At 44.4% G+C, this 80,960-nt stretch carries 56 protein-coding genes, 1 rRNA gene and 1 riboswitch (1 of these 58 cut by a window edge); of the genes, 47 read left to right on the plus strand and 10 right to left on the minus strand.

Annotated features, from left to right (window positions below; translation table 11 throughout):
* The 4 genes in view from GJB61_RS15175 to GJB61_RS15190 are tightly spaced (at most 39 nt apart) and all read left to right on the plus strand, a layout consistent with a single transcriptional unit that may run on beyond the window.
* Positions 1-492 carry the 3' end of an extracellular solute-binding protein gene (locus GJB61_RS15175; protein WP_154119325.1) on the plus strand. It extends 1,122 nt beyond the left edge of the window, so only the last 492 of its 1,614 coding nucleotides appear in the window; its start codon lies off the left edge, out of view; its stop codon occupies positions 490-492.
* A gap of 39 nt (positions 493-531) precedes the next feature.
* The gene (locus GJB61_RS15180; RefSeq protein ID WP_154119326.1) at positions 532-2,844 is read left to right on the plus strand and encodes a glycoside hydrolase family 3 N-terminal domain-containing protein; all 2,313 of its coding nucleotides are present in this window, start codon (positions 532-534) and stop codon (positions 2,842-2,844) included.
* Positions 2,841-6,020 (plus strand): alpha-mannosidase, encoded by a 3,180-nt coding sequence (locus GJB61_RS15185; RefSeq protein ID WP_154119327.1) that lies wholly within the window; start codon positions 2,841-2,843, stop codon positions 6,018-6,020. Before GJB61_RS15180 ends, GJB61_RS15185 begins: the two co-directional genes overlap by 4 nt.
* Positions 5,968-6,984 carry a glycoside hydrolase family 130 protein gene (locus GJB61_RS15190; protein ID WP_154119328.1) on the plus strand — a complete coding sequence of 339 codons (1,017 nt, stop codon included), beginning with the start codon at positions 5,968-5,970 and terminating at the stop codon, positions 6,982-6,984. The genes GJB61_RS15185 and GJB61_RS15190 overlap by 53 nt, the downstream gene beginning before the upstream one ends.
* Positions 6,985-7,014: 30 nt before the next feature.
* Here GJB61_RS15190 and GJB61_RS15195 read toward each other — a convergent pair whose 3' ends face one another.
* The 4 genes from GJB61_RS15195 to gcvT form a co-directional block, all read right to left on the minus strand.
* Positions 7,015-9,336, minus strand: coding sequence for a helix-turn-helix domain-containing protein (locus GJB61_RS15195; protein ID WP_338115839.1), 2,322 nt, complete (start codon positions 9,334-9,336; stop codon positions 7,015-7,017).
* A 205-nt stretch (positions 9,337-9,541) separates the two neighbouring features.
* On the minus strand, positions 9,542-11,002 hold the full coding sequence (gcvPB, locus tag GJB61_RS15200; RefSeq protein ID WP_154119329.1) for an aminomethyl-transferring glycine dehydrogenase subunit GcvPB: 1,461 nt from the start codon (positions 11,000-11,002) through the stop codon (positions 9,542-9,544).
* Complete coding sequence (gcvPA, locus tag GJB61_RS15205; RefSeq protein ID WP_154119330.1) at positions 10,999-12,351, minus strand: aminomethyl-transferring glycine dehydrogenase subunit GcvPA; 1,353 nt, start codon at positions 12,349-12,351, stop codon at positions 10,999-11,001. Before gcvPA ends, gcvPB begins: the two co-directional genes overlap by 4 nt.
* Positions 12,352-13,473 (minus strand): glycine cleavage system aminomethyltransferase GcvT, encoded by a 1,122-nt coding sequence (gene gcvT / locus GJB61_RS15210; RefSeq protein ID WP_154119331.1) that lies wholly within the window; start codon positions 13,471-13,473, stop codon positions 12,352-12,354.
* 192 nt (positions 13,474-13,665) lie between these two features.
* Positions 13,666-13,764: riboswitch (glycine riboswitch) on the minus strand.
* A 184-nt stretch (positions 13,765-13,948) separates the two neighbouring features.
* Between gcvT and gcvH the strand changes: the two genes are divergently transcribed.
* The gene (gene gcvH / locus GJB61_RS15215) at positions 13,949-14,338 is read left to right on the plus strand and encodes a glycine cleavage system protein GcvH (protein WP_154119332.1); all 390 of its coding nucleotides are present in this window, start codon (positions 13,949-13,951) and stop codon (positions 14,336-14,338) included.
* A gap of 127 nt (positions 14,339-14,465) precedes the next feature.
* On the opposite strand, the gene GJB61_RS15220 is transcribed toward gcvH, so the two are convergent.
* Both GJB61_RS15220 and GJB61_RS15225 read right to left on the minus strand, forming a co-directional pair.
* Positions 14,466-15,293: an OmpA/MotB family protein gene (locus GJB61_RS15220; protein ID WP_154119333.1), complete on the minus strand. Its 828-nt coding sequence runs from the start codon at positions 15,291-15,293 to the stop codon at positions 14,466-14,468.
* Positions 15,290-16,072: a flagellar motor protein gene (locus GJB61_RS15225; RefSeq protein WP_154119334.1), complete on the minus strand. Its 783-nt coding sequence runs from the start codon at positions 16,070-16,072 to the stop codon at positions 15,290-15,292. Before GJB61_RS15225 ends, GJB61_RS15220 begins: the two co-directional genes overlap by 4 nt.
* 179 nt (positions 16,073-16,251) lie before the next feature.
* On the opposite strand from GJB61_RS15225, the gene uvrB reads away from it, so the two are divergent.
* Positions 16,252-18,243 (plus strand): excinuclease ABC subunit UvrB, encoded by a 1,992-nt coding sequence (uvrB, locus tag GJB61_RS15230; RefSeq protein ID WP_154119335.1) that lies wholly within the window; start codon positions 16,252-16,254, stop codon positions 18,241-18,243.
* 431 nt (positions 18,244-18,674) lie between these two features.
* On the plus strand, positions 18,675-21,548 hold the full coding sequence (gene uvrA / locus GJB61_RS15235; RefSeq protein ID WP_154119336.1) for an excinuclease ABC subunit UvrA: 2,874 nt from the start codon (positions 18,675-18,677) through the stop codon (positions 21,546-21,548).
* Between the two features lie 681 nt (positions 21,549-22,229).
* Here the strand turns inward: uvrA and GJB61_RS15240 are convergent.
* A complete protein-coding gene (locus GJB61_RS15240; RefSeq protein ID WP_154119337.1) occupies positions 22,230-23,864 on the minus strand; it encodes a nitrite/sulfite reductase in 1,635 nt (544 codons plus the stop codon).
* 418 nt (positions 23,865-24,282) lie between these two features.
* On the opposite strand from GJB61_RS15240, the gene GJB61_RS15245 reads away from it, so the two are divergent.
* The 6 genes from GJB61_RS15245 (at position 24,283) to galU (ending at position 33,024) form a co-directional block, all read left to right on the plus strand.
* Positions 24,283-24,492 carry a DUF2759 family protein gene (locus GJB61_RS15245; RefSeq protein WP_154119338.1) on the plus strand — a complete coding sequence of 70 codons (210 nt, stop codon included), beginning with the start codon at positions 24,283-24,285 and terminating at the stop codon, positions 24,490-24,492.
* A gap of 185 nt (positions 24,493-24,677) precedes the next feature.
* Positions 24,678-25,829 carry a S1C family serine protease gene (locus GJB61_RS15250; protein WP_154119339.1) on the plus strand — a complete coding sequence of 384 codons (1,152 nt, stop codon included), beginning with the start codon at positions 24,678-24,680 and terminating at the stop codon, positions 25,827-25,829.
* The gene (locus GJB61_RS15255) at positions 25,810-27,774 is read left to right on the plus strand and encodes a stalk domain-containing protein (protein WP_195724343.1); all 1,965 of its coding nucleotides are present in this window, start codon (positions 25,810-25,812) and stop codon (positions 27,772-27,774) included. The genes GJB61_RS15250 and GJB61_RS15255 overlap by 20 nt, the downstream gene beginning before the upstream one ends.
* 134 nt (positions 27,775-27,908) lie before the next feature.
* Positions 27,909-28,574, plus strand: a complete 666-nt coding sequence (locus tag GJB61_RS15260; protein WP_420819749.1) for a hypothetical protein — start codon at positions 27,909-27,911, stop codon at positions 28,572-28,574.
* Between the two features lie 845 nt (positions 28,575-29,419).
* Entirely contained in the window at positions 29,420-31,942 is a 2,523-nt protein-coding gene (locus GJB61_RS15265) for a U32 family peptidase (protein ID WP_154119342.1), read from the plus strand.
* 191 nt (positions 31,943-32,133) lie between these two features.
* Positions 32,134-33,024, plus strand: coding sequence for a UTP--glucose-1-phosphate uridylyltransferase GalU (galU, locus tag GJB61_RS15270; RefSeq protein WP_154119343.1), 891 nt, complete (start codon positions 32,134-32,136; stop codon positions 33,022-33,024).
* Between the two features lie 92 nt (positions 33,025-33,116).
* On the opposite strand, the gene GJB61_RS15275 is transcribed toward galU, so the two are convergent.
* Positions 33,117-35,573, minus strand: coding sequence for an O-antigen ligase family protein (locus GJB61_RS15275; protein WP_338115843.1), 2,457 nt, complete (start codon positions 35,571-35,573; stop codon positions 33,117-33,119).
* 326 nt (positions 35,574-35,899) lie between these two features.
* Here GJB61_RS15275 and GJB61_RS15280 point away from each other — a divergent pair, with 326 nt between their 5' ends.
* From GJB61_RS15280 to GJB61_RS31740, 33 genes are all read left to right on the plus strand, one after another.
* The gene (locus GJB61_RS15280) at positions 35,900-37,039 is read left to right on the plus strand and encodes a glycosyltransferase (RefSeq protein ID WP_338115844.1); all 1,140 of its coding nucleotides are present in this window, start codon (positions 35,900-35,902) and stop codon (positions 37,037-37,039) included.
* A gap of 1 nt (position 37,040) precedes the next feature.
* The gene (locus tag GJB61_RS15285) at positions 37,041-38,117 is read left to right on the plus strand and encodes a mannose-1-phosphate guanylyltransferase (protein WP_154119346.1); all 1,077 of its coding nucleotides are present in this window, start codon (positions 37,041-37,043) and stop codon (positions 38,115-38,117) included.
* A 46-nt stretch (positions 38,118-38,163) separates the two neighbouring features.
* Positions 38,164-39,132: a GDP-mannose 4,6-dehydratase gene (gmd, locus tag GJB61_RS15290; RefSeq protein WP_154119347.1), complete on the plus strand. Its 969-nt coding sequence runs from the start codon at positions 38,164-38,166 to the stop codon at positions 39,130-39,132.
* Positions 39,133-39,167: 35 nt separating this feature from the next.
* Positions 39,168-40,124, plus strand: a complete 957-nt coding sequence (locus GJB61_RS15295; protein ID WP_154119348.1) for a GDP-mannose 4,6-dehydratase — start codon at positions 39,168-39,170, stop codon at positions 40,122-40,124.
* A gap of 13 nt (positions 40,125-40,137) precedes the next feature.
* Positions 40,138-40,914, plus strand: coding sequence for an ABC transporter permease (locus GJB61_RS15300; RefSeq protein WP_154119349.1), 777 nt, complete (start codon positions 40,138-40,140; stop codon positions 40,912-40,914).
* Between the two features lie 8 nt (positions 40,915-40,922).
* Positions 40,923-42,233 (plus strand): ABC transporter ATP-binding protein, encoded by a 1,311-nt coding sequence (locus tag GJB61_RS15305; protein ID WP_229521789.1) that lies wholly within the window; start codon positions 40,923-40,925, stop codon positions 42,231-42,233.
* Positions 42,226-43,641, plus strand: coding sequence for a class I SAM-dependent methyltransferase (locus GJB61_RS15310; protein ID WP_154119350.1), 1,416 nt, complete (start codon positions 42,226-42,228; stop codon positions 43,639-43,641). The genes GJB61_RS15305 and GJB61_RS15310 overlap by 8 nt, the downstream gene beginning before the upstream one ends.
* 13 nt (positions 43,642-43,654) lie before the next feature.
* Complete coding sequence (locus tag GJB61_RS15315) at positions 43,655-44,854, plus strand: glycosyltransferase family 4 protein (protein ID WP_154119351.1); 1,200 nt, start codon at positions 43,655-43,657, stop codon at positions 44,852-44,854.
* A 9-nt stretch (positions 44,855-44,863) separates the two neighbouring features.
* Entirely contained in the window at positions 44,864-47,245 is a 2,382-nt protein-coding gene (locus GJB61_RS15320) for a glycosyltransferase family 4 protein (RefSeq protein ID WP_154119352.1), read from the plus strand.
* A 34-nt stretch (positions 47,246-47,279) separates the two neighbouring features.
* Positions 47,280-49,370, plus strand: a complete 2,091-nt coding sequence (locus tag GJB61_RS15325) for a glycosyltransferase family protein (protein ID WP_154119353.1) — start codon at positions 47,280-47,282, stop codon at positions 49,368-49,370.
* Positions 49,371-49,716: 346 nt separating this feature from the next.
* On the plus strand, positions 49,717-52,116 hold the full coding sequence (locus tag GJB61_RS15330; RefSeq protein ID WP_154119354.1) for a LamG-like jellyroll fold domain-containing protein: 2,400 nt from the start codon (positions 49,717-49,719) through the stop codon (positions 52,114-52,116).
* Positions 52,117-52,123: 7 nt separating this feature from the next.
* Entirely contained in the window at positions 52,124-52,546 is a 423-nt protein-coding gene (locus GJB61_RS32585) for a GtrA family protein (RefSeq protein WP_154119355.1), read from the plus strand.
* An 11-nt stretch (positions 52,547-52,557) separates the two neighbouring features.
* Entirely contained in the window at positions 52,558-54,117 is a 1,560-nt protein-coding gene (gene rfbH, locus GJB61_RS15340) for a lipopolysaccharide biosynthesis protein RfbH (RefSeq protein WP_229521700.1), read from the plus strand.
* A 20-nt stretch (positions 54,118-54,137) separates the two neighbouring features.
* Positions 54,138-54,932 (plus strand): glucose-1-phosphate cytidylyltransferase, encoded by a 795-nt coding sequence (rfbF, locus tag GJB61_RS15345; RefSeq protein WP_154119356.1) that lies wholly within the window; start codon positions 54,138-54,140, stop codon positions 54,930-54,932.
* Positions 54,932-56,008, plus strand: coding sequence for a CDP-glucose 4,6-dehydratase (gene rfbG / locus GJB61_RS15350; RefSeq protein WP_154119357.1), 1,077 nt, complete (start codon positions 54,932-54,934; stop codon positions 56,006-56,008). The genes rfbF and rfbG overlap by 1 nt, the downstream gene beginning before the upstream one ends.
* Before the next feature lie 6 nt (positions 56,009-56,014).
* Complete coding sequence (locus tag GJB61_RS15355) at positions 56,015-57,781, plus strand: thiamine pyrophosphate-binding protein (protein ID WP_154119359.1); 1,767 nt, start codon at positions 56,015-56,017, stop codon at positions 57,779-57,781.
* Positions 57,782-57,796: 15 nt separating this feature from the next.
* Positions 57,797-58,759 carry an NAD-dependent epimerase/dehydratase family protein gene (locus tag GJB61_RS15360; protein ID WP_154119361.1) on the plus strand — a complete coding sequence of 321 codons (963 nt, stop codon included), beginning with the start codon at positions 57,797-57,799 and terminating at the stop codon, positions 58,757-58,759.
* The gene (locus GJB61_RS15365; protein WP_154119363.1) at positions 58,746-59,678 is read left to right on the plus strand and encodes a glycosyltransferase family 2 protein; all 933 of its coding nucleotides are present in this window, start codon (positions 58,746-58,748) and stop codon (positions 59,676-59,678) included. The genes GJB61_RS15360 and GJB61_RS15365 overlap by 14 nt, the downstream gene beginning before the upstream one ends.
* Positions 59,679-59,698: 20 nt before the next feature.
* A complete protein-coding gene (locus GJB61_RS15370; protein WP_154119364.1) occupies positions 59,699-60,442 on the plus strand; it encodes a sugar phosphate nucleotidyltransferase in 744 nt (247 codons plus the stop codon).
* 30 nt (positions 60,443-60,472) lie between these two features.
* A complete protein-coding gene (gene rfbC, locus GJB61_RS15375) occupies positions 60,473-61,021 on the plus strand; it encodes a dTDP-4-dehydrorhamnose 3,5-epimerase (RefSeq protein WP_154119366.1) in 549 nt (182 codons plus the stop codon).
* Between the two features lie 35 nt (positions 61,022-61,056).
* On the plus strand, positions 61,057-62,079 hold the full coding sequence (gene rfbB, locus GJB61_RS15380; RefSeq protein ID WP_154119369.1) for a dTDP-glucose 4,6-dehydratase: 1,023 nt from the start codon (positions 61,057-61,059) through the stop codon (positions 62,077-62,079).
* Between the two features lie 8 nt (positions 62,080-62,087).
* Positions 62,088-62,951, plus strand: coding sequence for a dTDP-4-dehydrorhamnose reductase (gene rfbD, locus GJB61_RS15385; protein ID WP_154119491.1), 864 nt, complete (start codon positions 62,088-62,090; stop codon positions 62,949-62,951).
* Between the two features lie 130 nt (positions 62,952-63,081).
* Complete coding sequence (locus GJB61_RS15390) at positions 63,082-64,062, plus strand: glycosyltransferase family 2 protein (RefSeq protein ID WP_338115845.1); 981 nt, start codon at positions 63,082-63,084, stop codon at positions 64,060-64,062.
* Between the two features lie 178 nt (positions 64,063-64,240).
* Positions 64,241-65,134, plus strand: a complete 894-nt coding sequence (locus GJB61_RS15395) for a glycosyltransferase family 2 protein (RefSeq protein ID WP_229521792.1) — start codon at positions 64,241-64,243, stop codon at positions 65,132-65,134.
* Complete coding sequence (locus GJB61_RS15400; RefSeq protein WP_154119375.1) at positions 65,131-66,537, plus strand: undecaprenyl-phosphate glucose phosphotransferase; 1,407 nt, start codon at positions 65,131-65,133, stop codon at positions 66,535-66,537. Before GJB61_RS15395 ends, GJB61_RS15400 begins: the two co-directional genes overlap by 4 nt.
* Positions 66,538-66,622: 85 nt before the next feature.
* Positions 66,623-67,483 (plus strand): phosphatidylinositol-specific phospholipase C/glycerophosphodiester phosphodiesterase family protein, encoded by an 861-nt coding sequence (locus tag GJB61_RS15405; protein WP_154119376.1) that lies wholly within the window; start codon positions 66,623-66,625, stop codon positions 67,481-67,483.
* A gap of 163 nt (positions 67,484-67,646) precedes the next feature.
* A complete protein-coding gene (gene pcrB, locus GJB61_RS15410) occupies positions 67,647-68,366 on the plus strand; it encodes a heptaprenylglyceryl phosphate synthase (RefSeq protein WP_154119378.1) in 720 nt (239 codons plus the stop codon).
* 29 nt (positions 68,367-68,395) lie between these two features.
* Complete coding sequence (gene pcrA / locus GJB61_RS15415) at positions 68,396-70,753, plus strand: DNA helicase PcrA (RefSeq protein WP_154119380.1); 2,358 nt, start codon at positions 68,396-68,398, stop codon at positions 70,751-70,753.
* A 75-nt stretch (positions 70,754-70,828) separates the two neighbouring features.
* Complete coding sequence (ligA, locus tag GJB61_RS15420; protein WP_154119381.1) at positions 70,829-72,841, plus strand: NAD-dependent DNA ligase LigA; 2,013 nt, start codon at positions 70,829-70,831, stop codon at positions 72,839-72,841.
* Positions 72,842-73,079: 238 nt separating this feature from the next.
* On the plus strand, positions 73,080-74,801 hold the full coding sequence (locus GJB61_RS15425; protein ID WP_154119383.1) for an alkaline phosphatase: 1,722 nt from the start codon (positions 73,080-73,082) through the stop codon (positions 74,799-74,801).
* Between the two features lie 38 nt (positions 74,802-74,839).
* Positions 74,840-75,556: an ABC transporter ATP-binding protein gene (locus GJB61_RS15430; RefSeq protein ID WP_154119385.1), complete on the plus strand. Its 717-nt coding sequence runs from the start codon at positions 74,840-74,842 to the stop codon at positions 75,554-75,556.
* Positions 75,553-76,815, plus strand: a complete 1,263-nt coding sequence (locus tag GJB61_RS15435) for an ABC transporter permease (RefSeq protein ID WP_154119387.1) — start codon at positions 75,553-75,555, stop codon at positions 76,813-76,815. The genes GJB61_RS15430 and GJB61_RS15435 overlap by 4 nt, the downstream gene beginning before the upstream one ends.
* Before the next feature lie 12 nt (positions 76,816-76,827).
* Positions 76,828-77,751, plus strand: coding sequence for a hypothetical protein (locus GJB61_RS31740; protein WP_229521702.1), 924 nt, complete (start codon positions 76,828-76,830; stop codon positions 77,749-77,751).
* Between the two features lie 92 nt (positions 77,752-77,843).
* On the opposite strand, the gene GJB61_RS15445 is transcribed toward GJB61_RS31740, so the two are convergent.
* Entirely contained in the window at positions 77,844-79,115 is a 1,272-nt protein-coding gene (locus tag GJB61_RS15445; protein WP_154119389.1) for a molybdopterin-dependent oxidoreductase, read from the minus strand.
* A gap of 93 nt (positions 79,116-79,208) precedes the next feature.
* A complete protein-coding gene (locus tag GJB61_RS15450) occupies positions 79,209-80,465 on the minus strand; it encodes an MFS transporter (RefSeq protein WP_154119391.1) in 1,257 nt (418 codons plus the stop codon).
* 400 nt (positions 80,466-80,865) lie between these two features.
* Here GJB61_RS15450 and GJB61_RS15455 point away from each other — a divergent pair.
* Positions 80,866-80,960, plus strand: a 16S ribosomal RNA gene (locus GJB61_RS15455); the annotation flags it as partial.

Below are 80,960 nucleotides of genomic sequence, written 5' to 3' on the forward strand. Positions count from 1 at the left end.
TATTTATATTCCTACGAAGGTGCTCTATTCTTCAATAAGGGCCCTGAAGGAACGCTCTGGGAATATACAGATGAAGCAGCTAGAATCAAGCAATATCTGCCTGTTCCGGGCGGAGTTGAAATGGAAGACTACCGGGCTACACTAACACCTAACTATGGAATCCCTGCACCTACGCTATCCATGGATGATATCAACAAAGGTCTGAAGACAGATTTTGATTTGTGGGTTGAAAAAGAAACGAAAGAGAAACTTCTTGATAAGGGCGCGAGAATTCCTTTTCCAGTCTTGTTTCTTACCGGAGAAGAGCAGACTGAAATCAATAGTTTGAACTCTGACTTAAGCACTTATGTAAAACAAATGGAAGCGAAATTTATTATCGGAGCAGAGCCGATTGCCAACTGGGCCAAATACCTGGAGACGCTCAAGAAAATGGGCGGAGAACGTGTAACTGAAATCTACCAGAATGCTTATGACCGCTGGGAATCCAGCTAACAGTTAACCATATCTATAACATTAGAGAGGTGCTCCTGAATGAATTATAAGAATAAGAATCTGCCTGTACCGGATCGGGTTCATGATCTGTTGCAGCGCATGACTCTGGAAGAGAAGGCTGGACAACTAGTCCAGCCTTTCGGTTGGAAGTGCTTTGAGAAGAGGGCCGATGGAACCGTCGAAATGACGGAAGTGTTCAAGAATCAGATGGCCCGGGGCGGCGTGGGCTCTCTCTACGGCACCTTGCGGGCCGATCCATGGACGGGTGTCACTCTGGAGAGTGGACTGTCGCCCAAAGAAGGGGCTGCAGCCATCAACACCATTCAAGCTTATGCGATGAAGGAGAGCCGGCTAGGCATCCCTATTCTATTTGGTGAGGAGTGCTCACATGGGCATATGGCCATCGGCGCTACCGTATTTCCTGTTCCGCTGGCAGTAGGCAGTACATGGAATCCTGAGCTTTACCGGGAGATGTGCCGCGTGGTCGCACTCGAAACCCGTAGTCAGGGTGGTGCTGCAACGTACTCGCCGGTGTTGGATGTGGTGCGTGATCCCAGGTGGGGGCGGACAGAGGAATCTTTTGGAGAAGATCCGTATCTTATCGCGACGATGGGAGTCGAGGCTGTCAAAGGCCTGCAGGGAGAGAGATTGGATGCAGACGATGTGATCCTGGCCACGCTGAAGCATTTTGCCGCATACGGCAGCTCAGAAGGTGGGCGGAATTCCGCCGCAGTGCACATGGGGCTTAGAGAGCTTCATGAAGTAGATCTTCTTCCCTTCCGTAAAGCGGTTGAGGCTGGGGCACGCTCGATTATGACCGCTTACAATGAAATTGATGGTGTACCCTGTACGACCAATCGTTATTTATTGCAGGAAATCCTCCGGGAACAATGGGGATTTGACGGGTTTGTCATTACGGATTGTGGTGCTTTGGGTATGCTGGTACAGGGGCATAACACAGCAGACAGTGGAGAAGTCGCTGTTGCACAGGCACTCTTGGCGGGAATAGATATGGAGATGTCGGGAGAGATGTTCGAGGAGTTTCTGTCTTCTGCCATAAGGAATGGGCTGCTGCAGGAAGCTGATCTGGACCGCGCTGCTGCCAGAATTCTTGACATGAAATTCACCCTGGGACTGTTCGATCAGCCCTATGTTGATCCTGAACGAGCCCAGCAAGTGATTGGGAAAAAGGAGCACCGCGATCTGGCCAGACAATTGGCTAATGAGAGTATTATCTTGCTTAAGAACTCGGCAGGAACCCTTCCTTTGCCTAAAAATATCGGTTCTATTGCTGTTATTGGTCCTAATGCAGATGCGCCTTACAATCAGTTGGGAGACTACACCTCCCCTCAGCCCAAAGGGGCAATTGTAACGGTGTTGGATGGCATTCGTACCGCCCTTGGCGGAGATGCAGACAAAGTGCTGTATGCACCGGGTTGCCGAATTAAAGGAGACTCGAAAGAAGGTTTCCCTTATGCTCTGGATTGTGCCGCTCGAGCGGATGCCGTTGTTATGGTGATTGGAGGCTCGAGTGCACGTGATTTTGGCGAAGGGTCTATAGATTTGCTGACTGGGGCATCCGTTGTCACTGACCACCCATGGAGTGATATGGAGTGCGGAGAGGGGATTGACCGATCCACCTTGAACCTTCTGGGTGCGCAGTTGGAGCTCGTTCAGGAAATCTGCAAGCTGGGTAAACAGGTGATTGTGGTCTACATCAATGGGCGCCCAATTGCGGAGCCTTGGATCACACAGCACGTAGATGCGATTCTGGAAGCCTGGTATCCGGGACAGGCAGGAGGACAAGCGGTAGCGGATATCCTGTTTGGTGAAGTGAATCCTTCCGGGCGGCTGACGATCAGCATTCCGAAGCATGTAGGACAGCTTCCGGTTTATTACTATAAGCGGCGGACTAGAGGCAAACGATATTTGGAAACAGATTTCAATGCTGAATATCCATTTGGTTTTGGGCTCAGCTATAGCGAATTTAATTATAGCAATTTGCAGGTAGAACCGAAAATTATCGATGCAGACGGGGAAGCGCTTGTTTCGGTCGATGTGACCAATTCAAGCGGAGTACCTGGAGCTGAGGTTGTCCAAATGTACATTTCGGATTTGGCGGCGTCACTCACCCGGCCTGAGAAATCACTGAAGGGTTTCCGTAAAATCAGCCTCCAACCGGGAGAGACGAAAAAGGTCTCTTTCAGCGTAGGAAGAGAGCAGCTTGAATTCGTCTCCTTGGATCTTTCACGGATCGTTGAAGATGGTGATTTCACAATTATGGTTGGACCTCATTCCGAAGAATATTTGACAGCACCTCTGTGTGTTAAGACCGGAAAGGATTCGGAATGAAGCGTATAAACCGCTTTATAGATTGGCTAGCGCAGGGGCAGTGGACACAGTATATAGAAATCGGGGAATGGTCACTTCGCAAGTCCCGTTATATGGTTCCAGGACTATACGAGCATGAAACCGAAAAGTGGCAGAGCCAGAAAGTGGCCCACTTGGATGGAGGTCATGGAACGACATATTTTCTGCATCAAGATATTTCAATTCCAGCGGAATGGTCTGGGGAGGAGGCTGCACTGCTGTATAAGGGCGGTGGAGAGGGCCTTCTCCGAATTGACGGCGAAGCATACCACGGGCTGGATAAGAATCACTGGTTCATCTCTTTGCCTGTGGGTGCCCCCGGCAAGGTGCTTGCCCTGGATATCGAGCTGTATGATCCAATACCTGAGCCTGAGGATGCGCTCAATCATCAGGCGACAATCAACCCTCCCATGGCGGGTGTGTCCATCTCGCTGGTGCGCGTGAACCTTCCGGTATACAGCTTGCTGCATACGGTAAAGGTGGTGCTTGAAGCAGCCGTCCTTCTCCCTGAGGGAGATATGCGTCGGATTCGTATCATGCAGGCGCTTAACCATGCCATGGATTCGTTATACACGGAATCGGAAGGACTGGCTCAGAGCAATAAAGTCACTGAGGTGGAAAGCCGGTTGCGGGAGGCCGTGTCTTCGCACAGGCTGCCTGCGCAGCTTGATGGAACGATGCATATGGTGGGACAGTCGCATATTGACATCGCCTGGCTGTGGCCGGTAAGGGAAACCGTACGCAAAGTAAGCCGAACCTTCTCTACTATATGTGCATTGATGGACAAGTATCCGGATTTTCGCTATTCCCAAAGCCAGCCTCAGCTTTATGCCTTTGCCAAAGAGCATTACCCTGAGCTATATCAACGCATTAAGGCGAAGGTGGCTGAAGGAAGATGGGAACTGGTCGGGGGAATGTGGGTGGAGCCTGATCTGAATATTCCGGGCGGTGAATCGCTGGTGAGGCAGATGTTGTACGGACAAGGCTTCTACCAAAAAGAATTTGGCAAAATGTCCACGATTGAGTGGCTGCCGGATACATTTGGCTATTGCGCCTCCCTTCCCCAACTGCTGAAGCAGGCGGGAGTTGATTATTTCATGACGACTAAGCTGGGCTGGAATGATACGAATACGTTCCCGCACACGCTGTTTCACTGGGTAGGCATTGATGGAACATCAATCGTAGCCTATCAGAATCATGGGGTGAATGAGCATACACATCCGAAGGATGTTCATGAACACTGGCAGTCCTACGGTAATAAAGATCAGCATGATGAGCTGATGCTGCTGTACGGTCATGGCGATGGTGGCGGAGGCGTAACGCATGAGATGCTGGAGTATATCGGGCGAACAGAGCTTATGGTGGGACAGCCTGTAAGCAAGTATTCTACAGCAGAGGCCTTTTTCTCAGAAATCGGCAAGCGGCAGCCGGAGCTTCCCATGTGGCATGGCGATCTTTACCTAGAGCTTCATCGAGGAACGTTCACGACACATGCCTACAATAAGCGCAATAACCGCAAAGCTGAAATATTGTACCGAAGTGCCGAGATCTGGAGCCAGTTGGCTGATCCTGAAGGCGGCACCGAACAGACAGAGCCGGCGCTGCAGGAGGGCTGGAAGCTGATCCTGCTCAATCAGTTCCACGACATTATTCCGGGGACCTCGATACCTGAAGTGTACGAAACCTCAAAGGCACAATATCTAGAAGTTTTCAAACAAGGCCATCAAGTGCTGAATACCTCCATGAATGCATTGGCCACACAGATGAATACCACTGGAAAAGGTCAGCCGTATGTAGTGTTTAATAGCTTTGGCTGGGAGCGTGAGGGTGTTGTGCATGTTAAGGGAGACAGCAGTCTTGCTTCAGTACAAGCCTTCGATGATGAGGGTCCGCTGGACAGTGATGTCTGGATTCCCGATGAAGCAGGAGTGCAGTACGACTTAGCCGTTCATGTCTCGGGCATTCCGGCATTTGGCTGCCGCGTATTCTGGCTGCGTAACGGACCGGGGAACACAGGTAGAGTGGAGCCTAGAGCAGAGGCGTTTCCGGATAGTTGGGAGACGCCTCACTATATCCTCGATTTTAATGGAAATGGTGAAATCATTCGCTGGTTTGATAAAGAAGCTGAGCATGAGCTGCTTCAGGCGGGGCAGATCGCCAATAAGCTACAATTTTTCCATGATACTCCGACCTTGTGGGATGCGTGGGATCTGGACCCCCGTTTTGAACAGCAGCCAGCAGGAGAGGCGAAGCTGCTGGATAAGGAAATTCTCGTAAATGGACAGGTTCTAGTAATCCTGAAATTCCGTTGGCAGCTTAACGATTCTGTCATTGAACAGAAGGTGATTCTCTCCAAATTTAGCCGCCGAGTCGATTTTCAGACAAAAGTGGTTTGGAAGGAAGAACACAAGTTGCTCAAAGTTGCTTTTCCAGTAAATGTGCTGGCGACTAAGGCGACTTATGAGATTCCCTTTGGAGCGCTGGAGAGACCTACGCACAGGAACACTAGCTGGGAGCAGGCACAGTTTGAAGTGTGTGGGCACCGGTGGGCTGACCTGTCGGAGGATGGCTATGGCGTGAGCCTCTTAAACGATTGTAAATATGGATACGATATCCATAATGGGATTATGCGTCTTTCATTGCTGCGTTCCCCCTCTTGGCCGGACAAAGAGGCAGATCGCGGCGAGCATCTGTTTACTTATTCCTTGTACCCGCATGCCGAAGATTGGCGCAAGGCGCATGTGGTCAGGGAAGCTGCAGATCTGAATGAACCACTGCAGGCCTGTTATGAGGAATCACATCCAGGGATTCATCCGAGTACTTACGCTTGGCTAGGCTTTCAGAGCGAGCATGTTGTGCTGGATACGATTAAAGGCGCTGAGGATGGTAGCGGGACAATTGTCAGACTATACGAATCTGCGGGCGGAAGGGGCACGGTTACACTGGATTGGAAGATAGCAGATATCCGTGTCAGCTCGGTGAATTTGCTGGAGGCAGAGAATGGACGGCTGGAAACTACCAACGGAGCGATTACACTGTCCTTTAAGCCCTACGAGATCAAGACGATCAAAATTAACCATAAATATTATTCTCAGGAGGTAACTCATGAAGATCACAAGACATCCGAACAATCCGATTGTAGTTCCAGGAGGTTATGAGTGGCGGAAAGTCACGGTGTTCAACCCTGCGGTTATTATAGATAACGATAAGTTCTATATGATTGAGCGCACGGCAGGTTCGCTAACCCCGTGCAAGAATGTTCTAGGCCTGCTGGAAAGTGAGGACGGTGTGAATTTCACACATGTTCAAAGCGAACCGATTGTGACCCCAGATATGCTGGGTTTCCCTTATGGAAGCGTACAGGACCCCCGAATTGTAAAAATTGAGGGTACATATTACTTGAACTATGCCCTACGGCCGTGTGCCATGAACTACTATCCTACAGGAGCCGGAGTGCCAGAGCGTTCAATTCCGAAGTATCCGGATGGCTGGGGCGAAGAGGAAGGGCATTGGCTGACCCGCTCTTCCATTCTGAAGTCGGACAACCTGATAGATTGGGAGTTCGTAGCGGATACGACACCACTGGATATCAATGACCGGGACAACATCTTGTTCCCAGAGAAGATTAATGGCAAGTATGTGCTGCTGCGTCGTCCAGAGGAATATGTGGGAGAAGTTTACGGAACGGAAACGGCGGCGATGTGGATTACCTACTCTGAGGACCTCATTCATTGGGAGGAGCCGAAACTTCTAGCCAAGGCAGAAAATTCCACCTGGGAATCGAGGAAGATCGGGGGCTCAACGCCGCCGGTACGCACGGATAAGGGCTGGTTAGTGCTCTACCACGGCGTCGATGAGAACATCATATACCGCGTAGGAGCAATGCTGTTGGATCTGGACAACCCGGAAAAGGTTATCGCCCGAACGAACAACTTCATTATGGAACCGGAAACGTATTATGAGAAGTTTGGTTACCAAATTCCTAATGTGGTGTTCCCAACTGGAAATGTGGTCAAGGACGGACTGCTCTACATCTATTACGGGGTTACCGATACTGCCATCGCGCTTGCTACCGTTCCCTTGGATCAACTGGTAGAGCATATATTGAATGAGCTATCCTAAGGCTGGATTCATCAATTTATTTCATTCACACTACTTCTTCAAAGCCTTTGTAGCATGCAGCTTGCGGTATTGCCCCGGAGTATATCCGGTTTCCTTCTTGAATTTACGGATGAAATTGGGTGCATCCAGATAGCCGACCTGTTCAATGATTTCCTTAAGGGGGGCGCTGGTGCTCTCAAGCAGCCGGATGACTTCATCCACACGTCGTAGCCAGATGTACTGCGAGAAATTGTAGCTGGTTTTTTCTTTGAAGCTGCGGCTTAGGTAAGAGGTAGAGATGGAATACTTCAGCGCTACGTGCTCGAGGCTAAGTGTATAATCGGCGAACTGTTGATTCACATAAATAACAATATCATCGATTAATGTGGATTGATTAGTCTCTTGGTTCCGTTCCACTTGCTGGCAAATTTCTGTCGCTAGGAACAACAGCTTATCCTCCAGTTCTTCCAGCGTCTCAAAGGATGTGTAGGCGGAAATATTTGCGAATACTCGATTCATTCCGAGCTCGGAGGCAGTTCGCAGGAGAGAGTTCAACAGGTCAAAACAAATGCAGCGTAGTAGCTGTAATGGCAGTGGTTCCTCCTTAATGGTATTCATGTTATGTGTAATCATCTGGATGGTTACCGATTCATTGCCTTGTTTGAGACTCTGCTCCAGTTTTAGCATCGACTTCTTGGGAATCCAGAAACCTTCCGCATCAGGAGAAGTAAGCTCTGTCAAAAGTTCAAAATAGGTAACGTGGTTGCTGCCGATCATACGATGCTCCAAGGCTGTAGCCGCTTCGATAAAGGACTGGTTCAATTGTGCCAGATCCGGATACACGTTTCCTACTCCGATACTTGGGATCTGTTGGGAATGATTAATAATCATAGCTTTAATAGCATCGATGATTTCTTCTATCCTATTCTTCACCGATCCACTGCCTTCAGCAGGAAATGAAATGATCAGCGCGAATTGAGCTTCTGCGGAGAACTCGACACCGGAGATGTGTACTCCCCATTCAGGGAATTCCACTTTGCTGAGTAGCTCCAGCAAATGAGGTCGTTCATTGGACGACTTCTCATCTTCAACCGCATCTTCCCAGGATAGAATGACTGAGAAATACAGTCCTCGTCCAGAAGGGAACTCAAGTCCTGCGTTAGCAATCATCTGCGCAATTTCAGGATCATCAGGTTTGCCGTGCTTCAGCAGAAGCAGCATGCACTGGTTGCGGACGAAAGGCTCTTGCATGTCGATTCTGGTGCTGTAATCGTGAATGGTTTGCCGGATCCATTCCCATTCATTGTGTGTTTTGAAGGGTTCAGCACTGCTGTTTCTCAGCTTGGTAAATTCCATCAGATCCTTAATCGGATGATACTGACGTTTGGCAAGTAGAAAGGCTGCGAGGACTCCGGTGATGACGACTACACTGAACACCAGTAGGATTAAAGTCTGGACTTGGGCAACGCGGCTGAAAAATTGATGGCTCGGCATGGTGGTCATATAGGTCCAGTCATTCTGCTCGGATTTGACGGAAACAACAGAATGCTGTTCACCATTAAGAATCAAGTTGTGAATCCCTGGCTCAAGGACAGATAAGGTGCTCAGATCTTCCTTCGGCAGGGCTAGTCCGTGATTGTTAGCGGTGAGCACTTCGCCGCTCTGGCTAAAAATATAGCTGCTGCCAGTGAAGTCACTGAGGATGGAGTCCATAACACCAGTGAGTTTGGATTCTTTCATTAAATAAACAACCGTTCCATAAGGAAAGGGATCATTGGGTTTAATGGGTACGAGTAGAGTCAGCATAGAGTCCTTGCGGGAGTAGACTGTAACATTCTCAGCAGGGCGCATCAACGGCTGTTTCGTTTCATTAAGTGCCCGGATCAAATCCTCCCGCTTCCAATGCTCAAACTGATAGAGGGTGTCGAAGACTACATTTAAATTCGTCAAGCCGCGGTAGGAATAAATGATAGAGTCGTTGTGGAAATACAGGAACAAGTCTTCTATTATACTGTTGTTAGCTTTATAGTTGGCTAAAGCCTGAATGGCCTCGAGGCTATAGTAAGGGTGCCGGACCATGTAAGGAGTTAGATACTTGTCATAAGCGATTCTGCCGGATATCTCCTGTAGTTCAGTCATGCGGGCGTCAATCGTAAATTTAACTTGATTCAATTGATTGATATTGGATTGTTCGATTTCGAAACGAAGGCCTTTAACAGCGCTCTCATAAACGAATATGGTTACACCAGTCAGTGGGATTAGGAAAATGAGGATATATGAAAGGGCATATTTCAGGAGCAATTTGGATTTAAAATGATTCCAATTCATTTGAAATTTGGATACTATGGATGACTTGATAGTCCGCTTTGTCAACGATGTAGTCCCTCCAGTGCAATAGTGTATCTACTCATTAAACATTATAACATTATAATTATTTGAATTGGAACGATGTTAATTTTATTCCCATGGAATGATTCAAAGCTGACATGATTTAGAAAAAAAGCGGCCCATCCTCCAAGTCTACTAAAGACTTGGAGGATGGGCCGCTGGTGTACTGTTTATTCGTCAGTATAGCTGCTCAACCGCAAGAACAATTCAGCACCGGCTTACGCGCTGCCTGCGTCTCATCCAAACGGCTGATCTCCGTGGTATGAGGCGCGTTGATGACGATCTCCGGCGTTTCCTGGGCTTCCTTGACGATCTGAATCATCGTATCGATGAAGCCATCGAGTGTTTCTTTGCTTTCCGTTTCGGTTGGCTCAATCATCATGCATTCCTCCACCGTAATCGGGAAATAGATGGTTGGCGGGTGGTAGCCGAAGTCGAGCAGCCGTTTAGCAACATCTAATGTGCGCACGCCGTATTGCTTGAGGTTTCTGCCAGACATGACGAATTCATGCTTGCAGATGCCTGGAAAGGGAATTTCAAAATAGGGCGCCAAACGGTGCATCATATAGTTGGCGTTCAGTACAGCATTTTCGGATACCTCACGCAGACCATCCGGACCGTAGGTGCGGATGTAGGCATACGCCCGAACTAGAATGCCGAAGTTGCCATAGAAAGCTTTAACACGGCCGATGGACTGCGGGCCGCCAAAGTCGAGTGTGAAGCTGCCATCTTCTTTTTTCGCTACTGTTGGCTGTGGCAGGAAAGGAATGAGTCTAGCCTTCACGCCAACAGGTCCGGCTCCTGGACCCCCGCCGCCATGCGGGGTGCTCATTGTCTTGTGCAGATTCAAATGCACCACGTCAAAGCCCATATCGCCGGGGCGGGTAATGCCCATAATGGCATTTGAGTTGGCTCCGTCGTAATAGAGCAAGCCGCCTGCTTCGTGCACGATCGTAGCAATCTCGACGATTTGCGTCTCGAATAATCCTAATGTACTGGGGTTGGTCAGCATCAGTGCAGCGGTGTCGCTGCCGACGGCGGCTCTGAGGGCCACAAGATCGACCATTCCCTTATCATTGGAAGGAATCGTTACCGTATCCAGTCCGGCAGCAGAGGCGCTGGCTGGGTTGGTACCGTGCGAGGAATCGGGCACGATAACCTTGGTGCGGGTCTCGCCACGGCTCTCGTGATAGGCGCGGATCATCATCAGGCCGGTCCATTCCCCGTGAGCGCCTGCGGCAGGCTGCAGGGAGACGGCATCCATGCCGGTCAGCGCGGTGAGATCTTTTTGCAGAGTATACATAAGTTCAAGTGCACCCTGAATACTTTCTTCCGGCTGGTAAGGGTGGATCTTGGCTAAGCCTGGGAAACGGGCAACATCTTCATTGATCTTCGGATTGTATTTCATCGTACAAGAACCGAGCGGATAGAAGCCGTTGTCGACCCCGAAGTTACGGCGGGAAAGAGCAGTGTAGTGGCGGATGACATCCACTTCGGACACTTCCGGCAGGACTACCGGCTGGCTGCGCAGCAGCCCTTCAGGAATCATGGAGGATATACTCTGTTCCTCAGGCACATCACATAGAGGCAAGGAATAGGCCGAGCGGCCCGGGCGACTTAATTCAAAGATCAGACTTTGTTCCGGTTTCATACACAGCCCTCCAGTACACTAGCGAATTGGTCGATTTCAGTCTTGCTTCTTTTTTCCGTGACGGCAATCAGCATATGTCCAGCAAGCTCAGGATAATCGAGGCCCAGATCATAGCCTCCAATATAACCTTCCTTAATCAGCTTGGAATTGATAGCTTTGACATTGCTTCCTTCAGGAAGCTTCAAGACGAATTCATTAAAGAAAGGAGCGGAGAAGGTTAGCGTAGCACCAGTTAGTTCGCCGAGCTTGCCGGCGGCATAATGGCTTTTGCGAATGTTCAGCTCGCCCACCTCACGCATGCCTTCCTTGCCCATCACGGACAAGTAAACTGAAGCGCAAAGTGCCAGCAGTGCCTGATTCGAGCAGATGTTCGATGTCGCTTTCTCGCGGCGGATATGCTGCTCACGCGCTTGCAGGGTAAGTACGAAACCACGTTTACCGTTACGGTCAACGGTCTGGCCCACGATCCGGCCCGGCATACGGCGCATCAGCGGCTCAGCTACGGCGAAGAAGCCGCAGGTTGGACCGCCAAGCGAAGCCGGAATGCCAAGCGGCTGGGCATCGCCGACTACGATGTCGGCGCCAAGCTTGCCTGGAGTTTCCAGCACGCCAAGCGCAATCGGGTTGGCACTGACGACGAGCAGGCCTTTAACAGCGTGGATCAGCGGCTCGACTGCGCGAAGATCCTCGATGCCGCCGAAGAAGTTCGGCGATTGCACCAGTACGGCGGCGGTATCGCCATCGATGGCGGCAGCCAGCTTAGCCAGATCGGTCACGCCATCTTTATAATCAATTTCCACAACCTCAAGACCCCAAGCATTGGCCGAAGTGCGCAGCACTTGGCGAGCTTCGGGATGAACGGTGCGGGAAACAATCAGTTTTTTACGTTTTGTCGCACCAGCCGCGAGGACCGCAGCTTCGGAGAAGGCGGTAGCGCCATCATACATACTGGCATTGGCTACTTTCATACCCGTTAACTCGCAAATATAGGATTGGAATTCAAAGATCGCCTGCAGCTCACCCTGGCTAATCTCCGGCTGGTAAGGCGTATAAGCGGTATAGAATTCGGAGCGGGAAATGACATGGTTGATCACAACCGGGATATGATGATCATAAAGTCCGGCTCCGAGGAAGCTGGCATGGGTATCAAAGTCGGCATTCTGGTCAGCCAAAGCTTTCATATGGCGCAGCAGTGCGTACTCGTCCAGCGGTTCTGACATCGCCATCGTTCCCTTGTAGCGAACGGCCTCTGGAATATCGGAGAACAGCTCATCGATGGACTGAATCCCGACAACTTCCATCATTTCGCTGCGGTCTTGCTCGGTCATAGGCAGATAACGGTGCTTCATTTATGGGTTCACTCCTTGACTTTTTTTGTAAAAAGGGGCCTTGATCACAACAGCCTTAAGCTGCTTGCCGCGGATCTCTACAAGAATTTCTGTGCCTATCTCAGTGTAGGCGGCATCCAGCAGTGCCAATCCAAGATTACGTTTCAACGTAGGGGATTGAGTTCCGGTTGTGACTTCACCGATCTTCACGCCATCAGCGTACACGGGATAGTGCGAACGCGCGATACCGCGGTCAATCATCTCCAGACCGACGAGGCGGCGGGGAAGACCTGCTGCTTTTTGCTGCAATAGAGCCTCGCGGCCGATGAAGTCCACTTTATCCAGCTTCACAAAAAACTGCACTCCTGCTTCAAGTGGCGTAATGTCAGCTGAAAGCTCCTGACCGTAGAGCGGCAGCTTCGCTTCAAAGCGCAGCGTGTCGCGGGCGCCAAGACCTGTCGGCGTTAAGCCGTGTGGAGCACCGGCTGTCAGCAGGCCATTCCATAGGGTTGCTGCAGTATTAAGTGGTGCGTAAAGCTCAAAACCGTCTTCACCGGTATAGCCGGTACGGGACAGTAGTACTTCAACGCCACAGACTGTAGCATGTTCGATAAAATGAAAGGGCTTCAGCTCACCGAGCGGAGCGTCGGTAACCGTAGCGAGAATCTTCTCCGCGAGCGGACCCTGCAGCGCCAGCAGCAGCGTATCGTCAGAGACATTGATAAGCGTGACGTCACCGAAGTCAGGGGTTAGATGTTCTTGCAGCCATTGAAAGTCCTTGTCAATATTCGAGGCATTTACCACCAGCATATAACGGCCTTCAGCGAGGCGGTATACCAGCAAATCGTCTACTACGCCACCTGTCGGATAGCAGAGCAGCGTATATTGCGCCCCGCCGTCTTGGAGGCGGCTGACATCATTGGTTGTCATTTTTTGCAAAAAAGCCTCTGCGTCACTGCCTGTTACCATGAACTCACCCATATGTGATACATCGAACAGCCCAGCCTGCTGGCGGACCGCATCATGCTCCTTCACGATACCTGTAAACTGAACGGGCAGTTCCCAGCCGCCGAAATCAATACACCTGGACTCGGGAAACTGCGCGTAGAGATCATAAAAAGGCGTTCTTTTCAAAGCATCCATGTTGTCACTCCCCTTGGTTGATTACAGACAAAAAAGGACAGGCGGAAGACAAATATGCTAACGCATATTTTAATCTTCCGCTCTGTCCTTTGTACCTGAGAGTTACCCTGCCGCAAGCCATAACCCAGGCAGGTTTCCCCGTTGGTGACCAGAACGCTGCTGTATAGCAGCACCTGATGCTCTCCAGAGATGCGTCCGGCAAAGGTCCTTTTGCCTGAGAGATTCACCCGTATCAGGCTTACTCCTTCGGCGCTGTCTTCTTGTTGAGACAGTCTCTCCCTATGCCATCATTCGCAAACCGTATAATTTTCTACTGTCTCCATTAAACTTGGTATATAGTACCGCTGTCAACAAAAAAACGTCAAAAAGATGACAAATTTAATTTTCCTGTTAGTTATGTTGACATGTTGCAGGTGGATAACTTAGGCTATAACTAAATTTGTAACTCCACATTTACGAAAAGAGGCGGCTTGGAATGAGCGAAGTGTTAGACAATCTGCTATACAGCGAAGAGCATGAATGGGCAGAGGGACAAGGACGGGTTGTTCGTGTAGGAATTACGGATCATGCCCAGCATTTATTAGGCGACATCGTATTTGTAGAATTTCCGGAGATCGGAGCAGCCATAACAGCCGGTGACAGCGTAGGTAGCATTGAATCCGTCAAGACCGTATCGGAATTATATTCGCCTGTATCGGGCACAGTGACCAAGATTAACGATGCACTGGAAGCCAGCCCCGAGCTGATTAACGATCAGCCATACAGCGGTGGATGGATCTTTGAATTGGAGCTTGAAGGTGACTTTGCGGAGGCTACTTCGGGTTTGCTAAACGCGGCTGCTTATCGTGAATTGGTGGGCGAATAATTTACTTTATGAGCTGAATTTTATTAAAAAAGACAACTCTCTCACATTGGATGTCACTAATGTTTGAGCGCTGTCTTTTTGTGTTTTATATATTCTACTGATCTGGGAATCTTGTCTTAGTTGCAGCTTATTCTTCTGCCTGTAGCTGTCGCAGAACTGTGATGGCTACGCGGCGGTTTTTCTGCCGACCCGTAGGCGTAGTGTTGTTCGCGGCTGGTCGGGTATCTGCATATCCTGCATATTGAAAGTTGGCCGGATTCAGCCCTTCAGTGTTCAGAAAGAAGCGCAGTACAGATAGCGCGCGGGCACCGGACAGCTCCCAGTTGTCGTTATAACGCGAACCCGCGGATACCGGTATATTATCGGTATGCCCTTCGATGCTGATCGTAGCACCAATTCCGTTGAACAGACTGCCTAACTGGCGGAGAGCAGGGAAGGAGAGGGGTTTCAGGTCCGCCTTACCTACATCGAACAGAAAGCGGTCGCTCAGCGTAATAGCGATGCCCTGTGGCTTATCAGCTACGAAAATCTGGTCCCCCAGATTATTATCCTTCACATACTTGGTGATAACACCCATTAAGTCAGCAAGCTTGGCCTCTTGTTCGCGAAAGGCTTGCTCCCGTGCCGAAGGCGACTCCGTATCGTCTTCTCCTGCAGTACTTCCCGCTCCATTACCGGTGCTATTACTAGAAGTTGGTTTAGCTCCGCTATTGTCTTTTCCTTGTCCGCCCTCCAAAATTCCGTTTCCACCGTCTAAAATAGACCCTCCAGCCTTAAAGGTCTCTGATAGTGAACCCGTTACAATATTATATTTCTCGGTGTCCAGGCTGCTCATTGCAAACAAAATCACGAAAAAAATAAGTAAAAGTGTAATCAGATCAGCATATGTGATCATCCAGCGGTCACGGCTTTCATGGCCGCCTGATCGCCGGTTGCGCCGTTCTCTTCGTCTCATAGGAAGCCTCTTGCTACCGATCGCTCATCACTGGCAGATTCTGACATGAAGGAGCTCAGCTTTTTGCGTACCAAATGCTGTGGATCTCCATTCTGCAGAGAAAGAATACCGACGAGCAGCATCTCCATGGTATGAATCTGACTTTGGCTCTGAGCCCTAATCTTGGAGGCGATGGGAAGGAATAGTAGATTAGCGCTTGCGACGCCATAGAGTGTGGCTGTAAAGGCCACAGCGATGGAAGCTCCCAAATTTGAGGGGTCGGAAAGATTGCTTAGTACACGTATAAGTCCCATAACCGTACCAATTATGCCCATTGTAGGAGCGTAACCGCCGGCTGCTTCAAAGATTTTGGCGTAGCTCTCATGTTTTAGTTCCCTAGCGTCCATCTCCAGCTCCAAAATCTGCCGGACTTGATCAGGATCAGTACCATCGATAATAAGCAGCAGTCCTTCGCGGGTAAAGGGATCAGGATGCGCTTCCGCCCTTTTTTCTAAGGCCAAAACACCACCGCGGCGGGTAATAGCTGCCATGGAGATGATTTCTTCGGCTTTCTCTTCATCATTATTGGGATTGCTGCCGAAGGCCAAGCGTAATGCTGCAGGAATGGAACGCAGTCTGGAAGCCGTAAAGCTGATCATAACAGCGGCGAATGTACCTCCAAACACAATTAATGCAGCATTCAGCTGCAACAGGCCGGATAAGCTGCCGCCCTCCCAGATAAAACCGCCGATTAATGCAACTGCGCCGGCTAATAAACCAATTATTGAGGTGATATCCATGATTCAAGCTCCTTAAATTTCTATATATTATGGTTTGCATCGATCTGGGCAACAATGTATAATGAACGGGAACACGTATTCCTATCTTCCATATTTTTCACATTAGTATGGAGTGGTAACATTCAGACAACAATTATAATATATTCATATATTTTAGACGATAGAGGGGAGACGGGCAAATGAATGATATTGTCGTTAGTACGAAGACTTTTGAACTGGAGTCCGAGTACACACCCCAGGGCGATCAGCCTCGTGCCATTGAGGAGTTATTAGAAGGCATCCGGCAGGGCAAGAGAGAACAGACGCTGCTGGGAGCGACGGGTACAGGCAAGACCTTTACCATCGCACAAGTGATTTCCAAGTTAAACCGTCCAACGCTGGTGATTGCACACAATAAGACTTTGGCTGCACAGCTAGCTAGTGAGTTCAAGGAATTTTTCCCGCATAATTCGGTAGACTACTTCGTCAGCTATTACGATTATTACCAGCCAGAAGCGTACATTCCCTCCTCCGACACTTACATCGAGAAAGACTCCAGCATAAACGAAGAGATTGATAAGCTGCGCCACTCCGCGACCAGTTCTTTATTTGAACGGCGCGATGTGATCATAGTAGCCAGTGTATCATGTATTTATGGTCTCGGTTCACCAGAAGAATACGGAAGTTTGCTGTTGTCACTTCGAGTGGGAATGGAGAAGCCGCGCGCTCAGATTCTGAGCCGGCTTGTAGACATTCAGTACCAGCGTAATGATATCAATTTTGTGCGCGGAACCTTCCGTGTGCGCGGTGACGTGGTAGAAATCTTCCCAGCTTCACAAGGGGAACATGCTATCCGCGTAGAGCTGTTCGGTGATGAGGTTGAGCGGATTACCGAGATTGATGTGTTGACCGGGGAGTTAATTGCGGAACGCGACCATATCGCTATTTTTCCGGCTTCTCACTTTGTAACCAAAGAAGAAACGATGCGTGTGGCGCTGGTCAACATTGAGCGGGAACTGGAAGAACGCTTGACGGTGCTCCGTGATGCCGGCAAGCTGCTGGAAGCCCAACGGTTGGAGCAGCGGACACGGTATGATATTGAGATGATGAACGAGGTCGGTTTCTGCTCTGGGATCGAGAACTATTCCGGCCCTCTCACCTTCCGTGAGCCAGGTGCAACCCCTTTTACCTTAATGGACTATTTCCCTGAGGACCTGCTGATCGTTGTGGATGAGTCTCATGTAACCCTGCCGCAGATTCGCGGAATGTATAATGGTGACCGGGCGCGTAAGACGGTCTTGGTAGAGCATGGCTTCCGTCTCCCGTCTGCGCTTGATAATCGTCCGCTCCAGTTCGAGGAATTTGAGAAAAAAGTGAAGCAGGTCATCTATGTCTCAGCTACACCTGGACCTTATGAATTAGAGCACTGCGAGACGATGGTGCAGCAGATTATCCGGCCTACCGGCCTCTTAGACCCTACGATAGAGGTTCGCCCTTCAGAAGGTCAGATCGATGATCTGATCAGTGAAATCCACGATCGGGTTGCGCGTGACGAGCGTGTGCTGGTTACGACCCTGACGAAGAAGATGTCTGAGGATCTGACCGATTACTTTAAGGAAATTGGCATTAAGGTGCGCTACATGCACTCTGATATCAAGACCCTGGAGCGGATGGCGATCCTGCGTGATCTCCGCCTCGGTACATTTCATGTTCTCGTGGGTATTAACTTGTTAAGAGAGGGATTGGACCTACCGGAAGTGTCATTGGTCGCTATTCTGGATGCCGATAAAGAGGGCTTTCTTCGCTCAGAGCGTTCACTAATCCAGACCATGGGCCGTGCTGCCCGTAACTCTGAGGGTCGCGTAATCATGTATGCAGACCGTATAACCGACTCTATGGAAAAGGCTATCGGTGAAACCACACGCCGCCGTATCATTCAGGCTGCGCATAATGAGGAGCATGGCATTACACCTACAACGATCAATAAGAAAGTACGCGATATTATCGAAGCTACAAAGGTTGCTGAAGCCAAAGCCGATTACCTCACAGGTGTCGGCGGCAAGATGAGCAAGAAGGACCGCCAGAGTCTCATAGTGCGTCTGGAAGCCGAGATGAAGAAAGCTGCCAAGGACCTGCAATTCGAACGCGCAGCCGAGCTGCGTGATGCATTGATGGAGCTGCGAGCCGAGTGATTACTTCTACCATCGCGTTTGCTGTTAAAGTCCGAACGGCGCTGTCCAGGCCGTTCTTTTTAAATAATGATGTCCTGTGCTCAAACTTTAGCGTTTCCCGTAGGGAGAGCGATCTTAGCACGTAGTATTTCAACGTCGCCGGTACTCGACGTCAGCCGATTCCCGCAGGGAGAGCGTTCTTGCCGTTGGCGATTCCCGTAGGGAGAGCGCCCTTAGCACTTAACCGCGACTAACGTTCAAGCGGTCCCGTAGGGACAAGCGTTCCTAGCACCAAAGTAACTAACAACGTCCCTACCAATCTCCTTCGCCAACCTTGTGGGTGTCCAGAGGGCGCAGCCCTTGGGGCCCTCCCTTGGCTAAGGGAGGGTTTGGGAGGGATCGAAAATATTTTAAAATAGCACTGAAATAGCTCTAAAGGAGATGTTATACCGTTGGCGATCGAAAATATAGTAATTAAGGGCGCGAGGGCGCACAATCTCAAGAATATCGATGTGACGATTCCACGCGACCGCTTCGTCGTGCTGACGGGGCTAAGCGGTTCAGGCAAATCCTCACTCGCGTTCGATACCATTTATGCTGAAGGCCAACGGCGTTATGTCGAATCCTTATCGTCTTATGCGCGCCAGTTCCTAGGCCAAATGGAGAAGCCGGATGTCGATTCTATAGAAGGTTTATCCCCGGCTATATCCATTGACCAGAAAACCACGAGCCGTAACCCGCGCTCGACGGTAGGTACAGTAACGGAGATTTATGATTATTTACGGCTGCTGTTTGCCCGGATTGGTCATCCTCATTGTCCGGATCACGGCATTGAGATAACCTCCCAGACCGTTGAACAAATGGTTGATCGGATTACGCAGTATCCTGAGAAGACGCGTCTACAGATTCTAGCTCCGATTATTTCGGGGCGTAAAGGCGAACACAAGGGTCTTTTTACCGACATTTCCAAGCAAGGCTTCGTCCGCGTTCGTGTGGATGGCGAGCTGCGTGATTTATCTGAGGATATTGAACTGGAGAAGAATAAGAAGCATACGATCGAAGTGGTTGTGGACCGTATTGTGATTAAGGATGATGTTGAGACACGTCTGACGGATTCGATCGAAACGGCGCTGAAGCTATCTGGAGGCAGGATTCTTGTCGATATTATCGGCCAGGAGGAGCTGTTGTTCAGTTCTAACTTTGCTTGTCCGGTCTGCGGGTTTAGTATCGAAGAACTGGCTCCGCGTATGTTCTCTTTTAACAGTCCGTTCGGGGCTTGCACAGAGTGTGACGGTCTTGGATTGAAGATGGTAGTTGATCCTGATTTACTGATCCCGGATGCCGAAAAAAGCATCGCAGAAGGCGCGTTTCTAGCCTGGACGGGCAGTACATCCAATTATTATCCGCAGTTTCTGAAGTCGGTCTGTGAGCATTTTGAGATTCCCCAGAACGTTCCGGTTAGCAGCCTGACCCCGGAGCAAATGACTAAGCTGCTGAACGGTACGGGCAGCGAGAAAATTCGTTTTCGTTATGAGAATGACTTTGGCCAGAAGAAGGATGCGATGGTTGCTTTTGAAGGCATTATTCCCAATCTGGAACGGCGTTACCGCGAGACTGCGTCCGACGGCATACGTGAATTCATCGAAGGCTTTATGAGCGCTAAACCTTGTCACGTCTGCAAAGGTAAACGTCTGAAGAAAGAGATTTTGGCAGTGACGATCAACGATCAGAATGTTGCCGATGTGACGGATCTTTCTATTGGGGATTGCTTGGGATTTTTTGAAGAGATTATGCTCAGTGAAAAAGAGACGGCTATCGCTAACCTTATCCTCAAGGAAATTCGTAGTCGGCTCGGCTTCCTGGTAAATGTGGGGCTGGATTATTTATCGTTAAGCCGTGCGGCAGGTTCGTTATCTGGCGGTGAAGCACAGCGTATCCGCTTGGCTACCCAGATTGGTTCGAGTCTGATGGGAGTGCTATATATTCTGGATGAGCCCAGCATTGGTCTGCATCAACGAGATAATGAACGTCTCATCTCCACACTGGCGCATATGCGCGACCTTGGCAATACACTGATCGTTGTTGAGCATGACGAGGATACGATGATGGCTGCCGACTATATCATAGATATCGGTCCAGGCGCTGGCATCCATGGCGGGCAGATTATTGCTCAAGGGACACCAGCGGAGATTATGAATGATCCGAATTCCTTGACCGGTGATTATTTAAGTGGACGCAAGTTCATCCCCGTCACCTCCAAACGGCGTCCTACCGACGACCGGTGGCTGGAAATCCGTGGTGCCAGAGAGAACAACCTGAAGAATGTGAATGTTAAGATCCCACTCGGCGTCTTTACTGCGGTGACTGGTGTGTCTGGCTCTGGTAAATCCTCGCTTATTAACGAGATTCTGTATAAGAGTCTGGCGCGGCAGCTGAATAAGGCTGTGAAGGTACGTCCGGGTCTGCATAAGGAAATCAGAGGGCTGGAGCATCTGGACAAGGTGATCGAGATTGACCAGTCACCGATCGGGCGTACACCACGCTCCAATCCGGCAACCTATACAGGAGTGTTCGACGATATCCGTGATTTGTTCTCCAAGACTAATGAGGCCAAGATTCGCGGCTTCCAGAAGGGCCGGTTCAGCTTTAACGTGAAGGGCGGCCGCTGTGAAGCTTGCCGTGGAGACGGAATTATCAAGATCGAGATGCACTTCTTGCCGGATGTATACGTTCCTTGCGAAATCTGTAAAGGCAAACGGTATAACCGCGAAACTATGGAAGTGAAGTATAAAGGTAAAAATATTTCGGACGTCCTGGAAATGACTGTAGAGGATGCAGTAGACTTTTTTCAAAATATTCCCCGTATTCACCGTAAAATGCAGACTCTGCTGGATGTCGGTCTCGGTTATATTAAGATTGGTCAATCGGGAACAACCCTGTCCGGTGGGGAAGCGCAGCGCGTGAAGCTTGCTTCCGAGCTGTACCGCCGCAGTACGGGCAAGACACTCTATATTTTGGATGAGCCAACAACAGGTCTGCATGTGGATGACATTGGCCGTCTGCTTGAGGTGCTGCATCGCTTAGTAGACTCTGGTGAAACCGTGCTCGTGATTGAGCATAATCTGGATGTCATTAAGACAGCCGATTATATCATCGATATGGGCCCCGAAGGTGGCAGTGGCGGGGGAACCGTGCTAGCGACAGGAACACCAGAGAAGATTATAACGGTTACGGAGTCTTACACCGGCAGGTATCTGAAGCCTGTGCTGATCCGAGATACAGAGCGGACCGAAGCCCTTATGCTGCAGACCTCGGAAACAGTTTGAGAAGAGGGCTGAAGTACTAAAGCAGCAAATGCAGCTCGTTTAGTTGCACTTTGTACTGTTATAAATGGTAAGGCCGTTCTTATCCATTGATTATTTGGTATGTATATAAAGTTGAACTAAAGAAAGCTTGTCCATAGGGGAATGGGGCGGTCAGAAGGATCATTCGGATGAATCCTGTATTTTTTACAACATTCCTCTGGGAAAAAGCTTGATAAAGTTAAATTATTGTATGAAATACAACATTCCGGTTCGAAAAAGACTCCATTGCTAGTGAAAGTTGTATTTTATACAACAATGACTGATTGTGGAGTATATGTAACAACTATTGTTGTATTTTATCCAGCATTTTCACTGGTGAGTGAGGTGATTCAATAGTTCAACTTATGTAGTTGTATGAACTGCAGTTAAGTGATTCAAGTGGTTCAAATCATCACTTTTAACTGCATGATCTGCAATTAAGGGTGGTCAATCTCGCTGATTGGATGAGAGTACCCAAACCAATAAATAATTGGCCAACATAAATAGGAGGGCCACGGCGAGATTGCCGCGGCCCTTTATATGCTGTATCCGATACTAATTTAGAAGGTCATTCAACCCAGTGTGAAACAGATTAGGAAGCAAGGCCAAACCCAAAACAAGTCTGGGCAGGTACTAGTTCTTCGCAGCAGCTAAGTCACCTCCTCAAGAGGCCTCAGCCGCTAGAATAGCGGTCAGTTGTTCCTGAATAGCGGGGATGCCTACTCGTTCGGTAAACTCTTGGAAGTTCTCGCCAGCGGTACGTTGCTCTTTGTAGAACGAGATTAGCTGCACTAGCACGGGTGCCACCCGGTCTCCCTGTACGCGCCCCTTCAGTGGGCGGGCGAATTGGGCCGGAGGACGCAGATCGCCACCGCCTAACGTACCGCCAACGGCGATGTCGAAGGCATCAATCATACCGTCAGGTGTCTTGATCAGTGAACCTTGAAGTCCAATGTCAGCTACCTGCTTTTGTCCGCAGGCATTAGGGCAGCCGATGAAGTGAATGCGCAGCTTCTCATCAAGCTCCACATGCTCGTCCAGATATTCAGCAACACTGACGGCACGTTTCTTCGTCTCAACGATAGCGAGACTGCAGAACTCGTTGCCGGTGCAGGATACCGTACGGCTAATGAAGTTTTTGGGTGTTGGACTCAGACGCTGTAGGACCGGCGCTTGCAGCAAGGCCGTAAGTTTATCGTCTGCTATACCGCTAAGAATGATATTTTGCGACATGGTGGTGCGGAGTCTGCCGTCACCGTAAACTTCAGCCAGCTCTGCCAGTTGCAGCAGCTCTTCTGTATTTAAACGTCCGACCGGAACATTCAGGCCAACATAGTTGAGCCCTTCCTGCCGCTGTGGATGGATACCATCGAAGTAAGCGGCTTGCCAGCCGATTGTCTTGTCTTCACCGCGTGTTGGAAGCTCACCGACAAGCTGAATCAGCTCTTCCTTGAATTTCTCTGCACCCCAGTCAGCGACAAGGAATTTCAGGCGGGCATGATGCCGTTTCTCACGATATCCATGATCCCGGAAGAGGGTAATGACGCCAATGGCAACCTTGAGTGTTTCCTCTGGCCGAACGAACACATCGAGTTTTTGGGCCAAATGCGGTTTGGCGGACAATCCACCACCCACCATCAGATGGAAGCCGGCAACTTCGTTTCCGTCGATGATTTTGACAGCTGGAGTATAGGCAAGGTCATTGATCTCCGCTTGCGCGTTGTTGTAGATATTGGCTGAGATGGACATTTTGAATTTGCGCGGCAGGTTAGAGAAGTCGCGATTCAACACGAAAAAGCTATTGATCTCTTCCACAATCTCTGTAGTGTCCATGAGCTCATTCTTGTCGATACCTGCGAGCGGATTGCCCACGATCGTACGCGGACAATCGCCGCAGGCTTCGTAGGAATAAAGAGAAACAGCTTCCAGGCGTTTAAAAATATCCGGCAGATTCTCAACTGTCAGCCAGTGGAATTGGATCGCTTGGCGGGTTGTAATGTCGATGAGCTCTCTCCCGTACAATCTGGCGATCTCGGCAAGAGCCCGCGCTTGCGCAGCAGTCATGATGCCTGTATTGATGCGCACTCGCATCATGAAGTGGCCATCTCTTGGTTTCTGTTGATAGACACCGGCCCATTTGAAGCGGTCCATATCTTCAGCGGTGATGGAGTCATAGCCGTTTATTGCATATTCTTCGATAATGGTGCGAATTACGTCCAGACCGTCTTTTTCCAGCTTAACTAATTCAAACTTGCTCAGTTTATCCGGATTAGCAGTCCAAATCGGATCGTAAGCCATAGGTGAACCCTCCTCAAATCTAGCATGAATCAATATAATTACTCTATATTTCTCGCTGAAATCAGTAAGATAACATGTTCGATGTTAACATAATTAGGATTTACCGTATGTGAAAGTTGTAGCAATGGGCATAACGATTCCTTATACCGAATTAAGGACTTGCTAATAAATGAAATAGGCATATCTGGAGCCTGTCCGTAGTAAGATTCATAGAAAGACTTTGTTCTTTGATAAATGAATGGTTTATTTAACTCGTCAATGATTAATGTCATTACTGATGTTAAAAAAGCTGCTCAAAAATATATTTTTGCGACAAATTGATGTTTTTTTATGAATTAACTATTGCGTCACCGAAATGGTAGCGATAACATAGAAGGTAATATGGGGACTTTGACAAAACTTTCGAGGAGGTAATGCCATGCTGCTTGCAGAAGCTGCCGCGCAAGGACCGTCTAAATTTCATACCTTCGATGTATTTATGATTTTGTTCACCATTCTTATCTTAGTCGGTGTCGTCCGGTTGTTGAAAGCCCCCCAGAAGAATAAATTTGCGATTGCCTTCGGAGCTGTAAGCTTGCTTGTGTTTGTGATCTCCGATTACGCCATGGTTATGAACTGGGTGAGTTAACTTAAGAGCACCGCTTGCCTATGCGGCAATAATTGCACAGTTTTCTACTAAAAGACACCTTTAGCGCCCTCGGCGGCAGTTAAAGGCGTCTTTTAAAAATGTAGGGAGTTATATATTTCATACGATCGATGTATCAGGGATAAAGAGAGAGGGTCCGGTGAAGGGTGATGGAGAGAGAGAAGCGCATGAGGAAGACGGGTTTAAGCCTATTGCTGTGCGGAATGCTGCTAACCGTGGGTTGGGGAGGAAATGCTTCAGCGTTTGGCTCCGTTGCTACAAATGGGTTACAGCTGAGCGAAGGGATCTCAGGAAAGGCAATCAAGGAGCTTGGCGTTGCTGCATCTGTTAGCAAGTTGAAGAATCTAGTAAGTTCCGAGGACTTAGTGCCACAAATCATAGAAGCTGCTGCTCCTTCAGTAGTTGGCATTATCGGCAAATCCTCGGGAGAACATTCCAGTGGACCCGATGACCGTTACAATCTAACCCATGGCTCTGGCATTATTATCAAAAGCAATGGCTGGATTATAACCAACGCGCATGTGATCAAGGATCTGCAGAATGTCGTAGTGGTGACCTCGGATGCTAAAAAGTACAGCATTACAGAGAGTTATGCAGATGAGTATAGCGATTTGGCGCTGATCAAGATCAATGCCAAGTCCCTGAAGCCAGCGAAATTTGCCTCAGCGGCAGTCGATCCTCTAGTTGGAGAAAAGGTTATTGCTATCGGGACACCGATATCCTTTTCGCTAAGGAACTCGGCTACCGTAGGCGTTATTAGCGGACTTGATCGCAAAGTAGATGCAGCCTATCGGCTTATCCAGAGTGATACGGCGATCAATCCTGGCAATAGCGGGGGACCCCTGCTTAATATGAAAGGCGAAGTGCTGGGAATTAACAGCTTGAAGTATTCTGCGGTTGGTGTGGAGAATATGGGCTTTGCTATCCCGACTGAGACTGTGCAATATATTATGAATCAGCTGTTCAAGTATGGAGAGGTCAAACGCCCAAGTCTGGGGATGGAGCTGGAGGAAAGCTGGTCCGCCATAGTGGGGATTCCTACGGGAGACCCGTTGACAGTAACCAAAGTGGATACTGCATCAGCGCGTAAGTCAGGTATAACTGAAGGGGATGTCCTGTACAGCATTGATGGTCACCGGGTCACCTCCTTGATTGATATTAACGAATTGTTCAAAAGCTACGTGCCGGGCGCAACTGTTCGGTTATTGATGCAGAGTGATGGCGATATCATTGTCCGCAAGCTGGTGCTCGGTCAGGGCGATCCCCTGATGAGCGTAGAGGACTCGGGAGCAGATGGCGATGAGCAACCGGAAGAGTAAGATGGATGCGGATCAGGGGGAATGGAAGATGGGAAGCAAAATCATAGTGCGGGGGATGTCTGTTCTGCTGGCTTTACTATTGCTGCTAACTCTGTTGCCGGCAAAGACAGTGCAAGCGGCAGAGGTTGCTAAGCTTCAGTTAAGTCTTAAGGTCGGCAGTACTGCGGCTACGGTAAATGGAAAAAAAGTTGTGATCCAGCAGCCTTTTATAGAGAACGGTACCGTCATGGTCCCTCTTGGTGTTTTTAAAAAAGCATTTGGCAGCACAGTTTCTCTGGAACAGGATGATGTAGTGAAAGTCATGTATGGCCCGCACACAGGGGCGATGACGATTGGCAGCTTAACTGCTTGGAAGGATGGAGTCAAGATTAAGCTGACTGCACCTCCGCGTATAGCTGGGGATGTGCTGATGGTGCCGCTGCGTTACGTAGCAGGAGTGCTGGGGGCGAGAATTTCTCCAGGGAACGGTGGAGAGCTTCTGGTTACTCTGGTGCCAACTGAAGTCGATGAGGAGACTCCAGTTGAGAATGGAATAGACAGCGATGTAGGCAAGACTCGAATAGGGAATAGCTATTTCCATTGGAGTATGAATTATCCCTCTGGACTTATTGTGGGCGACAGTGGCGGAAATGAGAGTGTAGCTACTTTTATGAGTGCGGAAAACCTTTATTATTTGGAGGTCCATGCAACACAGCAGGAGGTTTCGGTAGAACCTGAAGAAATGCTGGAACAGCTGGTGCGTGACGCGGAGGAAGGCGGGGAAACTGTATTTGACCGGGAGACATTCCCACAAGGACCTGTTCCGTATGCACGAATTGTCAGTAAAGATACCAGCGGTGCCATATGGGAAGGCAGACAATACTACGCTGACGGGAGATTGTATGAGATTTATCTGACGGACGATAAAGCCGTTAATTATAAAGATCTCGATAAATATAACGGACTGCTGAACTCCTTCCAGCCTTCTTTTGACACCAAGGATAAAAAAATCCGTGATCTTTCCACCGTAGTGAAAGGCCTGCGTCCAGCCTACAATGAAGATTATGGCCTCTCACTGCAAATTCCCGCCAACTGGAGCATGGATGAGCAGCATCTGATTTTTGAGAGTAACCAGGGTAGCCAGCTAAAAGTAAAGGTGACTTCAGCGCCCTCCGGCTCTACTCTGAGCACCTGGTCGCAAGAGCTGGAAAGGAAGACCCGCGAGAGTTTTGTCCCAACTGCATACGCACTGAAAGGAACCACAATGGCGGATGTCTCCGGTGTGCAGGCGCAGATCAATGAAATGCAGCTCAATTTCGGCAATGGTTGGGCAACAGAATATCAGGTGCTGCTGTTGAAGAATGGATACCGCTATTATTTTCAATATATGACACCTGCGGATGAGGAAGCCGATAAGGCTCGATTCGCGGATATTTTAGCTGCTATTGATATTGATTTTGACCTAATTAAAGAGAACTTTGGGCGGCTGGACGTGGATGATTATACCGCACTCAAAAATAAATCAATCACCAAAATATCCAAAACCTACGGCTTCGTCGTGGATATTCCGCGTCTATGGACCCCTTATCAGGATGCCTTTGAGATGCAAAATGTGGAATATCGTTTCACCGGCGGGCGGTTCCAGATCTATGCGAACCCGGAAGGGTCAGTAGAATATGCTGTGAATCTGCTAAAGGATTACTATCAGAACAAAAATGCTGATCCTAAGGGTCCGCGAATTGAAAGTGTAGTGGAGTCTACTTTTGCCGGTCAACCAGCTACGACCCTGACCGTGCATCAGAGCAAAAACGGCATTCCTAGTCTTATCAAGCAAATAGTTTTTAGTAATAATGAAGTGGTCTATACGATCACCCTATCGCTGGATGATGCCAATGCTACTGCTGAGCAGCAGGCCATCCTCGACCAAACACTACAATCGTTCCGGTTTACGGGGGATGGGAGCTGAGGGGCACAGATCATTGCCGCTCTAATTAGCAAGTGATATAATTTGCTCAGACGAAGAACGTCCTTTCATGCCAAATTTGGCAGAGGGGCGTTCTTTTTTTATGGAGAAAAAAGGAAAGAACGAGGAGGATGCCTGTGGAATTCGAAGAGGAGCATCAATTATTGCTGGATCGCCATTTAGCCCTTAGAACAGGGGAACGGAGAGGGCGATTGCGGAGAGGACATTTGTATGCGGAAAAGTTATTTCTGCAAAATGTCTGGTGGCCATTGTTCGGTAACTTCAACGATTTGCATCCCGAATACGAGGTGTACGATTGGAACCGGAAGTCGCAATTTATGGATTTTGCTTTCCTTCCGCCCTTTGGCCGCTTTGGCCTGGAGTGTGATGGATTTCAAAGTCACATCAAGGACATGGATCGGGAGAGATTCAGTTACTCCTTAAACAGGGACACTTTTTTGGCGGGGATGGGCTGGAGAGTCATTCACTTCTCAGTCGATGACGTTCAGAATCGCCCCGAGATCTGCCGGATGCTGCTGCAGATGGTGGTTGGCCCTTCGTTGATGAGGAATAGTACTACAAATCCGGTTACTCCTGTAGAGCATGAACTTATACGTCTGGCGTGGAATTTGGGGAAGTCGATCCGCCCCAAGGATGTCATGAATCGTTATGAGGTGGATTTTCGTACAGCCCGCAAGTGGCTGCAGAGCATGGTAACTAAGGGCATGTTACGACCGATTATCAAGAATAAATATACTTGTGCTTATGAACCGGTGGAAGGGCTCTCCTCGAAGCTTTTTTAAGAGGGGGGAGTTGAGGCTCTGAGGCTGAGGCTAGCAGAGCGCTATTGATATTCAGCATAAATCCTGTATTTTTTACAACATTCCATATGAGATAAGCCGTGATTCAACGTATTGTTGTACTAAATACAGGATTCACCTCTATCGAAGCTATCGAAAAATGAGGAATGTTGGATTTCGTACAGTATTTAAGCGCAGTAGGCAAAAATTGCATCGCAAAGCTGGATTTCATACAACATTTATAGAGAGATTAAGGGATCAGGGGCTTGAGACAAAATTAGATTTGTTTTAAAAGGGCTAAAGAGGAATCTCTCTAGCCCTGATTGGCGTGTCGGTAGAAATCCTGTATTTTTTACAACATTCCATATGAGATAAGCCGTGATTTAACGCATTGTTGTACTAAATACAGGATTCACCTCTATCGAAGCTACCGGAGAATGAGAATGTTGGATTTCATACAATATTTAAGCGTAGTAGGCAAAAATTGCATCGCAAAGTTGGATTTCATACAACATTTTCAGGAAAGCGAGATAAAATCAGGTTACTTATAGGGTAGTTTATGAGATGCATAAGTCTGCGCTTCTAATGAGGGAGGCTGAGTGGCAAATAACAGCATGTGCTAATTATTTTGGGGAATTTAGGAAGTTTAAGCCGATGGTGTCACTGGATCATTTCTATAGGGATGTTAAATGTGTCATTGCAGATACAAATGCAAATGATTGTCTGCGAATCGCCACTTTTTCTATTAAAATGTGGTAAACACATGGCGCGGAGGTGTGATATTTGATACAATCAATAAGTTAAACATCTAGAAATGACCCGCCTCGCGGCGGTTTGGGAGGATATAAATGAATAAGCAAGAAATACGCAGACAAGACGTGGAGCTGTTAGCTCCAGCGGGTGACTGGGAGTGCATGCGTGCAGCGGTGGCGAATGGGGCGGACGCGGTCTTTTTTGGCGTAGAGAAATTTAATGCACGGGCTAGAGCGAACAACTTTCGCTCAGATGAGCTGCCGGAGATCATGGCGTTCCTGCACAGTTATGGTGTGAAAGGGTTCCTGACCTTTAATATATTGGTGTTCGAGAATGAGCTGCTGGAGGCAAAGGAACTGATTGATATCTGCGTAGATGCGGGTGTGGATGCAGTGATTGTGCAGGATTTAGGTCTAGTTAAAATGATCCGTGAAATCTCACCGGATTTCCCGATTCATGGCTCAACGCAGATGACGATTACTTCGCCAGAGGCGGTGGAGTTTACGAAGCCGTTCTCGCTGGAACGCGTTGTGCTAGGCCGCGAGAACAATCTGAAGCAGATCCGTACGATTGGCGAACAAGCACGCCTGCCCATGGAAGTATTCGTGCATGGTGCGCTGTGCGTCTCTTATTCGGGTCAATGTCTGACCTCGGAGATGTGGGGTGGACGTTCCGCGAACCGTGGCGAATGTGCGCAAGCTTGCCGCTTGCCGTATGATCTGATGGTGGACGGAGTAATTAAGCCGATGGGTGATGTGACTTATTTACTCTCCCCTAAGGATTTGGCGGCTATTGATCTTATGCCGGAGCTGATCGAGGCTGGCGTCACGTCTTTTAAGATCGAAGGCCGGCTCAAAAGCCCGGAATATGTAGCCAACGTGGTCAGCAAATACCGCAAGGCGATCGACCGTTATTTTGACGGAGTCTGGTCCGAGCCGTCCAAGGAGGAAATGCGCGAGCTGGAGCAGAGCTTCTCCCGTGGATTCACGCATGGCTTCCTGGATGGCACGAACAATAAAATGCTGGTGGACGGCACCTTTCCGAAAAGCCGGGGTGTCTATATGGGAACCGTGGAGCAAATTTTGCGCGATGGCGTAGTCTGCCGTATTCATGCCCCACTGAAGCGGGGGGATGGTATTGTTTTTGACGCAGGCGATCCGGCCAAAAAAGAAGAAGGCGGACGCGTCTACGATCTGCGCCGTAAAGGCGTGAAGCTGGAAGGCGAAGCCGGAGAAGGTTGGATCGTCGATATCGTTGCTGGCCGCAACGATGTGGACCTGCGCCGCCTGCATGTCGGCGACCGCATCTGGAAGACGAATGACCCAGCACTCGACAAGGCGCTGCGTCAGACGTATGAGACCGAGAAGCCGTACCGGGTCTTCCCGGTCGATATTAAGGTCGAAGGCCGCATCGGCGAGCCGCTCGCGACCTGGTGGACGGACGTGCAGAAGAACACGACCGTCCGTGTGGACTCGGAGCTTGCGCTGGAATATGCGCAAAAGCGCCCGATGGACGCAGCGCTGCTGGAAGAACAATTCGGCCGCCTCGGCGGGACCGTCTTCCAGCTTGGCGCTTTGGAGTCGCATCTGGAAGGCGACGTCATTGTGCCCATGCGCGAGCTGAACAGCATCCGCCGCCGCGCGGTGGAGCTGCTTGCGGGCGAGCGCCCGAAACCTCCCGTCTACGTGAAACGGGAGGTCGAGATCTACAGCGACGCGGCCCCTCGGGGCGTCGCGGGTGTCCCGCACGGTGAAGCGGAGCTCACCGTGCTATGCCGCAGCCTGCCGCAGGTGCAGGCTGCTCTCGACGTCGGCGTGCACAGCATTTACGCCGACTTCGAATTCATCAAGCAGTTCCCGGCAGCAGTCGATGCTGTACGGGCTGCGGGGGCCAGCATTACGCTGGCGACGCCACGCATTCATATGCCGGGCGAGAATGGCTACCACGCCAATATTCTTCGCCTGCAGCCGGATGCGGTGCTCGTCCGCAACACTGGCGCGCTGTATTATTATCTGCGCAGCCGCATGGAGCACCCGGATGTTGTTCATCCGCGCCTCATTGGCGACTTCTCACTGAACATCGCCAATCATAAGGCAGTAAGCCTGTTCCTGGAAGCAGGCTGTGATGTGGTAACTCCATCTTATGACCTGAACATCCAACAGATGGTCGATCTGCTGGGCCACAGTGATACGTCACGCATGGAGATTGTCATCCACCAGCATTTGCCGATGTTCCATACGGAGCACTGCGTATACTGTACTTTTATGAGTGAAGGTACAGACTTCACGAACTGCGGCCGTCCTTGCGAAGAGCAACGAGCTTCGCTGCAGGACCGGATCGGGATGGCTCATCCTGTTCGTGTGGATGAAGGCTGCCGCAACACCGTGTTCAACGCGGTTGAACAGTCAGGTGCTGAATACCTGAGCAATTTCCGCGAACATGGAGTTTCTTCTTTCCGTGTTGAGTTTCTAGAAGAGACGCCGGAGCAGGTGGCGGAGGTTATCAGTCTGTACAGCCGTGCGTTGCGCGGCGAAATCTCCGGTACGCAGGTATGGAAGAGTCTGAAAGCCACCAACCAGCTTGGAGTTACACGCGGACAATTGGTGAACGCCAAATAGTAATGAGTTGATAAATAAAGAGTCAGGCGGACACAAGGGAAGCAATTCCCACATGTCCACCTGACTCATTTTTGTATCCATATCTAGCAATCACCCTGCCAAATACAGGCCATAACTGCTATAATTAAAAGTAATATGCCATGATATTATATGTGAAGGGTTAAAGATCTGAGATAGAAGGAGCCTATGTCATGAAAATCCGTAAAGCCATTATCCCTGCTGCCGGGTTGGGCACGCGCTTTCTGCCCGCCACCAAAGCTATGCCTAAAGAAATGCTGCCCATTGTAGATAAACCGACGATCCAATATATTGTCGAAGAAGCTGTTGCTTCCGGAATTGAGGATATCATTATCGTCACAGGCAAGGGCAAACGTGCCATTGAAGACCACTTCGATACCTCTTTTGAACTGGAGTTCGGTTTAGCGGAGAAGCAGAAGTGGGAGTTGCTTGAATCCGTCCGCAAGTCTTCTGAAATGGCCGACATTCATTATATCCGCCAAAAAGAACCCCGTGGCCTCGGACATGCGATTTGGTGCGCCCGCAAATTCATCGGTGATGAACCCTTTGCTGTACTGCTTGGCGATGATATTGTTGAAGCGGACACGCCTTGCCTAAAGCAGATGATTGATATTTATGACCAATATAAATCTTCAATCGTCGGCGTTCAACCCGTGCCTTGGGATGAAGTATCACGCTACGGTGTCGTAGACGGCACACTCTTGGCTGACCGTGTCTACAAAGCCAATCGGCTTGTGGAGAAACCGAAGAGAGAAGAGGCGCCTTCCAATCTGGCCATATTGGGCCGCTACATATTGACTCCACGGATCTTTGATTTACTTGGTGAGCAGCAAGTGGGTGTAGGTGGAGAAATCCAGCTTACAGATGCCATAGCCCGCCTAAGCGAAGTGGAGCGGATTATTGCCTATGATTTCATAGGCCAGCGTCATGATGTCGGTGAGAAAATGGGTTTCATCAAGACAAGCATTCATTACGCGCTCCAACGTGAGGAGCTTAGAGAGGGCTTACTCCGTTACCTTAAAGATGTTATCGATAGCGAAGCGGAGAAAGCGACTAACCAATAAAATATGTACAAAAGAACACAAAAAGAGCGATTCCCTGTGATTAACAGAGAGTCGCTCTTTTTCATTTAATCTGTAGCAATGCTCTAGAGAACCTAGTACTTCTCCGCTACTATTTCATCAATCCGCGTGGCTTCTGTAGGTTCAGCTGCGATCAGCAGATCATAGACTGCCTGATCCTGAGCGTTATCCTTTTTCAGCGCCGCCAGATACCAACGAGCGATCTCACGGTTGTTCAAATCTGTATAATCCGCACTCAGGCCTAGCTTCAAGGTTGCGGCAGCATCCGCAGCTTGTCCTGACATTAACTTCATTTTGCCTGCATTAAGGGCGATGGTTGGTGTAACCGAGAATGGACGTCCCTGCAACTGCTCTGGAGGGAGAGTCTTCAGATGCTCCACACCGTCAACTACGTGTTGGTAGGCTTCCAGCCCTGTTTTGAAATATTGTTGTTTCTTGGCATCGTCCTTTTGTACAAGGGCCGCATTTCCTAACGTAAAGGAGCGGCTGATCAGAGTATCATACCATTCAATATCCCAATTGTACTTGTCCGCATTGTCGAGGTATACGCCGTAAGCCAGGTCACCTTGTCCTTTCAGATCATAGTAACTTGCCAATTGGGCCAATAGATTTTTATTGTATGACTCATCCTTCAGAGCGCGTGTTAACACACTGTAGGACTCGGCAAGATACTTGTCATCTTTGGTTTGAGTAAATACTTGTTGATCCAACGATGAAAGATACAAGGCCGACTCAGGATGGTATGGACGATCCTTCAAAGACTCAACCAAAGGTGCTTTGATCTCTTCATAAGATTGGCTGACACCCAGTAAGTTTTTCGCCTTAAGAGCAGCAGTACTGGAGCTGATAGAGCCAATCGACAGGAAGAGCAGAAATACAGTACCGATCGCAATGACAGCGAAGTAACTGTTACGCAGCCAAGCTGTATTCCAATTTCGGCGCAGAGGTTTACTTTCCATGACAGCTGCCATTCCAGCCAATCCGACAAAGACCAGAATACCCATGAACGCATAACTCATATTGAAATCCAGTAGACTGTGGATGAGAATCGACAATGCAATAATCAGATAAAAGAAACCATTGTTGAACTCATCTTTATCCCGTTTCACATATCCACGAATATATTTATAGAAAATATACAGGATAAAGCCCATAAACACGATAAATCCGAGAATACCGACCTCAATCAAGTATTGTAAGAAAAAGTTATGAACCTGGCGGCTTGTATAAGGATTGTTCTGATAATGCTCATACAGTGAGGCCCAGCCCCCACCTCCGGTACCCAGAATCGGATAATCTTTAATAACCTTTACGGCATCCTTATAAAAAGTAATTCGTTCGAGTACACTGTGCTGCTTGAAGTTGATATTTTCCAGACGAGTTTCCATATTCGCAGGCAATATCTTGCTTGCACTCGTACCGATGAGCAGGAAGGCTACAATACCGACCAGCACAACCGATCCGAGTGGAATCCATAAGCCTGTCCGCTTACGTGAACCCCAGCCTCCTAGCTTCTGTTGCAGCCATGGGGCCACAAAACGCTGAATGACCCAGCCTATGCCGGCCACAATCACTGAAGCCCCCAGCAGGTACCCCCAGCCTTTTAGGGCAGCGGAAGAAGAGTACTTTGTATTCAACTCTGTTCCCAGATTAGTAATTGGAGTTGTAATTGCCAACGCGGCAATACCCGCTACTCCAAGCTGAAGAATCCACAAGAGCTGCTGTGCGGGCTTCAGGAACAATAATAGCAAGATGAACACGACAGGCAACATTACAAGTCCACCGCGTGAGAGCGTCAGCAGGATCGATACAATGATGGGTACAAGCATGAAGCCATGCGTCAGCGTTCCATACCATTTACGGGAGCGAACCAGTGCAAAGACAGCCACAAACAGAAATGCCATCAGGAAGGCCGCATATGTATTCGCATATTGGAAGATAGAGGTAAGGCGCAGACCATTGGAGTCAGTCATTACCGCATCCAAATATTTACCACTCCGCACTGTGTTTGAGAACCAGCCCACTAATGAACCGGCGAAACTCCAGCTACCAAGCCAATTTAGGAGTCCAAAACCCACGATAAAGTAAGCAATGGCCAGCACGGCATTCTGAATGACAACATTTAGTTGCTTTTGCTTCATGAGATATAAAGCTATAATGAATATTGCGACATACATGCTCTGGGTAAACAGCATATTCATCGCCATATAATGCGAAACAGCGACAAACAGCGACAGGGCATACGTTAGAGGCAGCAAAAGTGCGGCTACCGCTACCAAGTCCCGCTGCTCATCCAGTTTGAACTTTTTGTAGTAGATGCCAACCCAGACGAGCAGCATAAGCCCGCTGAGTAAGGCTGCTACATACATTGGCTTCTCAAAATCCACCTGTTGTCCATTAAACAATCCTACTTGAAACGGGGTCCAGATCAAAAACAAAATTAAAGCAACAACCAACGCCCATATCGAGGCTGGGATTTTTTCAACAATTCTCGACTGAGCGGCATTTTTACCGTATACTGGTTTCGACACGTTTATAATCTCCTTTTCCTGTAGGTACGAGGATATTTTAGCATATTGGATAAACATTGAGCTACTTTTATCCGATTCTATAATGTTACTAACTATGTGTAAATGGAATAACTTACCTTGAAAGCGCATGGAGGCTCTATAAATGAAATTTAATTATAAGCTGGATGTTGGCTATGACTAGTGCCAAATCTCTTATTTATAAAAGGCTTTATAAACTTGCAATTAGATTTAAACCTATATCGGTAAGAATATTTTCTTTTGAGACAAGGCAGCGCGTTAAGCAAAGGTTGCTTAAGACGGCTTTTCCTATCCATAGGAGCGCTAAGTTGGCACCAACAAAGGAAGAGTTTACAGGTGTGAATCTTGTGGGGTATTCCAGAGCAGAGATGGGAATTGGTGAGTCTTGCAGAATAGCGGCTAGAAGTATGAGCGCTGTTGATATCCCATTTGGAATTATAAATTTCATAGGCACGAATTCGGCCAGCATGAATGATGATACTTGGGTACAAAAGGAAATAAGAGAGCCTAAGTATAATCTTAATATCTTTCATATTAATGCTGAACAAATGATTGAAATCTATGCTCATTATGGAAACTCTATTTTTAAAGATCGTTATAACATCGGTTATTGGCATTGGGAACTGCCTGATTTCCCTGATGAGTGGAAAGAAAGCTTTAATTTAGTAGATGAGATCTGGGCTCCTTCAACATTTGTTGTGGACTCTATTGCTATGAAAAGTCCAGTTCCTGTGGTTAAGATACCACATAGCATCGAAGTTAGGATCAGCAATAAACGAGATCGCTCTTACTTTCAACTACCTGAACACACTTTTCTCTTTCTTTCTATGTACGACTTGAAAAGTTATCAGGACAGAAAAAATCCTCAGGCGTCTATTAAAGCGTTTCAATTAGCTTTTTTACCTGATGATCAATCTGTGGGTCTGGTGATTAAAGTAAACAGTGCTCAGCAACAGCGATCATCCGAATTGGATGAGCTTCACTCACTAATTGGGAATTACAAGAATATTTATTTGATAGAAAAGACGTTATCGAGAAATGACACCAATGCTTTGATTTCCGTAACTGATAGTTACATATCACTTCACCGGAGTGAAGGCTTTGGTCTTGGACTGGCCGAGGCAATGTACCTAGGTAAACCAGTAATCGGTACCAACTGGTCATCAAATATTGATTTTATGAATCACAGCAATTCTTGCTTGGTAGATTATAATTTAGTACAGCTTAACCATGATCATGGTCCCTATAAAGCTTATCAGTATTGGGCTGATCCTGACGTAGAGCACGCAAGTCGATATATGCGTAAACTTTGTGACGACAAGAACTTTTATGAAGAAATATCGTCAAAAGGTGAGGAACATATAAAGAAGAATTTCTCTCCACAAGCAATAGGTGAACTGATAAAGAGTAGACTACAGTATATTTCTTTGTGGAAATTTGGAGGATGAAATGACAATTACATGTGTAATCATGGCAGGTGGCAAAGGGGAACGCTTTTGGCCTAAAAGCCGGACTAATCTCCCCAAACAGTTTTTAAATATCTCAGGCACCAAATCAATGATTCAACAATCGATTGCGCGACTGGAGAAGTTGATTGATATTAGTCAAATCTTCATTGTTACCAATGAACTTTATGCTGAATTGATTAAGGCTCAAATCCCACATTTACCTCTTGCAAATATTATTATTGAACCAGTGGGACGCAATACAGCACCTTGCATTGGGCTTGCTTCCATAATTATTGAAGACAGGTTTCCGGATAGCACCATGATAGTAATTCCTTCTGATCACATTATCGAGAATGAAGAAGGTTTTGTGAGAATCTTAAAAACCGCAGTAGAGGTTGCACAGGATAATAGTAACTTGGTAACACTGGGTATTCAACCTACATACCCTGAAACAGGATACGGATATATTGAGAGCAGCGATGAATCGCAGCAAATTAATGAATTGCCTGTTCACAAAGTTAATAAGTTCGTTGAGAAACCTGATCTTGCAACAGCCCAATCCTATCTGGAATCGGGTAATTTCTATTGGAATAGTGGAATTTTCATTTGGAAAATAGAGACGATTAGAGGTTACATAAAAGAACTCATGCCTGAAATGCATGATATATTAGAGACAATGAAGACCGTTCTTAAATCCAAAGACCGCGATGCAATCATTCGGTCGGAATTTCTAAAAATGCCAGACCAGTCCATTGACTATGGAATCATGGAAAAGGTCAATAATATATATGTTATCCCTTGTGTATTTGGCTGGGATGATGTCGGTAGCTGGACCGCTCTAGAACGAATTAGCGACCTGGACGAGAACGGAAATGTTATTAAAGGAAATATTTTAAACCTCGATACTAAGCGCTGCATCATAGAGAGTAATGGGAAATTGATTGCAACTCTTGGAATTGAGGATCTAATCATTGTAGATACTGAAGATGTTACATTGATTTGTACTAAAGACAAGGCTCAAGAGGTTAAACTGTTGCTCAAAGAGTTACGTATGCAGAAGCTTGAACAATATCTATAATATAGAGCTTTTCAATTATTTTAAATGATAAAGGGGAACTATGAAAATGACTAAACACGCACTAATTACAGGAATCACGGGACAAGATGGTTCATATTTGGCAGAGCTTTTGCTCTCTAAAGGTTATAAGGTATTCGGTTTGCGTCGCAGAACGAGTGTGCCGATTCTTGAGAATCTTGAACACCTGAAGAATGAAATAGAATTTATTGACGGTGATTTGTTAGATATGGGCTCTCTGATTAATGCGGTGCGCATTTCTAATCCCGATGAAGTGTATAACTTGGCAGCTCAATCATTTGTAGCAACTTCTTGGATTCAACCAGTTTCAACAGGACTAGCGACAGGTATTGGTGTAACTAATATGCTAGAGGCTGTACGCCTAACGAAACCCGATGCAAGATTCTATCAGGCCTCAAGTAGTGAAATGTTTGGTAAAGTAGTAGAAACACCACAAAAAGAAACAACACCTTTCTACCCCCGCAGCCCGTATGGAGTAGCAAAAGTATATGGTCATTGGATAACTGTTAACTATAGAGAAAGCTACAATATGTATGCCTGCTCAGGCATACTGTTCAATCATGAATCCCCACGTCGCGGTATTGAATTCGTAACTCGTAAGGTTACTGATGCTGCTGTAAGAATCAAGTTGGGATTGCAAACTGAGCTGCGCATGGGCAACTTGGATGCACAAAGAGACTGGGGTTTTGCTGGCGACTATGTAAAAGCTATGTGGCTTATGCTTCAACAGGACAAACCAGAGGATTTCGTGATTTCAACTGGCGAAACTCACAGTATTGAAGAATTGGTGGAAATCGCCTTTACTCATGTTGGCTTGAACTGGAGAGATTATATCGTTGTTGACCAGAAGTTTGTAAGACCAGCTGAAGTAGATCTATTGCTTGGTGATTGCACCAAGGCTAAAGAGAAGTTGGGCTGGGAACTTGAGGTTGGGTTTGAGCAGTTGGTGAAAATGATGGTAGATAGTGATATGAAGAAGATATCCAATATTAAATAATCTTTCAAAACTATACTATCCAAAGGGGCTAACTAATGAAGGCTTTAATAACAGGTGCAACAGGGTTTGTTGGGCAATATTTGGCAAGCTACTTAATTAATAATGGATATGAGGTTTGGGGAACGACTCGAATTAATTCAAGAGAGATTAATGATATTCAGGCGATGGAAATAGTGTCTGTTGATTTTGACGATATAGCAGGCACTATTGAAGTGCTAGATAAGATACAACCGGATCAAATTTTTCATCTTGCAGGTCAAAGCTCTGTCAGAGATTCTTGGACAAATAAAATGGAAACCTTTCAGAGTAACGTTAATCTTACGATACAGCTTTTAGAAGCCGTAATGCAGAGTGTAGTAAAAGAAAAAGTGAGTATTCTAACAATTGGGTCATCTGAAGAGTATGGAGGCTTTGACACAAGCGGTACTCCTATATCGGAAGAGACTCTTTTGAAACCAACATCTCCATATGGGATTTCTAAAGCCACTGTAGGTATGTTGGTAAGACACTATTTTACTGCTTATAATTTGAAGATTATTCACGCAAGACCATTCAATCATATTGGGCCTGGACAACGACTCGGGTTTGTAGTGGCTGATTTTTCAAATCAAATTGTGGAAATTGAAAGAGGGCATCAAGAGAATATTATATCTGTAGGTAATCTTAGTGCAAAAAGAGATTTTACTGACGTTCGAGATATAGTAAGAGCCTATCACCTTTTATTGAATCAAAAAGAGAATTTTGCTTGGGGTGAGAGTGTTAATGTGTGCTCTGGTATTGCAACTTCTATCCAGAATATACTGGATAGCTTACTCTCGCTTTCTCATTCCTCAATTGATGTTGTTGTAGATAGTGAAAAATTAAGACCTGTGGATATTCCTTTATTCACAGGGGATAACTCTAAACTCAAGAGTTTAACTGGATGGCATCCAGCTATTGGCTTGACTCAAACGCTTAATGATGTTTTAAAAATACTGAGAGATCAAAGTTAAGGTGAGAAACCGAATGATAAATGACTGGATTGATATTTATAAATATAGAGAGTTCCTAAAAAACTCTGTTTCTAAGGACTTGAAAACCCGTTACAGAGGTTCGGTCTTTGGCTTTTTATGGACGTTTCTTAATCCGCTTATGATGCTTGTTGTATACTCAATACTTTTTTCAATCGTGGTTAGAATGAATGTGGAGAATTACCCCTTGTTCTTATTTAGTACATTACTTTCATGGAATTTCTTTTCGGGCTCAATTCTAGGTAGTTCCTCGGTTATTGTTGGATCGGCAAACCTAATAAAAAAAATATATTTTCCACATGAAGTTCTCCCGATTTCTATAGTTCTTGGGGGATTAGTCAATTATATTTATGGGCTGGTAATCCTCATACCTGCTTTATGCATTTATGGATACTATCCCAATGTGTATTATTTGTATTTACCTTTAATTCTCTTAGTACAGGTCATATTAACTCTGGCTATTTCTCTCATAGTTTCATCATTGACAGTTTTCTTTAGAGATTTAGAGCATATGCTTATCATAATCATGAACGCTTTGTTTTATTTGTCCGGAGTTCTATTCCCGTTGACGGCTGTACCTGAGAAGGTTAGATGGATTTTTAGTTACAATCCTATAGCGATTATGATGGATTCATATCGAGATGTATTCTACTATAATAAGATGCCAGATATGTTCTCTATTTCAATGCTCGGATTATTTTCTTTAGTGTTGCTTGTTGTTGCTCAACGTATATTCGCAAAATTAAAGTTCAGATTTATTGAGGAAATTTAGAGGTGAATATGATGTCTGGAATTGCAATTAAGGTTTCAAATGTTTCGAAAAAATTTAAAATATTTGAGGACAAGCCAGCTACTTTAAAAGATCGTATCATATTTAGAAGTAAGGGAGTATATCAAGAAAAATGGGTCCTTCGGGATATTTCTTTTGATGTTCCAAAAGGGAAAATGATTGGCTTAATTGGGAGAAATGGATCGGGTAAAAGCACCTTGCTAAAAATACTTACCCGAATCTTACAGCCAGATAAAGGGTCTGTAGAGATTGTAGGCCGCGTCTCCAGCTTGCTTGAGTTAGGGGCAGGTTTCCATATGGATTTTACAGGGCGTGAGAACATTTATATGAATGCTTCTATTTTTGGTTTGTCACGAAAAGAGATTGATGGAAAAATAGATGAAATTATACGTTTTGCCGAATTAGGTCCATTCATTGAGAATCCAGTAAGGACCTATTCTTCGGGTATGTATATGAGATTAGCCTTCTCAATTGCTGTTCATGTTGATCCAGATATATTGTTAATAGATGAAATATTAGCAGTGGGTGACAATGCATTTCAAAAAAAATGTATAAGTCGGATTGAAAGCTTTAAGAGTCAGGGGAAAACCATTGTGTTTGTTTCTCATGATAATGGAGTAATGGAGAGACTTTGCGATGAACTTTATTGGATTCATGAATCAGAGATAGTTCAACATGGTGAGCCCCGAAAAGTAGTTCGGGATTATATGGACTTTCTTAACGATAGTGAGGAAAGACGATTAACGGAAGAATCAGAAATAGTCGCAACATTGATGGAAAATGCAGAAATAGTGGACATAGCAGAAAAAGTGGAAAAATCAGAGAAAACAGAGAAAACAGAGAAAACAGAGAAAGCAGGCCGTTGGGGAAATAAATTAGCAGAGATCACCCGTGTGACTATGGTAGATTCAAAGGGTGAAGAAAAGCATTTCTTCGACAAAGGGAAGCCTGTAACAATATTTATCGCCTATGCTGCTTTAAAAGCTCAAATTGATAAACCTGTTTTTGGGATTGGCATTTACAAAATGGATGGATACTGCTGTTATGGAACTAATACGCATATTGATAATGAGAAAATCAGTTTGGATAATACCGGAGTCATAGAAGTATCCATTGAAAACTTGAACTTGGTTGCAGGTGAATATTATTTAGATGTTGCGTGTCATCATGAGGATGGAACCCCTTATGATTATATTACTAAAGCATTAACGTTTAATGTTAAGTCATATGAAGAAGAGATAGGTGTAGCGTATTTAGCGCATCAATGGGTGCATAAAGGAGGGAATGTAAACAATGAGTAACGACTTTAGTACAGCAGAAGAGTTAATGGAGCATTTAAAGAAACAAATTGTTCAATACTCTAATGGTGAAGATGTCACGGTTAATTATAACTTTAAGCCAAACTTTAGAGAAATGAATCTGGCTAATGATGTTGATTTAACTCGCCTGAAACATGAGATTGAAGGGAATAATTTGCTTTGGAATGTAAGCGCAGATCATCCGATCACATCTCACCGGAAGTATATTGGGAAATTTATAGTTTTTGGGAAAAAGGCTGTTAGAAAGTTATTAAAATGGTATGTTTCTAATCCCTTCAATTTGCAAGCTTCTTTTAACGGTTCGGTTACAAGATCTATTAATGAAATGACAAATTTATTAATAGTATCAAAGACAAGGATTGAAGAGCTTGAAGTTATTCAAAATAATTTAAGTGCTAAAATTTCTGAACTGAACGCGCAAATATCTTTACAGAATGACTATATCGGTAGAGAATATAGTGAACTAAAGCAAGAACAAATCATTAAATTAAATACTTATAATAATGAGTACAATAATACTATATCCAATGTGATTTTCCCTAAGCTTGATGAGATTAACGGCAGGGTTCATTTTAATGAACAAAAGTTTAGATCGGAGATGGATTTTGTTAATTACAGAATTCGTAAACTTAAAACTGCTGAACCATTAGGCATTTCCGAAGAATTCTTGCATAATACAGACGAAGTAAACAATCAGCCGATTAACTCGAATTTAAAGTTTGATTATCTCTTATTTGAAAATAGATTCAGAGGATCTAATGATGACATTAGAAATAGGCAGATGAAATACTTGGATTATTACAAAAACAAGAAAAATGTTTTAGATATTGGTTGTGGAAGAGGAGAATTTATAGAACTTCTACTGGAAAATAATATTACTGCCAAGGGAATAGATCTGACTGATGAAATGGTGGAATATTGTCAAGACTTGGGATTACCAGTAGAAAAGCAAGAAGCGATTCATTATTTGGAGCAACAAGAGGATAATTCTCTTGGAGGGATTTTTTTAGGTCAAGTAATAGAACATATTCCATTTGAAAGTATTATTAGACTAGTAGAGCTTGCACGTGCGAAGCTAATGCCAGGCTCTTATCTTATTATGGAGACCCCAAACCCACAAACGTTGGCTATTTTTAGTCGCTCCTTTTATATGGATCCCACGCATGTTAAGCCAGTTCATCCTCTGACAGTACAATTTTTAGCCGAATCTGTAGGATTTAGAGAAACCAATCTTGTTTATTCAGGTAGAGTTGAGAAGGAAGCGAGTATTCCGAGAATTCAAGAAACAACTAGTTCCATTATGAATATTGAAGAGATCAATAAATCAATTGATAAACTTAATGATTTGTTATTCGGAGATCAAGATTACGCCTTGATTGCGCGTAAATAAAGGGCTGAGAGAGATGAAAATAGGAATTATTAAACCTGATTACAAAATTACTGGTGGATTCGAAGTTGTTGTAAATCATATCAAGGCTGAGTTGGAGTACAGAGGGCATAATGTGGATATAGTAAATGTCGACGCGACTAAACGTACTCTAAATGACATACCATGTTCTATAGATTCTCATATATTTCAACAGAATGCTGATTTTTTTAGATATATTAATTATTTTTGGAAATATCTAAAGATGGATCTTTCCATGTACGATATTGTAATAAGTACACAGCCCCCATCCTTTGCTATTCAGCATCCGCGACACATTGCTCTTTTTTATCATCATAGTAAAGCTCATTATGATTTATCAGAGCTTTTTCAGGAGGTTGGATTACATCAGCCCTATCATCGTAAAGCTCAAGAAGTAATCAGAGAAATAGATTCTCTTAGCTTATCTAAGGTTTCTATCATTTTAGCGGGAAGTAATACTATTAAAGAGCGTATTGCAAAATTTAATAACTTGTCAGTTAATGTGGATTTGTTTTATGCAGGAATTGATAAAGATATTTATAATTATTCGGGACCACTTTCCTACAATTATCCTATCGTTGTGGGAAGACACGAATTTCCTAAACGACCAGAATTATTTGTGAATGCCATGAAGAAGTTGCCGAACTCTTATGGACGTATAATTGGGGAGGGAGGGCGGACAGACGATTTAAAGAGAATCGATCAACTCCTTACTTATACAAGTATAGAGGGTATTTATATTCCTGATGATGTTATATGGAAGAAATTGTCCAATGGTTTCTTTGAGGAGGCTCACTCAGAACTATTACGAAAATCAAAAAGGTTTAAACATAAGTCGAATGTTGTTTTTACAGGTCGAGTATCTCGGGAACAATTGTTTAAGGAATATGCTGATGCATTATGTGTAGTATGTCCTGCATTTGAAGAGGATTATGGCTTGACGGCAATTGAAGCGATGGCGTTTAGTAAGCCTGTAATCGCTTGTGCGGATGGTGGAGGATATGTGGAGCTTATTAAAGATGGTGTGAATGGGTTCATAGTAGAACCTAATTCAGTAGCTCTAGCAGAAGCAATACGTAAATTAGTTGACGACCCTGAACTAGCGCGAACAATGGGAGAAAACGCCTTTCAAACTAGTAGATTATATTCTTGGGATAACGCTATAAATAAAATTTCAGAAACAATCCTAAAGTAGGAGGTTCTTATGAATATTGCTATTGTTTCTCCCAGTCCCAAGCCTTTTGCTGTTGGGGGCATCGAAAAATTGATGTTAGGATTATATTATAATATAGATAAGCTGACGGATCACCGTGTTGAATTATTTAAGATACCAGTTGAGGAAAATGATTTTTGGTCATTGATTAACAGCTATGAAAGCTTTTACAGACTCAATCTCGATCATTTCGATATGATCATTAGTTTTAAATATCCTGCATGGATGGTCAAGCATAAGAATCATGTGATATATATGGCCCATCATCTTAGAGGATTATTTGATACATATCATTTTATGAATATGCCCGAGACAATTTCTAACACTAAGTATGCAATTGTGAATGAGGTCATTGAATATACAAAACAACCATCCAATATAGATAAGGATTTAGATTCTTTTTTTGCATTGTTAAAACAACTATATAAAGAAAAAAATTCACTTCCAGATTCTATATTCTCATTTCCAGGACCTTTCATTAGAACTATAATTCACTTTTTAGATAAGTGGGCACTATCTCCTCAGAAAATAACTAGATTTGCATCTATTTCAAATACAGTGAAAGAGAGAATTGATTATTTCCCTCTTAATGCAAATGTTGATGTTATTTATCCACCAACTTCGTTAGAGAATTTAGAAACAGGTGCTTATGAATATTTTTTAATTGTTGGAAGGTTGGATACGGCAAAGCGTACTGATATTGTTATCGAGGCAATGAAACAAGTTAACAATCCTAAAGCTAAGCTATTAGTGGCAGGAACAGGGCCTGAAGAATATAGATTGAAGAGCTTAGCTGGTGATGATTCAAGAATTACTTTTCTTGGATACATTAATAACGAAAAGCTGATAGCTTTATATCGTGACGCTTTAGCCGTAATATATGTCCCTTACGATGAGGATTATGGCCTTGTAACAATAGAGGCAATGCATTGTAAGAAGCCAGTAATTACGTGTATTGATTCAGGTGGAACAACCGAATTTGTCAAACATGAAATTACAGGACTAATTGCTCAGAACAATGCTAAGAGTCTAGCCCAACAAATAGAGTGTTTAATTGATAACGTTCCTTTCGCAATGGAGATGGGAGAGAATGCAGCTAATTTTGTTAGCGGCATATCGTGGGCAAATACAATTAACAAAATATTATCTATAGATAATATTAAGAGGGAAATGACTATTCCAGTAAGAATAAAAAAGAAAATCACAATATTATCCACGTATCCCGTATTCCCCAAAAAACATGGTGGGCAATTAAGAATATTTAATCTGTATAGTAATCTCCAAGATGATTTTGATATAACTATTGTAAGTGTTAATGATCAAGGACAGTACTATAAAAAAGAATATGGTAGTCTTATAGAAATTAGTATTCCTAAAAGTCAAAAGCATCAGGAGAAAGAATGGGCCATTGAGAAAGAAGTAGGTATTCCTATCACTGATATAGCTATGCAAGAACTTTCATTTCACTCACCTGAATATCATGCTATTGCTAAGGAATATATAGAAAAGAGTGACATTCTGATAGCTGCGCAGCCATATTTATTTCACCTTTTCAATGAACATATTGGATCCAAAACAATTATTTATGATTCACAGAATGTTGAATATGAGCTGAAAAAGTCAATGCTTCCCCCTAATAAAATGACGAGTAAATTGATACAAAAGTTATATGAAATTGAGAAAAATGCTTGCCTAAATAGTGATCTAATACTTGCATGTTCAAAAGAAGATATTTTAAAGTTCACTCAAGTCTATGATGGAATAGATGAGGGGAAATTTATGTTGACTCCAAATGGTGTGGATTTAAAAGTGAATCAATATGTGAGCCCTGAATTGAGGGAGATAAAGAAGACGGAACTGGGGCTGACTGATCAGAAAATAATTGTTTTTATAGGCAGTTGGCATAAACCAAATCTTGAAGCGGTAGAAGAAATTTTAAAAATGGCTCCTGATCTGCCTTCATGTAAGTTTATAATTATGGGGGGACAATGTGAGGCTTTCAAAAGCGTAACTCCGCCATCTAATGTAGCTTTTGCAGGGATTGTAAGTGAGGAAATGAAACAGTTGATTTACTCTGTAGCAGACATTGCAATAAATCCAATGGTAAATGGCTCAGGTACAAACTTGAAAATTGCCGAGTACATGGCTAATGGGGTTCCTGTTATCTCAACAGAAGTAGGGGCTAGAGGATATGATTTTCAAAAAACTCATTTAGTAATTGCTGAATTAGTTGATTTCAGTAAAACTATTGAAGGGTTAATGCTAAACAAAGATAGGAAATCTAATTTCTCCGAAAAAGCGTATGAGTACATTAGAATTAATTATTCATGGAGCGAGATATCTGAAAAATTGAAAAAGATCATTACTGACTGATTTTACATGGTTAGTAGAAATGAAGAGGTGAGAAATGAAAAGAAAAGAAATATACACATATATTTGTACATTTGCATTATGTTTTTTTATACTATACCTTAATTTACATGGTGCGAATTTATCCATTCCTCTTATATATGCTGGTGATGGTCTTTTAAACCTTATATGGATTAAAAGTGTTTTGGAAAATGGATGGTATCTTCATAATACGTTATTAGGGGCTCCTTTTTGGCTGGATATGCATGACTTTCCAATGTCAGAGGGATTCAACTTTTTAATTATTAAGTTAATGTCATTATTTACATCAAACGCTTCGATAGTTATTAATCTTTTTTATTTATTGACTTATCCCTTGACTGCAGCTACTTCTTTATTTGTAATGCGGTTCATGAAGTTGAGGGCACCCATAGCAATTGTTGGGAGCTTATTGTTTACTTTTTTGCCGTATCATTATCTCCGTGGAGAAGCTCATTTATTCTTAGCGGGATATTATATGATTCCATTAATAACCTTAGTTATTTTTTGGGTATGGCAAGGAGATTTTAATCGTAAAAAGTGGATAACATCTATACTTTTACTGGCTATTGTGGGGTCATCAGGAATTTACTACGCCTTCTTTTCATGCTTTTTATTAATTATGGTGGGATTAATAATGTCATTCAACAAAAGAAATATAAAACAATTATTGATCCCTATATGTCTTATTTTAGTTATCTTGTTAGTTGGTTTAATTAATCTTGCACCAAACATAATATATAGTTTTCAAAATGGTGCTAATCCAGAGGCAGTAAAACGAAGTTATATTGAATCTGAAATTTATGGATTGAAAATTACGAACTTAATCTTGCCTGTAAATGATCATCGAGTTGGTATATTGGCGAAAATAAAAGATCAATATAATACAATTGCACCTTTAAATAATGAAAACACTACAGCAACACTTGGTTTGGTTGGAACACTTGGATTTATAGTACTTATTTGCTCATTATTTATTAATAATGTGAGAGATGATTTGAAAAAACTTGGTATATTAAACATAATAACCCTCTTATTAACTTCGATTGGAGGAATCGGAACCTTAGTTTCTATTTTTCTAACTTCAGAGATTAGGGGATATAATAGGTTTGGTGTGTTTATAGCTTTCTATTCTATCTTAGCAATTTGTATATTAATCAACAAATGGAAATCAAATTACGTATTTTTGCTTACATTATTTATTTTAATTATAGGTATTTATGATCAAACAAGCACCAAGTTTAATCCGCAGAATGATTATATGCGCTCTGAATATGTAAGTGATGAAGAATTTGTGAATAGTATAGAAAATATAATGCCTCGCTCATCAATGGTATTTCAACTTCCATATATGCAATTTCCTGAAAATGGTCCTATTTTTAATATGGGCGATTATGACCTTGCAAAAGCATACCTTCATTCAAAAAGCTTGAAATGGAGTTATGGGGCAATGAAGGGTAGAAGTCAGGATATTTGGATAAGAAATGTTTCAAACAAAACAACTGAAGAGATGTTACAAACGCTTTCCTTTGCTGGATTTAATGGAATTTATATCGATAGAAATGGATATGAAGACAATGCGAACTTAATAGTTAAGGAATTGAAGGGGATATTGAAAGTTGAACCTATCAAAAGTAACAACGAAAGATTAGTTTTTTTTAGCATGAAAGAGTATAACAAAATTCAGCGTAATTTATATGATCAGGATAACTGGGAGTTGAAAAAGGAAAATGCGTTAAACCCAGTTATTGTAAGCTGGGGCAAAGGGTTTTATGGATTGGAAACTGATAACTCAAAGAATTGGAGATGGAGTTCTCAGCAAGGAGATATGCTTATTAATAATCTTTCAGCCCACAGCAAAACTGTGAATTTAGATATGACTTTTGTATCAGGATCAGAAGTGAACTCGGATCTAACAATTAGTGGAGATTTGATTAGCGAATCTATAAAGATTAATTCAAAAGGATTACACTATAAAAAAACTTTGGAGATTCCTCCTGGGGAACATTTGATATCATTTGAATGTAATGCTGCTAAAATTGATGTGAAAGAGGACCCAAGAGATTTGGTATTTCGTGTTGTTGATTTTAAGCTTTTAAACAAAAATTAATTATTCAAGAATCTGGATACTATAAAGAGTGAATTGAGAATTAGAATACAATGGGGAGTAATCTCAATTCTACTTGTTGATAAGTGAAAAACTAATTATGTATGAATTTTTTTTGCATCTGAAAAGGGCATAGACCTAAGAGAAAGCTTCGATCCTAAACGGGGTTCCAAACCCTGAAAGGAGATTAGGTGCCTTAATGGGTCTGGAAATGAATCATTCTATATGAGATCATCGTACTTTAAACAAAGAGCAACACAGGCTATTACGGTACCGTAATAGCCTGTACACTTATTTGCACTGATTCCAAAATTGAATAAAAATCAATATTTTAAGGAGTGCCACTTGAATGATTGCTTTCAAAAGGAATCATGGTAATCGTATTAACTTTATAATATTTATTGTTCTTGCATTGACGCTAAATATAGCGGTAATATATCCAATGATATTCAGTGGATATATTAGTGATGACTCTATTAACTCTTTTGCCTACGGAATAGCACATGAAAAGAGTATAAGTATTCTAGAATTTTATAATTCAATAAATCTTTCTTGGATGAAAAATGAGGGACGTTTTTTCCCTCTTGCCTTCTATATGTATTTTTTATTTTTTGTTATTAAAAGTGTTGTAGTGTACAAAATATCAATATTAATTATGGTTCTTATTAATATTTCTCTGTTTGGATTTTTTATTAAGTTGTTAACTCGATCAACATTACTAACTATGATCTCACTAGTTCTTCCTTCATGGCTTTTTCAATTTAGAATGCCTCATGATCCTATATTAGGATTCCACTGGCTTTTAGAACTAGTATTCTTATTAACCTTATCATCTCTAATATTTTTGTTTTACTTCTTGAAGTCTTCAAAATATAAATATATATTTTATTCTCTAAGTATAGCTATGTATTTAATCAGTATCCTCATATATGAGATAACTTATTTATTTATTGTTTTACACTTGGTTCTTATTTTAATTTATTCTTCAAAAAAAAGTTTGAAAGCATATGTGACGCAATTATTCCCATATATTATGGTACTATCTATAGTAGGGGGAATATCGGTAGTATTACGAATAATTAAAAGAATAGCCGAAACCTCTATTAATGCGGTGACATATGAACCTAATTTTGATATGGGAAAATATATACTTACATTATTAAAGCAAATATATGCATCGTTCCCTTTAAGTTATCTTTCATTTAACCCTGCTAATTTACAATATTTAAAGAATGCCGACCGTAGCTCGGTCATCATATCTGCTATATTCATAATCCTCATTAATTTCCTGATTTTTAGAAATCTTTTGAAAAAAAGAGATACTCCATTTAAAACCAGCTATAAAGTGTTGTTGGTAATAGGGATTTCATTTCTTGTTCTCCCTAATGTACTTGTTGCGTTATCACCAAAATATCAACAGGAAATAGCTTGGGGATATGGTTACCTTCCAGTGTATATCTCTTACTTTGGTTTAATTATGATATTATTATCTGGAATATTAGTAGTATTCAAGAAAATCGGAAGCAATGGTCGTAAAATGGTTTTATTCGCTTTTATGATAGTAAGCATTATTCTTGGGATTTTGAATTTTATTAATAATAGCGTAGTAGTTCGTGAACTCAATCGTACTTATCTTTATCCTAGGGAGGTTATTCAAAATTCTATTAAGGGTGGTTTGTTTAGCGAATTACCTGAAAACTCAAAACTAATAGTTGATATTGTCTACCCATGGGATGTTACTGCATTTTATAATATATATTCACCTAAAAAGTTAGCATATGTTGATAGCTTGAGTAACTATACTAATAATTCTGTTCCTGCAACTCAATACTATCTGGACTATAAACCTTTTAATGAAGGTAAGGTGGGGTATTCGATCATAAGTAGAGTTGATGAAATAAGTGTATATAATAGTAAGGTTTTCGGTATGACAGGTAATAATTTTAAAATCTACATATCGGGTGAAAAACAGATAAGGAATCTTTCAATAAGTGGATATTGGGCGAGTAAAGATGATTCGGAGAAATTCGAAACATTTCAACTTACTAGCGAAGATTTGAAGTTGGAAGAATCAAACAATGAGGGATATTTATATTCATATACAAACAATCAAAAGGTCTTTGATATTAAATCGTTAAGCGTTAATAAAATGACTAAGTTAACACCTTCCTTTTTCATTAAAGAAAGATCTAAGAGAGATATGTTTTTAGATGATACTAATACTGAGAACATTGTCTTACACACAGGTTTTTACAATAAAGAATTTGGTGCTGGAATTCCTTTAGTTCCAATGACCCTAGAAACAGGTTTTAGTATAGAGGCATTGGTTAATCCTGGGGAAAAGCAAGTGGGTTATGCCAATATATTTGGTAATCACCCTGGCTATAATAATTTCGAGGGATTTGTATTTCAACAAAAAAATAATGAAAATAATGTATTCACTTTAAGTTATGGGGATGGGAGAAAGTTTAATGAATTGGTTGATTTGAATCTTATCCCGGGACAAGTCAATTACATTGTTTTTTCTTTTGATGATAAGAAGGTCTCAATATATTTAGATGGCTTATTTAAGAAGGAGGTTGTAATGGAAGGAGTATTTAGGAATAGTAGTATGCCACTTTATGTAGGAAACTGGATGAATGGTGATCGACCGTTTTCTGGAGTAATAAGTGAATTGAAGATTTCAAATCAGATTACTGGAATTGATAAGGTCGCATTAAACTGGAAATTAATTCAAGAATCAAAATGATAATGGAGTGGTTAATATTCAAATTCCAAAATATTTCAATAGATTCTTATCGAAACAATCTATAAAGTTCGTAGTTGTTGGAGTTTTTAATACTATCGTTGGTTTTCTAGCATATGCTTTATATATTTATTTCATTCACAACAATTATCTACAAGCACTAGTTTTTTCACATGTAATTGGTGTGGCAAATAGCTATCTATGGAATAATAGATGGACCTTTCAACAAAGGAAGTATAATGCAAGAAGTGCTGTTAAATTCATGTCGGTTTACGCTGTCACTTTTTTTGTTAATTTGTTTCTATTAACTATATTAGTTGATACAATAGAAATGAATAAATTAATAGCTCAGGCGATAGCTCTTTTCTTAACAACTTTGGTTAGCTTTTTTGGCCACAAATACTGGAGTTTTAGAACCTCCAAAAATTTATAAGGGGTGTAGTAATGTTAAAGCAAGGTAATATTGTATCACTACAAGAAACAAGAGAATATGCATTAATCTGCAGTACTGAAGGAAATCAAATTCAAGCGTATTCACTAACTAGTGTATATCCAGAAATATTTCTAGATAAATACCACTTTGAAGTTCAACATTCGGACTTGAAAGTGAATTTATATTTAGATATTCGATTGAAATTGAACTTGTCACCAGTCAATGTTGATTTTTTCGCTGAACTAGACAAAAATGAATTCGAAAAACTCGTAAGACTCGATATTCTATCAAAAGTCGAAAATTACTACGAGCTTTTCCATTCTGAGAGAAATAAAGATTTTAACCCAGAAAAAACACAAGTATCTTATGGTGGTAGAGTTTATGATGAAAAGGAAATGAGAAGTTTGGTGGATTCATCACTAGATTTTTGGCTTACTGCTGGCCGATACAATAAACAGTTTGAGAAAGAATATGCAGAGTTTCTAGGGGTAAGATATGCACTGCTAACTAACTCTGGTTCTTCTGCCAATTTACTTGCCTTCTCTGCATTAACATCTCCCAAATTGAAGGAGCGTCAAATCAAGCCGGGGGATGAAGTAATAACTGTAGCTGCCGGTTTCCCTACTACTGTTACTCCTATCGTTCAGAATGGTGCAATTCCAGTGTTTATTGATGTGGAATTGGGAACATATAACATAATAGTAGATCGCATTGAAGAAGCGATCTCACCCAAAACAAAGGCAATAATGGTTGCACATACAATGGGAAATCCATTTGAATTAGATAAAGTGATGGAGATTGCAGCTAAACATAACCTATGGGTCATAGAAGACAATTGTGACGCTCTAGGGTCTACCTTTAACGGGAAATTAACAGGTACGCATGGACATATTGGTACTTCGAGTTTCTACCCTCCACATCATATGACAATGGGTGAAGGCGGAGCTGTCTACACTAATAATGCCCAATTGAAGTCAATTATAGAATCCTTCAGAGATTGGGGCAGAGATTGTTGGTGCCCTTCAGGGTGTGATAATACTTGTAATAAGCGCTTTGGATGGGAATTAGGATCTTTACCCTATGGTTATGATCACAAATACACGTATTCTCATATAGGCTACAATCTGCGGGTTACTGAAATGCAAGCGGCAATAGGTGTAGAACAACTTAAGAAAGTTCCAACCTTTACTCAGGCGCGTAAAAATAACTTTCTCCGATTATTTGAAGGTTTGAAGGATCTGAGCGACTACTTCATTCTCCCAAGAGCTACTAGGAACTCTGATCCCAGTTGGTTTGGATTTATGTTAACTGTACAGGATGGAGTGAAGTTTACTAAGAACGAGATTGTTGAATATTTGGAAGCTAATCGTATTCAAACAAGAATGCTCTTCGCCGGTAATTTGACTCGTCAGCCCGCTTTCCATGATGTTAATTATCGTATAAGTGGGGACTTGAAAAATACGGATAAAATTATGCATGATACCTTCTTAGTCGGAGTTTATCCAGGATTGACAAATGAAAAGATTGACTATGTTATAGAAAAGATTAGAAGCTTTGTGCTAGATAAATAATATACTTCGGGGGTTATATTATGAAAGTAGTTATTCTTGCAGGTGGTTATGGATCACGAATCAGTGAGGAATCTCATCTTAGACCAAAACCGATGATTGAAATTGGTCAAAAACCAATTTTGTGGCACATTATGAAATTATATTCACATTATGGTTTTAATGATTTTGTTATTTGTTTAGGGTATAAAGGGTTTTACATCAAAGAATATTTTGCTCACTATTTCTTACATGAGTCGGATGTTACTTTCGATTTTACTAGTGACAATCAATTAGTTACCCATAATCATACAGCGGAACCTTGGAAGGTAACTCTTGTAAATACAGGCGTAGATACCATGACAGGTGGACGAGTGAAGCGAATTCAGAAATATATTGGAAATGAACCATTTATGTTAACTTATGGTGATGGCGTATCAGATGTTAATATTTCGGAATTAGTTAAACAGCACAAATTGCATGGACGGTTGGCAACTGTTACTACTGTTCAGCCAAGTGGTCGTTTTGGAGCACTAGATATTGCTGAGAATAATGAGGTTAAAGGTTTTCAAGAGAAGCCTAAAGGTGATGGTTCTTGGATTAACGCTGGTTTTTTTGTACTACAACCTGAAATCTTTAATTACATTGATGGCGATGAAACCTTTTTTGAAAAGGAGCCATTAGAAGGCATAGCGCGTGACGGGGAATTGTTCGGCTTTAAGCATGAGGGATTCTGGCAGCCGATGGATACGTTACGCGATAAAAATCACTTGGAAGATCTTTGGAGTAGTGGAAAGGCGCCTTGGAAAACCTGGGATGCAGAATCGGTGAAATTATAATGGTCGATCACCAATTTTGGAATGGGAAGAAAGTATTTGTAACTGGTCATACAGGCTTTAAAGGCTCGTGGTTATGTTTATGGTTAAGTTCAATGGGAGCAGAAATTACAGGGTATTCTCTAGAACCTTCCACCTCACCGAGTCTATTTGAATTGTGTGAAATCGGTAAACTACTTCAAAATAATGTGATTGCAGATATAAGAGATTATCAGCAACTGAGTGCTGCCATGCAGAAATCACAACCTGAAATAGTAATTCATATGGCAGCTCAGCCTTTAGTTCGTGAGTCTTACAAAAATCCTGTTGAAACTTATGAAATTAATGTTATGGGAACGATCAATCTGCTTGAAGCAATTCGGAATTGTCAGAGTGTTACTGCCGTTGTAAATGTAACAACAGACAAATGCTATGAGAACAAAGAATGGAATTGGGGATACAGAGAAAATGAACCGCTGGGAGGCTATGATCCTTATTCAAGTAGTAAGGCATGCTCTGAGTTAGTGACTAGTGCTTATCGGAGTTCATTTTTGAATAATCAAATTGAAGGCAGAAAGATAGCTGTCGCATCAGCAAGAGCCGGCAATGTAATTGGCGGTGGAGACTGGGCGGCAGATCGACTTGTGCCGGATAGTATAAGATCTATTCTAAACAATCAAAAAATTATTATAAGAAATCCATCTTCAATTAGACCATGGCAGCATGTTCTTGAACCATTGAGTGGTTATTTGCAATTAGCTGAAAAGCTGTATTTACAAGGTGAGGAATACGCCAGTGCATGGAATTTTGGGCCAGCTGACGTAGATGCTAAACCAGTTGAATGGATTGTTCAGGAGATTTGTCGTAGATGGGATGGTGCTAGTTATGAAGTGGATAACGGTATGCATCCTCACGAAGCTAAGTATCTTAAATTGGATTGTTCTAAAGCAAAAGTGGAATTGAACTGGTTTCCTCGATGGGATCTGGGTCAGGCTATTGATAAAATTGTAGAGTTTACATTTGCCTATCAAGAAGGCGCTGATTTAAGAGAAGTTTGTGCGAAACAAATACTGGATTATCGGCAATCTATAAAGGAGTGATAACATTTGAAACTATCTGATTATGTCATAGACTGTATAAAGGAACAGGGCGTTTCTCATGTATTTGAATTTATAGGTGGGGCAATTGTCCACTTATTGGATTCGATTTCGTTTAGAGATGATATAGAGTGTATATCGGTGCGTCATGAACAGGCTGGAGCATTTGCAGCAGAAGCCTATGCAAGAATAAATGGTAAACTTGGAGTAGCTATGGCAACTAGTGGACCAGGAGCTTTGAATTTATTGACAGGAATAGGGAGTTGCTACTTCGATTCCGTTCCTTGTTTGTTTATAACTGGACAGGTAAATACGTATGAGTACAAATTTGACAGATCCGTTAGACAAATTGGATTTCAAGAAACAGATATTGTAAGTGTAGCAAAACCGTTAACTAAATATGCTGTATTGGTTACTGAGCCAGATCAAATTAGATATGAGTTAGAAAAGTCAATATATCTGGCTCAAAGTGGCCGCCCAGGTCCTGTTCTGCTTGATATTCCTATGAACCTTCAAAGAGCACAAATTGAACCTGAAACGTTAGTTAGTTTTTATGATAGTGAGGAATATAAAGAACTCTGTAAAGATTCTGAAGTAGACGACTCAATAATTGCAGATATTATTAATTTGTTGAGTAAAGCAAAGAGACCTTTAATATTAGCAGGTGGTGGTGTCAGAGTTAGTAATTCAACAGAACTACTTTCACAATTTATTGAGAAAACTGGGATTCCAATAGTCAGTTCTTTAATGGGTCTGGATGTTGTTTCACATGACAATCCTTTATATTCAGGACTTATCGGATCATATGGCAATCGATATAGCAATTTGATTCTGGCTAACTGCGATTTATTACTGATCTTAGGATCAAGATTGGATAGCAGACAGACGGGGACTCGGCCAGATACCTTTGCTCGTGGAGCACAAAAAATACATGTTGATATTGATAATAACGAGCTTAATAGTAAGGTTGAAGCAACTCTTGCTGTAAAGGCAAGCTTAACTGGATTTTTAACAAAAATGAATAGTAAATTAGACGGACTTGCAAAGCCTGAGATTACAGAATGGCTAGAATCAATCGGAAGCTTAAAAGCCCTTTTCCCAACTTACTCATTTAAGCCGGAAGCAGATGAAATTGAACCGAACCGGTTTATGGAATACTTATCTTCAAAATCCGGGCAATTCGGAACCATATGTCTAGATGTTGGACAGCATCAGATGTGGGCTTCACAATCTTTCAAATTATCTAAGAAACAAAGGTTATTGAATTCTGGTGGTATGGGGGCAATGGGTTTTGCTCTTCCGGCAGCAATAGGTGCTTCCTTAGCATCAGGTGATGAAACTCTCGTCATCGCTGGAGATGGTGGTATTCAGTTGAATATTCAAGAAATGGATACACTTGTAAGGTTGAATCTTCCAATAAAGATTGTAGTTATCAATAACAGTTCACTAGGGATGGTAAGACAATTCCAAGATTTGTATTTTGAAGGAAGACAGCAGTCGACGGTGAATCCCAATCCTTCTTTTATAGACATTGCGAATGCTTACAAAATTCCTTCTTTTCAAATGAATTCAATGAAGGATGTTCAACAGCTTGATCTATTTCTAAATACGGAGGGGCCTGCTTTTATTGAAGTCCGTTTAGAAAAGAAAACTGAGGTACAGCCAAAGCTAGTAGTTAATAGACCGATAGAAGATATGTATCCATACTTAGATCGGGAAGAATTGAAAAGAATAATGTTGATTGATCTTGTGGATGAAATGGATATTCCTACTTAAAGGGGTTCTAAATAAGTGGTTACTGAGAATCGGAAAAAGGTCGCTATACTGGGAGCAACAGGACATATTGCAAAGAACCTAATCATGGGACTATCATCGTTAAAAGATTATCAAATGTATTTATTTGCTCGCACAAGAGAGAAGCTTGTTACTTTTTTAAATGTGAATAATATCGTAGATGGAATATCTATTTGTGATTATGAACAATTTGAATTAGCAGATGCATATGATGTTATCATTAATTGTATAGGAATTGGAAATCCTCAAGAGTTAGTAGAAAGTCCATATAGTGTTTTCCAAATCACCGAAAAATATGATAATTTGATATTAAATTATCTCGTGGGCTCACCAACTACTATATATATTAATCTTAGTAGTGGAGCTGCCTATGGATCGGATTTTACAGAACCCGCTATTCAAGATAAAGTTTTGAGTTTGAATATTAACCACTTATCAGTTAAAGATTTTTATGGAATTTCTAAACTCAATATGGAAGCCAAACATCGAAGCCTTAACAAGCATAAGATTATAGACTTACGTATTTTTGGATTCTTTAGCAGCTATATTGATTTGAATTCTAAATTTTTGTTAACTGATGTATTAGGTTGTATCGAGAGGAATACTATACTCCAGACTTCAGCAGAAGATATTATACGAGACTATGTGCATCCGCAGGATTTTCTTAAATTAATTATTCTTTGTATGGGTAAGGATACAGGAAATGATGTTTACGATGTATATTCGCTAAAGCCTGTTTCTAAATTTAAGATGCTAGAATATTTCTCAACAGAACATGGATTAAGATTTAAGATTTTATCTGAAGCAATATGTGACTCAGTAACAGGCTCTAAGAAGAACTATTATTCTATGAATCACAAAGCATTAGATATAGGTTATAAACCTCAATATACAGCTCTGCAAAGCGTAATTGATGGTTACCAACAATTCAGAATGAGGAATAAAAATGAAAACGATTAGTATCGTTACACCTTGTTACAATGAGGAAGAAAATGTTCTTGAACTATATACGCAGGTAAAGGCTGTTTTTGCTGAAATGCCTGATTATGTTTATGAACATATTTTTATTGATAATGCGTCTAAAGATAATACTGTAGCCATTTTAAAAGATATTGCAAAGAATGACCCGAATGCAAAAATCATTGTTAACTCGCGGAACTTTGGTCATATTCGTTCCCCATACCATGCTTTATTGCAGACTGAGGGTGACGCCGCTATATTATTGGTTGCGGACTTACAAGATCCGCCTGGTATGATTAAGGATTTTGTTACGAAATGGGAAGAAGGATATAAAGTTGTCTTAGGTGTTAAGTCGCAAAGCCATGAAAGTCCGGTAATGTTTGCGATTCGTAAAATGTATTATAACTTTATAAATCGCGTCTCTGAAATTGAGTTAACTAAGAATAATACAGGTTTTGGATTATATGACAAACAAATTATTCAGATCCTAAGAGACATCGGCGACCCGTATCCGTATTTCCGAGGTTTGATTTCTGATATTGGTTTCGAAAGCTATAAAATTGAATATACCCAGCCTATTAGAAAACGTGGAATAACGAAAAACAACTTTTATACTTTATACGATATTGCAATGTTGGGAATTACCAATCATTCTAAGATTCCTTTAAGATTGGCTGCCATGTTAGGATTTCTCATGTCTGCATTAAGTCTCCTGGTGGCTCTGGGATACTTGCTTGCAAAAGTCTTCTTTTGGAATTATTTCTCCTTAGGTACCGCTCCACTTATTATTGGACTTTTCTTATTTTCTTCAGTGCAATTATTTTTCATAGGAATAATTGGGGAATATATTGGATCTATTCATACTCAGGTCCTGAAAAGACCACTGGTTGTTGAGAAGGAAAGAATAAATTTCAAATGACTCGTGAGGAGTAGGTACAGATGAAAGGTATAATCCTAGCGGGCGGAACAGGTTCCCGTCTTTATCCATTAACGAAGGTGACCAACAAGCATCTCCTTCCCGTGGGCAAGTACCCGATGATCTTCCACTCTATTTATAAGCTTAAGCAGGCCAATGTTCTTGATATCCTCATTGTTACCGGCAAAGAGCATATGGGGGATGTAGTGAATTTGCTTGGCAGTGGAAATTCCATGGGTGTTTCCTTTACATACAAAGTACAGGATGAAGCTGGTGGTATAGCTCAGGCTTTAGGTTTAGCAGAGCAATTCGTTGGAGAAGACCAGAGCATAGTTATCCTTGGTGATAACGTTTTTGAAGATAACATATCCCCACATATTGAGAACTTTATGACTCAAGAAAACGGTGCTAAGATTTTGATTCAAGAAGTTACTGATCCACAGCGCTTCGGTGTGCCAGAGTTATACTTGGGTAAAATCATCTCTATCGAGGAGAAACCGTCTGTTCCAAAGAGTAATTACGCCGTTACAGGGATTTACATGTTTGATAGTAATGTTTTTGAGATTATTAAGAAACTTTCTCCTTCAAATCGTGGGGAATTGGAAATAACGGATGTGAACAATGCATATATTATAAGAAATGAATTAACTTATGATATCCTCCATGGTTGGTGGACCGATGCGGGAACGCATTCTTCTCTAGCTAGAGCGAATGAATTGGCCAAAGAGTTAATATTTGGCGATGAATTTGGAGAAATGAAATTATAAGAATTTATATAATGAGGAGGAACACCCAGAATGAAGGTCACTCCTTTACGATTACAAGGCGCAAGCCTACTTGACCCGGCTGTCCACGGCGACAACCGGGGCTTTTTCATGGAGAGTTACAATGAGAAAATCATGCATCAACTCGGTGTGAACCATCATTTCATCCAAGACAACCAATCTTTGTCTGCTGAGGTAGGTGTGCTGCGTGGTCTGCATTACCAGTTGAACCCAAAGGCTCAAACTAAATTAATCCGTGTATTATCGGGTGTTATTTACGATGTGATCGTTGATATCCGCCGTAGCTCTCCAACGTTTGGACAATGGGTTGGTGTTATTCTCAGTGAATACAACAAGCGGCAGCTGCTCGTACCTAAGGGCTTCGCCCACGGATTCTGTACTTTGGTTCCGAACACCCAAGTCTTATATAAGGTGGACGAATACTATTCCCCGGAGAATGACCGCGGCATATTATGGAATGATCCGGCACTGGGTATTGATTGGCCTGCTTCTAGTCCTGTACTATCGGACAAAGATCAACGTCATCCTTTACTGAAGGACGCAGAGCTGAACTTTGAATAGTAAATTATTTTAAAGAATAAAAGGTGGGTTTTCACATGAAACTGCTAGTTACCGGCGGAGCCGGGTTTATCGGCAGCAATTTTGTAATATATATGCTGCAGCAGCATCCGGAATATAAGATCCTCAATGTAGATGCGTTAACTTATGCTGGTAATTTGGAAAACCTGAAATCGGTTGAAGGCAACCCGAATTATACTTTCGCTAAAGCAGATATTACCGATGTACAGGCGATGGATGCATTATTTAGTCAAGGTGTAGACGTAGTTGTCAATTTTGCAGCTGAATCTCATGTGGACCGGAGTATTTTGGAGCCAGAGGTGTTTGTGAAGACGAACGTACTGGGTACACAGGTGCTCCTGGATGCGGCTAAGAAGTATAGCGTAACCAAGTTTGTTCAGGTATCCACGGATGAGGTTTATGGTTCGTTGGGAGCTACAGGTTTATTTACGGAGCAGACCCCGTTAACTCCGAACAGTCCCTATTCCGCCAGTAAGGCCGGTGGAGATCTGCTCGTGCGTGCCTACCATGAAACGTTTGGATTACCAGTTAACATTACCCGCTGCTCGAACAATTACGGTCCATACCAATTCCCTGAGAAGCTGATTCCGCTGATGATCTCACGTGCACTTGCTGATCAAGCTTTACCAGTTTACGGTGATGGCCTGAATATCCGTGACTGGCTGTATGTTGAGGATCATTGCAGTGCGATTGATCTGGTTATTCATGAAGGTGTGAATGGTGAAGTTTATAATATTGGTGGTAATAATGAACGTACGAATGTGCATATCGTGAATACAGTACTACAGGAACTGGGCAAGCCTGATTCATTGATTACTTATGTTCAGGACCGTCCAGGTCATGACCTTCGTTATGGAATTGACCCAACCAAGATTACTAAAGAACTGGGCTGGAAACCAAAACATACGTTCGAGACGGGAATTAAAGAAACCATTCAATGGTATCTGAATAACAAAGACTGGTGGACCCGTATTCAATCTGGCGAATACCAGAAATATGCGGAACTGCAATACGGCAGTCGTTTAGGAGACTCGCTATAATGTCTACTATGAAGGTATTTGTTACAGGCTCAGCCGGACAGTTAGGTCAGGATGTTGTTCTATTGCTGCAGCAGCAGGGGCATGAAGTTCTAGGCTGCGACCGTCAAGAGATGGATATTACTGATCTTGATCAATGTCAAAAAGTCATTGGCGACTTTGCACCTGAGGTTGTCATTCACTGTGCTGCTCATACCGCAGTAGATGCGGCAGAAAGTGATATTGATGCAGCTTATCTAATTAATGCTACCGGAACGCGCAACGTAGCACTTGCTGCAGAGAAAGCTGGAGCTAAGCTGGTGTATATCAGTACGGATTATGTTTTTGACGGTTTGGGAACACTGCCTTACCATGAGTACGATAATACAAATCCACAGAGTATATATGGCAAGTCGAAGCGGGCTGGAGAAATATTAGTTCAAAGCTTCTCCTCCAAGTATTTTATTGTACGCACCTCTTGGGTTTATGGTAAATACGGGAATAACTTTGTGAAGACGATGTTGAAGCTGGGTCAGGAGAAGCCTTTACTGCAAGTGGTAAATGACCAGAAGGGTTCGCCTACGTATACCGTGGATTTGACGAAATTCATTCTTGAGCTGATCCAGACGGAGAAATACGGGGTCTACCATGCTTCTAACAGTGGAGCCTGCACGTGGTATGAGTTTACGGGTGCTATTTTTGCCGAGGCAGAGGATATTCTGGGCTTAAGCTTTACAGCCAAGATTGAACCTTGCGGAACAGAGCAGTTTCCACGTCCAGCGCCACGTCCGCGCAATTCGGTAATGGACCATTTGTCCATCCGGACAAATGGTTTTCAGGATATACGCCACTGGCGTGAGGGTTTAAGAGATTTTTTGCTGGAACTAAAGGAATAGTAGAGTATCATGTACAACTCCCTATCGTTTATAACGGTACGGGAGTTTTTTGTTTATTTTCGCTATAATAGAAAGAAACAGCCAGAGAATAACAGCTTCAGCATTTGAAATAAAGAATTCGAGGATGAGTATGAACAACAAATCAGTAAGCATACATATCGTTACCTACAATAGCGCGGACGATATTATCGAATGTCTGACAGCTGTACTAGCACAGGATTATCCGATTGAACAAATAGTTGTGGTGGATAATGCATCGGGAGATGGCTGTGTTGAGAAAGTCAGAGCATTCTATAACAAGCTAGAGGCTGCTTCCGCACCAAGTGTCGAAGTCAACTGTCCCAGCTTCCTACTCTTGCCAAACCCAACCAATACCGGCTTCGCCCCTGCCCATAACCAGGCTATAGATGCTACTAAATCAGACTATTGCCTTATCCTTAATCCTGACCTGACGCTTGCACCTGACTATGTATCCAGACTCGTTGCGAGGATGGAGGCCAATCCGTTAATCGGAAGTGCTACAGGCAAGCTTTTATTGAAGGCTGATCCTCAGCTTGTCGATAGCACAGGACTGCGAATGAATAAGGCTCGGCGTGCATTTGACCGAGGTGCTGGGGAACTGGCGGTTAATTGGCAGCAATCTGGACCTGTATTCGGAGTATCCGGGGCAGCGGCGATGTACTCCAGGCGTTTGATCGATGATGTCAGTGTCGATGGTGAGTTTTTTGATGGTGACTTTTTTGCCTATAAGGAAGATGTGGATGTGGCTTGGCGTGCGCAACTGCTGGGCTGGCAGGGGTATTACGATGCGGAAGCAATCGGATACCATGAGCGCGGCTGGAAAACGTCTGGGCGGGATAGCAAGCCGATGTTTATCCGACGAATTTCTTATATTAACCGCTATAAAATGATCTATAAAAATGAACGAGCGCGCACATTGCTGAAGACGCTAGTAGTCTCGCTACCCTATGAGCTTGCAGCACACGGTTATATGCTAATAAAGGAGCCGCAGTTAATCAAGGCGTGGACATCCTTTTTTAGACAGTTGCCACAGCTTAGACAGAAGCGGAAGATTATACAGGCTAGAGTAAAGCTGCTGCGCAGAGGTTAATAGGCAAGAGTCTAAACTCAATACACTTATGGAAAAACCTCCCTGAAAAGGACTCTCTTTTCAAGGAGGTTTTGTGTTATAATATTTGTCGATAGATTACTATTTTTGTCAGGAGATTATTACATTGAATGTAGATGTCAGCATACTAATTCTCAATTACAACACGTGCCGGTTGACGATGGATTGTTTGAGGTCGGTGTATGACTCGGAAACGAACTTTTCCTATGAGATTATTTTGATAGACAACAATTCCCATGATGATTCAGTAGAGACGATAAGTAGAGAGTTTCCAGGCGTGATGCTGATTGCTAACCAAGAGAATATCGGTTTTGCCCGTGGTAATAACCAGGGGATTGAGGTTGCTTCCGGGCGGTATGTACTGCTGCTCAATTCAGATACGGTGGTGCGCAGGGATACGCTAGAGACGATGGTTGCCTTCATGGACAGCCGACCTGATCTGGGGGCGTCTGGCTGCAAGGTTATTTTGCCGGATGGTTCGCTGGACAAGGCATGCAAGCGGGGTTTTCCAACACCGTCAGCCTCCTTCTATTATGCTTTTGGCTTTAGTAAGCTTTTTCCGGACCGTCCTAAGTTCAATGGCTATCAACTGGGTTATCTGGACCCCGATCTTGATTATCCGGTAGATTGTCTCGTCGGTGCGTTTATGCTGCTGCGGCGGAAGACGATAGACCAGGTTGGTGGGCTGGACGAGGAATTTTTTATGTACGGTGAGGATCTCGACTGGTGCTACAGAATTAAAGAGGCGGGCTGGGGGATTCATTATTATCCGCAGACCTCCATCATCCATCTTAAGGGTGGAAGTGCAAGACGTAGACCCTTCAAGATCGTTTATGAATTCCATCGGGCCATGATTTTATTTCATCGTAAGCATTATAGCAAGCGGTACAACAGTATGATAAATGGAGCAGTATATGCCGGAGTGGGTGTAAAGTTTACCGTTTCACTGTTGCGTAACGCGTTAACCGTTCCAAAAACAGTTCCTCTTCCTGCACAAAGCCTGTCTGCTTCTGCAGATACCCGTACTGAATCGAATACTGAGGTGAGATTATGATCCGCCGTAATCAGAGGTTTTTAACACAGCTGTATATGATTACCGACTTTATTGTCATCCAGCTGTCCTTTCTGGCGGCCTGGTGGCTGAAGTTCAAGAGCGGTTGGATGGATTTTGAGAATCCGCTACCCGTTGAGTCCTACTCGTATTGGAGCCTTATTTATGGTGGTATTGCCGTGCTGATTGGCATTATATTATCACTGTATTTGCCGAAGCGTAAGAAACGTTTTGTCGATGAATTTCTGAAGATTTTCCAGGTGCATGTTATAGGGATCTTTATCTTGCTGGGCCTGATGTTCTTTGTCAAAGAAATCGATATCTCCCGTACCTATCTTACAATTTATATGGGCTTCAATATACTTTCAATTATGCTGTACCGCTATGTATTGAAGAAGATGCTGAAGTCTTTGCGTGAGAAAGGTTTTAACCGTCAGTTTGTGCTCATTCTCGGCGCAGGTACACTTGGCAAAAGATTCTACAATAACTTGGAGCAGTATCCTGAGCTTGGTTATGAAGCCATTGGTTTCCTGGATGATTATCATACCTGGGATGGCATTGAGGAGCAGCGGTATAAGCCTATTCTCGGAACGGTAGATCAGCTGTCAGGAATGCTTGAACTGTTGCCTGTGGATGAGGTCATTCTGGCGCTGCCGCTGGATGCACACTCCAAGTATCCTGCTATTATTGGAGCTTGTGAGCAAGCCGGAGTGCGTACGCTGATTATCCCGGACTTTTTTGATTATTTGCCGGCCCGTCCCTATTTCGATAACTTCGCAGGTATGCCTATGATTAATGTGCGTGATATTCCGCTGGATATGGCAGGCAACCAGATGGCCAAGCGACTGTTTGATATTGTGTTCTCCCTGTTTGCGATTATTATGTTGTCGCCTGTAATGCTGATCGTTGCGCTGGGTGTACGTCTGACGTCTCCGGGTGCGGTAATATTCAGACAGGAACGAGTGGGCTTGAATCGACGCCATTTCTTTATGTATAAATTCAGATCAATGAAGATGCAGCAGGATGGCATCGAAGATACGGGCTGGAGCACGCCAATAGACCCTCGTAGAACTCGGTTCGGCACTTTTATCCGCAAGACGAGTCTGGATGAGCTTCCGCAATTTTTTAATGTATTGATGGGACATATGAGTGTTGTAGGTCCACGGCCGGAACGCCCTTTCTTTGTGGAGCAATTCCGTGACGAGATTCCCAAGTATATGGTGAAGCACCATGTGCGTCCTGGTATTACGGGCTGGGCTCAGAGCAACGGATTACGGGGAGACACCTCGATTGAAGAGCGAATTAACCATGATATCTTTTATATCGAGAATTGGTCGCTGCTGTTCGATATTCGCATTATTTTCAAAACGATCTGGAATGGATTTAGGAACAAGAATGCCTATTGAATTCTCATACTACTGCAATCATAATTGACGTTTGATATAAATTCCCTGTTTTGCCTATGGCAGAGCGGGGTATTGTTCTTTTATTATGAGAAACTACAAAACTGTTACTTCTGTGATTGCCGTGTTGGGACTGGCACTTCTACTTATTGTTACTCTGGGAAAAGAAGATGATAAACAACCGGCCACCGGCTTCGCGGCTACTCGAATCGTAGCTCATGCTATGGGCGGAATCGATGGTCATGCCTATACGAATGCTTTTGAGGCCTTTGTGGCTAACTACGAGCAGGGAACCCGGGTATTTGAAACGGATTTGCTGTTCACCTCCGATGATAAGCTAGTCGCTCGTCATGAATGGACGGGCAATATGAGCAAAGAACTGGGACAACAGAAGGTTCTATCTGCCAAGGAGCAGGGATCGGCACTCGGGTATGCAGAATTCATGAACAGTCCGATCCTGGATCTCTACTCACCGCTGGATTTGGAGAAGATTCTCGATCTCCTGCAGCATTATCCTGATGCCTATATCGTTACGGACACGAAGGAGTTCGATTCGGGTCTAGTGATGAAGGAGTTCAAAAGGTTGACAGAAGCTGCTAAGCGTCGAGACCCGGCACTGCTAAATAGGATCGTTCCACAAATTTACAGTCGTGCTATGCTGGCAGAGCTTAAGGCTGTATATTCTTTTCCTACGGTGATTTATACACTTTACCAATCGCAGGATACGGATGAACAGGTCATTGATTTTGTCCGCGATACAGGGGTGGATATTACAATGCCTGTCGAACGGGCTACAACCAGCTTTGTGAATAAGCTGCAGCAGGCTGGATCCCGGGTGTATGTGCATACTGTTAATGATGAAGAAGAGATTCAGAAGATGGACAAGTTGGGTGTGGACGGTTTCTATAGCGATTTCATCTCCGAGGATGATTTGGATTTATTATTTTAATCATTCATACTACTAATTCAAAAAAAAGGCGAAAAAACGTTCGCCTTTTTTTGCTGTTTAAATTGACACTCCCCTTTGTACTGGCTTAGACTAGAGTTATATCTTTTGCGGGCAGCAAGGGAATTTTTGATCTGCCCATATTGAATAATGAGGATGGACGATCATGAAATTAGTGCAGCAAATGATAAAGCCTTGGCGGCACGTATTTAAGCTAGACCCGGACCGTGAGCTGGGGGATCAGGATCTTGAGGCGATCTGCCTTTCGGGAACGGATGCTCTGCTGATCGGTGGCTCAACGGGTATAACCTATGCGAACACAGTTAAGCTACTGTCTAGAGTTAGGCAATATGATCTGCCATGTGCCTTGGAGGTATCTGATCTGGAAGCGGCAGTACCTGGGTTTGATCTATACTTAATTCCCATGGTGCTGAATACGCCGGACCCGGATTGGATTGTAGGCCAGCATCGTAGAGCTATCGAACGTTATGGTTTCCTTATTCCGTGGGACCTGCTGCTGACCGAAGGTTACATTGTGCTGAACGGCGATTCCTCTGTCGCTCGCCTCACAAGTGCTGAAACCTCCCTTAGTGCTGCCGAAGCGGCTGCTTATGCGCAGGTTGCGGACAAGCTGATGTCGCTGCCGATCGTCTATCTGGAATACAGCGGGATGTTCGGAGATATGGATACAGTGCGCACGGTGCGTGAGACCGTAGAATATGGTCAGCTTTTTTATGGAGGCGGAATTACTTCCGTGCATGAGGCTGAACAGGCGGCAGCCCTGTGCGATACCGTAGTTGTTGGAAATATAATTTATCGTGATATGCAGCAGGCGCTGCTTACTGTTGAGACTGTGCAGAAGACGCAGCAATTGAAATATGATTAGTAGTTTATTCAGAGAGGAGCATGTTACACATGCAACCTGTTAACATACAAGAGGCCGTAAGCCGGCTGAATCCCCCGCAGCGGCAGGCTGTCGAAGCCACCGAAGGTCCATTGCTAATTATGGCCGGCGCGGGCAGCGGCAAGACGAGAGTCCTGACCCACCGCATTGCTTGGTTGATAGCGAATCGCAAAGCTCCACCTTGGGCGATTCTCGCGATTACATTTACGAATAAAGCAGCTCGGGAGATGCAGGAGCGTGTATCCAAGCTGGTCGGACCTGAGGGCAGGGATATTTGGGTATCTACCTTTCACTCCATGTGCGTACGTATTTTGCGAAAGGATATCGAGCGGATTGGATTCACTTCCAATTTCTCTATTCTGGATTCAACAGACCAATTATCCGTTATCCGCAATTGTATGAAGGACCTGAACATAGATACGAAGAAATTTGAGCCAAAAGCTGTGCAGGCTGCCATCAGTGCATCCAAGAATGAACTCATCACTCCAGCCCAATATGAGCAGAAGGTCGGCGATTATTTTGAAGGCCTGATTGCCAAAGTGTACGCACTGTACCAGAAGAAGCTAAGATTTAACAACTCGCTGGATTTTGACGATCTGATCATGAAGACGATCCAATTGTTCGATGAAGTACCAGAAGTGCTGGACTTCTATCAGAAGAAATTCAAATATATTCATGTCGATGAGTATCAGGATACGAATAGAGCGCAATATATGCTGTGCAAGATGCTGGCTGAAGGCCATCACCGGATTTGCGTCGTAGGCGATAGTGATCAGTCCATTTATCGCTGGCGCGGAGCGGATATTACGAACATTCTTAATTTCGAGCAGGATTATCCCGAAGCCAAGACCATTTTGCTGGAGCAGAACTATCGATCAACTTCTAATATTCTGAATGCGGCTAATGGGGTTATCGCGCTGAATACCGGCCGTAAGCCGAAGAAGCTGTGGACAGACTCGGAGGAAGGCCAGAAGATCAAGGTATACCGCGCCGACTCGGAGCATGATGAAGGCTATTTTGTAACCGGAGAGATTAGTAAAAGTGTCAAAAAAGGCCAGGCCTATCAGAATCACGCGATTCTGTATCGTACAAATGCTCAGTCGCGCGTGATCGAGGAAATTCTGATCAAATCAGATATCCCCTATCAGATCGTGGGCGGCATCAAGTTCTACGATCGTAAAGAAATCAAGGACATCCTGGGTTACCTGCGTTTGTTGTCCAATCCCGATGATGATATCAGTTTGACGCGTATTATCAATGTTCCTAAGCGGGGTCTTGGCGATACAACGGTTGGTAAGCTGGCCGCAGCGGCTGGTGAGCGAGGCATTTCGATCTTCCGGTTGTTGCAAACGGTGGATGATCTAGGTTTTGCGGGACGGACGCGGAATACGCTGGTCGAGTTCTATGACATGATTGAAGCCTTGCACCGCATGGTGGAGTTTCTGTCCGTGACCGAACTGACGGAGAAAATACTAGAGCTCTCCCAATATCGACTGGAGCTGCAAAATGAGAACACACTCGAATCCCGTTCCCGGCTGGAGAATATTGATGAGTTTCTGTCCGTGACCATGGAGTTTGAGAAAAATAACGAGGACAAGTCGTTGGTCTCCTTCCTTACGGATCTGGCGCTCATCGCCGACATCGACAGTGTGAACGACGATGAAGAGGATCGCAGCGATGCAGTGGTCCTGATGACGATGCATAGCGCGAAGGGACTGGAGTTCCCAACGGTATTTATCGTTGGGATGGAGGAAGGCGTGTTCCCGCACAGCCGCGCCTTTCAGGATAACGACGAGCTGGAGGAAGAGCGACGGCTCGCGTATGTAGGCATCACCCGCGCAGAGAAACAGTTGTTTCTCTCTTGTGCAAGGGTGCGTACCCTATTCGGACGGACGAATGCCAATCCGCCGTCCCGTTTTCTGGAGGAGATTCCGGAGGAACTGAAGGAAGATACCGACATGAAATCAGACCGCTTCCGGCGCGGAGGCGCGGAGGTAGGCGGTGCCTATGGCGGCCGCGGCTTCAGCGGCGGCGGCCGAGGGAACTTTGGCGGCCAAGGCGGGGCCGCAGGGGCAACGCCAGCAGGCGGCGGGCGTGCCGGTTCTAGCGGAAGCACGGCGTCAGCGGCGCCGGGTCAGGGCCGCGTGGTCGTGACCACCGGGGCGCAGCGCGCTCCTGGTGAGGCGGGGGCAGCAGCTTCCGGCGACTACAAGGCCAGTGACAAGGTATCTCACGGCAAATGGGGCATCGGCACTGTGGTGTCCGTGAAAGGCAGCGGCAACGATACGGAGCTGCAGATTGCTTTTCCGGCACCTGTTGGTGTGAAGCGCCTCTTAGCAGGGTTTGCACCGATCACCAAAGTCGAATAATGGGTCTGCGATTACCGAATGTGTTTTTGAAATATAATAACCGCAGGGAACTTATTGACGGAGGGATGTGCCTGTATGGATGATATGCATACAATGGAAGAGCTTGTAGAGGAACTGAATCAGTATAACTATCATTATTACACGCTGGATGCACCACAAATCAGCGATAAAGAATACGATGTTCTATATGACAAACTTGTGGCGCTGGAAGCAGAGAGTGGTTTTGTGTTGCCGGATTCGCCAACTCAGCGTGTAGGGGGCGAACTACTGAAGGGCTTTACGCCGCATCGGCATCTGGCACCGCTCTGGAGTCTGGACAAGGCACAGAATATTGAACAGCTGCGCAGCTGGAATACTCGGGTGCTCCGCTTGGTCAATGATTACAATAGCAAAAACCCCGAGAATCCTCTGCCCGAACCCTGTTATGCGGTAGAGCTGAAGTTCGATGGTCTGACTCTTAATCTGACTTATCGTGGGGGTGTGCTTGTTCAGGCGGCGACACGGGGCAACGGGGTAACGGGTGAAGGTATACTGGCGCAGGTGAAGACGATCCAATCGGTACCGTTAACGATTCCTTATAAAGCAGGCGTTATTGAAGTACAAGGCGAGGGAATGATGAATCTGTCTGTGCTGGCCGATTACAACACACGGGCGGCTGAACCGCTGAAAAATGCACGTAACGGTGCAGCCGGTGCACTGCGCAACCTTAATCCCAAGACGACTGCCAGTCGGCGGCTGACCGCATTTTTTTATAATGTAGGTTATGTAGAGGGACAACAGTTCGCAGATCATCAGGAAATGATGGCTTTTCTGCGGAATAATCGCTTTAAAGTGAATCCGTATCTTACCTACTATAATACCTTTGATGAAGTCACTGAGCAGTTAGCTGAGATCGAAGAGAGTCGCGCGGGTCTCGACTACCTTATTGATGGCGCGGTGATCAAGGTGACGGATTTCCGCATTCGTGAAGTCCTTGGCTACACAGATAAGTTCCCACGCTGGGCGGTCGCTTACAAATTCGAGGCTGAAGAAACAACGACCATATTGGAGTCCGTGAGCTGGAATGTAGGCCGTACCGGTAAAGTCACTCCGCTGGCCCGAGTAGAGGCGGTAGAGCTTGCTGGTGTAACTGTCCAGAATTGTACGCTGAACAATGTTGGCGATATTGAACGTAAGAACCTGAAGCATGCGCTGGGAACACGGGTCTTCATTCGGCGTTCTAATGATGTTATCCCGGAAATTCTGGGCAAGGTAACCGAAGAGAGCGATGGAGAGGAGATTATTTTCCCTGAGAATTGCCCCTCCTGCGGGTTCCCGCTGGAAATGCGCGGTGCGCATCTCTTCTGCAATAACAAGCTGGACTGCAAGCCGCAGATCATTGGCCGGATCACTCATTTTGCTTCACGGGATGCGATGGATATTGAGACCTTCAGCGACAAGACGGCAGGACTGCTGAACGAGGAACTGAATGTACGTGAGCCTGCCGATCTGTACGAGCTGAACTTTGAGCAACTGGTAAAGTTGGATCGTTTCGGAGAGAAGAAGGCGGATAATCTACTGAAGGCCTTGGAGGATAGTAAAGGGCGGGATCTTGCTTCGTTCCTCTTTGCGCTCGGGATTCCGAACACAGGCAAAGCTACGACCAAGATGCTGGCTGAACATTACCGTGATTTGCATGCTGTGATGAACGCAAGTGCGGAAGAGTTGGCCGGCTTGCCGGACATCGGAGGTATTGTTGCTGAGAGCATTGTGAACTTTTTTGCAGATCCTTTCGTGGTAACAAGTATTAACCGGATGCTGGACTTGGGTGTACAGGCGAAGGCGCCAGAGGCCCCGCGTCTAGTGAGTACGAATTCTTTCTTCAGCGGCAAAACAGTAGTCTTAACCGGCTCCTTACAAAAGCTTACGCGCGAGGAAGCCGCAGAACGTCTGGAGGCGCTTGGTGCGAAGGTATCCGGCAGTGTTTCTAAGAAAACGGATCTGGTCATCGCCGGCGAGAAGGCAGGCAGCAAGCTAGCCAAAGCACAGCAGCTGGGCATTCAGGTAATAGATGATGAGGATGAACTAATCAGGCTGCTGGAAGGTTAAGCAAGCAATGTCATAGATCCACACAAGCAGAGGCCCCGCTTCTCATTCGTTCTAGACGAATGAGAAGCGGGGCCCTTTTTTTTATAAAACCAAAACTCGAAGAACTAAACGCTTCATATTGAGAAGTTAATGTATGAATATATGCTGATTTAATACAAAGACATACTTGTTTTGACAATTGCTTAATATTTGGAAGTTAAGCTTGATGAAGATCTTGATCATTAGGAAGGGGAATGAAATGAATAAATTCATGAAAAGTATGGTCATCGGGGGATTGGCTGTTGCAGTAGTTTCAGGTACTACAATTGTCGGAGCGGCGCAAAGCCAGAATACGAAAATGGTCACTGTTAAAGCCCAGTCCAAAAACCTTATCGTTCTGATTGGCGATGGCATGGGACCCGCTCAAGTCTCCGCCACACGTTATTTCCAGCAATATACAAAGGGAACCAGTCATCTTAACCTTGATCCTTATTATGTCGGACAGGCAACCACATATGCAGATCGTGGTGAGGACGGCGGCAAAATTGTCTCAGGTATTGTAACGGATTCCGCTTCTGCGGGAACCGCCTTTGCAACAGGCCACAAGACCTATAACGCAGGCATCAGTGTCTCAAATGAGGATGTATCTAAACCTTTTGCTTCTATTATTGAAGCGGCTGAGAATAACGGCAAGGCGACCGGACTTGTTACTACTGCCCGAATTACTCATGCTACTCCTGCTGTATATGCTTCCCATGTCCGTAGCCGTGACAACGAATCGGCCATCGCTTCACAATATTTGGAGAGTGGCGTCGACGTTTTAATGGGTGGAGGCAAACAGTTTTTTATAACGAAAGACGAGAAAGGTAAACGCACAGACAAGAACATTCTTGCTGATTTTCAAGCCAAAGGATATACCCTTGTCGAGAACACAAGCAGCCTGAATGCTTTGACTTCCAAAACCACCAAAGTACTCGGTTTGTTCGGTAGCTCCCACGTGGCTTATGTCCCAGATCGCACACCGGAAATTCCAAGTTTAGCGGCAATGACATCCAAGGCACTCAATATATTGTCCACAGATAAAGACGGCTTTGTAATGATGATCGAGGGCGGTCGTATTGACCACGCTGGACATGCCAACGATCTGCCGACGATGGTGCAGGAGACGCTGGATTTCGATGCTGCCTTCAAAGCAGCTATTGATTTTGCGAAGAAAGACGGAAATACTTCTGTTGTGGTCACAGCAGATCACGAAACAGGTGGACTTTCTTTATCTCGTGATAACATTTATGAAATTAACATCGATCTATGGGATAAGCAAAAACACTCTTCGGAAAGCCTTGCTGCCGCCCTTGAAGCTGCAATCACTCCTGAAGAAATCCGCAGTATTGTAACTGCTAATACATGGATCACTGACCTTACCGATGAAGAGGTCCAACAGATCATGGCTGGAGATGGTTCCTCGTATAAACGCGAAGGAGCATACAATGCGGTGATATCCAAACGGCTATTGGTTGGCTGGTCTGGACATGGACACTCCGCTGTTGATGTGGGAATTTGGGCATATGGTCCAATTGCAGATCAAGTGGATGGTCAAGTGGATAATACACAAATCGCCAAAGCAAGCGCCGCTATTCTTGGTTTGGATTTAAACAAACGCTCTACAGAACTGCAATCCAAATATTTGTATCCTAAGTTTAAAATCAGCCGCGACAATGAGGTTCTCTATCCTGCTGAAGCATTAGCTATCGCTTTGGGAGGAACTTATAAGGGAGATACGGCAGCTGCGAAACTGACACTTGCCAAAAATTCAATTGAGGTTAACCTTACTGCCACAACCGCTAAACTTAACGGCAAAGACGCGGCTTATACGGTGGACATTGATAATGGAAAACTGTATCTACCCCTGGCAGCCTTCAGCCAATTGACGGGTAAAACGTTGAAGTGGGACGCACTGTCCGAGCGAATTGTACTGCGATAAAATATTAAGTCCGTTATTTAGCGATAGGAGGGAAGGGATTGCTGCATATTCGTGCATTGGAGAAACAATTTAAAGTGGACGGCCGAGCAGTCCCCATTCTGAATATTCCTGAATGGAGAGTCGCCAAAGGGGAGAAGTTGGCCATTACTGGACCCAGTGGTTCTGGTAAAAGCACGCTTCTTCACCTGGTGAGCGGTATTTTGCGGCCGGATCGCGGTGAGATATATATGGAGGGCCAGCCGCTTCATGATCTGAAAGAGTCAGAGTGGGATGCCTTCCGCGCCCACAATATCGGATATGTGCTGCAGGATTTCCATCTCATTCCTTCGCTGACAGCGAGACAAAACGTGGAGATTGCCATGACTGGCCGGATGCCGTCCAAGGTGAAAAAAGCTAAAGTAGATGGCTGGTTAGAGCGGGTAGGACTGCAGGACCGCGGCAGTCATCTTCCATCCCAGTTGTCGCGTGGGCAGCAGCAACGTGTGGCGATTGTGCGTGCGCTTGTCAATGAACCGCCGCTTTTGCTCGCTGATGAGCCAACCGGTAGTCTGGACTGGGAGACGGCGGACGAAATAGCCTCTCTTTTGCTGGATCTCAGTAGTTCCGGCGCTCATACGTTAATTGTTGTAACTCATGATCTGAATATGGCGAACCGGTTCCCCAAATGTTTACACATTCATGATATCAACCGGATGCGAGAAGCAACTGGAAGTATGCCGGCCAAACTTGAAATGCACAAAGAGGTCAGTGTATGAGCCTCTTTAGATTAACGCTTCGTAATGTGCTGCATCGACGGTTCCTATCATTGCTTACAGTTTGTGCAGTGGCAATCACGGTATCTTTTATTGTTCTGTTGTCGCTGTCTCGGGATAGCGTTGAAGAGGGAGCCAAAAAGGGATACGGTCCATTTGATCTCGTAATTGGTGCAGAGGGCAGTGAAACCCAACTGGTACTGAATACCTTTTATCATATTGGCGCTCCCACCGGGAATATTCCGCTTGCTGTACTGGATCAGGTAGGATTGGATAGTGGGGTCGACAAGGCGTATGCAATGACAACGGGCGATAACTATAACGGATTTCCCGTTGTGGGTATTGATCCTGGATATTTCATGACGCGATATGGAGACCGCAAGCTTCAAGAAGGAGCAATCTACGCACATACGGGCGAAACGATCGTCGGCTCTTATGTAGCACAGACGCTTGGATTAAAGATAGGGGATACGTTCACGGGTGCACATGGGCTTGTTCAAGAGGAGAGCCTAGCAGGTGAAGAGATAGAACATGATGATTTTGAAGATAGTGCAGCTGTCGAGCATGAGCATGAAGATGAGGTAGCGGGTGAGGAACATGATCACAAAAGCTTTCTTTACACCGTTGTCGGCATTCTCCCGACGCTCTATTCCCCCGACGACCGTGCGGTATTTACCACTGTGGATTATGCCTGGGCTGTACACAACCTCGCGGAAGAGGAACGGGAAATTACGGCTGTACTGGTGAAACCGAACAGTTTGCTCGGAGCCCATAACCTGAAGCAGACGCTGGATGGATCTAATGGAGTCCAAGCAGCATATACAAGCAAAGCTGTTTCGGATGTCCTGAATGCTGTGGATCAGGGTTCGCGACTGATCGGGGTGCTGACTGCTCTATGTATCCTGCTGGCCGCTATATCCATCCTGCTGTCACTTATCGCAGCTGTGGGTGAACGTACCAAGGATGTTGGACTTTTGCGCCTTCTTGGCAAATCGAGAGCTTATGTGTGGATGACCTTAACAACTGAAGGTCTGCTGATTACGGCAACGGGACTTATAGTCGGTCTGCTGCTGGGACATTTGGGGGCATTCCTATTGAAGGATGCTTTCTTCTCCCAAGCAGGCATTCAAATCGATCCTTATCATTGGACGACGAATCATGGGTGGATAGTATTAGGTACTCTCTGTATTGGCCTCTTCTCTTCGCTTGGGCCTGCCTTCAGAATGTATAGACTCCATCCGCTGGCTTTGTTCAAATCGTAGGAGGTACTCAGGTTGAATATAAAACGGAGATGGTTCATCCTGATCGCGGTGGCGTCATTAGGGGCGCTCCTGCTTCAGGGATGCGGCCAAGATACTAAGACCGAAGGTGAAGGAGAGTCATTTGCTTCCGGAGTTGAAACTTTCCAAGAGACCGAGGCAGCTGTTAAATCAACTACGGTTGAAGCTAATACCACTAACGGTAGCATTACGCCTTCTCCTGTTATACCAGAGCGATCGATGCCTGTTCAAGAAAAGGTTCCCCCGCCGGTTCTTAAGCCTAGTCAAGATACTGGAGCTTTAGAACAAGTAGGATCTTCTGCTGCGGAATCCTTGCAGATTGAGGTGCAACCATCGCCCGAACCCTCTGCGAAGACTACACTTAAACCGACGTCTAAAGTTGTAGCCCAATCAACATCGGGTTCACCCCAAAAAACTGAAGTGCCTGTAAACGCTAAGAGCACTGATGAAGTCACGGTCAGCAGTCCAACGGATAACGAATTGATCACAACAAAGGACCCAGCCACTACTGTTGTATCGGAGCCCTCCCCAAGCAAAGATAGTTCCCCTACGTCAGGGACTACAGACATTAGCTGGGAATATTTCTTTGATGGCAGTGACCAGAGCAGACCTTCGGAGCGATTTTGGGATCTTAGCGGCAGCAAGGTTACGATCAAGGGATTTATGGGTGAGGTTCTTTCGTTCGATAAGAACTGGTTCTTGCTGATTCCAGAGCCGGGCGCCGAGTGTCCTTTCGATAATGGTGATGAGACTTACTGGAACAAGATCATGATCGTGTTTGTACCCGACGACGTCAAACTCAGGTATACATCGGGTCCGCTGCAGATCACTGGAAGGCTGGACGTAGGCATCAAAATAGATGAATCGGGTTACAAAACCATGTTTCGACTATACGATGCATCCTTTAAAGCAATGTAATATACAACAAACAACAAAGCCTCTAACGCCTTATATTGGCGAATAGAGGCTTTGTATTATTTCGCATTAATCGGAAGAGATGCATCCTTCTGCTACACTTTATTCGCACCAGGTAACCAAGCATCATTATCATAGCCCCGCTGCTCCCAATAGCCGATATGCTCCTCCTGGATCAGTTCAATCCGGTTCAGCCATTTAACCGACTTATAAGCATACATTTGTGGGGTAACAAGACGTACAGGGCCGCCAAGTTGATTCGAGATCGGCTTGCCGTCATGCATTACAGCAACCATAACATCTTCCATGCGAGCTTGGGCCATGGTTAGAGAGTCCGTATAGACTCCATCACCGGAGTATAGCTTGACGGTTGCTGCTTGATTCTGAACACCTGCCATGTCAATTAGCTTGGAGAGGGGAATGCCCTCCCATGTATTTTTGTAGACGGACCAGCCGGTAACACAGTGGAAATCGCTGACTTGGACTTCGCGCTGTAAGGCCACGAATTGCTCCCAATTCCAGCTTAGCTTCTTGTCGACCAGACCGTCGATGGTAAATGACCAGTTAGAGTTATCAAAGGAAGGAATATCCGTTACAGTATATACCCTGAAGCTGCCTTCTGCGCCTCCGCCGATGGGTGGAGCAGACTGGGGCAGCGGAACAGGTTCGGGCAGCAGAGAGTTGGCATTATCAGCTGCATATTCTTCCATACTAGGAAGCTGAAAAGCTCTTCCCATCCAACGAACAAAGGTAGGACCTAAAGTAACTGCTATTCCTGCCCCAACGGCGATTTTAATGAAGCCACGGCGTGTGTAGACAGGCTGGGGTTTGGAAGGTGGAGTGGAGTTTCCATGTACACCTTTGTGGACCTCTCCGGTGACATCCTTTTCCGAGGTAATAGTTCGTTTTTGTGGCTCTTTCAACCATTTGGTTCTAGTGATGGAATGGTAGATGATGACTGGAAGTCCGACCCAGGTTAGAAGATCATGTATAAATAGCGCAGCGTTGGAAGCTCTTGGCCCGGTAAGTCTGAATTGCCAGAGCACAATGCCGGATACAATCCATCCAACCAGTAGTATAAGCACGAAGATTACATTGGCCTTTTGCGAGGTTTTCCCCTTTAGCCTGCGCCAATGCTTGACTGCCAGCAGCAAATAATAGACTACCGGAATAAGCAGCACTAGTCCCAAATATATATGAGCCCATTTTAGCCATACCCGTCCTTCACCCAGTATTTCCCGCCAGAAGCCTCCCAGCAGTAATAAACCACTCAAAGCCAGAAATAGGACTAACCATGCATTCCACATATGAATAGAGACCAGTTTTTTTCCATAGCCTTTACGGAGCCGCTCTAATCCTTTTTTCATCTGTTATTCCTCCTCTCCTGCTCGAACTATGACGATCATTAAAGTTTTAACTAATTGTACAGCAAAAATCGGCTATTGAATAATTTCTTCTCATCAATCAGCCGCCCATCCTTCCAGCTTCTTATCACTAGGGAGCCGCAGAGCAAGCAAGCCAAGCAGTGGGAGGAAGCCACAGGCGACGAATACCTTCGAAATGCCAATGTAGTCAATGAGATTGCCGATGACCAGCGAACCGATCCCTCCAAGCCCAAAAGCTAGACCTGTGATAAGACCGGAAACAGTACCGATATTACCTGGATAAAGCATCTGTGCGTATATAACGGTAACGGAGAAGCTGGACAAGAGCACGAAACCACCGATCAGCAGTAGAACAGCCGCCCAGAATGGATTGACAAAAGGCAGGGCCAGCGCGAATGGCACCGTACCCACCATGGAGATCAGGATGAGGTTTCGTCGTCCGAAACGGTCAGCAAGTGGGCCACCGAAAAAAGTTCCCACAGCCCCAGCCGCTAGATACATGAAAATATAGATTTGTGCGTCATCCAGTTTCATGTTGTATTGATCCATTAAGTAGAAGCTATAATAACTTCCTATAGATGCACCATACCAAGACCGGACAAAGACGAGAAAGACGAGAATAATAGTTGCACTCAGAATACTTTTGCTACGGGCAGCATCCAGTTTATGTGTCGTAGACTTTTTGCGGAAGGTGTAGCCCGAATCCAACATTTGCCGATACCACCGTGCAACATAGGTTTGAACAGCGATTCCGGCAGCAGCAACCAAAGTGAAGCCCAGTGCTCCAATTTGTCCGTAAGGAATGAAGATCCATTTCATTAGAAGGGGGCCGAGAGATTGTCCAGCATTACCACCCACCTGAAAGATAGACTGTGAAAGTCCCTTCCGCAAGCCTGCAGCCATATGAGCGACACGCATACCCTCCGGATGAAAAGCAGCAGAGCCGAATCCGACAAGCATGACCGAAAAGATCACCAGTATATAATTGTCGGCAAAAGCCAAGAGCAGCACACCCGCGAAGGTGCAACACATGCCCAGTGGCAGCAAAATAGGGCGGGGTTTGCGGTCTGCTGCATAACCGATCACGGGTTGAATCACTGAGGACGTCATGTTCAGAGCAAATGAAATCCAGCCGATCTGGGCATAGCTGAGCAGCAGATTGTTTTTGAGAATAGGAAACATCGCAGGGATCAGGGCTTGAATAGAATCATTAAATAGATGAACAAAACTTACGGCCAGCAAAATACGATATATAGTAGCCTGCTGTAAATTACGCTGCTCCTGGTCCACTCCACTTGAATGAGATGTAGCGGGGCTAGAATTGTTTTTCATTTGAACTCCTCTCGGTGCTGTTTATAGAATGCAATGAAATGAAATTACGATAAACTCTATTTTAGCCATATGTAATGGAGTATGGGAATCAATTTGTGCTGTATCAAGGCTGTTTATACGCCATGATATTTAATTTCAGAAAAAGGTTGCAATCATCCAATCAACATGATATATTATCTCTTGTGCTTACGAGACATTGCATATACGAAACACAAGCGATGAGGAAATAAGTTGACAAGATATAGCTTAACATGATATGATCTAATTCCTGTGCAAGAAACGAAGCATTCATTTGCCGGGAGCAAGTTCTTTGAAAACTGAACAAATGGAACGCGTTAATTTTTAAGGATTCATTTAATGAATCGTCAGTTTCAAAATGAGCAATCGCTCTTTTCAATACAAATTGGAGAGTTTGATCCTGGCTCAGGACGAACGCTGGCGGCATGCCTAATACATGCAAGTCGAGCGGAGTTTTGTTGAAAGCTTGCTTTCAAC

This window comes from Paenibacillus monticola (genome assembly GCF_009664975.1).
Lineage (GTDB): Bacteria > Bacillota > Bacilli > Paenibacillales > Paenibacillaceae > Paenibacillus_AQ > Paenibacillus_AQ monticola.

Bases quoted from the DNA above. Each gene is read 5' to 3' on its own strand.
- GJB61_RS15180 (WP_154119326.1), top strand. From the start codon at position 532: ATGAATTATAAGAATAAGAATCTGCCTGTACCGGATCGGGTTCATGAT.
- GJB61_RS15185 (WP_154119327.1), top strand. From the start codon at position 2,841: ATGAAGCGTATAAACCGCTTTATAGATTGGCTAGCGCAGGGGCAGTGG.
- GJB61_RS15190 (WP_154119328.1), top strand. From the start codon at position 5,968: ATGAAGATCACAAGACATCCGAACAATCCGATTGTAGTTCCAGGAGGT.
- gcvPB (WP_154119329.1), bottom strand. From the start codon at position 11,002: ATGAAACCGGAACAAAGTCTGATCTTTGAATTAAGTCGCCCGGGCCGC.
- gcvPA (WP_154119330.1), bottom strand. From the start codon at position 12,351: ATGAAGCACCGTTATCTGCCTATGACCGAGCAAGACCGCAGCGAAATG.
- gcvT (WP_154119331.1), bottom strand. From the start codon at position 13,473: ATGGATGCTTTGAAAAGAACGCCTTTTTATGATCTCTACGCGCAGTTT.
- gcvH (WP_154119332.1), top strand. From the start codon at position 13,949: ATGAGCGAAGTGTTAGACAATCTGCTATACAGCGAAGAGCATGAATGG.
- GJB61_RS15220 (WP_154119333.1), bottom strand. From the start codon at position 15,293: ATGAGACGAAGAGAACGGCGCAACCGGCGATCAGGCGGCCATGAAAGC.
- GJB61_RS15225 (WP_154119334.1), bottom strand. From the start codon at position 16,072: ATGGATATCACCTCAATAATTGGTTTATTAGCCGGCGCAGTTGCATTA.
- uvrB (WP_154119335.1), top strand. From the start codon at position 16,252: ATGAATGATATTGTCGTTAGTACGAAGACTTTTGAACTGGAGTCCGAG.
- GJB61_RS15240 (WP_154119337.1), bottom strand. From the start codon at position 23,864: ATGGCTTACGATCCGATTTGGACTGCTAATCCGGATAAACTGAGCAAG.
- GJB61_RS15245 (WP_154119338.1), top strand. From the start codon at position 24,283: ATGCTGCTTGCAGAAGCTGCCGCGCAAGGACCGTCTAAATTTCATACC.
- GJB61_RS15250 (WP_154119339.1), top strand. From the start codon at position 24,678: ATGAGGAAGACGGGTTTAAGCCTATTGCTGTGCGGAATGCTGCTAACC.
- GJB61_RS15255 (WP_195724343.1), top strand. From the start codon at position 25,810: ATGAGCAACCGGAAGAGTAAGATGGATGCGGATCAGGGGGAATGGAAG.
- GJB61_RS15265 (WP_154119342.1), top strand. From the start codon at position 29,420: ATGAATAAGCAAGAAATACGCAGACAAGACGTGGAGCTGTTAGCTCCA.
- galU (WP_154119343.1), top strand. From the start codon at position 32,134: ATGAAAATCCGTAAAGCCATTATCCCTGCTGCCGGGTTGGGCACGCGC.
- GJB61_RS15285 (WP_154119346.1), top strand. From the start codon at position 37,041: ATGACAATTACATGTGTAATCATGGCAGGTGGCAAAGGGGAACGCTTT.
- gmd (WP_154119347.1), top strand. From the start codon at position 38,164: ATGACTAAACACGCACTAATTACAGGAATCACGGGACAAGATGGTTCA.
- GJB61_RS15295 (WP_154119348.1), top strand. From the start codon at position 39,168: ATGAAGGCTTTAATAACAGGTGCAACAGGGTTTGTTGGGCAATATTTG.
- GJB61_RS15300 (WP_154119349.1), top strand. From the start codon at position 40,138: ATGATAAATGACTGGATTGATATTTATAAATATAGAGAGTTCCTAAAA.
- GJB61_RS15305 (WP_229521789.1), top strand. From the start codon at position 40,923: ATGATGTCTGGAATTGCAATTAAGGTTTCAAATGTTTCGAAAAAATTT.
- GJB61_RS15310 (WP_154119350.1), top strand. From the start codon at position 42,226: ATGAGTAACGACTTTAGTACAGCAGAAGAGTTAATGGAGCATTTAAAG.
- GJB61_RS15315 (WP_154119351.1), top strand. From the start codon at position 43,655: ATGAAAATAGGAATTATTAAACCTGATTACAAAATTACTGGTGGATTC.
- GJB61_RS15320 (WP_154119352.1), top strand. From the start codon at position 44,864: ATGAATATTGCTATTGTTTCTCCCAGTCCCAAGCCTTTTGCTGTTGGG.
- GJB61_RS15325 (WP_154119353.1), top strand. From the start codon at position 47,280: ATGAAAAGAAAAGAAATATACACATATATTTGTACATTTGCATTATGT.
- GJB61_RS15330 (WP_154119354.1), top strand. From the start codon at position 49,717: ATGATTGCTTTCAAAAGGAATCATGGTAATCGTATTAACTTTATAATA.
- rfbH (WP_229521700.1), top strand. From the start codon at position 52,558: ATGTTAAAGCAAGGTAATATTGTATCACTACAAGAAACAAGAGAATAT.
- rfbF (WP_154119356.1), top strand. From the start codon at position 54,138: ATGAAAGTAGTTATTCTTGCAGGTGGTTATGGATCACGAATCAGTGAG.
- rfbG (WP_154119357.1), top strand. From the start codon at position 54,932: ATGGTCGATCACCAATTTTGGAATGGGAAGAAAGTATTTGTAACTGGT.
- GJB61_RS15365 (WP_154119363.1), top strand. From the start codon at position 58,746: ATGAAAACGATTAGTATCGTTACACCTTGTTACAATGAGGAAGAAAAT.
- GJB61_RS15370 (WP_154119364.1), top strand. From the start codon at position 59,699: ATGAAAGGTATAATCCTAGCGGGCGGAACAGGTTCCCGTCTTTATCCA.
- rfbC (WP_154119366.1), top strand. From the start codon at position 60,473: ATGAAGGTCACTCCTTTACGATTACAAGGCGCAAGCCTACTTGACCCG.
- rfbB (WP_154119369.1), top strand. From the start codon at position 61,057: ATGAAACTGCTAGTTACCGGCGGAGCCGGGTTTATCGGCAGCAATTTT.
- rfbD (WP_154119491.1), top strand. From the start codon at position 62,088: ATGAAGGTATTTGTTACAGGCTCAGCCGGACAGTTAGGTCAGGATGTT.
- GJB61_RS15390 (WP_338115845.1), top strand. From the start codon at position 63,082: ATGAACAACAAATCAGTAAGCATACATATCGTTACCTACAATAGCGCG.
- GJB61_RS15395 (WP_229521792.1), top strand. From the start codon at position 64,241: ATGGATTGTTTGAGGTCGGTGTATGACTCGGAAACGAACTTTTCCTAT.
- GJB61_RS15400 (WP_154119375.1), top strand. From the start codon at position 65,131: ATGATCCGCCGTAATCAGAGGTTTTTAACACAGCTGTATATGATTACC.
- GJB61_RS15405 (WP_154119376.1), top strand. From the start codon at position 66,623: ATGAGAAACTACAAAACTGTTACTTCTGTGATTGCCGTGTTGGGACTG.
- pcrB (WP_154119378.1), top strand. From the start codon at position 67,647: ATGAAATTAGTGCAGCAAATGATAAAGCCTTGGCGGCACGTATTTAAG.
- pcrA (WP_154119380.1), top strand. From the start codon at position 68,396: ATGCAACCTGTTAACATACAAGAGGCCGTAAGCCGGCTGAATCCCCCG.
- ligA (WP_154119381.1), top strand. From the start codon at position 70,829: ATGGATGATATGCATACAATGGAAGAGCTTGTAGAGGAACTGAATCAG.
- GJB61_RS15425 (WP_154119383.1), top strand. From the start codon at position 73,080: ATGAATAAATTCATGAAAAGTATGGTCATCGGGGGATTGGCTGTTGCA.
- GJB61_RS15435 (WP_154119387.1), top strand. From the start codon at position 75,553: ATGAGCCTCTTTAGATTAACGCTTCGTAATGTGCTGCATCGACGGTTC.
- GJB61_RS15445 (WP_154119389.1), bottom strand. From the start codon at position 79,115: ATGAAAAAAGGATTAGAGCGGCTCCGTAAAGGCTATGGAAAAAAACTG.
- GJB61_RS15450 (WP_154119391.1), bottom strand. From the start codon at position 80,465: ATGAAAAACAATTCTAGCCCCGCTACATCTCATTCAAGTGGAGTGGAC.